Origin of the sequence: Eubacterium sp. BIOML-A2 (assembly GCF_009680135.1) — a bacterium.
GTDB classification, from domain to species: Bacteria; Bacillota; Clostridia; order Lachnospirales; family Lachnospiraceae; genus Faecalicatena; species Faecalicatena contortus_B.
Window position 1 is genome coordinate 57672 of record NZ_WKZK01000002.1, and the last position, 115343, is coordinate 173014.

Genomic DNA, 115343 nt, shown 5'->3' on the forward strand with positions numbered 1-115343 from the left:
AAAGAACTCATAGTGGGACAAAAGTGTACTTACAATTCCGCCGAGAGGATCCGTCAGGGGGCGCGTATTTTTTAAAAGTTCATATTTCGTCGTTTCATCCGCGCATACTTTTGTGCCCGGTTCATTGCACCCATGGAATGCAATCTCACAGCCCAGGCAGGCTCCTTCCAGAACATTTTGAAAATCCGGGTACGGTGTTATCTCCTGCAGATTCTCAAAGCCCATGATGCGGTCGCTTATGAGTGATTCCGCACAGTATTCCTGGAACTGGCATTGAATTTCCAGCATGATCTGCGGATCCTTTAAGTATTCCTCAAACGTAATCCGGCGCGGGTTCAGCATTGGATCCGAGATGATCATCCGTGGATTCATCGCAAGCTCCATCATAACACGCTCACATTTGCCTTCTTCCGCCTGCTGCAAAAGCCTGCGGACTTCCTCATTATGCTTTTCATAATTCATGTTAACACGCTCCTTCTCTACTCTGTATACTAACAGTTTATACAGGAATCCACAGCGCGTCTTCCAAGATATGATCATCCTTTGATTCTGTACATTTTTTCGGCCGGAATCACATTTCAGGCGGGCCCCAGGCTGTTACAGGCCAGAGCCTTAGACAGTCTGTTACTGTTCACAGCCTGCGGGCGTGCACAGTAACGACGGTCTTCCATTTGGCGGCCAAATTGACATTTTTTTTATCCCATGATACAGTAAAACGGTATCCTAAAGGCATAGAAAACAGGATGGCCTTTGGGTAAAGCTGATCGGAATATCTGCTGCCGCAGGCTTTGCCGGGTAAATAAAGCATTTTATACGTTTTCCAGAATCTATCAGGAGGTGCCCCAGATGAACTCCCAGAATGTTCGAATAACCACAGATTTTTCCGGGTTGGATATCCCCAACCTTCACCTGATGTCCCGCGTCGAATACCGGGGATCTGACAATGCTCCTCTGAAGCCGCACCTGCATAAAGATTGTTTTGAACTGTGCTACCACTTCGAAGGCCGGCAGCACTATGAACTGGGGGGCCGCCTGTATGATGTGCACAGCGGCGATATCTTTATTGCCATGCCGAACGAACTGCACAGTACCGGCTTGTGGACAGAAGAAAAATCAAAATTTTACTATCTCATCTTTTCCTGTATGCCTGACACCAGAAATTTCCTTGGTCTGGACGACGCTGCATCCGATTGTATCCGCGACACGCTTTATTCAATCCAGACACGTTTATTCCGGGGAATTCCCATTTTGAAGAAGCTGATGGATGAACTCTTATCCATCAGTACAAATCCTTCCCCATTTTGCCGTGCACGGACGGTCAGTCTCCTGACTGAGCTTTTTTATCACCTGTCCAGGTTATTGCAGGCAGAGAATACCGGAACCGATACGATCCCGGAGGATATCCGGACTATAATCGACTATATGGGTGCACATCTTGACGAAAGCTGCCGTTCGGAATCCCTGGCCGGTCTGATTCACCTCTCTCCGCCCCAGTTTCAGCGGAAATTCCGGAGAAGTACCGGGTTTTCACCTTATGACTATTTACAGCGCCTGAGAATTGATAAAGCCCAGGAACTGCTTACCGGTTCTGAAATGTCAGTCACCGATATTTCGCACTCCCTCGGCTTTTCTTCCAGCCAGCACTTTGCCGGTGTATTCAAACAATATACCGGCCAGACTCCATCTGCGTTTCGTCGGAAATTAAGATAGCTGATCCCCCCTGATAATTCACTGTTTCCAGGCCGATATGTACTAGTACAGCAGTGCGTTCATCTTTCAGTAATAAGCGCCTGATATCTGCGTCAGAGTTGTGCCTGCTTTCACGACACCGCTTTGCGGCTGCATACCTTATCGCTGCGTATACAGCTCCCAAAGGGTTTTTATGATATGCGCTGTGCATATAAGTCATAATTAATCTGCCATTCACCGTCATCCTTCACTCTTATATCCTGCCAGTGAAAATTATGATCCTCGATTTTGACAAAGACCCATTTTCTCTTTTCATCCTCAATGTTCGTAAGGACTATCAAACCGTCTTCTTTTCTCGCCTCAAGCCGCATAATTTTTCCTGTATAACAATAGGCAATATCCCAGGCACACGTACCGGGATTATAGACGCGGAGCGTCGTTCCGTATTCATAATCGGGCAGGATAATAACATCCTGAATCGCCATACCATCAAGAACCCATGAAAAATGCCATTCCCCCTTAATTGAGCGGGAATTACTATTATCTATATAGTCGATTTTCCAACTGCCGATCAGCTTCCCGAAAAAATTAAATTCTTCAGGCAGCGCCGCATTTTTACATTCGCTTGTCAAAGTTTTGAGAAAGTTTTGCATTCGTTAATTCCTCCGTTAATCTTAATAATGTCTGCTACAAATTCCGCTTAAGTTCATCCACAACGGTATTCTCCACTTTCATGCTTTCCTGACACTCACTGCATTCGCTGTCATGGATAGAAATAATACCGCCGCATTTTGGACACGTATATTTCCGTTTCTGCATTTCCATAAACCTTTCCACCCCGTGTTGACGAACAACTTCACTATTCTCCATAAGGCTCGCCTGATACCTTTTGTTGTAGCTTTTTTCAAGGTTTTTGATCAGCTTGCAGGGATAATCGGAACATGCAAAGCAATAAGACAGCCCTTTCGCCTTGGCACAATCTTTTATCTTACATTTACGGCAGTGTTCAGGCTTCCCCATATCGCTGTTTAAACATCCGGCGCAAGGCTTTTTATGATAACAATGCTTATAACAAACCATACAGTTCATACCACAGGGAGCAAACATACCCGTATTCATGTTTTCTGTTGGCATTTTCATCGCACACCCCCGCTTATCTCTATTTTTTCTAGTTTCAATTCTATCACATTTCCGATGGTTTGGAAACCGTGCATATTAGTTTGCAGACCTTCGTTTTTCGGATGGATGGAGGCTGCACTGCCCTGCCAAACGAATCCATCCACTCCCCCCATTTAGAGCCTCTCCGAAGAACGCTTCTTTCCGACTGGATGAACCCATCACCGTGAAGGGACAGCAGGGAAACTCCGGAAGGGTATATGCCCAGCGGAAGTGCTAGAGTACATCTTAGAAATTCTTAGTAGAAAAAGGCAGAAAATTGGAGAGAAAACGTGCTACCGAAGCGCGTTTTCTGCTGACCCAGCGCGAGAAATCATCAGATTTCTTGCTCTGTGTCAGCTGTACTCCAATTTTCTGCCTTTTTCTACTTAGAATTTCTTAATGTACGGGTTGCACTTCCGCTGGGCATATACCCTTCCGGAGTTTCCCGGCTGTCCCTTCACGGTGCGTCCCTATCCCCCGAAAGTCTTTCTTCGCCTACTATTTCTCCGGCACCGGCATATAAGTTATCCGGCTCTGCTTCAGCCCCATCCTCACATTCAGCTCCAGCATCATGACTGCAGACTGCGCAGCCTCCAGCACGCATATCTCATAGCCTGCAGCGTGCAGCCTGGCCTGTACGGTTTCCGTGACATCAACCATGGCTGTACAGCCAAGAACAATCACCTCTGCCCCATCCTCCCGGATCGCCATTAAACTTTCTGCATAAAGCGCATTACAGAGCTTTTCATGACTAGAGAGATCAAGTACCGGTATATCTATACTGCGGACACACGCGATGCGCCCATCCAGATGCGCCTTTGCGATATTGCCTTTAATCAGAGGAAGTACGTTTGGAAGCACCGTAACGATCCCGATCCGGTCGGCCAGCCCCATGGCAAGGTGCATTACCGGCTCGAAGCCGCCTACCACCGGAATATTTACGCGTTCCCTCGCGGCACGCACACCCGGATCTCCAAAACAGTTGATAAACACGCCTTCATATCCGGCCTTTTCTGCTTCGATACAGTGTTCGATGATATCCGGCGCGCACATCGCCTCATCATGTTCGCATTCAATACTCGGCGTCCCTTTTGTAATCTGAACCACATCTATCTGTGTATCCGTGCTTAAATACTGGTTGATATAACGTTCCATTTCCGGTGTGATCACTCCCGCACCTGTAACCGGTATGATATCCAAAAGTTTCATCTGCTTTCTCCTCCTCTTTTCCTGGCTTTATCATGCCTGCTGATTTTAATTAGAATAAGATAATTGAGAATTTAGCCTGTCATTTTGGGCTAAGCCTGCAGTTCTCCTGCCGCCTTAATTTTCACCCGGTTTGTATTGCCCGGATAGTACGCAAGCGGCACGTCCTCCACCTCAATAATTTCGACGGTACTGCGGATTGCGCCTGCGCCGACAGCTATCTCTACCGCCTCGGCCTTTGCCTGCTCCAGCGCCTGTTCTCTCGGGATCTCATCATAGTTGATCAGCTTTTCAAAGGTGCCGCTGACTTTGGAAATCGCAGAACCAATTGCATTAGCACACCCGAAATGCTCCGGCTTTGTTACGCTTGCAGCGCCCTCTAAACGATCTGGCAGGATAATAGATCCGCCGCCCACAAGGATGACATCCATATCCGCATTGGAGATCTTCATTGAATCAATGGAGTCCTCCACAAGTCCGCGAATGACAGCCATTGCCTTTTCTGCCGTTTCCCGGCTGATACACTCCGTTTTCGTTATGTCTCCCAGTTCCACCATCCCTAAACGCACTGCAATATCCGTGGCCGTCATCACATCACCGCCGAATATAAGTGCCTTTTTCGTGATTTCAAACCCTACACTGTCCGGTCCCACTGTGATGGTTCCGTCCTGGTGTTCCCGCACGATCGAGCCTCCGCCCAGTCCGATTGAAATCACATCCGGCATACGGAAATTAGTCCGGACGCCGCCGATGGTAACCGCCACACTGGACTCCCGTGGGAATCCGTTCTGGATCACGCCGAGATCCGTTGTGGTACCGCCCACATCCACCACAATTGCATTTTGAATATGACTCAGGTAACCGGCTCCGCGAATGGAATTAGTTGGGCCGCAGGCAACCGTCAGAATCGGGTAGCGGCGGGCATATTCCATTGTCATCAGCGTTCCGTCATTCTGAGAAAGATAAACGTCGGCATGTTCAATTCCTTCTTCCGCAAGGCTGTTTGCAAAGCCTTCCGTAAACCGCTCGGCCACGCGGTAGAGGGCCGCATTGAGGATGGTTGCATTCTCACGCTCTATCAGCCCCATGGAACCAATTTCGCTGGAAATAGATACATGCACATCATCGCCCATCACCTCACGGCAAAGCTTTGCCGCCGCCAGTTCATGCTCATTGCGGACTGTGGAGAAGACGGATGAGATTGCAATAGACTTGATTCCCTGCTCCTTCATATCCACAAAAAACTGACGCGCTGCCTCCTCGTCAAACACAGCCAGTTCCTTTCCGTCGTACTCAAATCCCCCGCCTATAATCGCGCTTCCGACTGCAATCTTCTGAATGTCTTCCGCCCAGTCCACCATCGGGGGGATACCCAGCGTAGCTGGCGCACCGATACGCAGAATACCGATCGGCGCCAGTGATTTTCTCTCCACAATCGCATTCGTGCACTGCGTGGTGCCAAGCATTGCCTGTCCGATCTGGCTTCTGTCAATCCCGGATACCTCGAGGACCCTGCGCAGCGCTCCCATAATTCCTTCATAGATGTCTTCCGAAGTCGGATATTTAATTTCTGCAGCCACCTGCAGGTTTTCATCAATCAGTACGGCGTCCGTGTTGGTTCCGCCGACATCAATACCAAGCTTATACATTACTTTCTCCCTCCCCTGCATCGCTCCTCCAGCGGTATATAATCGGTATCACATCCAAAGTAACGTGGCCCTACCAGCTCCAGCCCCTCCGGTGTACGCCACATTTCAAAGCATTTCAGCCCAACTACCAAGACTCGTTTCCCGTATTTCAGGGCATCCGTCGTAACAGGGGCAAAGGTTTCCGTATCCACCAGGCAGATCAGATCCGGCGTGGTAGCAAGGATCTCCCCGTCAACCTCTGCCGTAAGATTCTCATTCTGGAACTCCACGCTGGCGCTTCTGCCGCGGTCTTCCCCGATTCCCTCCAACATCACCCTGCCGAAGTTAAAGGCGCCGCGTGTCTCACGCAGGACATCTGCGATCTTCCCCTTGAACAGCCGGAAGCCTCCGGAAAATTCCAGGAAATGCTCCTCCGGCGTTTTTCCGGTGCATTCCTTTACGGTACGGATCGCTTCCCCCAGCTGCTGGCTGCGGGTAACAATATTTCTCACCGCATATTGTTTCATCTGTGCGCCTGTCATCGGATACAGAGAGACGGATACGGAACCGCCGCAGCTCATTGTCACTGCCCGTGCAAGTTCCTCCGTCCATTTATTTGTAATGGTTTCAAAAATAACACTATTGCCTTTTTCGTCTGTCAGCGCCATCGGAGAAGCGCTGATGCCGCCAATTGTAAATGTCACCATCTGCAGCTCCGGAAAGGCTCTTCCCATGCCATCCGCATCCACCAGCGGAAGGCCGAGGCGGGCACACGCCGCGATCGGAAGCATACTGTTGACCCCTCCTGCCTCAATCGGCATGAATGCATAAATTTTCTTTCCAAAAAACCGGCTAACCATATCATGCAGCGTCTGATATTCCTTGCCGCCGATCCCCTTTTCCCCCAAAACAGTGGGTGCCCCCATCATGGCGATTGGAATTACCAGCGCATCATCCGGCACTTCCTCCGGCTCCAGCAGCGTAACAGGCCCGCACTCCTTAACGGCGCCGACAGCCACCAGCTTTCCCACATAGGGATCGCCGCCCCCGCCGGCTCCAAGCAGAGCCGCCCCAAGGGCAATGTCTTCAATTTCATTTATTCCTATCGTTCTCACAATCAACTTCTCCTTTCATTTTCCTTTGTTCTATACTGATGTGGCAGACTGTTCTGCCGCAGTACGTCCCGAGAGTTTCATAAACAGTACATACAGTACCATTGACACTACGATCCCATTAATCGGACCAATGAAAAACGGTATGTTCCAGGACGCAAGCGGCGGAAAATATGTAAAGGTTCCACCGGTAAGGCAGGCCGCAAATGCTCCTATGAGAAAGGCAAGCATGCCTTGTACACACACGCCGTCCCGGATCCGGAAGTTCTCTTTCTTTCCCTTTCCTACAATCCAGTAATCTGCGATCATAACCCCCACAAAAGCCGGTACCAGGGCGCACAAGAGTGTTAAAAATGCCTGAAACTTGTCCATGATTCCCACGGCTGCCAGAATCGTTCCTACGAATCCTGCAATTCCTGTGCAGATACGGCTGCGCTTTTCGTCAAGCCCAAGCAATATCGAGAGGGAAAGTCCGCCGGAATACGCATTTGTTACATTTGTCGTCCATGTCGCCAGAATCAGCGCCACGAGTCCAATCGCCGGAACGCCTGCTGCGGTCAGCACAACGCTGATATCATACTGCCCCGTTATAATCGAAAGTGCCGCGCCAATCAGTAGAATCAAAAGCCCTGCCGGCAGTACGCCGAGAACTGAGGATTTGATAACATCCTTCCTGTTTTTTGCGAAACGGCAGTAATCCCCGGCAATAGAGCCTCACACTGCAAAGGAACCAACCGTAAGGCTAACGCCGCTTAAAATACTTATGGACGCCGTGGGCTCATAGACTGCGATTGCATGAATCCCATCGTTTCTGACGATTGCAACAATGACTCCATACAGCAGAACCACAATCAAAAGCGGCACTGCAATATAGTTCAGCCATTTCAGGCCCTTAAATCCAAAACACGCCGTTGAAACCATAATAATTCCCCATACCACAGAACACAGCCAAACCGGAAGTTCAGCCCCCGTCATAGATCCGATCATGGAGGAAAAAGATGCGCCGCAGACCGCTGCCTGAATCCCGAACCAGCCGATGCAGGCAATCGCAAGAATCGCACTGATTACATACTTTCCGCCGGTCTCTCCCAATGCACCGCCGGCCATTACCGCAGTGGGAAGTCCTGTATCGCACCCCTGCATCCCCATAAAGCTCATATAAAGGCAGACAATGCCATAGCCGATTAAGATTGTAATAATACATGTTCCAATGGACATTCCTTCTCCCAGCATACCGCCGACCATCAGGCACGCCACACAAATCATTGCACCGATCCAGACAAGCGCAATAGACTTCCAGCTCTGCCGCTGGCTTTCTGCAATCTCAAACCCTGATTTTTTCTCACTCATAATCTCACTCCTCCTGATAGAAAATACAGCCAACAAGGGGGCAAACCTGCATTGGCTGTTTCATGCAGTATATCACTACAGTGCGATAAAGTTAATTGTCACAGGGGCAAAAAAATCCCCTGCGTCCTTTGTCCAAAAGGACAAGGGACTCAGGAGATAAGAAAAAAGCCTCTCTTTTGTAACAGTTCAGGCCTTTGTGAACTGCTACTGATTTATAATCAGCGGTTTAAACGGTATACTGCCGCCGCCTGATAAAGCTTCATGCATTCCGGCATTTTGTTCGGGCGGTACCCCAGCAGATCTGCGATCCGCTGCAGCCTGTATTTGACCGTATTTTTATGAAGGTACAATATCTGTGCCGTTGTTGTTACACTGGAATTTCCGTCAAGCAGGTATACTGCCAGAGTTTTTCTCAAATCTGCTTCCTCTCCCCCTGCATACAGCGGTGCGAGAAGCTCCATACAACTCTCCACTGCCGCCTCTCCCTGCTCCATCAGGCTGCGGCAATCCCTGGCAAATTCCAGTTCTCCGTAGCAGAAAAGCTGCTTTTCCGGAAAGATTACCTTCACGTCCTGCAGGTATTCCTGATGGCAGAGAAAAGCCTCACGTACTGCACCGGTATTCTGCAGATTACTGCAGCGCGCCAGTGTAGCCCCCGGTTCTTCAGAGCATACCGTCTCCAGGATATCCCTCAGCTGCTGTTCCGCAGCCTGGCAGGAAACCGGTGTATTCAAAAACAACACCATTTCTTCCCCGTATATATCTGTCACCACCGGCCCCCGGCACTCCGCAAGAATCTTTTGCACCTCCGGCAGCTTGCTGGTAAGCAGCCTGGAGAATTCTTGGCTTTCACCGTGCAGAATCCACATCTCATGAATGGATGCCACATCAATGTGGAAGAGCTCGGCAAGACGCCTCATTTTAATCGGCTCATCCTGAAGGATCGCACGTACCAACTCATGAACCGCAACATCACCATGTCGGGAGCTCCAGATATTAATGCTGATTCTGACAATATCCATTACCTGCTCCAGCAGCTTCGGTGAAATCGGTACCCCCTCTTTAACCAGAAGCAGCTCCATCTTACGGCCCGCATCCGAATCAAGCCGGTAACGATACATCCTTGCTCCCGGAAGAAAACGGCACTCCGACTCCTCCTGTTCCCGCGGAAATTCCTCCAGGCTGCCCACTCCTGCCTTGATTACCTCTTCAATGCTTCGCGGCCATGCAATCAGATTCAAAATCTCGTGTCTGGAATTCGTCAGAATTACCGAAGCTGAAATCCGGTCGCTGAGCATTTTCAGGACCGTGTTGATGGAGCGGTGGTGCTCCGGAAGCTTGGAAACCCGCCCTAAAATCTCCGAAACAATCGACTCATTGTCCATGCGGTCACGATAAATACACTCCATAACATCATTCAGCACTTCACTGTAACGCAGCATTCGCTGCCCTTCCGGCATAGTGATCAGCACAAAATCCAGCTCGTCTGCCACGTCAATCAGCCTCTGATCCACCTTTTGAAGATAGACCCCAACGTAAAACAGGATCAGCCCTACCTCACCGCCAGCTGCCAGCCGGCGCATATTGGCACACTGACATTCCACATCATTCAGGGCATTTAAAAAACCCGTAATCACAATTTCACTTCCAAAAAACTCATCTTTCGGAAACAGACAGTCGATCAGCACAGACGGGTCTGTAGACTCCAGCACGGAGATCGAGGATACAATCTTTGAAAGCCCCCTCGCACCACCGAGAACCTGCGCGCCGCGCATGGACGGAAGTGTCAGTAAATCTGCTATTGTTACGCTCATAGTTATCCCACCTATAATGACTTATTATGTTATCATTTAAACACACGCTTAAACGCACGCGTGCGTTTAAGCGTGTGTTTTCGTGCGTTTAAGTTAATAACTTATATCGTGCACCTCTGCCTTTTCCTACTAAAACAAGCTTCTTTTTGTCCACCAGCCCTTTCAATACCCGATATGCCTGGCTGTTATTTATGTTTAATAGCTCACTTACATTATCCCTTGTAACATATCCTTGCTGCTTAGCCAGCTTTATCACAAGTTCATCATGCTTCAGTTTGTCTATCCCCGTTTGTCTGACATATCCCACTGCATTATTCTGCGCTCTGTAAACCTTTGCGCTTAAGATGTAAGTTCTGGCTTTCCCATTTCCACTCGCCTCTACCAGACCGCTCTCAAACAATTTCTCTATATTTGCTTTCGTTCTCGCCTCGCTTACATGGATGGTTTCCGACAATTCACTGATTGATACACGTCTTTGATTTTGCAGCGCTGATAAAATAAGCAGTGAATTAATTGGCAGCATTCTCCCCATTCTGTTCTCTTCATTTGAAATCATCCTAGCAAATGCCAGATCTGGCTCTGCTCTTTGGATAAATAACTTAACATATCGTTCCGTTGATTCTGAATAATCCGGCAGAGGACGTCCATAGATGATAGACCCTTCAAAAATACGATCAATCCCCCTTCCTGTCCGTTCAGCCAGTCCAACTCTTTTTAGTGCATCAGCCAGCGCCGGGTTCCGCCCATGCGGCTCCACTGTAAGTAGATTATTCAAGTTAACACCATCAATAAATCCTCCCGGACTACTAATGGACATTCCTTCATCCTCAATCGCTAAACGTACCATCTGCAAAATAGAATAATCCCTGTGACAAAAGGCATTTACCAATCCTTCTCGAAAGGCTGATTCCGAAAATTCCGGAACCGGTATTCGAAACAGTCCATATTCCATTTCCCGTTCCGGATTCCATGCCTTTAAATAGTTTTCAAAAATTTCAAATGTGGCCAGTAAAGGTTTTGTAAACTGTTCATTTATTCTTACCTGTGTTCCCTCAAGCACCTGAAAACTTGATTTTGCTGTCGGTATCACCTCCTGTAGCCTTTCTTCCTTACCAATGAGTAGCATACCTGTAACTGTGGGATAAAGAATTCCATTTTCTTCTTTCACTAAACGCAGAGCTTTATCCAATTCGGTATCTGTTAATTCCAAGAGGGACTTTTCGCCTTTTCGTATCTTTATAATACTCCGCAGGCGAGCTCTTTCATTTGGGTCTAAATCGTCAATTGTTGTTCCCGAAACTACTTGTGCAGAAAAATCGAGCATACTTAGTTCCGATAATCTGGTGTTAATTTCATATGGGTACATAGGAATATTTTGCGGTGTCCCATCTAATTTTAGCCGGCGCCTTAATATCTTACCATCCGAAGATGCTACAATTGTTTTACTCATCGGAATTTCTATTTTTAAAACATCATACCCCTCTTCATGCATGAGCTCTGTTCTAACGGGAACGGATGGAACTGTTCTGTTTGCGATCAAAGCCGCCGCTCCAATCTCGTCAGTATGATGCTTGTGAACGCCTGTGATATCACCATTATCTTCAACTCCAAGAAATAACACTCCGCCTTCCGTATTCGTCATTCCGATCACTGCCTCTATTAAATCTGTATCGCTCAGTTTTTTCAAATCACTTTTAAATTCTATTGTAAGAGTCTCTTTATTTGGTATTGTTCGCATAAAAACACCTCCTAAAACGCATTATATCACACTGTATGTGTTTAATCAATTGCCCAAAACACACGCGTGCGTTTATTGGTATATTTCATAACAATTCGAGCTTGCCCATATATATCTTTATTTCTACTCAATAACAATTTTCTTTAAAATAGAGACCGCATCGAGTAAAGAAATTGGATAATAAAAAACCTTATCGATGTTCATTTACAAGATCGATAAGGTCTTTCATCTTATTATACTCCTAACGCTACGATGGCGCTCTGTTCCAAAATACCAAGCATTCACTAAATTGACTCAATCATCCAGCACCTCCATCAGCCGGTCCACATCTTCTTTCGTATTATAAAAATGAACCGACACGCGGAGTCCTCTCCGGTAATTAACGCAGATATTCTTTGCTTTCAATTCTTCAAAAACTTTCTCCGCATTTTCACAACCAAGCAGCGTGATACCTGCAGCCCCGCCCTTACCCGGTGACAGCAGTGTAAGGTGCTTCCTGCTCCGGATCTGCTCCCTCAGATATCCGGTCAGCTCCTGTACTCTTTCCGTGATCTCCCGCTGATGCTCCAGAACCACCTTGACTCCCTGACGCGCCCCATATATCCCTGAAAAGTTCATATTCCCCGTCTCATACTGTCTTGCTTCTCCCGCCAGGTCAAATTTAAAGGTGCTGTAATCAAAGATATTCTTCATGCCGGCCCATCCCGTAAAGGGAACCCCCAACTCCGGCAGTGCCTCTTTATTGACGTAAACAAATGCGATTCCGTCCGGTCCCAGCAACCACTTAAAAAAACCGCTGATGACAAGATCCAGATGCACCTTCCGCACGTCCAGCGGAAGAACTCCCATCCCCTGAATTGCATCCAGTACAAAATACATATGATTGTTTCTGCAGAATTCGCTGCACATTTCCAAATCCGCCACCATACCATTGGCAGACTGTACCCAGCTGATACTCAGCGCTTTGGTTTTCTCATCGCATATTTTAAAAAGTTTCGGCTCGTCCAGCACTCCGTCCGTAATATCCAACATACGCACTTCTACCCCACGGGCTTCCATGTTCATCCAGGGATAGACATTCGAAGGAAATTCCAGATTGGTAATCACCACATTATCGCCCGGTTCAAGCTTCAACGCTTGTGCCGCCAAATTAATTCCCATGGAGGTGTTCTGGAGAAACATGATTTCTTCCGGGCTGCTTCCGATCAATGAGGCTATATCCTGCCGCAGCAGATCTGCTTCCTTCCAGTATTCTGCAAAGGCCGGACCGTATTTGCGCCGTTTATCGTGAAATGCCTGAACCGCCTGCCAGACTTCCTCTGGCATAAGGGACATGGCCCCTGTATCTAAATAGCATTTTTCGCAATTCGAATGGATGCTCTCTGCAATTTTATCTAAGGATTTCATCTATTCCCTCCTCTGCTGCTCTTAATATCATATCTTTTAACACCGCTGCCGCTGTTTCAATCTGACTGATCTCGATGTATTCTTCCCGGGTATGCGCCTGATCGATGGAGCCTGGCCCGAATACGAAAACGGGGATGTCCCACTTTGCCAGCTTACTTGCATCACAGCCATATGGAAGTCCCGCAATCTCCGTCTCCAGCCCATGTTTTTGCATCACTTCCTGCATCCCTGATTCCAAATGTTCCGGCAGCTGCGCTCCATAGGCTGGATCAATCAGATACGGAGCGCCAAACACAACGCGTTCCTGATCCTCTTCGTTTAAATTCTCCAGAATAATACTCTGGATTTCCCGATATACTTCCTCCCAATGCTCACCCGGTATCATTCGCCGGTCCACATGGATTGCACAGTGATCCGGCACGGCATTCACAATCCTCCCGCCCTCAATCAGAGATACTGCAATGGACGCACTCCCACATCTAGCATCCTTTCTGCAGACGATCTGCGCCTCGATCTTCTCCTGAATAATCCGGATGATCTCCGCCATCAGATAGATTGCATTCACGCCCTTCTCCGGCGTGGATGTGTGCGCGGCCACCCCCGTTGTCTCTATGCGAAAGCGGATGCTGCCCTTGCATGCAGCGGCCAGCCGCAGCTCAGTCGGTTCCCCGACAATAACTGCCGCCACCTTGTCCCGATGTTCCCAGACCAGGAACTCATCCACGCCTCTGTGCCGGAACTCCTCATCGCAGCACAGGGCAATGCATATGTCAAAGGGCAGATTGCCATGTTTCTCTCTTAACTGTTCCAGCGCCAGGATCATCGCACACAACTGCCCCTTGGCATCGCAGCTTCCGCGCCCCCGGATTCTTCCCTGCTCTGCCCGAGCACAAAATGCCTGCTCCATCTCCTTTGCATCCACCACATCACTGTGTGTCTGCAGCAGAATGATGGGCTTGCTTCCAGGCATCTTACTGGTGCTGATAAGCAGGTTTGTTCTGCCGGGCAGAACCTCCTGTTCCGAGCAGTAATATCCCTTCTCCGCCATCAATTTCCGCACATGCCGGACATATTCTTTCTCCCCAAACACCGGATCCTCATCGATGGCATGATCCCCGGGGTTCACACTCGGGATTTCCACAAATCCTGTTAAAAGCCTTATGATTTCAGCTCTTAGTACACCTTTGCGAATCGCTTCCCTGTTCTGTGCCGCCCCTTTCTCCTGTCTGCCTGATTTATTGCCACTGCTGTTTTCCCGCTTGATTTCTTTCTTTTCTTCCATTTCCCCCACACTCAAAATGACGGCGGCATAAATGCCCTGGACATATGATAGATTGCTTTATCCACATGATCCTGTGCATGGCTCAGAATCACCATGCGGTGTCCCGGGAATAAAATATCCAGGTCAAGTCCCGCCAGCTTCTTGATATCCTTTCTGTATAAAGACAGATCGCAGCCCGGGCAGTTTAATAACCCCACTACCCCATTTGCAAATACATAATCTCCGGAAAAGAGCACCTTTCTCTTTCCGTCATCCAGCAGGTACAGCAGCATTCCTGCACTGTGCCCCCTCACTTCAATTGCCTTCAGGCAGTACTTCCCGACTCTGACTTCATCTTTGTCCTGCAGAAATGTATCCGGCTCCGGAAAGAGATACTCCCGCCCCTCGGGATAGCACCCCGTATGCCGGGAGATCTCATATGCCTCTTTGACATCCTCCGGATTTTCCTGCATATCCTTCCATTCTCTCAAAGGGGCAGCGACTTCGATCCCCAGTTTCTGCAGGTCTCTTCCTCCGCCACAATGGTCGGCATGCAGATGGGTCAGATATACCCGTTTCAGTTTGCGGATGTCGATGACCTCTCTGATATTTTGCAGAATCCGTTCTGTGTCGTAGCCCACACCGCAGTCAATCAGCGCAGCCTCCTCCCCGCCGTCAATCAGATAAACATGACAGTCATACTCATTTGAGATCCCAAATTCTGCGCTCCCAACCAAATAAATGTCTTCTGTCAGCTTCATGGTTCCATTCAGCTCCTTTCCACGATCCTGCCGCTGTCACAGGACTGAATCAATAACTGGCAAAATTCAATTCCCATCACAGCCTGCTCCACAGTTACAATCTGCCGGTCTGTTCTGCCAAGCACAAGATCAATCATGTGCTGGTCTTCATTAACAAGGGCTCCTGTAAGCCTTCCGTTCACCTCCGGCCAAAGCGTCATATCATAGCTCTCCATCTTCCCGTCAAACATGGACGAAAGCGCATTCCCCGGACAGTTCAGCCTGATCTGCCCCTTAGACGTCATGATAACCATCTCCGTATCCAGATACTGGCCGTACTCGTCCGGCAGCCGCCATTGTGTCTCCAGATTGCAGAGCACGCCGTTTTCCATCTCTGCTATCCCAAATACAATATCCGGGCTTTCAAATTCTTCCTTTGTCCGCTTTTCCATTCCGCAGACCTTCTTTACTCTGGAACCGGTCAGCCATGTTATGATATCGATATCATGCGCCAAAGCCATAAAGACCGGATGCGTCCTGGAGTGCAGAGAGAATCTCTCAACCGGTACATTCCTCTTTACACGGATCGACTGGATTTCTCCATGCTTTTTTGCATCCTGCAAGATACGGTGCGCGTTATTATAAGAAGCATCGTATCGCAGAATGTGGCCCGGCAGAATGTGAAGCTCCGTACTTTGATCCAGGGCCAGAAGTTTCTCTCCATCCTCCACGCTCAGACAGATCGGCTTTTCCAGAAGCACATGCTTCCCCGCATGGATTGCCTTCTCAGTAAAACTATAATGGGTATCTTCTCCGGTTGCAACAATCACAACATCAATATCCGCATCATCCACAAGTTCATCCACATCCGTGTACCATTTGGGGATATCATACTCCTCACATAAAGCCTTCAGCCTGCTCTGGGTTCTGCAGCTGACAGCCACAAGTTCCGCCTCCGGGATCTGCTTCAATGTCTGAATGTGCATGCCCCCAAAATCACCCACACCAACAATTCCAAACCTTACCTTCGCCATATGAAACCTCCTTATCAAAAAGGGTATCTTAATATGCTCGCATTAAGATACCCGGTATTATTATTTTTGTTCCGGCTGTGCTATTCTTTGAAAGAACTGAGCCATTCCCGTTTCTTCTTTCGTTTTTCTTTTAACCGCATATGATACGATCACACATACGATCAATGATAAACAAGTACTTGTAGCGGTTGTTACTGCCAGCCCCTGAATACCGCCTGTTCCGGTAAATGATACGACTGCCCCGCCAATGGTTCCCGCAATCAGACCTGACAGCGCCCCTGTTGCGTTGATCTTCTTTACAAATAATCCAAGTACAACCATGACGAAGATTGGCATGTCTGTAATTGCAATTACGTTCAGGATTGCATTCAGCGCCCCGCCGATCTTGGGTACAAGCAGCGCCCAGCAGGTTCCCAAAACCGCCATGATAATGGTAACCAGCCTGGATACTTTCAGATACTTCGCAGAGGATTCATTAGGTCTCCATTTTTTGTAAAAATCTTCTGTTATCAGAGAAGATGACGCGCACAAAGCGGAGTCTGCCGTTGAAAGGCCGGCCGCAATCAGCGCCGAGAAAAAGATACCGATTAACCCTGTAGGAAGCAGTTTCATAAATATGGTAGGACCTACCATGTCAGGGCTCATAGATGCAACTGTCGCGGGGTCCAGCATGACTTTTGCCGCGATACCAGGCATAATCTCCATAATTGCCATAGGAATTGCAATCACGCCTGCCAGCAGAATTCCCCATCTTGCCACATTGACCGTCTTTGCCCCAAGTCCTCTCTGCATCACAAACTGGCTTGTAATGAAATAAGGGAATCCCAGCAATGTCATTGCGATAATATACGGCCAGCCGTTTGGATGTTCCAGGGCTGGAACTACTTCCATCATTTCCGCAGGCACTGCGTTCACAAGACCGCTCCAGCCGCCGAATTCCTTGAAAATGAAGACCATACCGATAAATAATCCGATCCACATCAGCACAAACTGAATCACGTCCGTCACAACAACAGATGTAAGACCGCCAAGATAAGTGTAGATCAATACAATTACCGCCGTACCGATGATAACAATCCAAAGCGGAATGTCAAACAGCAGGCTGAGGATTACTGCCGCCGCATAAGTCGTAACGCCCATTCTGTTCATGGTATCCGCGATAATCCATATCACGCTGATCAGGCCGCGGACCCTGCCGTCATATCTGTCTTCAAAGATCTCTGACATCGTCGTATAACGGAGCTTTCGGTAAACAGGGACGAATACGACCGCCGCCAGCACACATGCACAGGCATTCAGAGCAATCCACACAACAGATATTCCTGAGTTGTACACAACGCCCGGCTTCCCAACCATACTCCAGGTGGAGAAGTTTGTCGCCCCAAAGGTTGCCGCCAGTGCGAATGGCCCGAAGGATCTCCCGCCAAGGGCAAAGTCTTCAAATCCACTGACTTTTTTTGATACATAATAGCCGATAAACAACGTAAAGATCAGGTATAACACCATGATCGCTATATCAATAAATGAAATATTCAAGGATGCACCTCCTACTCTCCCAGCATCTTAATAACCTCATTCCGGATTACGGCGATAAAACCGCCAATGAACCAAACTGCATATCCGCCCAGCACGATCACGGTAATGATATGCCCGGACAGCCAGTTACGGAGGACGCAGCCACCGATAAACATTACCGCCCCAAGGGCCATCACCCACATGCCATACCGTTTCCTTGTAACCGGCGCGTGCTTACTTTCGAGAAAAAATATTTTCCCCCGGAACTCCATAAGCGGACCTATTATCATCAATAATGTGGAAGCAATGATAGAACCCATGATTAAAATAGTAACAAAATCCATTCAATTCCCTCCTTCCCGATCACAGCTACTTCAGTTCTGCGATCAGCTCAATTTCAACCGGTGTATTAAATGGCAGTTCGTTGGATGCAATTGCGCTTCTGCTGTGCCTGCCGTCTTCTCCGAAAACCTCGACTAACAGCCTGGATCCTCCATTGATGACTGCCGGCTGTAAGACAAATCCCTCTGCGGAATTCACAAACCCCAGTACCTTCACGATCTGTTTGATCTTACCGAGATCTCCGACGTACTGCTTTAAGACCGCGATCGCATTGATCATGCACTGTCTTGCCGCCTCCTGTCCCTGTTCCACAGTCAGCTCTCTGCCAACCTTGCCCTCATATAAGAGCTTTCCGTCTTTTTTGCAATCCTGTCCGGACACAAAAAGCAGTTTCCCTGCCTGTTTTACAGGCACATACTCTGCAATTGGCTTCACCGGCACAGGAAGTATAATGCCCAATTCTTCCAGTTTTTTCTCCGCGTCCATTTCTTTCGCCCTCCTTTATTCTGGTTTGTTTTCTCTTACCTGGTCCAAATAACTGTAAAATGTATATTTAGATATACTTAGAAAATCTGCTACCTTTTCTCCAGCTTTCGAAATTACAAATGCCCCTTTCTGATCCAGATACTCCAGTATCCTGCATTTATCCTCCTTTTCTAGTTTATTAAGCGGCTTGTCCACTTCCTGAAGTGCCTGCTGCAAAAGATAGTCTAACAGTTCGTTTACGTTATTTACGAAGATCTCTCCCTGCTCCCCGGCTGTCGTCTGATCCGTCTCGCTGTAGAGACTGTATCCGTTTCTCTCATGGAGCTGCTTCTCCATATCAATGGATACCGTAATGTCTTCGTTAATACAGATGGAGCCGATTGTGGTTCCCTCATCATCCTTGATGAAAACGGTAGAAGACTTGAGGATCCGGTCATTCTTTGTATGGGTAATATACTTATACATATTCCCGTCCTTCACCTTGCCGGATAATACCCGCAGTCCAAGATTGCTTCCGCAGTCTCCGATCTTACGGTTCGTAATGTGCCCATTACGGATATCTACGATCGTATGGTTGTAGTCTTTCGTCAAATCATGCAGTAGTATTTCTGTGTTGGTGCCAAGCTGCTGCTCCAGCATATCCAGAAGTCTTTTAAAAAAATCCCATTCGTCATATATACTTTTCATATCATCGCCTCCCAAACTATTTATTTGCATACTAACAATTTGTTTGATTTTTGTAAATAGACAATTTCACTATTTTTTTGTGTACTTTTTTGTTAATTATGTATGATTGACTTTTATATATAGCTAATTTACACTAAAAGAAACATAACTTTTTGTTTTGTTCATAACTTTTAGTTTGTTATAATATAACTTTTTGTCAGGAGGTCAAACATGAAGTATGATTTAGTCAGCGTGGGAGAAACCATGGTCTGCTTCCTTCCGGATTCCGTCAATCCATTGCGATATGTCAATGGATTTCGAAAAACGATCGCAGGGGCAGAAAGCAATGTGTGTATTGGATTATCGAAACTGAATAAGAAGACCTGCTGGATCAGCAGTCTTGGAAAGGACGAATTCGGTTCCTATATAAGAAACCAGATCCGAAGCGAAGGCGTAGATGTATCGGCTAATATTTCCGAAACTTCTTCCACCGGCATCATGTTCAAACAATTTACTTCCCACCGTGACAATGCCGTGTTTTACTACCGCAGGAATTCGGCAGCATCCGGCCTCACCCTGGAGGACATCCCCCTTGACCGCATCAAAGACACAAGGCTTTTGCATCTGACAGGCATACTTCCCGCATTAAGTGAATCCTGTCGTGAGACAGCCATGGGGCTGATTGAATTTGCGAATGCCCGCCAGATACCGGTGTCCTTTGATCCGAATATCCGGCTGAAACTCTGGGATGTATCCGCAGCCAAAGCGGCGCTGCTCCCCATGTTAAAAAAGGTGGATCTTCTCCTGCTCGGGGAAGAGGAGGCAGACGTTCTCTTCGGCGCACACGATCCGGATACCCTGCGGAAGGTACAAAAAGAAAACAACTATACCATGCTTGCCCTGAAGCGGGGTGCAAAGGGCTCTGCTGTCTTTACTCCGGATAGGGTTGAGGAGGTGGATTCCTTTCCTGTTAACAGCGTGGATAACATCGGAGCCGGAGATGCCTTTAATGCCGGATTCCTGTATGGTTATCTGGAGGAATGTTCCCCCAGGCAATGCGGTGTTCTGGGCAATGCAATGGGCGCATTTGCCGTTATGGGCCCTGGCGACACCGAAACCTTGCCTGATGCAGCATCACTGCATAACTTTATACAGCATCGTGATGAAATCTTACGGTGACGCGGACACTTGAAATGCCATGGAAAAGGAGATTATTTATGATAAGTGAAATTCTGAATCAGATCCGGAAAACAAAGATTATAGCGATTGTTAGAAATATTCCCTTCGAGTACCTGAGCGGCACCCTGCAGGCACTGTATCAGGGCGGTATCCGCAATGTAGAGATCACGTTCAATTCTCCGGATACCCTGGAAATGATCCGGTTTGCCAGGGAACACTATGGCACGGAAATGCTCATCGGAGCCGGAACCGTATTGGATGCCGAAACTGCCCGCAGTGCCATACTCGCAGGTGCGGACTTTGTTCTTGCGCCAACCCTTGATATTGACACCATCACCATGTGCAGCCGCTATTCCCGGCTTGCCGTTCCCGGAACACTGACCCCGACCGAAATACTGAGGGCCTGTGAGGCCGGAGCCCAGTTGATTAAAGTATTCCCGGTCGGGCCGATGGGGCCGCATTATATCAAAGATGTCCTCTCCCCGCTTCCTCAAGTAAATCTGTTGCCTGTCGGAGGTGTGAATCTGACTAATGCGGACGAACTCTTTGCCTGCGGGGCCTTTGCGCTTGGTGTCGGCAGTGATCTGGTGGATAGAAAGCTGATTATGAATGGGGAATATTCCAAGATTAGCTCTATTGCAGAGAAGTATATGGATATTGCGAATAAGTACGTAGAATAAACTTAGAAGACTAATAACATATCGTGAAAAAGACCTTACCGATTTCCACCGCACCATTTCCATTTGATCCTTGGCGCTGGTCTATATACATTTTTATACATTCAACAAGAGCTTCCGGCAAATATTTTGGTGCGAGAATTGGAGCTAAAGCAGCCGGAATGCCAAATGCCGTAAAAAATTAAGGGGGACTTGAATGAACAAGTCCCCCTTACCTAAATGTCCTAATCCACCTTCTGTAATTCTTCCACCACGCTGCCAGAATTTCCAAACCGGAACGCCAGATACGGAACCAGTACTCCAAGTAATATCAGAACCGGGAATACGATCAGCATCGGGGTAATCAGGAATTCATACCTCATAAACCACATTCCCTGGGACAACGCCTTAACTATGGTCAATGAGATGAAACACCCCGCTGCCAGAGAGAATGCGATGGTCAGCAGAGCATAATAGAGCCCTTCCACAATGACCAGTCTTGTCAGCTGCCTCCTTGTCATACCAATCGCCTGCATCATGGCAAATTCCCTCTGTCTTGAAATAATTCCTGTCAGAATGGAATTGACAAAGTTCAGTATCCCAATAAATCCAATGACAAATGCAAGAGAACCGCCCACCATCAGAAACATTCCTGTTATAGATGAAAATTGCTCTACATACTGCAGTTTTGAAGAATAATTCATCAGCGGTTCACGGCTCCCGGTATAGCTGTCCAGCCATGCATCCACATCTCTGTCTTTTCCCTCCTTTACGTTGAAGGAATAACTCATAAGGAACTTTTCAGATATGATTTCTTTAAAGAAATCTGCACTTACATAGTAAGTAAATTCTGTATTCAGGCGGTTCGTAAGATTCCAGTAATCATCTTTTATTACAGAAAGGACAGTGACCTCCTTTTCCTTATACTCTCCGTTTTTATCCATATAATTGAGTATAATCTTATCCCCAGGCTGGTGAAGTACTTTATCTTCAAGCACCTCGCCTTTGTCATCAACCTCTGTAGAATAGATGATGTAATCCCCCGTGGCAAGCTTTTCCCGGATAGTATTCGCATCGCTTTCGCCCTTCCACACTTTCATCTCGCCCACAACAAAGTCTTCCACTCCATAAAACATAACGGAATAATCCCCGTTCTCCATCTGTGGAATTGGTATAAAATTTTTTCCGTAGTACTCTCCCGGATTTCCATTTTCATCGACGTCATATCCTTCCGGAACCGCTATATTATCTTTCTTAACCCCCACTTTTCTATTGGCGGCATAGATGCGCCCGCCCTCTTCAAACCCGTTAATTCCCTGGCATGCCTCTATAAAGGATTCCGTAAGATTTTCCTCGTCAATCTCTTCTTCGGAGATACCATGATAAAAATCCGTGTTAAAATACTTGGCATTGGCGATTAAAAAGTCGGAATTTGTAAAGCTTCTGAGAAACAGATCCATGTCAAAAGAATTTGTGATCGTGAACACGCTGTTTAAAAGTACAACTGCCAAAGACAACGATACAATAATAATGGATGTTTTTCCCTTACTTCTTCCCAAATTAGAAAGCGCCATCCTCCAGATTTTTCCGCCGCCTGAAGAACGTTTCCCTTTCTTCTTTGCCCTCTTACCTTCCGTAAAGCGTAACGCTTCAATTGGAGAAACTTTTGCCGCCAATCTTGCAGGATGCCCGGTAGATATAAATATCGTAACCAGTGAGAATGCCGCTGCCCCTATAAAAATTACCGGGTTGACCGGCACCTGAGTCTCCCCGCGAGTTACTGTCCCGGTAGTATTCAAAATAGCAGGGAGCAGCGCTTTTCCTACGAAAAACCCGGCCAAAAGTCCGATTGGGATCCCTATGACAGAAAGCTTCAAAGCCTGCCTGCGGATAATTTTTTTAATCTGCCGTCCCGTTGTCCCGATCGTTTTGAGCAGTCCGTAATAACGAATATCTTTCATGATGGAAATACGGAAAATATTATATATGATCAGATATCCGGTAATCAGAATCAGCACAAGAGCTCCCGCTACAGCGCCTACGGTGGTGAGATCTGTGTCTGCCCCGTCAGAAACATATGCCCAGTTGGCATTGCTGGCTATATAATTGTCATCTCCCGGTTCCGTTGAAAATCCGCTTTCCGTCAGCACCCGATCCAGCTTTTTCTGGATACCCAGACTATTGGAAAATATAACATCCATACGGATAGCACCCATAGTGGAGCCGGTGTCATCCTGCCCCTTATACTCAAGCTCCTGTGCGTATTTTTCTACGTAGGCCTGGGATACCAGGGCAAATCCCACATCCAGAGCCGGATCTGATTTGATAACCCCGGACACAGTAAATGTGCGCTCTGTAATGGTTTCATCATAATTATGCAGCTGCAGGTCCAGAGTGACTTTCTGTCCGGGCTCTTTCGGAAGCCCCAAAAGCTCCATAGAAGTCTCATCCAGTAGGATTTCGTCTGCCGCTTTTGGTGCTTTTCCTTCTATGATGTCTATAAAACAGTGCGGGTAGGCTTCTTCCGGATAGTACCAGGCTTCGGCATGGCGTTTTAAAAATTCCGGATTCCGGACATAATCCGCCACAAGCCGGCATGGCATGCTCTCCTTAATCAGCGGGTGTACTTTAAGTTTCTCATACTCCTCCTGTGTAAGTTCTTTGAATACCCCGTGTGCATCGCCGCCGGACTGCCTTGCCGTCTGTCTTTGGAAGGTATATACGGTCCCAATGCCTACAGAAAACAGTGCCGAGAACAGCATTGATGTCAGGGCTATTGCAGCCACAGCTATCAGATTCCTTGTCTTATTTACTTTAAAGCTTTTATCCGACAGGCGGCGGATCACCTCTTTGTTCTTCACCTTACGCATGGCTTTCACCGCCTTTACCTCTCACCTTTCCGTCCTCAATCCGTATAATTCTGTCTGAAAGCTGGGCAATCCCCTCATTGTGTGTAATCATTACCATGGTCTGCCCGTACCGCTGGCTTGTAATCTTCATCAGGCTTAGTACGTCCTGGCTCGTGGCAGAATCCAGATTTCCCGTAGGCTCATCCGCCAGGATAATAGCTGGCTTTGATGCCAGTGCCCTTGCAATGGCAACCCTCTGCTGCTGTCCGCCGGAAAGCTGTGAAGGCAGGCTGTAGCATTTCTCATTCAGTCCCAGTGTTCTGATGACCTCTTTTACAAACGCCTTATCAACCTGGTTTCCGTCCAGTTCAATCGGAAGGACGATATTCTCATATACATTCAGTACAGGAACAAGGTTAAAACTCTGGAAAATAAATCCGATCTTTCGTCTGCGGAAAATAGTCAGCTCTTCATCCTTCAGGGCAAAAATGTCTTTTCCGTCCACGTATACCGTCCCCTCCGTTGGGCGGTCAAGTCCCCCCAGCATATGAAGAAGCGTGGATTTTCCGGAACCGCTGGTCCCTACAATCGATAAGAATTCCCCTTTCTCTACGCTAAGGTTTACCCCGTCCAGGGCCCTCACAAGGATTGCATCTTTCCCGTAATATTTTTTCAGATTCTTTGTCTTTAATACAGCCATTTGTTTTCCTCCTTCTGATGTTTCAACAATTCTGTTCCGATTCACGGCCTATGGCCCGTGCATAGTAACACAATTCTCTCATATGACTGAAAGGGCCATATCTCCTATTGATATGAAAAGATTGCACCGAAATGCAATCTCCTTTCGTATCTTCAATATTACAGGGCAATCCTAACTACATTCTGTCTGAATCCTAACAGTTGTGATAGAATTTCACAAGAATCAGACTCCCTTCCCCAGATAAATTTCAAAAACCGATCCCTTCTCTGTGCCGGGCCCTACTTTGATATATCCGTCATTTTTTCTAACGATTTCCCTGGCCAGGTAAAGGCCGATGCCGACGCCTTCCTCCTGCTGGTTGCCTGCCCCCCTATAGAAACGGCTGAATATCCTGCTTCTTTCCTCCTCCGGGATACCAGGACCTTCATCGGCTGTTCTGATGCACACATACATTGGGTATTCGATTACAGATACTGTTAATGTGCTGCCATTGGGAGAGTATTTTATCCCATTGTCCAGAATATTAAAAAGCGCTTCTTCCGTCCACTTCAAATCAAAGACCGCTTCAATGCTGTCAAAATCTGGTTCCAGGATTGTGATGGACTTTTCCTGTGCATGGGCTTTTGCATCCCTTATAGCATTCTCAACCAAAGGCCTGAGCGGTTGTTTCACCGGAACAACTTCCAGAATATCACTCTCTAGCCTGGACATCTTCACCAGTGCTTTAATCAGGAATTCCAGCTTTTCCGCCTGTACATGAAGCTGCTCTGCAATCACCTCCCCCTCCTCGGTTAGCGGCTGTTCTTTTAAAAGTTCGCTGTATAGAATGATATTAGCAAGTGGTGTTTTTGTCTGATGTGAAATATCTGAGAGAATGGACTTGATGTCCGCTCTCTCTTTGCGTGCCGCCTCAACTGACAGCTTCGAGGTGGAAAGATACTGTTTCCATCTGGATTCCAGCCTTGAAAGCTCTGTCTCGTCATAATTGACTTCCTGAAATGTACCTTCCATGGCCTCATCAAGCATCTGTTCCAAACGTTTCATCGTTTGATTCGTTTTCAATATGCCCATCATCTATTCTCCTTTTTCCCACACATACCCGATTCCATAGACAGTCCTGATCGGGCTTTCCTTCTCTTTGCGCTTCAGCTTTTTCCTCAGCCTGCCCACGGCAACCGACAGGGCGTTCTCATCAATATAATCAGATCCCTCCTGCCAGATTCCCTCATTCAATATTTCCCTTGTCAATGTCTGTCCCGGGTGCGATATAAACATGCGGAGAAGCTTCTGCTCCGTACGGCTCAGCTCGATCGGATTCCCCAAAACTTCAAACACCTGCCTGTCGAACGCGAAGGAATAACCGCCTTTTTCGTATCTGCTTCCCGTATCATTTTCCAGGCGCGCAAACAGGCGCTCCACTCTGGCCCTTAAAACCATCAGGCTGAACGGTTTCGTAATATAATCGTCGGCCCCCATCTCGATTCCCCTGACCTCATCGATCTCCATATTGTTGGCAGTGAGCATGATAACCGGAACGCTGGAAGTCGTACGCACATGCCCAAGAAAATCATATCCGCTGCCATCTGGCAGATTAATGTCCAAAAGCACCATGTCCACTTCTGCTGTCTCCCAGTATTCCATGCCTTCCTTCAAAGAAAAGGCTTGCAAAAACTTCCAGTCAGGTTTCCTTAAAGCCAGTGCCACGCCTTGGTTCAGGCCCTTGTCGTCTTCTATAATTAAGATTATTTTTCCCGTAATCTGTCCTTTCATAATTCCTGTTGCGGATCAATTTTTATAACATACAAAATAGTTAACAGCAATTTCTATCTGAATCTTCCATAAAACAACATCATCAATTTTAAATCAAAAATACAACAGGTAATCTCCCAGACTACCTGTCAGTGCAATTTGATTCAATTACATATCTATCGCTGTTGACATCGGGATTCCTAAACGTGACAGCACATCTTCGGCACGTTGTTTTACACTTGGATTCACTCTTAAATTCAATGTTGCTGATTTTTCCATATGCTTTCATCTCCTTTGTTTGATTGTAACGCAATTGTTGTTACGCAACAAGCACGAACCCCATTTTTTAGTACAATAAGTTACTATTCACGGCCTATGGGCCGCGCATAGTTACGGCATCTGGCTTATTTAAAATCGCCAGTGGTGAGAAGCCAGATGCCCGCCCCCATTACTTTATTTGCTATGTACATTACAAAAATAGCAGGTAATCTTATAGACTACCTGCCATTGCTATTTTAAAAACAATCTTTTTTACTGGCCCTTTTTCTTCATTCTTTATGCACGGCATATGGGCATCCTGTGGTGCATAATACCCAAATTTCCCCTTATTAAGAATATTATAACCATAATTTTTTCTCTTTTTATAAAAAATAATATCTTCTTTAGGTGTTCTATCCTCTTCCGTTTCCAGTTCGTCCGCAAAATCCACATAGATTCGTTCTTCTCCATCAACGATATACTGCAGATCAGCGTATTTTCGATGTGCTTCCATTCTTCCGGCTCCCCGGTCTTTTGTTTCGTAACTCTGCACGATTGCAAATAGCTTGTCTCCATCTAACGCGTACCGTCCTTCCGCAATTCCTTTTTGTTGGACTTGTTCGATAAAGGATACTATCTGCTCTGCATACGGCTTTATATCTCCATAAGTCTTCAGATTTTCTAATTTATCAAAAATCATTTTTATCTATCTCCAGCTTCGTTTACTTCTTCTTTCCAAACATTTTCTTCACAGCAGGACCAAGTATCGGTGAAAAGAGAGAAATAACTGCCAAAGCTAAAAATACTGCACAGATTGGATGTGTAAAGAAAATGGAGAATTTTCCATCACTCATTGTAAGCGCTCCCCGGAAATTAGTTTCCGCAAGTGCACCTAATATGATACCGATAACAATCGCCGACATAGAGAACTCAGTCTTATTCATAAAATATCCAAGGATTCCAAATCCAACCATTACAAACACATCTATTATAGAATTGTTATATGCATACGCCCCGACAAATGTAAGTGTAAAGATGACCGGAAGAAGAATTTCTTTGGGTATATTTACAACTTTTACAAATACACGAATCATGGAAAATCCCATAATTCCCATTACAACATTCGCAAGCAGCAGTCCTATGAAAATCGCATAAACTGAGCTTGCCTGTTCTTTGAATAATAACGGCCCGGGCTGCATTCCCTGAACCATCAGCGCTCCAAGCATAATTGCTGTTGCTCCGTCTCCTGGAATTCCAAGTGTCAGCATTGGAATCATCGCTCCACCTGATACAGCATTATTTCCTGCCTCAGGTGCAACGATACCTTCCGGCTCTCCATTTCCAAAGTTGTTCTTATATTTTGACCATCTCTTTGCCTGATCGTATGATACAAAAGAAGCAATATCTCCGCCTGTTCCCGGAATGCAACCAATAAATGTTCCAAATATAGAAGAACGAAGAAGCGTAACAAATACACGTCTGATATCCGCCCATGTTGGAAATACTCTTTTAATCTTTACATCCGTCTTTGTATGCTTTTCTTTGTAACAGTCTTCAACACTTTGAAGTACCTGAGAAAACGCAAATAATCCGATCAGTATCGGAACAAATGAAATTCCTCCAAGTAAATAAGTAGAACCAAATGTAAAACGCATAGAACCACTGAGATTATCGATCCCAATTGTTGCAATAAATAATCCGATAAATCCTCCAAGCAGCCCTTTTGCTATGAAACCTGATGATACACTTGTAATGATACTGAGTCCAAATATTGCAAGTGCAAAGTATTCAGGTTTAGAAAATTTCAAAGCAACCGATGCAAGTAATGGTGAAAAGATGATCAAACAGATTGCACTGAATACTCCGCCAAACGTTGAGCCAAAAGTTGACAAGCCCAAAGCTCTTCCTGGTTGTTTTAACTTTGTGGCCATGGGATATCCATCCAGTGTTGTAGCAACAGATGCAGGTGTCCCCGGTGTCTTCAAAAGAATCGCTGAAATAGATCCGCCATATATCGCACCACAATATATTCCAAGCAACATTAGAATACCGCCTACACCCTGGAATGCAAATGTAAGAGGAAACAACAGAGCAATTCCCATATTAACAGAGAGTCCCGGCATGGCCCCGATCAGAATACCTGCCCCTGTTCCAAAAACCAAACCCAGCAGATTTGTCACTGTAAATACATTACCAAGTGCTGTCATTATATCTGCCATTCTTTCCACCTCCTATCTCATAAATATCGGGTCCGGCAGAGAAATATTCAGCAACACACCAAATAGTACATATACCGCAGCCAGCGTAATCACAGTTGTCAATACAATTTTTTTAACACTTCTTACTTCCAGCAAATACATAACCGCCGGTATAAACAGTAATGCTCCGATATAAAACCCAAGGAAATAGAGAATTACACAAAACAAAACGATAACCCCAAATAAAATATATACCCTCATATTTGCCGGAGTTGATATCGTAAATGTTTTTTCTTCCAGCATTTTTTTATTCTTCAATGTTGAGATTGCCAGTCCCACTGCGAAAATGATAATCAAAGCTCCAAGAAGCATTGGCCAGAATCCTGCTCCCGGATCGCCATCGCCAATTTGAATCTTTAATGATGATGACATCACCACAATTCCTAATCCCACTAAAAACATGATTGCAGAAATTATGTAATTTGCTTTCTTCATGTTTCCCATATTATTCTGCCTCCTATTATTTGGGAAAAGGAAATTTTTCCTTTTCCCATTGTTGTACTATTCCACTTCTATATCTTTTAACAGATCTTCATACATTGCAAAGTCATCTTCCATCATTTTCTGGCAGTCCTCACCGATAATGCACTGTGGATCAATTCCCTGCTTTTCGAAATATTCTACAAATTCATCACTTTCGCATGTCGTTTTTGCGGCATCTCTTAATTTTGTCAGAATATCTTCTGGTGTATCTTTTGGTGCAACAAGGCTTGCCCATGCACGGATAACCATATCATGTCCCATCTCTTTAAATGTCAAAACATCTGGATAAATGGTGGAGCGTTCTTCTGACATAATACCAAGAATCTTCATTTCTCCTGCGTCTACCTGAGATTTATAACTTGACGGATCAGCGATTGTTGCATCAATATGCCCGCCTGTCAGAGCTGCTGCAATATCAGCAGAACCGTTCGGATATGGTATATGTTTTAACTTAACATCAAATTCATTTTCAAAACTTACTGCTGCTACGTGCCAGATTGCTCCCATACCAGAGTTTCCCACCTCTACTGATCCAGGATTTTCTTTACAATAAGCTACAAAATCATCAACTGTATCATATGGAGAATCTGCCGGTACAATCAATGCCGCCGGCGCAGCAATCGGAGCACAGATTGCTGCGTAATCTTCCGGTGTAACCTGACATTTGTCCTGCCATGGGAACATAGAAAGTTCTACTGTAACCATTCCAAGCGTGTATCCGTCTGCCTTTGCTGCTGATGTCTCCACCATTCCTGTCACACCACCGCCATCCGGTTTGTTTGTTGCCACAAAATTAGAACCTTCCAGATTTTCTTTCATATACTGCATCAACCCTCTTGCCGCTGTGTCGGTTCCCCCGCCTGCAGCTTTCGGGATAATTACTGAAATATCTTTGCTTGGATAATCATCTGCAGAACCTTTTTCAGAACCTCCGCTGGAACATCCCACTAATGCCGATACAGCTAATACACCTGCCATGATTAATACCGCTAATTTTTTACACTTCATTTGTTTTTCCTCCTCTACTCTGATACTATTTCATTTATTCTTTTTTCTAACCGGTTAAGTGCCCGTACTTCTTCTTTGAACGTATTTGTCAGTCCTTCTTTTTCTTTTACTCTACTGTTGGTTGTGATATGAAGCCCCTCTATTTCCGAAAGATAATATTTCGCATTTACCGGATAATACTGCCTTTCAATCAGAGATGCTATTGTCAGAAAGTCGGAGACTTCTCCGGCTTTTTCCTCTGTATAATGTTCACACAGCCATGTATAAAACTGCGGATGGAAGTTAGCCATTACACCGCTGAATCCAGCGGCTCCTTCTTTCAATGATTCCAATAGGGTGGTTGTATTTGCATTATACAATTTTAGATTTGTTCCCTTTATAATCTTTAGTTTCTCTTTGATCTGATCGATATCACAGCAGGTATCTTTCAAAAAATAGAATCTCCCGGTAGACGCGCACCATGAAATTGTTTCTGGTGACATCAATCTTTTATACGGATACGGGCACTCATAAAAACCGAGTGGGATTTCGTATCCTAGGTTATCTAATATTTTTTTACAATTTTCAATCCATACTGCATCGTCTTCGCCTTCTTTTGCGAGTCGGTTTGTAATTAGTATTACCGCATCCACCCCTGTTTTTGCAATCTCATTCAGTTCTTTGATCTGATCTTCCAGATTATCTGAGACATGACCGGATGCGATAACCGGAACCCTTCCCGCTGCATACTCCACTGTTTTTGCTGCATATTTTACACGTTCTTCTAATGACAGACAGAACATTTCACTTGACTGGCATACGGCAAACATTCCTGATACTCCATTTTCAATGTACCAGTCTACCAGTTCCTTCAGGGCATCATAATCAATTTCATTTTTGTCAGTATAAGGTGTCAGCATAACTGGCCATGATCCCCCTGGAAATTCTTTTTCCATTTCGCTTCTTCCTCACTTTCCTTTTTATTTCTTTATTTTGCAAAAGGCTATATTTTCCCTTTTGTAAGTGTATGTTATATACAGAAATTCTTCATCCTGAATGATCGCCGGATAAGCGAATTCCCCATCCCCTGTACTTAGATCCTTAATCTTCTTCCAGGTTTCGCCATTGTCACTTGAGACAGCAAGTGATATAGGTGTTCTTTCTCCCCAGTTAACTCCCACTGGATTATACACAAGGAATTCTCTTCCGTCTTCTGTCTGAATCATATCAATCCCACTGTTATTATTAGGCAATTCTGTTGCATATGCTTCTGTCCATGTCTCTCCTCCGTCTTCTGAATCACTGCGGTATATTTTCCCTTCCGTGCTTCGCAGAAGCATATGAACCTGATTCGGTTTAGTTTCCCAAAGAGTGGGCTGAATCACTCCTCTTCCGTAAAATGACTGTTCACTTACCGGAATAGAACTTTTCTCTTTTGCAACAGTTCTCTCTCCTTCTTTGTATGCCAGCCGTTTTATTTCTACTTCTTGTGATTTTCTCCAGGTTTTTCCTTCATCGTCTGAATAATCAACAAATGCTTTCCATATTCCCTGTTCGGTAGATCCAGGAGCTAATATTCTCCCACTTTTCAATCGAATTGGTTTGTTTCTGACAGGTCCCCTTCCTCCGAGATCTCCTTTTACCAACTCTTTTTCTGCTCCAAAGGACTCGCCATTGTCTTCTGAAATACGATACATCGTTCTCCAGCTGCCGATTTCATTTCCGACCTTATAGAAAATTATGATTTTCTTTTCATCGATGCGAAATAAAACCGGATTCCAATGTGCTTCATTTGACTGTGCAAGAATTACAGGCTCTTCAAAATGCTTTTCATTGCCTCGTGCAATCCAAATCGCTACATCTTCCATGCCCTCTTTTGTACCGCCGAACCATGCTACAATAAATTTGTCCTGATCCAGTTTCAATATGGTTGATGCATGGCACATAGCTGTTGGACATTTTTTCATTATCAGTTTCATTGTTTCTCCTCCTTTCGTTCTGTAATGCAGAGCGCTGTTCTGATATATCCCTTTTTTTAATGTGAACGTTATAAAATACGTTCACACTATTTATTCAACCATGATATTCTTCTTTTACAACCTATTCTCAATCTTTGCGACATACTTTTTTATCAGTAGTGCCCATTCTATTATCTGGTCTTCTGTAAAATTAGCAGCCAGGCCACTGACGCTAATTGCCGCATACAATTTATGAGCTTTATCAAAGATCGGCATTGCAACACACTTTACGCCAAACTCATGTTCCATGTTGTCAATCGCATACCCCCGCTGTCTTGTTACCTCAAGTTCTCTTTTAAGCTTTGACACATCCGTAATTGTATGATCTGTATAAACTGTAAGATCTTTTTCCATATATCTATTAATCTCTTCCTCAGAAAGATTCGCTAACATTGCTTTTCCGATACCGGTACAATGCATTTCAGCCCTCTCTCCCAAAATAGATCTCATCAGATTGACTGATTCTGCCGGATATGTAGCTTCCAAATATACAACTTCTCTATCATGCGGTATTGCCAGATAAACTCTTTCATCTGTGATATTAGCCAGCTCTTGCATGTATGGCATAGCTATCTTAATAATGGAAAATGTATCCCCCATAGCTCTGCTCAATGCAAACACCTGCATTCCAAGCTTATATCTCTCTGTCTCCTCATCCTTTTCCAGATACCCCATTATCTTAAGTGTTGTAAGAATGTCATATACATTACTTTTATATAATCCTAGCCTTTCACTTATTTCTGTAACTCCCCAAGTTGGTTTTACCAGGAAACAGTTCAGAACATCCAATGCTTTTTTTAGAGACTTAACTTTTATTTCATTTTCAGCCATTTATAATCCCTTCTTGCTATCGTTCTGTATATCAGAACTTTGTTATAAATTTATCTTAATAAAAGGATAGCATACTTATTTTGTAATGACAATAGGATATAATCCATATATTTTTCAATGCTTTTTTGTTCATAATGTATAGAAACTTATAATAACCTGTCACTCAGCCAGCTCCTCTTATTTCAAAAAAACATCTCCCGCTTTATCTCCGCTGTGCCCCAGCTCGATTCCGCTGCCGCTTCATCTCGCTGATGGGCTTTCGCCCTATAAGTCTAAAGTCAAAAACAGCCGCAGAAGAACATAAATGCTCTTCTGCGGCTGTTTCAGCCTTTATCCTTGCACGGCTCACTGCCTGCCTACTCGAACTCAATCGTAGCCGGCGGCTTAGGAGACATATCGTAGCAAACCCGATTCACATTCTCCACCTCGCCCAATATCCTCTCGGTTATCTTCTCCAGCACATCCCAGTCTACCTTCTCAATCGTAGCCGTCATAGCATCAATCGTATTAATAGCCCTCAGTATAACCATATACTCAAAGCATCTCTCATGGTTCTTCATCCCCACAGATTTAAAATCCGGTACAACCGTAAAATACTGCCAAACCTTCTTATCCAGTCCGGCCTTCTCAAACTCTTCCCTCAGAATAGCATCCGACTCCCTGACAGCCTCCAGCCGTTCCCTCGTAATAGCACCCAGGCACCTCACGCCAAGTCCCGGCCCCGGGAATGGCTGGCGGTATACCATACTCTCCGGCAGTCCCAGTTCAATGCCGCATGCGCGCACTTCATCTTTAAACAACTGTTTCAGAGGCTCAACAAGCGCAAACTGCAGATCCTCCGGCAGACCGCCCACATTGTGATGAGATTTTACCATCTTAGCAGTCTTGGTACCGCTCTCAATAATATCCGGGTAGATTGTGCCCTGTCCCAGGAACTCAATCCCATCCAGTTTCCGTGCTTCTTCCTCAAATACGCGGATAAATTCCCCGCCAATAATCTTTCTCTTCGTCTCCGGATCTGCGACTCCTGCCAGCTTATCCAGGAACCGGTCCGTTGCATCCACATAGATCAGGTTCGCATGAAGCTGATTTTGGAAGACTTCCACAACACTCTCAGACTCATTTTTCCGCATCAGTCCATGGTTTACATGCACGCATACCAGCTGCTGCCCGATCGCTTTGATCAAAAGCGCCGCTACTACAGAAGAGTCAACACCGCCTGAAAGCGCAAGGAGAACTTTCTTATCCCCGACCTGGCGCTTCACAAGCTCCACCTGATCCTCAATAAAGTTCTTCATATTCCAATTTGCCTCTGCTTTGCACTGGTCGAAGATAAATTCCTTCATGGTCTCGTCATCCGGAAGCTGCTCATACTGCTTCTCACATTTTGCGGTCGGATGGTCTACGGAAATCACCGGATATCCGCACTCGTATAATGCCGGACTGACGTCAACTGCCTGTCCGTCGACAACGCGGTTCTCACCGCCGTTTAATATAATTCCTTTTACATTGTCCAGTGCATTCAGCTCGTCCGCGGTGATGTCGTGAGGGTGAATCTCACTGTATACGCCAAGGCTGCGGATTTGACGGGCAAGCACGGTATTGTTGGTACTTCCCAGATCCAGAATAACAATCATGTCCTGTTTCATTTGTTTTCCTCTCTTTCTTATACATTATTCCGCAGTTTAACTGCGGACCCGCCCGCAGGGCATGTGTTACGGGGTGCCCTTTGGGTATACTTTAATCTGCAGCTATGCTGCAGACCCGCCCGAAGGGCATGCATTACGGGATGCCCTTGGGTATACCATGAACCCAAAACTGATTCCCCATGTATTTAGGTTCATAATATATTCGTACATTTTTTCTTTCTGATTTTTCGATGAGCCATGCGCACAAACTATGATTCAGTGTCCGCTCTGTATGCGCATCCCGCTCATATCTTAGAAGGCCAAAGATTTATCCAACGGCCCCATACTTTTTTATTATAACTGAACCCGTCTTTAATTTCCATCTAAGAAATAGAAATAACACATATTTTTCTCTCTGCATATAATAATTAAAATTGTATTTTGTCAGGAGTTTCACAATGGAATATCCCCAATACGATTATGCGGTCATTGGAGGCGATATGCGGCAGGTATATCTGGCGGAAGAACTGGCCCACCATCAGAACCGTGTATGCTGCTATGCCCTCATGGCTGCGCCCGACGAGCGCAGGTGCTCCGATGCCTCCGTTGTAAACGCAGTTTCCGATCTTCGGGAGGCCTGTGCCGGTTCCCGCTGCGTCATTGGTCCCATTCCGCTCAGTAAAAACGGGCGTGATATCAGCCAGAATGCACCGGAAGGCTGCCTGCATCTGGATGCACTGCTCTCCTCTCTGAACTCCGGCTGCCATTTCTTTTCCGGCTGTATTCCGGAATCTTTTAAAAATGCGGCGCTGGAAAAGGGCGTTTCTGTTCATGATCTGATGGAACACAGTTCCCTAGCTTACTACAACACGATAGCCACAGCAGAGGGCGCTTTGTGCGAGGCGATTTCCAGAAGCCCGCAGAATCTCCGCCAGAGCAGTTGTGCGGTCCTTGGATATGGAAAATGCGGCCGTACACTTGTCCAATATTTAAAAGCCCTGTGCTGCCGCGTCTTTGTCTTTTCTATTGATGAACAGGAATGCGCACAGGCTGCTGTTGCCGCCGATACTTCGATGCCCCTGGATGCTCTTTTAAAACACATCGGGAACTTTGATTTTATTTTCAACACAGTTCCCGCTTTGATTGTAACGGCGGAAGTACTGGAAAATGTAAAAAGTTCCGCCACGATCATAGATATTGCGTCTGCCCCCGGCGGAGTCGACTTTGCAGAGGCGCAGAGGCTGGGAATCACAGCCGCTCTGTGCCTGGGACTGCCCGGGAAATATGCCCCTTCCTCCTCAGCGAAGGCGGTAAAGGAAACCATCGAATCTCTGCTCTCTCAGGAGCATACGGCTCAAATTCATAAGGAGTGATTAAATATGTCTTTAGAAGGAAAAACCATTGGAGTGGCCCTGACGGGCTCCTTCTGTACCTATGAAAAAGCATTTGAAGGAATCCAAAATCTTGTAGACGAAGGAGCTCTGGTCCAAACTATTTTCTCAGACGCTTCCGGCACCATTGACAGCCGCTTTGGCAGTGCGGAAACGTTTCTGAAAAAAGCCGAGGACATCACGGGTGTCCGCCCCATGATGACCATATCCGAAGCAGAGCCGATCGGTCCCGGCAGTCTGCTGGATATCCTCGTGCTCTTCCCCTGCACCGGCAACACGATTGCCAAGCTGGCGAACGGCATCACCGATACACCAGCCCTGATGGCGGCAAAGGCCCACCTCAGAAATAACAAACCGCTTCTCATCTCCATTTCTACCAACGATGCCCTTGGCATGAATATGAAAAATATCGGCCTGTTACTAAACGCCAAAAATATCTATTTCATCCCATTTGGCCAGGATAATCCACAGAAAAAGCCCAACTCCATGATTGCACACACCGAGCTTCTGATTCCTGCACTGGAAGCCGCTTTGGAAGGACGGCAGTATCAGCCTGTCATCCTTTAAGCCTAAGGCGCCTCGTCATAATTCTGAAAAGACTGGAAGAAGATATGACATTTATATGAAAAAGGAGAAGAAAAAATGTGTGGAATTGCCGGATTTTTTAACCCTTACATGGATTACAAAACGAATGAACCAAAGTGGCAGCATATTCTGGAGGATATGAACCGCGCGCAGAAACGCAGGGGGCCCGATGATGAGGGTACTTATCTGAGCTCTCTGTGCGGGCTGGCACATGTAAGGCTCGAGATCATCGACCTGGCAACGGGGCATCAGCCCATGATCCGCAGGTCACAGAACCGTGAATGTGCGATTGTATTTAACGGTGAAATTTACAATATGGCGGAGCTGAAAGCGGAACTGATCCTGGAGGGAGCTGATTTCTGCACGTCCAGCGACACAGAAGTCATTCTGACAGGGTATATGCTCCATGGAAAAGATTATATCAAAAAACTGAACGGTATCTTCGCTATTGCATTGTGGGATTCGGTTCCCGGTGAACTCTGTCTGTTCCGTGACAGGCTGGGCATCAAACCGCTATTTTACACCATGGCCGGGGAAACCCTTGTATTTTCCTCGGAAATCAAAGGGCTGTTTGCCTATCCCGGAGTGACCCCGGTATTGGATCGCGCCGGGCTCTGTGAAATCTTTGCCCTGGGGCCTGCCAAAACATACGGCAAGGGCGTTTTCAAAGACATCCTGGAAGTTCTGCCGGGCCAGTGCATCACATTTGACCGGACCTCTTGTACGGAGGATTTCTATTGGATGCTGGAGAGCCGTCCCCATGAAGATTCCATGGAAAAAACGATCGAGAAGACCGCGTGGCTTGTGGAGGATGCGGTCAAAAAACAGATGCTTTCCGACATCCCAATCAGCACCTTCCTGTCCGGCGGCGTAGACAGCAGCCTTGTGACCGCTATTTGTGCCAGGGAGCTGAAAAAACAGGGGAAAGTATTAAATACCTTTTCCTTTGACTTTGTGGATAATAACCGCTACTTTCGTTCCAATTCCTTCCAACCCAGCCAGGACCGGCCCTACGTTGATAAAATGGTGGAATATGCCGGTTCGAACCACCGGTACCTGGAATGCTCCAATCAGGATCAGCTGGACTGCCTGTATAAAGCTGTAGATGCAAGGGATCTTCCCTGTATGGCGGATGTGGAATCCTCCATGCTGTACTTCTGTTCCCAGGTGAAGGACTACAACAAAGTCACCCTGACCGGTGAATGCGCGGACGAAATCTTCGGCGGCTATCCCTGGTTCCACAGCCGGGAAGCCTTTGAAACCGCTGCCTTCCCCTGGTCCCGGAGCATGGAGCCAAGACAGACACTTTTGGATGACTGCCTGATCCGGGATTTGCGCATGGAAGAATATGCCCGGGAAGCCTACGAGAAAACAATCCAAGAAACACCACGCCTCCCCGGGGACACCCCTGAAGAAAAAAGACGCCGCGAGATCGCCTGGCTCAATCTGCGGTGGTTCATGGTAACACTGCTCGACCGGATGGACCGCACCAGCATGTACAGCGGTCTGGAGGCAAGGGTTCCCCTGGCGGATTACAGGATCGTAGAGTATATTTTCAATGTACCCTGGCAGATGAAATGCCCCGACGGCATTGTAAAAGGTCTGCTCCGGCACGCAGGAGAAGGGCTTCTCCCCAGCGAAATCCTCTGGAGGAAAAAGAGCCCCTACCCGAAAACATACGACCCCGCATACGAAAAAATGCTTGGCGGCCAGCTGAAAGAAGTCCTGACCGATCCCAATGCGCCAATCCACAGCCTGCTGGATACCAAGAAAGTCCACGCATTTGTAAACAGCCCGTCCGACTATGGGAAGCCCTGGTACGGGCAGCTCATGGCCGGTCCGCAGATGCTGGCCTACATGCTCCAGGTCAACTATTGGCTCGCACATTATAAAATTCGATTCTAAAAAGATGTAGACACACAGGGAAATAAAAGCGCATAATTAAGACAGGAGACGTTTGCCGTTGTCCCCTGTCTTTTATGCCGAAATTCACGTACGCCTCCCCGCCAAACAGGCGGTTCACTCTCATTCTTCCCTGACAAACATAAGTACAAATCCCCCCGCCAGCAGCGCCCCGGCTATCCATATAGACTGCAGCCCAATAGCCCTGCTCATAACCGCCCCGACCGCGGCCCCAACCGCAAAGATCAATATCACAAAATAATAATGCAGACTTTTCTTTTTCAGCGCCTTATCCTTTGTAATATGATATTTACAAAGCATTTCCGTGGCACTTCTCATATTGCCGATGCACATTGTAGTAGCACAGGGAATCCCCCTAAATTTACGAAAACTGTTCACCTGCATGGCACAGGCAAAAGACATCAGCACATTAGCCAATACATCAAAAGTATGAGGCAGAAGCCCCACCACGGCAAGCAAAACCACTTCCACAACAAGGACAATCTGCCGCCAGTGTATTCTCTGATAATCTTTATATAAATGATGCACCCATTCCGTCACATACACCCCGCCGACAAATGCAGCCAGAGGCATCAGATAATGCAGCGCCGTCCCCCAGTTCCCCTGAGCCAGGTTCTGCCCAAGCAATACAATATTCCCTGTCTGGGCATTGGCAAACACCCTGCCCCTGCAGTTATAGGAATACGCATCCTGAAATCCCCCCGCCAGCGTAAGTAACACCGCCAGAGACATCGATTCCGACATCTGCTGCTTTGCTTTTAATTTCATCATCTGTCTGACCTCCCAATGCTACAAAAATATTTCACCCATAATTATACGACTAATTTCCCCAAAGTAAAGGGATTTAGTGGACGCGCTTTAGTCGCGGCCACGGATGGGGGGACGCTTAATGACAGGGATACCGGGGAGGGACCGGGGCTGTATATGCCGGTGCGATATGCACCCGTGCTGCTAACTGCCCCTAGGACAACCGCTGCCGGATAGACGGGTACACTGAACACATCACGGGAAATCTGATGATTTCCCGCGCTGGGTTCAGTAAAAATTTGATTTGGTGATCAAATTTTTCCCCGCCTATCCGGCAGCGGTTGTCCAAGGGGCAGTAAGCGCACTCTAGCATTTCGCACCGGCATATACAGCCCCGGTCCCTCCCCGGTATCCCTGTCATAAAGCTGGCTCATCCGACCGGTAGGAAAGGGCCCGTTCACCGGTTTGGATCCCTGACGGGGGCAGCGGATGTGAATTGACTACACGGAGCGTTCATCTGCATGAACGGATTCGTATGACTATTCAGGATGACATTCCCTAATAAAATTCCCCCCCCTCATAATATAATACCTAAACAATTAAAAACATTTAAACAAGATGCACATTACACACATCCAATCCCATCCGCCTCCCCCGTTTAGACCCCCACTAGGGAACGAGTCTTTTCCAACCGGTCGGATGAGCCAGACAAGCGGACTGTAAGCGGCAAGCCCTCCGGCCTGTATGGTCGGTTTAAAACGCCTTATAGCGGACGATTAGAAGCTCTTAGAGAGCCAGAGGCATCCGGAAGGGATGAAAATTGATTCTCCGAAATCAATTTTCAATCCGGCCTGTGCTGAAAAAATATCAATTTTTTCAGCGCATGCCGGATGTGCCCTTCCGGGTGCCTCTGGTTCTCTTAGAGCTTCTTCGTTAAGCGCTCAGGATTTTAAACCGACCATACAGGCCGGAGGGCTTGCCGCTTACAGTCCGCTTGTCGTCCCCCATCCGTCACCGAGTCTAAAGCTCGTTGACTATGCAATTGATTTGATGATCTGTTCTTTTAGTACGGATTGTCCCGAGATGAGTACTGCTACGATACAGATCAGGATATTTACCGCTGCCATCAGCAGAACAGGCAGTGGGGACATGCCCGCCTTGGGATGCAGGTACAGATACACATGAACCATGAAGTAATACAGGATTTTCTGTAAGATCAGGTACATCACCACCATGACAAGGCTGGAATACAGACCGTATCTCACACCCTCTTTCACCAGCATTTTCCGGAATCCTGCATCGGTGATACCCATGGCCCGCAGGATGCCGAATTCGTGCTTTCTTGCAGCCACCAGATATTGCATGCTGTTCAGGATATGGAGAAAACTGATTGCCAGGAGAATCGCTCCCACACCATAGAAAAACAGCATTTTCCGGGCAAGGTACTGATTCTCTTGTTTGATCTGCTCCGTATAATCTTTTACAACACATTTCTTGACTCCTGACACTGTCTTGCGTATCTCATCGGATACTTTCGAGGCGTCTGCCCCTTCTTTCAGGCTGATGCTGATTGTCCGGTAACCGCTGACTCCAAAATTCTTCTTCATCTGCTCATTTGTCATGATGATATCAACCCGGTCCCTGCCGTCATCCCCTATAAATGTATCCACCTTCGCCAGAGGCCGGCTTGCTACTGCGGCTGCCTGGAAGTCTGAATGTCTGTACCGGATCTCCTCTGATTCAAAACGCAGCACCTCCCGGGCGGCTTCTGGGCTTGCAGGCGTTTTCAGAGTGATGTTATCGCCTGCCTTGATCTCGATCCCGTCATAATTTCCCTGCCCGTCCATGATGGTCTTGAAGATCATACTGTTCTCTGCGCGCATCCTGTCCGGATCAATTTCTCCCTTCAGAAGATACTCGTTCAGGCCTTGAAGCAGCTCATCGTCATACCCGTATATATTTGCTTTCAGCAGATAATCCTTCTCTCCGATCTGCACAGCTACGCCATTGTACTTCTCCATCAGTACCGGATCTGGTTTGATATCCCCACTGTTCGCAATTTCAGGATAATAGGAATTCCATTTAAATGTCCCGTCCAGGAATGATACTTCCCCCAGCATATATCTGACCGCGTTCATGCTTTTGATTCCCTGTATCTGTCTCAGCTCCTGAACCGTCCGCTCGGGGATGACCGTCTCCAGTGCATCCGAATCTACATAGATCTGGATATCTGAACCCAAGCCGTCATCAGCCTTGAAGGTCAGTTCATTATTAATTCTGGTATTTTCAGACACGTATGCCGCACCCAGAAAAAGCAGGCCTCCAACGGACAGAGAGAGCAGAATTCCCAGAAACGCTCCTTTTCTTGCAAACATAAACTTTTTTGTCAGAACCCCCGTGAGATTTGGAAGCTTTACGCTGTATATTTTCCGGTTCTTTCTTTTCTTCCCGCCTTCTTTGGCAAGCAGCTCCCTGAGCGTCAATTTGTGCATTCTGCGCACCAGTATGAAGCTAATCAGAAAGATCAGAACAAGGAAGAATACCGCCCCTCCCACAATGACATCTTCAGATATATAAAATCTGCCGGGGGCAGGCAGGCTCACGGCTATCTGCCTGGTATCCCCGCTCTGGTGTACAATAAAGTCTTCCGGATACACGAAAATCTGCCCCTGGGCTCTATAGATCAGTGAGGCGGCAGCATTTCCCAGGATACAGCCCAACGGGTACCCGGGCAGAAAAATCATAAATAATTCTGCCGCAAGAATGCCAAAGGTACTTTTCTCCCCCATTCCCACGGTCTGCAGAATGCTGTACTGGGACATTCTCCGGATAACGGATACCTGGAACAGGCTGTACATGATGAAAATACTGAACAGCCCCAGTGCGGCCATAACTACCTTTTCGGTAAGATTCCAGTTTTCATTCAGCATGTACCAGATATAAGGCAGACCGGTGCCCTTCACCGTGACGCCCGTCTTAATCGTATTCAGCACAGACGTGCCGCCCTCTCCGCCCAGATATTTGAGCATTTGATTATTTCTTTTCAAACCGGATTTTTCAATCCCAAATGTATCTGCCAGTCTTGCCGCCTGCTTATACACCTTGCGGGACTCATCAAACTTCATATAAAGAAACTCACCGTTTGTCCCGTAATCCAGATCCTGGTCAACCAACACCTGCATACTGTCCGCATCCGGCATGCTGGAAATGATTCCGCACAGGGTGAATTCCTCATTGTCCAGCTTCACCCGGCTTCCGATCTCCGCCGGAATATCCAGATTTCTGAGCGTGTAGGTATCCATTGCCACTTCATTTTTCTGCTGTGGATAGTGTCCCTGCTCCAGCCTGCGGCCCATGATATCCAGATAACCTGAGTCTGCATATGCCATGGTAATCTCGTAGGGCTCTTCCATGACTTTCCGGATCGTCAGAACCCCAAACTTCTCTACTTTGTATCCCTTTCCCTCGGTATGCCCCTGAAAATCCGTGAACCAGGGGAAATCGCAGCGCACATAATAATGCCAGTCTCCTGCCTTTCCTCTGGCATTTTCAAGAGTAGCGTTTCTTCCGCTCCCCATCAGAGAGCCTATACCGGTAAGTATGGACGCAGAAAGAAGAATCCCCAGAAACAGGGACAGCGTCTGTTTTTTGTAATATTTTAAATAGGCAAAAGCCAGCCGGATGGTGTTTTTCAATGCTTCTCACCGCCTTTTGCGTAAAATTCTCTTTCGCCGTCATACAGCCGCCCGTCCTCGATGCGTATCAGCCTGTCACAGGTCTGAGCAAGCGCTTCGTTGTGTGTCACCATTAAAATTGTCTGGTTATACTTTTTGCTGCTGGACTTTAAAAGCCCCATCACTTCGATGGCCGTGCGGGAATCCAGATTACCGGTGGGTTCATCCGCCAGTATGATGGCTGGTTTATTCGCCAGCGCCCTGGCAAGGGCCGCCCGCTGCTGCTGACCGCCGGACAGTTCATTTGGGTAGCTCTTTCTCTTCTCCCAAAGTCCCAGCTCTTTCAGCAGATCCTCTATATAAGCGTGATCCATATATTTTCCTTTGTCGAAAGTGGCCGGAAGAGCCACATTATCGTATACGTTAAGCACCGGCATCAGGCTGTAATTCTGGAAAACGAAGCCGATATTACGGCGCCGGAAAATCGTCAGCTCTTTCCGCTTCAGCTCTGCTATATCGTGGTCCCGTATGATCACGTTCCCCTTCGTAGGTATATCGAGCCCCCCGATCAGATTCAGCAGGGTGCTTTTCCCGCTCCCGCTTGCCCCCACAATTGCCGCAAACTCGCCCTGCTCCGCGGAGAAACTCACGTCGGACAGCGCCCGGACCGGGATATCCCGGGAGCCATATACCTTATCTACATGCTGTATGTCTAAAATCTTCATCCTAAACACTCCTTTCCTGTTCATTCTGATTTTATCAGGGCGTGCTTACATACATCCTACAAATAAAAAAGAAATTCTTACAAAACTGTCAGAAATCAATTTCCACAGTTCTGTAAGAAAACAGAAAAGCAGCTTCCCTTCCCAGGCTCAGAAGCCACGTTCATATATCCTTTCTCTTTTTCCAGAATCAACTTGGACAGATACAGGCCAATCCCGGATCCGTCCATATTTTCCGCATCCTTACTCCGATAAAAGCGCTGAAAAATCTTTGTCAGCTCCTCTTTCGCGATTCCCATCCCTGTATCCCGAAACCAGATCTCCGAATACATCTCATACCGCCTCATCCCTATCGTAATACACCCTGACTCCGGCGTATACTTTACGGCATTCTCCAGAATATTGGCAAATACCTCTGTAGTCCATTTGGGATTATGGTACAGGAAACAGTCCGGAAAATACTCGGTCTCTATCTCAATCCCCTTGCGTTGTGCCTTTTCGTAAACCAGATTCACCGCGTCAAGCAGCGTCCGGCGTATCAGTGCCCCCTCCGCCTCAAATACAATCACATTCTGTTCCAGCTTCACCATCTTAAACAGAGAATTCAGAATCCACTCCACCTTTACCGACTGCTTCTTCATCTTACCAAGAAACTTCTCCTGTTCCTCCCGTGGAAGCGATCCATCCTCCAGAATTTCTTCATACATCATAATGTTTGCAAGAGGAGTCTTCAGCTGATGAGACATATTGGAAATCAAGCTTTTTACCTGCTCCTTCTCCCTCTGGGCGCCGCCCACTTCAGCCTCCAGTTTTTCCTGGATACGCCTCGCCTTCCCCGCAAGGGCAGACACCTCCCCCTCACTCAAATCCGTCTGTTCAATCCTTTTATTATCCAGAATCCGGTCCATCATCCGGTCAACTTCCCGGTAAAGCCTCTGTTTCTTCCGCCTGAACCACAGCGCTGCTCCGGCAAAAACAAGAGCCAGTCCGCCAAAAATCCCCATCCATAACCATTCCATCATTCTCTACCGCCCTGTTTCTATCCACCCTCACATGCGTAATCAGACACTCATTATTATTCGATATACTAGTTCTCTTTCCATATGTATCCCAGTCCATGCACCGTCTTAATACAGCTGGGGGAATCCGGGTTCTCCTCAATCTTAGAACGCAGTCTCCGAATATTCACAGAAACCGTATTCTCATCCACAAACCGCCCGGAACTGTCCCAGACATATTCCAAAATCTGTTCCTTAGACAAAACCTGATTCCGGTTTTCCAGAAAAAACAACAGCAGCTTATACTCCACCTTACTCAGCAGAACTTCCCCGCCATCCCGAAAAACCCTGCACTCCCGCAGATCAACCCGTATCCCATTAGACTGGACAGCCTGTCCTCCATCACGCCGCATAACCAGCCGTTTCACCCGCGCTTTCAGAACCGCAACCGAAAAAGGTTTCGTCATAAAATCATCAACCCCCAGCTCCAGAGCCATCACCTCATCCAGCTCCGTATCCCTGGCCGTCAGCATCAATACAGGCACATCACTCTCCGCCCGAATCTCCCTGCAAAAATCAAATCCGCTCCCATCCGGCAAATTACAATCCAAAATAACACAGTCATACCCGCCCCTGGCCAGCATCCGCCGCCCGTCCCGGATACTAACCGCCAAGTCCGTGACATACCCGTCCGCCGAAAAAGCAAACCCAATCCCTTCCCCCAAATCAACATCGTCCTCAACAATCAACAAACAAGCCATACTCAATCCCTCACTTCACAATCCCTGCAGTCACCAACATCCTCACAAAAAAATCCCCGTGCTGACCATATCTTATTTTAATATTCTATCATAGTAAAAAACTACTGTAAATCCAATCCAGCAATACCATCCCCACACTGGCTCCTCCAGCAAATATCCCCCTCTACTTACTACCAGTCCAACTCAATCTACTTCCAACCCAATCCGCCTCCCCCGTTCCATTCACTCCCGAGAAAAGCCACGCCCTTCCTACCGCCCGGATGCGCCCAGCGGTTTTGTCGGACAGACGGGAAGCAGCCTTCCGGCATGTGTACCCGAAGGCTGCTTCCCGTATGTCCGTCAAAACCGCGGACCTCCTACCCTTTCATAACCTCCCCATAAGCCATTCGTTTCTCCACTGCCGATCCCATCTTCCCCATCTCAGCCACATCCCCGATCAGGATAACTCCGCAAAGTCTATTATTAAGGAAGTAATATTTCTTATACTGTTTTCTACCCATATCTTTAAATTCCACCGTCTTATACACAAGGTTCGGGTTCTTCCCCGTATCTCCCACTGCATAAAGCGCGGTATTCATTCCGTTAAACGTAAGCGCCGCCGGTACCTGCTCATATTCAACTTCTTCTCCTGCCGCATTGGCGCCTGCCACTTTTCCCTGTTCCACGGCTTCCGGCCAGATTGCATAATTGACGTTCTGGTATTGTGCACAGTCACCGCATGCATATACATCTGCCATACTCGTTTCCATTCTGCCGTTCACCACCACGCCACGATCCGTCTCCAGCCCCATCTGCTCAGCCAGCCCGATATTGGCGCGGACTCCGCTGGAAATGATAACCATATCCGCAGGGATTTCCTCCCCGCCTTTCAGCCGAACTGCGGTTACCCGCTCTTCTCCCAGAATCTCCTCCACCTGTATGCCGGTCCTGATGTTAATTCCACACTCTCCGCCAATATCTTTTAACAACTCTCCCGCAGAAGCATCCAGCTGGCGCCCCATCAGAACAGGCGCAATTTCCAGCACCGTAACACTGCACTTTGCCTTCTTCATCTCCCAGGCAGCCTCCAGCCCCAGTACGCCGCCGCCAATGACAACGACATTTTTTACCTTAGGAAGAAGATCGGCAATCTTCCTCGTATCCTGCAGTCTCCGGATAGCTACGACTGCTTCCTTGTCACTGCCGGGAATCGGAGGGATAAAGCACTCCCCGCCCAGAGCATAAATCAGCTTTGTATATTTCAGGCGTGTTCCATCCTCCAATGACACCTCTTTTTCTTTTGTATCCACGGAAGTCACTTTCTTACCCAGAACCTGTACGATTTTCTGTTCCTGATACCACCTTTCATCCTGAATGGCGATCTGGTCCTCATCTAATTCCGCCATGATAGACTTTGTCAGCATGGGCCGGTTGTATGAGCGGTAAGGTTCATCAGAAATCATCACAACGGAAGCTGTCTTATCCCGTTCACGGATAGCCTTTGCCGCCTGATAACCTGCCGCGCCATTTCCCAGAATCAGATAGAAGTCTTCCGTATCTTTGCGGTAAGAACTCTCCTCCACTTCCACGGGAACAAAGTTTTCCTTCCCCACCCCGCAGACCGGGCAGATCTCCAGTGAGGCATCGAATATCTCTCCGCAGACAAGGCATTTTACAAGGCCGCTCTCTGCGGTTTTCTTCTTTGTATTTGGTCTGTCCAGAAGGATACACCCAAAATTATATCCAAAATCAAAGGCGTCCTGTCTGTCCGCCTGATCCGGTCTGAAACGAACCTGATACCCTTCCACCACCTGCATCCTCAGCTGTTTGAGGCGCTCTTCTATATGGGGAACGCCTTCGCCGCTCCATCCGTAACTGCCGAATACGCCTGCAAGCTTGCCGCCATGGGTAACCGGCGTCATAGCCAGCGTCAGATCCCAGATCGGTTTCAGCGCCTCCCCCACAATCGTAGGCGTCCCAAGCAAAATCCCGTCTGCGAATCCCAGTTCCTCCACGGCTTTGCCCGGATCTGCCTCTACCATATCATAAAGGCGGATATCAATATCCCCGCATTCCCGAATCCCTTCCGCAATGTTCTCTGCCAGCTCTTTTGTATATCCATAAGCACTGACATAGGCAATAATAACGGTTTTCTTCTGATTAGGATTGCGGACGTCACACCATTTCTCATACCATTGGTAGATCTGCTCCAGCTTTGTGTCCAGAACCGGCCCGTGACCGGTACATATCATCGTAATATCCAATTGGCGCACCCGCTCCAGCGCCTTGACCATATAAGACTTAAAGGGGCCGATGATACAGTCAAAATAATACTTCGTGGCCTTTTCATAATCCTCCCAGTTCTCCACTCTGCTCAGCAGCACATCATGAAATCCATAATGAGAGCCAAAAGAATCACAGGTTACAAGGATCTGCTCCTCCTCAATGTAAGTGTACATCGTATCCGGCCAGTGCAGGTTCGGCACAGCCATAAAATACAGCGTCTTATTCCCAATCTGCATACTCTGCCCATCTTTAACCACAATTCCCGTAAAATCCCGGTTCACGATCTCTTTCAAAAAACCGTTTGCAGTCCCGGTAGAAATAATCTTCAGATGCGGACACATATCCAGAAGCCGCTCTACGCTTCCCGCGTGATCCGGCTCCGTATGGCTTACGACCAGATAATCAATCTCACTGACTGTAGTCACTTCTTCCAGTTTTTCCAGGTAATCATCCCAGAATTTCTCTTTAGCTGTCTCGAACAAAATTGTCTTATCCCCGGCCTTTAATACATACGAATTGTATGTAGTTCCAAACTCCGTATACATAATGATGTCAAATACACGCAGGGAATCATCCACAATACCGGTCCAGTAAAATCCTTCTCTTAATTTCAGGCTTTTCATTGCGCATCTCCTTTCAGGAAACAAATGTCTTTTTCTTATAATACCACAGAAATCATTTTCTTAAACCTTATAACATGATTTCCAAATAAACGTTTAAAATATGTAAGAGTTCAGGCACGCTCGAACTGTTACTAAAATATACTTATAATCTTTATGAACTTAGCAATACTAATTTTACTGATTTTATTACTGAAAGGTGCCACACTCATGAATAAAGAATATTTAATAAACCAAAGACCTCTGAAGGCACTTCTTGTCTTTGCCTTTCCTATTATGATCGGAAACCTGTTCCAGCAGTTTTATACCATGGCCGATTCCGTCGTGGTCGGACGGTTTGTGGGCGAAGATGCCCTGGCTGCAGTTGGGGCGTCCTATTCGCTGACCAATGTATTCATTTCTATCGCCATCGGCGGCGGCATCGGTTCCTCCGTTGTTACGAGCCGCCTTTTCGGTTCCCGGGATTATACAAAGATGAAACGCTCCATATCCACCGCACTGCTCACATTTCTTGGTCTGAGCATCCTGCTGGGCGCTTTCGGCTTATGGCAGAGCAGCACGATCATGCTGTATTTGAACACGCCGTCCAATATCATGGGACAGGCCACAGAATACCTGAATATCTATTTTCTGGGGCTTCCCTTTTTATTTATGTACAATGTGCTGTCTTCCATGTTTAATGCGCTGGGGCGCTCCCGTATTCCGCTCTACCTGTTGATATTCTCCTCTGTATTTAATATCCTTCTGGATATCTACATGGTATATTCCCTGGATCTCGGGGTAGCCGGAGTCGCATGGGCCACGCTTATAGCCCAGGGCATCTCTGCAATCACCGCCTTTATTCTGTTCTTAAGGGAACTGAAGGCATACCCCGCCGGGCCTGCTGTACCGTATGGCAAAGAGGAACTGAAGGCTATGACCAGAATCGCACTTCCATCTATCCTTCAGCAGTCCACGGTCTCCATCGGCATGATGCTGGTGCAGTCGGTTGTCAACAATTTTGGTTCCGAAATCCTTGCCGGATACTCCGCCGCCATGCGCGTGGAGGCCCTGTGCTTCGTCCCCATGGCCGCAATGGGCAATGCCATGTCCCCCTACACAGCCCAAAACATCGGGGCCCGCCGGTTCGACCGGGTACAGAAGGGCTATCACACTGCCTATGGGATCGTTGCCGCATTTGCCGTATTGCTCTGCCTCGCACTGCAGCTGTTTTACCGCCCGATCATCACCATGTTTCTCGGGGAAGGCGGTTCCGTCCTGGCTCTGGATACCGGCATCCGCTGCCTCAGATTCATGGGCTGGTTCTACGCCCTGATCGGCCTGAAAATGATCACAGACGGTTTACTGCGCGGAGCCGGAGATATGAAAATGTTTACCGTAGCAAACCTGGTAAATCTTGGAATCCGGGTCTGTTTTGCTGCCGCTATGGCTCCTCTTTTCGGCATATCCATGGTCTGGCTGGCAGTCCCCATCGGCTGGACGGCAAATTATCTGATCTCATATATGGAGTACCGGACGGGGAAATGGAAAAAGCTGCATCAGCAGGAATCGGTTTCCCGGACATAAAGACAAACACATTGGAAGGCTTTTGCCTACCCAATGTGCCAGTTCCGACTTATACATCTTTTAACCGTTCTTGTATACATGATACAGGCCTGATCCCAGGCTTCTAAGCACGGATCACATAGCCGGCTTTCCTCGGCTTCGCCTCCCCCTGTTCCGCCGCATATCCCAAAATACAATGCCCCACGCCAATATACCGGTCCGGATCCAGGCCCCAGCCTGCCAGAATCTCTCTGCCCTCTTTCCCGGCAAACACCTCTCTCGCCCGATGAATCCAGCAGGATCCGATTCCAAGTGAAGCCGCCGCGTTCAGCAGATTCCCAATAACCAGACTGCCATCCTCAACGCAGGTCCCCCTGGATCTGTCTGCCAGCACGACAATCACCGTTGGAGCCCCGTAAAAAGGATCGCTGTCCGTCCCCATAACCTCCGCATTCAGAGCAGAAAGCCTTCGGATCATATCCGCATCCTGCACAACTACCATCACCGGAGACTGCAGCCCCATCCCGGTGGGCGCATACGTGCCTGCCTGTAGGATCTGCTCCAGAATCTTCTCCGGAATCTGCTCTCCCGTATACTTACGAATACTCCTGCGTTCCTCCAGACACCGCAATGTTTCATTCATTCGAATCACTCCTTCATACACTCCTAAACATCACAAACGGTTCCATCCCCATTGTACCACTTATATTTCTGCAATAAAACCCCATATGTCGCATAGCGCCATTGTCGTTACGATTCAGTTACTGTTCAGACCGTGCCGTGCACCCTGCTGCACAGAATCGGAGCCGATGACGTGATGGTCTCCGGGCATCTGCCCATGAGCCGTGAATAGTAACCCTCATCTTAAACACTCCGCATATGCGGCAATTCTCTCGAAAATTTAGGCTATCTTACAGACAGCTGCTGCTTTTACAATTTTCTAACGCGCTTTAGCAGTAAAACGCCCGGATTGCCCTGCACAAATATTTCGCTGTTCCGTCTCCATAGGCAGTATTATAGTATTTGTCCATTCCTTCGTCCGTCTCATACATCTCTGCCAATTCCAACATCATCGCGCTCACATCATCCATCTGATACAATTGTCTGGAAACAAAATCCAGCTCCCCTACAATCTGTTTTACCTCAAACGTGCTTACATCCTTCCCCTTTAATTCCGCAAGTTTTTGATAAAGTGTTTCGCTTCTTTTCTGATAGGCATTAAAAACTTCTTCCGGCAGGTTATCTTTTACCGCGTCCATTGCTTTGTCTTTACTTCCATACCATTCAATCATCTTCTGATAATTTTCCTGCGCCTGCCCGGAACCGGCTTTCTCCAGAAAAGATTCCTTAAATTTGTGCAGATCACCATACTGTTTTTTCAGAGCATCTTTCTGCGATTCTCCCATATTTTCCAGCATAAGGCTGTACATTTCCTCGATATCCGCTTTACTGAATACTTCAAAACTCATCCTGTTCTCTCCTTTCAGAATATCCATGATCGTACCGATCAGCCGGTTCAGCCTGTCCCGTTTCAGTTCCAGCATCCGCATCTGGCTGGTGAGTACTTTATCCTTATCAAATTCGGGATTATCCATAATGGATTTGATCTCCTTTAAGGGCATATCAAATTCCCTAAAAAACAGAATCTGCTGAAGAGTCTCAAGTGCGTTATCGTCATAAAGCCGGTATCCGGCCTCACTACATGAAGTAGGCTTTAACAGCCCAATCTCATCATAATAATGAAGCGTGCGCACGCTGATACCCGTTATTTCTGATACTTCTTTCACTGTTCTCATTTTTCATACCCTCCTTTGATAAGACTACGATACACCCTGACGCACCGTAAGGGTCAAGACTTTTGGGGGAAGAATTTGTTAAGATTCGGGGAGGGGACGCCAAGGGGGAGGTGGGACGCAGGACTTTCTGCCTGTAAGGCCGGTTTAAAATCCTGAGCGCTTGACGAAGAAGTTCTAATAGAGCCAGAGGCGCCCAGAAGGGCACTTCCGACATGCAACGAGAAAGCCGGATGCTTTCTCGTTTTAGGCCGGAATGAAAATTGATTTTGAAAATCAATTTTCATCCCTTCTGGGCGCCTCTGGCTCTATAAGAACTTCTAATCGTCCGCTATAAGGCGTTTTAAACCGGCCTTACAGGCAGAAAGTCCTGCGTCCCACCTCCCCCTTGGCTGGTTCATCCGGACGGAAAGTAAGAAATTCTTTTCGTTGGTACCGTCTGAACGGGAGCAGCGGATGGAAAAGACTCCTCGGTACTGTTTTTGCCCCGGTTATTAAAACACTTTGTTCTTTAGCTGACACTCTTTAAGAGATCATCTGTAATATGACTTTATACTTCATAGTCAATAAACGGAAAAAGCTTGCGCCCTAAGACCTTTACAGACAAATTCCCCCTCTAAAAAACATAAATCCTAGTGAGCCCAAATACGCCGCTCCCGTCGTAGGCTTCCTCCCGGGAAATGAGTCCAAATCTTCCGTCCTGATGCGCCCAGCTAATGAGAAGGCGAGTCCGGCGCCTGGCGGGGCAATGTCTGCTGGTGAAAAGTCCATAAAGCAAGCTCTAGAAGCTGTTGAAGAAAACGGAAGGCAAAGAGGGGGCAGAATTTGCCTTACCAGGCAAATTCTGTTGACGCCTGCGGCGCGAATGCATCGGCATTCGGGCCAAATGCGTCAAGTACCCCTCTTTGCCTTCCGTTTTCTTCTACAGCTTCTTAGCGAAGTGTCAGGACATTTCACCAGCAGACATTGCCCCGCCAGGCGCCGGACTCGCCTTCTCATTAGCGCCCCTCATCCGCGCCCCCCACTCATACCCCAATTCATTCTTTTTAGATGGTACGTCTGCAGTAAGTTTCTGCCGTTAGTACACAGAACAATACTATATTTACGGCTGCAGCCACTGCCATGACACAAGGTACCCAGAAGGCATGCTCCCCGATAAACAGAAACCGGGTATCCAGCAGGGCGTACAAGAAGCTGTTCCCCATTCCTGTTCCGCCCGACGGCAGCACCGCGCTGATCCAGTCGCCCAAACCGCTATTCCAAAAGCTGTTGAGAAAGAAGGGCAGAATGCAGAAGACGAGAGCTGTGATGGCGGTTGAAGACACGCTTTTTAGTCTGCTGGATAAAAACAGGGTAAAGAAAATTGTGGCGAGTAAGGTCAGATATCCCATTCCTATAATAAGCAGCTGCAGCTGCCCCACTGTCAGTTTTATAAAAGTGATTGCGGAAAACAAAAACTGCACATCTGTCTGCCTGGCCTCCCAGCCAAATGCTGTGTTAATTATGATTGTGAAAATCGTCATGCATATCGCATATATTACGGTCAGTATGGTAAAGCAGGCGAGCAGTTTTACGATCGCAAGCCGACGCTTTCCATGTTTTGTGCAGCGCAGGATCTGGTCAGACTCTGTCTGGTATTCAATGGAAAATATTGGTACTGTGATTACGACTCCTACCACTGCCATCAAAAGTACCATGATCCCGAAATATTCTATAGAATTGGAATCCGTACCCGGGTAATAGGAAAAGGGCTTATCCACTTTTTCGTACATGGCCGCAGCCTTCTTCCTGGCCTGGGGATGATTCGGCTGTTCCAGATTCATCACATCTGACAGGTGCTGGCTGCACTGCTCATAAAACCGCCCGGCATCCTCCGCCGTCAGGCTCATTTCATCTGCTGCAAATCCTGATTTATCGTCTGCATACACCTCTGCCAGTTTCCTGACAATAAAGGAAACCGGCGCTATTTTTTCGTTGTATTCATTGACAGGCATATTTTCATCGTAAATACCGTTTTTATACTGCCCCGCGCATTCCTGATATTGTGCCAATGCCTGTACGATCATCTCCGGCGTCACGATTCCCGCATAGTCCGCCTGGGCCTCCTTCTGTACCCGTATTGCCTCCATCCCTTTGAACTCCGACTTATACCCGGAATCATCCTGTATGGTGTATCTCACAAAGCTAATCGGTGCATATGCCAATAATGCGGTCAGCAAAAGGGCTCCCAGTATCACGATCTGTACGGATCTGGTTTTCAGAATTCGTTTCAGTTCCATTAGAAAAAGTCTCATATCAGTGTTCCTCCTTTCCCGATTCTTCCTGCGGAAAGAGCCACAGATACAAATCCTCCAGTCTCGGCTGAGCCTGTACGGAATCGTGAAAAACCGGCTGGTCCGAGAGATAACGGACGGATACATAGTCACTGTTATCGTTGCGCAGATTTACGATCCTGGCCTTCTGCTCTGCCCGATGCACATCATAGGCGGGCATCTGCACATTCCAGACTTTGCCGTCCATAATTCCTACCAGCTCATCTGTCGTCCCCGATGCCAATATACGTCCGTCTTTCATGACAGCATTCTGGCTGGCTATATACTCTACATCCGGTACGATATGTGTGGAGATCAGTACGATCCTGTTTTGTGCAAACTCAGAGAGCAGGTTGCGGAAACGGACCCTTTCTCCTGGATCCAGCCCGCTTGTGGGTTCATCCAGTATCAGGATCTCCGGTTCGTTTAACAACGCCTGGGCGATTCCCACACGGCGTTTCATTCCGCCGGACAGCTTCGCAATCCTTTTATTTTTTACCTCCCCCAGCGTCAGTGTCTCCAGGAGTTCTCCGATCTTTCGTTTTGACTCCTGCCTGGTCAGCCCTTTTAACACCGCCATATATTCCAGGTAATCTTTTACGGTAAATTCCGGATAAAATCCAAACTCCTGGGGCAGATATCCAAAGATATCCCGGTAGGTCCCCCCAAGCGCAGCGATATTGATCCCGTCATACTTCACGCAGCCCGAGGTGGGTTTCATGATTCCCGCTATCATTCTCATCAAAGTCGTCTTCCCGGCTCCGTTTGCGCCGAGCAGCCCCCAGATCCCAGGGGTAACCGTCAGGCTAACATCATCCACCGCCGTCTTGTCTTTATATTTTTTTGTAAGATGTTCTATTTTCAGCTCCATATTTTCTCCTTTCAGCTCGTTTTACTTCGTACCTGCAGCAGTTCAGACGAAACTGAACTGCTGCCTCTGCTTAACATATATTTCAGCAAAACGCCGCTCCGTCCTTAAGGCTGTCTTTCTTCCAGATTCTCCGGATTTGATATGCACACAGCGCCAGGCAGAATACACATGCCGTCCATCCCACTGCTTGCGGCAGATCCGCCAGTTTTTTTGTGTCCAGCCGGTCCATGATAAAAGCGAGTACAAGAATGCATACCACCCCCGCGTTGCAGCTTTTCACATAAGACTGGATTCTGATGTGCCCAAGCAGGCCGGTACAGATACCGCTTACTGCCAGAAATGGCAGCAGACTTGTAAAAATAATCTCGCTGAAGCGGTATATATTTCCCGCAGCCGTAATACAAATCATTCCCGCCATCAATACAACCGCCCCGGCTTCTGTAATCAGCAGCCTTGCCGCCATCAGCCGGCCGGCCGAGAACAGAGATGCACTCTCGACTTCTGCCATATGGTATCGGAGGCTTCTTCCCATCATGGGGACTGCCATCCACGCCAGCATCACAGCCATCGCAAACAGAAGATAGGGCAGATGCCTGGAGGCCACCTCCATATTCGCTAAAATGGTATGAAGCGCACAAAACATTCCAACCAGCACCATCAACTGTAAACACCATATTTTCCAACCGATAAACCGGACCTGGCGCAGAACCAGTTCACCAAATCCGATTCTTCTGGCCCTGGACAGGCTGTTCTGCCTGCTTGTATAAAAAGTTTTCACCATACCGGCCGTTTTTTCCAAATGTTTTTCACAAATCTCCGGTTGTTTTTCCCGGAACTCTTTTCTAAGCTCCGTTATAAATGCATCATTTTTCATCTCCATCACCCCGCCATTCCTGCATGTTTTGCAATGTTCCCTCTTTGTCCTGCCCTGCAGCAGCCGTCTTTTTCAGCCTTTTCAGTGCATAACGAAGCTTTGACTGTACCGTTCTGACTGGCAGCCCGGTAATCTCCGCGATCTCCCGCAGTTTCATTTCCTGTCCATAACGCAGAAAGACCAGTTCCGACATTTCCTCCGGAAGCTGCCTGACAAGCCTCAAAAAGTCCGTATCGTCTTCCGTCTCCTGGAAGGAGGAATCCACCAAAGGCACTGCCTCCAACACCTCGTCCTCCACGGGCACCTCACATTTCCTCCGGCTCATATCAATGCATGTATTCGCAGCAATCCGATAGAGAAAGGCTCGGAATCTGCCCCGGTGGGCATACCTGTCCATATAGCGGACTGCCTTCAGAAATGTCTCCTGCACCGCATCTTCTGCATTTGCCTGGTTAGAGGTATGCCAACAGCAATACCGGTATATTTCCGGATAATACATACTGACCAGCTCATCCAGCCCCTCCATATTCCCTTGTTCTATTTGTTTAAAAATTTCATTTTCGCGCGTCAATTTTTCCTCCTCAGGGCGTCCCCTACTAATAATAACGGATGGGATTCCTGAAATGATTTAAATTTTCTAAATTAAATATATTTTCAAAGACAGCCAAATCGTGGATTTTGCCGCTTAAGCCAAGTATACATTCCGCTTTCCCGCCTCCTGTAATCTTTCATATCCTCCCATATCTCCTGCGGTCTGTCAACTTGGTGTATCTGGCAAAAAACAAAGTGGGCAGGCCCGCCTAAACTTCTCATCGCCTCACTCATGAAGGGCTTGCACACTTTGGCGCCGCCGCGATGCCGCTTTGCGGCTATATACCTTATCACAAAAAAGGAGGCATATCCCTGGTTAAACATGATTAACCGGAAGATGCCTCTTTTTATCTGTTTCTTTCTTTATTTTTTAACTGCCTGCAGTTAAAGAATCATTCCCATCTTCTTCAGCCTGCTGCGTATTCCGCCCTCTGAACGGTGATGCACTTCGCTGATCTCCTTTATCTTCATACCGGATTGGTACTCTTCCTTCAGCCGCTCCTCCTCTTCTTCGGTCCATGCCGCGTAAGCCTGCACAACACCCTGTGAGACCAGGCTGTCCCGGTATGCCTCAAATCCGTCTTTGATGGTTACTTTCTTTTTACCCGTCTTTTCGTCCAGTTCCTCTTCCGGCTCTGCCTTTGGCTCTACTTCCTCCGGACGGATCCCTTTTTCTTCCATATATGCCTTGACCATGCCCATAAAATCTTCGCCGTACTTTTCATACTTATTTGTACCAACCCCGTTAATCTCAAGCATGGCCGCCTTATTAGAAGGAAGATAAGTACTCATCTCTTTCAGCGTCCTGTCCGAAAAAATGATATACGGCGGCACATGGTTCTCCTGTGCCATCTCATACCGTTTCTGACGAAGGCGTTCAAACAGATCCGGATATTTCACGTCAACCACTTTCTGCTTCTTTTCCGCCTTCTGCTTTGCAGGTGCTTTTTCCACTTCTTTCGGAAGTTTGAGAATCACCGGTTCCGGAGTTTCCTCCCAGACCAGATTCCTTCCCATTTCTGTCATTTTCAAAACCGGGTATTCATTCGTGGTCAGGAACAGATATCCCTTCACCAGCAGATCATTCATAATCTGCCGGATGCGGACCAGCGTAACTTTTTTCAGCGTACCGTAATAAGGATTTCTGTCCAGCCTGAACTGGCGTACTTTTGCATTTTCAGATCCATGAACCGCATCGATAATGGCGTTGATGCCATATCGTTCTCCGCTTGTCCTGACCAGGTTGATCAGACTGACCGCCTCCTGCGTCACATCAATATCCTGGAATTCCATCAGGCAATTCTCACAGTTTCCGCAATAATTACCGCCGTATTCGCCAAAATAGCGCAGAATATAATCGCGCAGGCACTCATTTGTAAAACAGTAAAAGGTCATTTTTCTAAGCCGCTCGTTATCCCTCTCCCGTATCAGTTCCCGCTCTTCATAATCCAGATCTTCGTTCTCTGTCTGCCTGCCGATCAGGAATTCATTGATCTTCACATCCTGCCCGGAATACAGAAGTATGCACTCCGACGGCTCCCCGTCACGCCCGGCACGTCCGGCCTCCTGATAGTAGCTTTCTATATCCTTGGGCATATTGTAATGGATGACAAACCGCACATTGGACTTGTCAATCCCCATCCCAAACGCATTTGTCGCCACCATGATGGGCTTTATATCATAGATAAAATCTTCCTGATTCTGTTTCCTCGCGGAATCCGACAGGCCCGCGTGGTACTTTGCCGTCATGTAGCCTTCCCGCAGCAGAGCCTCATGGACCTCCTCCACATTTTTTCTGGTGTTGCAATAGATAATCCCGCTCTTATCCCCATTCTTCTGAAGATACGCCAGCAGCTCAGCCATCTTATTTTTTGGCTTTTTCACCGCAAAATAAAGGTTCTTTCTGTCATACCCCGTAACCATGACCGTCGGTTCCTGCAGACCCAGAATACAGACAATATCCTCCTTAACCACCTTGGTGGCAGTTGCCGTATAGGCCGCAATAACTGGTCTTTTTGGCAGCATATTGATGAAATCCACGATCTTGAGATAGCTGGGCCTGAAGTCCTGCCCCCATTGGGATATACAGTGCGCCTCGTCCACAGCTACCATGGAGATATTTACACAGCTGACAAGCGATAAAAAGGACTCCGTCAGCAATCGCTCCGGCGCCACATAGATGATCTTGTACCTGCCGTTTCTGGCATTGTCCATCGCTTTTCTGTATTGAACCTCCGTCAGTGAACTATTAATGAAGGCGGCGTGTATCCCCAGCTGGTTCAGGGCCGTCACCTGATCCTTCATAAGAGAGATCAGGGGAGATATAATGAGGGAAATCCCCTCAAACAATAACGCAGGGACCTGGTAACAGATCGATTTTCCAGCCCCGGTCGGCATGATCCCCAGTACGTCTCTTCCCTGCAGCGTGCTTTCAACAAGTTCCTCCTGTCCGTCACGAAATGAATCATATCCGAACACTTCTTTCAAAATTTTATATTTATCCATTCATTTCCTCTTCCTGTAAATTAATGCCATTGGCTATTACATAATCTGTCAGATGTTCCTTCTGTCAAATTCTTCCCGCAGCCATAAAGCTTCGTCCATTGTATTCTTCCAGCCGTCCCGTTTTAAATCTACCCGCCAGCCGTCTTCTGTCCAGAGTACCTCCACGCCCTCATTTTCCAGCATCTGCTTCTGCAAGTCCGGCGTGGCAAATGCCGCGGCTCCGCTTAATATCCCTTTCGCGTTCACCACACGGTGGGCCGGCGCATCCTCCCCCGCAAGCCCGCGGCTCAGGGCATACCCAACCTGCCTGGCATGCTTCGGTTTTCCGCACAGCAGCGCAATCTGCCCATAAGTAGAAACTTTTCCTTCCGGAATGATTGAACATACCAAGGCTGTCCTTTTGTAAAAATCCATAGTCACACCCGCTTTAAACCTCTGCATCTTAACACCATTATAATCCCTTAGGCTTTTAGTATATATCACACATTCCCAAACTGCAATATCGGGATTTAGCAACGAGATTTAGCAACGGGCCGGAGGGCTTGCCGCTTACAGTTCGATTGGCTGGTTCATCCGACCGGCAGTAAAGCCTCAGTCCCCAGGTTGTATCCGAGACGGGGTAGGCGGATGGAATGGGCTATTTGTATCGTGCATCATGTTAGAATAGGGGGGGGGGAAACTTTTAGGTATGGGAGCTTTGGGGTGTTTACGGATGATACTATGAAATTCAAACCAAATCTATTTTCTATAAATTCTATAAATTTTTTATACAATCTGAAGAGCTTCGATAGATATTGGCACTTCTGTTTGATATAATGATATACTATGAAGCATAGATGAACGAAGTTGTGTCTTCCTGGCAGTATAATTCCGCTATGCTGTGAAATAAGTTCTACATAACAAACAAATTACAAAAAGGACGCGATTGCATTGCACAGTAATACATCTCAGGATGAAAAATACCGGATGATGACGGAGGCGCCCATCCCCGGATTGATTGGCCGGCTGGCTGTTCCAACGATTATCAGTATGCTGATTACCTCATTTTATAATATGGCCGATACTTTTTTTGTCGGTCGGATCGGCACCAGTGCGACGGCGGCGGTAGGGGTAGCATTTCCACTCATGGCTGTGATTCAGGCGCTGGGCTTTTTTTGCGGACACGGTTCGGGGAATTCTATTTCCAGAAGGCTTGGTTCCAAAGATGCGGATGCGGCGGGGCAGCTGGCGGCCACGGGATTTTTCCTGGCTCTGTTCCTCGGTTTTGCAGTAATGGCACTGGGACTGATTTTTCTAAAACCGCTCTGCATTGTACTTGGTTCTACGAAAACGATTCTGCCTTACACGGAGCAGTACCTTGGGATCATACTGATTGGCGCCCCCTACATGACTGCACAACTTGTATTGAATAACCAGATCCGTTTTCAGGGAAATGCTTTTTATTCCATGGTCGGGATTACCATCGGGGCGGTCCTCAATATCGCGCTGGACCCGCTTTTTATCTTTGTCTTTCACATGGGGATCTCGGGAGCCGCCATTGCCACGATACTCAGCCAGTTCGTCAGTTTTATTCTGCTGCTGGCCGGCATCCGCATCTCTGGGTGCATCCCCATCCGGTTCCGTAACGTCCGGTTCCGAAAAGAACGGCTGCGGGAGATCCTGGGCGGTGGGCTGCCGTCGCTTTTCCGGCAGGGACTGGGCAGTGTCGCTACCATGACGCTGAATATTGCCGCGAATCCCTATGGGGATGCCGCGATTGCCGCCATGTCCATTGTGAGCAGGATTACCATGTTTGCCAGTTCGGCTCTGATCGGGTTCGGGCAGGGATTCCAGCCGGTCTGCGGGTTTAACTACGGCGCTAAAAAATATGGCCGTGTCCGGGAGGCTTTCTGGTTCTGTGTGAAGGTCTCCACCGTGGTTCTGTTCGTTCTGGCGGTCACCGGTGCACTGCTGTCCGGCCATCTGGTCGGCATTTTCCGAAATGATTCGGAAGTCATCCGGATCGGAACAACGGCGCTTCGGTTCCAATGCCTGACTTTTATACTGAACGGATGGATTATTATGAATAATATGATGATGCAGACCATGGGGAAGACTGGATATGCTTCCGTGCTTGCCTCCGCCCGGCAGGGGCTTTTCTTCATCCCTGCACTGCTGATTCTGCCCCCGCTCTTCGGCCTGTTTGGCATCCAGATGGCACAGGCGGTGGCTGATGCCTGTACCTTTGCCATCACGACAGTCTTGTACCGCATTGTGATGAAGCAGATGCGCGGTGAGGAATTCGTAAGCAAAACTGACAGCTAATTATTATTCGAGGTACTCGCCAGATTCTATCTATTCTTGGAGATATTTTATATGCTTGTGAGAAAGGAGGAAATTCTTATGATACTCTGCATTGACAGAACTCCATGCAAGGTCTGATACGGACGAAACTGCATGGAGATAAGAAATGGGAAGCGTTTCATCTCTGCACTGTTTGACTGATGCACTGGTGCAGCAGCGCTTGACTATTTTTCGTCCAACCGGACTTTGCATTTTTAATATGACGATTTAAGTGAATGATTAAAAAGGAGCAAAGTCAAATGAAAAACTTTAAAAAATTATTTCAGGGATTACACTCATTCATCCTTCTGTGGGCAACCCAGTCATTTTCGGAACTGGGAAGTTCTATGACCAGTTACGCGCTTGTTATCTGGGCTTACCAGCAGACCGGATCCGCGCTTACATCCGCTCTGCTGACGGTGTGTTCTTATGCCCCCTACGTACTGCTGAGTATCTTTGCAGGCGCTTTGAGCGACAGATGGGATAAAAAGCGCACCATGCTGGTATGTGACAGTCTCGCGGCAGCCAGCACCTTACTTGTATTCTTTCTGCTTGGGACGGGGCGCCTGGAAATCTGGCACCTGTATCTGATCAATGGCTTTAACGGATTGATGAACACCATCCAGCAGCCTTCCTCGGACGTAGCGGTCAGCCTGCTCACGCCAAAGGAACAATATCAGCGAGCCGGGGGAATGCGTTCATTCTCCAATTCTCTGATCACAATCCTGTCCCCGGTCATTGCCACCGCCATTTTTTCGCTTTTTGGAATGACGGCTGTCATTGCCTTTGATTTTCTGACGTTCGGGATTGCATTTATTACACTGGCATTTTTTATTCCTATTCCTGCCGTTAAGGTATCCGCCGGGAAAGCGCAGGAAACAGTTCTTCAGGCCGCAGGAAAGGGGCTGCAATTCCTTACCCGGAATAAAGGAATCTTTTACCTGATTCTTTTTCTTTCGGCCATCAACCTGACCGCCTCCATGTACAACGCGGCGCTCCCGGCAATGCTTTTGTCGCGCAATGGGGGAAGCGAGGCCGCCCTTGGGCTGGTCAATGCCTGTTCCGGAATTGCAAATGTAGCAGGAAGCCTGTTTGCTTCTTTTGCTTCGAAACCAAAGAGCCGGGTAAGGGTGATTACCAATTCTCTGCTTTTTTCTATGAGCACAGAGAATTTTCTGCTGGCACTGGGACACAGTACACCCGTATGGTGCCTGGGCGCACTGCTTGGATGGCTGTTCATCCCGATTATGAATACGAATATGGACGTACTGCTTCGCACCCACATCCCTGTGGAGCTCCAGGGGCGGGTATATGCCATCCGCAATACCTTTCAGTTCTTTACCATTCCGATTGGCTATTTTCTGGGGGGAATCTGCGTAGACAAGGTGTTTGAACCATACATGAGCCAGAAGGCGGCTGACAGCCTGCCGGGGCTTTTATTCGGCATCGGTAAGGGAAGCGGTGCAGCAATGCTGTTTTTAATACTGGGATTTATCGGTGTGATAACCTGTCTGATATTTCGGAAAAACAAACACATCTGGGCGCTTGAAGAATAGCCAGACGTGCAGATTTTAAATTAGAAAATGCCTCTTCTGATTCAACATCAGGGAGAGGCATTTTCCACTTCGTCATCGTTCGTACGTCCGCCGGAAAACGTAAAAGGCTTTTCCAGGGAGTACCTGTTTGTTAATCAGACAGACCTGCAGCCTTCTACCGTAATTTGGGGCATCTGGAAATACGTCGTAAAGCCAAGCTTCAGGATATCCCCAAACTCTATTTGCTCAGGCGGCAGATAGACATGTCCCAATTCACTGGGTACCTTTTTGTATCCATTTTCTTCAAGTTTCTCATCCTTGCCGGCAAACCTTGCCAGCACCTCCACATAGGAGCCGCCTCATGTGCTGCACGCGCCAAGGAACAGCACGAGGTCTTTCTGACCCTTTTCGTTCATGTATTCTTTCAGATTATTACTCATTATAACCTTCATAACATGACCTCCTTTTCTTTAATATTATTATTATACACTATCTGTCTGGAAAAATCTGTGATTAAGTCACATAAAAGGGGTCTGACCCCTTTGCCCACCGTTTTCAGAATATTCTGAAATTATCTCTGGGGCATTTTGAATTCCTTCAGCGCCTGATTTAAATATTCATTGAATGGAGCCATAAGCCGAAATCGTTCAGCCGCAAATTGGATAAAAGTATCCTTGTTCTCCAGTATCTCATCATTAAAACTGTCTTCAATATACCAGCTTTTGTTTTTTAAGTACTGCGCCATAGGGTGTTCGGCGTTGTATCCTTTTGGGACGTTTTTTAGTGCGTTTCCTTTGATTACAAAGCCCGACTTGGTATCTTTGAATTGAGGGGATTCCACGATCTCCTGCAGTTCTGCACCGTGGCCGTTTATATAGTCTCTTACCATGGCAGTGGCATCACGGAACATGTCAGCAAATAATCCGCCCCCTAGAAATGATCGGTCTCCCGGGCGGATACACAGGAAATATCCGACCGGCACGGGCAGCTTGCCGGCAGGTGATATATGACATCGAAAGGCCGGATTGTACGGAGACTTGTCATTACTGAACCTGGTGTCCCTCATCAGCTTAAATGTAAGTTCTTTGGGCTGGTAGTTCAGGATTCTGGCATCGTCTTTTCCAAGTTCTGCCATCAATCCGGCGATGATCTCTTCAAACTCCCCGAACGCCTCCTGGTACTCCGCCTTATGGGAGTGAAACCACTCGCGGTTATTATTCTGTTCCAATTCACTAAGATAAGTAATTATTTTTGACATGTTGGGCCTCCTAATATTCCTGAATCTTTTTCATCTGGGAAGAATTCATTACCATTAGCATTCTTTCCTTTATCGTCTCCGGGGTCTGGTACATCGGAAGTTCATCAAATACAAGCGAAAGCTCGTCCAGCTTTTCCATCTCGTCTTTGTACTCTTCCAGCACCTGGTTTTCAAGGGGATGGAGCTTGAGATACTCCAGGCGTTCCGGGCTGATTCTCTTCTGCCGGACCGCATATTCCACCCGCTTCCTGCAGGTGCACATTCCCACGCCGGACAGTCCGCAGGATTCTGCAAGAAATGCAGCCACCTTCCCGCGGATTCTGGAAAGCCTCTGCCGGAAATTCTCAGGAGACATCTGCAGGATCTCCCCCGCGGTACGGCTGTTGATCCGAAACATCGTGCCCAGAATAAATATACATCTGCTCTCTGCATCGAGACACTGCAGCATCACATTGGTACAGGACAATTTCAGTTCCTCCGCCAGCTGCTGCCTGCTCTCCTCCTCAATCAGCCCCTCCATCTCATCCAAAACCGCGTATTTGATATCATTTCCATAGAATTCAAAATCCAGCGGCTGATGCGCAAACATAGACTTTTTATAATTCAGCAGATAATTCACAGCGATCCGGTACACCCATGTTTGAAAATCGCTTTCCCTCCGAAATGTCCCCAGATTCGTCATAACACGTACCAGGATCTCCTGGGCCGCATCCTCCGCATCCGGGATTGTCCCCAACATCCGCAGAGACAGATTAAATACCATATCCTGAATTCCGGCCAGAAGTTTCTCCAGCGCATCTGCATTTCCACCGACTGCAGATTCTATAAGCGCATGTTTGTTATCGTTTGCTTCCTTCATCTTATCCTTCTCCTAACTGTTTATTTTTTCTTCCTTTAAATTAGACACCATCCGCTCCATGGTGTGACAGATATTTTAAAGTTTTAGCACAATTAATAATAATCAAGACATTAGCAATTTCCCCCTATCTATCATCAATTATCTTTATATGAATCTGGGAATCTCTTCTTTTTTTTAGTTCTTCGGACTCTTTTTCTTCTTCATCAAGTTCTTGAACCTGCGCATCACCTGTACCTGAAAGAGCTTCTAGCATCTTGGCTATCTCATTCATGGCTATGGGACCTGAACCCAGGGACAGGATCACCATTAGGGTAATAAAAAATTTATATATCTTTTTCTTCATTATATTTTCCTCCAATTGAATCTCTGCTTCGCTCTAAAAATAGGTATGCGGTTGATACCCGCTATCTATTTGCATACAAAAAAGAAGCCATTGTTTGATTCTAAAAATGACTTATAACCACCAGCACACTTGCAATAAGGGATTCGTATGGTCATGTATATTTATGCTTTGGCCATGATTTGCGAAGGAATTGATTCAATTGTCCAGACGTATCTTTTGATTAATTAATGTCCATTTATCAGGCAATAATATAAATAAGGTTAAATAGAAAAAAAGAAAAACTATAATAAGAAAAAGAAGTAGGCCGGTTGCTTTTGGGATAGCTGCAATCGTGAGTATTGAGCATTTATTCTTCGTTATAGTTTCATTACTAGAATTATTTTTGTCCAAAAATGAAGTCTTAAAACAGGTAATATTATTACCGTCTTCATTGGTAACGATACTTCCTGAAATTTCGCACGTCTCAAAAACAGTTGTCTTATCTAATACTTCATATAGATTGTAGGCACTACAAAAAAGTGCATTCACAGTTATGCACACAGCAAAAAGCAACAGGATGAAAAAGACACTAATACAGGATAGATGATTTTTCTTTATATTTTTTTCCATTACAGTTCCCTTCTTAGCTGCCGCTGCGGCTAGAGCGTGTCTGAAAATTTCAATTTACTTAATTATACCAGAGTAAATAGAAAAAATGAAGCGCTGTATATTTATACTATGAATAAACATTGCGTTCCGAGCTGTAACCTTGTTAGTATAAAAGACTTTGTCTACAGTATGAACAATTCCGGCAGCCCGGAACTGTTCAGCCGGCTATGACCTGATTTCCACACCACCGCTCCGCGCCCCCTTGACTTTTCATTAAGAAATGATATACTAAAAAACAGGTTTGTCAATACCGTTAACGCGAAGACAGGACGAGTAAGGTGAGCAACCATACAGAGAGAAAGACATTTGCTGAGAGTCATTTCATGGGACATCATCCGAAAACCACCCTGGAGCGGCTTTAATACAGCCCGGCCGACACCGTTACCGTCTAATGAGTGGCACTTGCAAAAAGGGTGGAACCGCGGTATCAAAGTCTATCGTCCCTGAACAGTTTTCAGATTGTTCAGGGGCTTTATTTTTTAAGGAGGAGAAAACAAATGAAAGTTACACTGAAAGATGGATCTGTAAAAGAATACCAGGAAAGCAAATCCGTCATTGATATTGCTTTTGATATCAGTGAGGGGCTGGCAAGAGCGGCATGCGCAGGAGAAGTGGACGGAGAGGTCGTTGACCTCAGAACAGTCATTGAAAATGACTGCACTTTGAATATCCTGACCGCCCGTGATGAGGCAGGGCTCCGGGTTGTACGCCACACCTGCTCCCACGTACTGGCCGAGGCCGTAAAAAATCTATATCCGGATGCAAAGCTGGCAATCGGGCCCGCAATCGACACGGGATATTATTATGATTTTGACTCTGCGCCGTTCTCTCGGGAAGATCTGGATAAAATAGAAAAAGAAATGAAGAAGATCATTAAAAAGGGCGCCAAATTGGAGCGTTTTACACTTCCAAGAGAAGAAGCCATCTCTTTTATGGAAGAAAAAGGTGAGCCGTATAAGGCAGAGCTGATCCGTGATCTCCCGGAAGATTCCATCATCTCATTTTACAGACAGGGAGAATTTGTGGATCTGTGTGCAGGCCCGCACCTGATGAGCACAAAGGGAATCAAAGCATTTAAACTGACTTCCTCTTCCGGCGCATACTGGAGAGGCGACTCCAATAAAGCCATGCTGCAGAGGATCTATGGAAGTGCTTTTGCCACAAAGGACGAGCTGAACGAGTACCTTCAGTACCTGGAGGAAGTGAAAAAACGCGATCACAACAAGCTGGGCCGCGAGATGGAGCTGTTTACCACAGTGGATGTCATCGGCCAGGGACTCCCCCTGCTGATGCCAAAGGGCGCTAAAATTATCCAGACACTCCAGAGATGGATAGAGGATGAGGAGGATAATAACTGGGGCTATATCCGCACAAAGACTCCGTTGATGGCCAAAAGCGACCTGTACCAGATTTCCGGTCATTGGGACCACTATAAAGACGGCATGTTCGTGCTTGGAGACGAGGAGAAGGATAAGGAAGTCTTTGCTCTGAGACCCATGACCTGCCCGTTCCAGTACTATGTATACAAAGCGAGCCAGAAGTCCTACCGCGATCTTCCGCTCCGCTACAGTGAGACCTCGACCCTGTTTCGCAACGAGGAGTCCGGGGAGATGCACGGCCTGACCCGTGTCCGCCAGTTCACAATCTCCGAGGGACACCTGATCGTCCGCCCGGACCAGATGGTAGAAGAATTTAAAGGCTGCCTGGCTCTGGCTAAAAAATGCCTGACCACCCTGGGCCTTCAGGATGACGTCACTTACCACCTGTCCAAATGGGATCCGAATAACACGGAAAAATACATTGGGGATGCAGAAGTCTGGGAAGAAACCGAGGGCCACATCCGCAATATACTAACCGAGTTGGACGTACCATTCGTGGAGGATGAGGGCGAGGCCGCATTCTATGGCCCCAAAGTCGATATTAATGCAAAAAATGTATACGGCAAGGAAGACACCATGATCACAATCCAGTGGGATGCGCTGCTTGCCGAACAGTTTGATATGTACTACATTGACCAGAACGGCGATAAAGTACGCCCCTATATCATCCACAGAACCTCCATCGGCTGCTACGAAAGGACCCTCGCCTGGCTGATCGAAAAATATGCCGGCATGTTCCCCACCTGGCTGTGCCCAGAACAGGTACGTATCCTCCCTGTTTCCGATAAATACCTGGATTATGCAGGCAAAGTGGAGAAGGAACTGAAGGCTAATCATATCCTCGCCACGGTGGACGGCCGCTCCGAAAAGATCGGATACAAAATCCGCGAAGCAAGGCTTGCCAAGATCCCTTATATGCTGATTGTCGGGGAAAAAGAAGAAGCGGAAGGCACCGTATCCGTAAGAAGCCGTTTCCTTGGAGATGAAGGTGCGAAAGGCCTTCCGGAATTTATCGACGCAGTCTGCCGGGAAATAAGAACAAAAGAAATCCGTAAAATTGAAGTACAGGAACAGAAATAGCTGCTGTTTGAAATACGCCGGAAACTTGCATAAACGATACGTTTTTGCAGGCTGCCGGCGTTTCTTTTATGCCCGTAAGTTGGTAGAAAAAATATCTCTCACCGCATTCCGTATATTCCGAACAGAGGTATTAGACAGCAGGAGTAAAAGTTCCGGCTTACCTGAACTATTACGGGCAGGAAACAATGCTATAAACTACAGACTATTTATATAGTAGGAGCTCAAAGTAACAGATCATTCAAACACATAATTTTACTGCCTTTACTCTCATAATAGCGCAGCATTTCGTCGATTTTTCTTTTATCATAGCTGGTAATACAATCCGAAAGTACGGAAACGCCGTAATTTGCTTTGCATAAGTTGTAGCAGGTCGATTTCACGCAGGCAGCAGCATCTGCACCTGCTATGTAGAAATCACATATTTCATTTTTGCTGATAAAGTCTGCAAACTCTTCACTGGTCAATGCGTTTCCTTTATATTTTGTAAAAATATTATTTGATACTATTTTCAAGTCTGAAGCTAATTCCGCCCCGTGTGTATTGGGTTTGAAAGTCCTCGTGCCTGCTGATAGATTTTCATGCCTGATATAAACCACATGAATATTATGATTGTCTGCCCAATCGACAGCTTTATTGATATTGTCTATAATATCTTTGTAATTTTTTGTGATGTCATTTTGAATATCTATTACTACTAAGGCTTTGTTCTGCATTTTGTCTCCTCCTACAGGTAAATTGTTTTGTTTGCTTTTTTATAATAATAGTTTAATAGATTTTCGATTATCTCTTTAGAAGTTCTTAAATGCCGGTATAGCCCGTAACTTCGGGCTTTTCCGGCGTTTTTCATATCGGAAGAACCTCACAAATACTTTTATAACCCCTTGTGTTTTCACGGTCAAAAGTAGTAGAAGAAGTAGTAAAATACCTGTCTACTACTAAGCGGCAGCTTCGGTTTTCTCCGTGTTTACCACTTTGATTTCCGTCTTGGCTTCCAGTCTGTCCATTTCCTCCTGTGCGGAATGGAATGTGGCGTGGGCGTAATAGTTCAGCGTCATAATGATGTTGGAATGGCCCATGATATATTGTAGTGCTTTTGGGTTCATTCCCGCATTTGCCATTCTGGTGCAGAACGTGTGCCGCATGGTGTGGGGCGTCATTACTGACGGCAACGGCTCCTTGTGACACTTGTTAAACTTCTTGGCAAGACACTTAAACATGGCGTCATAATGTACCGCTACTTTCGGCAGGCCGTCCCGGTTCAGGAATAGGAAATTACTATACCCATCCACCTGTATTGCCTTGCCGCCCCTGCGGTTCTTCAACACGCGCTGGAACGCCTCATAAGCTGCTGCGCTCATTGGCACTTGACGAAATCCGCTGTCTGTCTTGGGCGTTTCGATATAGTAGCCGTCCTCCGTGCTTCTCAAAAGCTGGTGGTCTACATGGATAAAACGCTTTTCAAAATTCAGATCAGCAGGGGTCAGGCCGCAGAGTTCAGAAATCCGAAGTCCTGTTTCCAGCAGGATAACCACCTCGTCATAATACTTGGAATAGATGGTATCATCCTGTATGAATTTCAGGAGTTCTTTTTCCTGTGCGGGGGTCAGAGGAACCTTTGGCTCGGTGTCGTCGTTGATTACTTCATTGATCTGGAAGTCAAAGGGATTTTTGCGGAGGTAATCATCCTGAATCGCCATATAGAAGATGGCTTTCAGGGAACGCTTGCTATTGCAGATGGTCGTGTAAGCAACACCCTTTTCCTGCATACGCAAAGCCCATTCTTTCGCGTCGGACAGCTTCACGCTGTCAATGCTGGCCGCCCCCAGCTTATCTTCTTCTAAAAGTTTCATTAGCTGCTGGCGGCTCTTTTGGGTTCCCCGCTTCACATTTCCCCGCTGCCGGATGTACTTGGCATAAAGCTGGCAGACCGTCATTTTCTTGCCGATGGTGTCTATCCCGTCGTCAAGGTCTTTCTGTATCTGCTTGATTTTCTCGCGGAGTGAAATATCCGCCCGCTTCCCGGCAGGGATTTTGTCTGTGGGTACTAACTTCCATGAGTAAACAAACTTCTGTTCCCCAAAGGTGTCCGTATATTTGTAAGCGTATCTTCCGTCTGGTCGCTGGCTCTCTCCAGATTTCAAAAGGCGGCCCTTGCTGTCCCGTCTTTTTACATCTCGTTCCTGTTTTGGCATTTCGTCATGCTCCTTTCCATGACGGAAAGAGCCTTGACACGCTCTAAGGATATTATAGCATAGTCAAGGCTCTTTTTCACTAGATTGTGTCCAGAGAATCAATGATTTTTTCAAACTTTTGCCGTTTGATCTGGATGCGGTTGCCGTTCAAAATCACCCAGCCAGCGAATGGGTTTTCCTCGGCAAGCCGCCGCAGCTTGTTTTCTCCAATGCGAAAATATTTCGACGCTTCCTCAATGGTAAGCGTATACTTTTCCCAAATAGGCACATCGTTATTACTCATAATGCGGCCCCCTTTCTGTTTAAAACAAAGGTTTCTTGTGAATGTGGGCAAAACACGGACGGCTGGCGGCCCAGCTCCACGGGACTTTCACCCCCGCGTGGTTTTCACGCGGCCCTACCCATTGCCTGCGACGCTTTTAACGCTCGGACTGTGGCTGTAAGGGAGTATCATTGTCCTGCCTACACGTCGTCGCCCATAAGCAGCCACGCTTATGTTGCGGCTGGGTGGTGATCGCTCCGCTGTTTTCGTAGAAATCAGCATCATGGCGCAACCGCCGTCCGGCTCGATGCAGACAGAATGTGTCCGTATGCCCTATGACGCACCGCCATTGTCCTGCGGGCGTATTTGTCAAGGTGCATCCATCAGCCACCAGGTCAGCGGAAATGCGGAAAGGGATGAGTAAAACATTTCCGTTCCCGTGGCCGGGCCGTTACTTCAAAGCAACGATGATGGAATGAATGAGCTTGAGTTCCAAACGGTGCTTCATATACTCGTCCACGCACACATAAGGGATGTCGCTGCTATCGTACAAGGTGCGGGTACAGAGCTTGTTTATGTAGCCCGCATAGTACCGCAGCACTTGTTCCATAGCCATTGCGTCCCCAGCGTGGGCAGCTTCCATCACCGAAAGGGGCAGAAGCTCTCTGCCGTTGAATGTGGGTTCCTTCATCCGCGTTTCCCTCCCTCTGGCATGAGCGCCATCAATTTCAAACGCAACTGTTTCAGGGTGCTTGTCCTGTGGCGCTGTACGGCGCTGCGGGACATTCCCATGAGGCTTGCGATTTCTCCGTCTGCCAAATCCAAAACACAGTGCAAAATCAAAATGCTTTGTTCCTGTTGTGGCAGGCTGGCGAATGCCTCGGCTACAAGCTCGTTGTCAATGGGCAAATCATATCCATGCGACGAAAAAACGTAGCTATCGCTGGGGTAATAATCTACCGTGGAGAGCTTTTCCAGTTCTTCCGGAGTCAGGCATTCAAACGACTTTTCACGGTCGCGCTGCCGTCCCATCTCACGCAGATAATCTTTGGCCTCATTGCGGAGTACCGCCTTGCAAAATGCGTCATAGCGGTGCCGTAGGATAAAGTCATTGCGGGGGATTGTATCCATCTTCTCACCCCCTTTCTGTGGGTGATTTTGGTGGTTATCTCCCTTTCCGCCAAAGTTACTTTTGAAAGGCCACCAGCTACCCGCTAAACGCCACTTTTTTAAACATTTTTTGAAAAAGTGTGGGGCCGGTGGTACGGGACGCAGGAAATAACAAAATTCGCCCGGAAGGGCATAAACCCTCCGGGCGAACATAAAAATAGTAAAATATTTTACTGCATGGTATAATGCATAGTTCCGGCCGCATTTCCGAATGGCCGGGGGATGGCTTTTTTTAACGGTACTACTCCCATTTCCGGTGGTCGCTCTCCCGTTCTACACATGACAGCTTCCTCCTAGAGCCGCCAATCACGCCAGTGTCAGGACGCCATTTCCAATAGAAGGCGAAGAAACGGCAGACTTGGTCTTGAACCGCCGAAGATTAAGGAATCCATTTTACGCGCAGGAAAGCCTCTGTCCCTGCAACGTTTTTTCTTTGCCTATTGGGCGGTGAAGCGTGTTTCGTGTGATTCACTTCCTATTGGTCGGCTGTTTCTTTTAACCGTTCAAAAGATTCCCTACTAATAACGTGTTCCAACCGACAGGCATCGGCTTCTGCAATTTTAGGATCAACGCCTGCGGCTATGAGCTGTTCCATGAAAAAGCAATGGCGCTCATAGATTTTTACGGCCACTTCTCGACCAATGTCTGTTAGATGCAGATAGTGTTCTTCATCCATTGTCAGAAAGCCGCCCTCACGCAAAATGCCTACTGCATGGCACACGCTGGGTTTTGACACCTCCATGTGCCGGGCTACATCTACGGAACGCACCATGCCTATTCTCTTATGCAGAACGAGGATAGCTTCCAAGTAGTCCTCCCCGGATGCATGAAGTTTCATCTCAGCCTCCTAGTACAAAAATTATACGGCCCAACTAAGGCTTTCCTGCTGAATATGAAATAACTTATGGTATAGACCGTTCTTCTTCATTAGTTCCTCATGAGTGCCTTGCTCAACCAACTTACCATTATCCAGGACAATGATCTGGTCAGTATCCACCACAGTGCGGAGCCGATGAGCAATCATAATAACCGTCTTACCCTCTACCAGTTTTGCAATAGCACGCTGAATCAAAACCTCGTTCTCTGGGTCAAGGGACGCTGTTGCCTCATCAAGCAGAATAATAGGTGCGTCCTTCAAAAGCGCGCGGGCAATGGAAATCCGCTGACGCTCACCACCGGAAAGAGTGCTGCCGTTCTCTCCAAGGACAGTCTGATAACCGTCTGGCAATCGCTGGATAAATTCGTCACAGTATGCCGCCTTTGCCGCCGCCATGACCTGCTCCTCGGTAGCGTTCATGTTGCCTACACGGATATTGTTAAAAACAGTATCATTGAACAGGGTCACATCCTGGAATACAAAGGACATACAGCGCATCAGGTGTTCCGGTTCAATGGTGCTGACATCTATGCCGCCAATGGTGATCTGGCCTTTTCTTACATCCCAAAAACGGGCGTTCAGTTTGGAAATCGTGCTTTTGCCGCTGCCGGAAGGCCCTACCAGAGCCGTTACGCTGCCAGCGGGAATAGAGAAAGACACATCCTTGATAACATCGTCCTGGTTATATCCGAAAGTGACATTTTTCAGTTCAATGTCATATTTGGATACATCCTTGTCCTCGCCCTCCATGGCGGGCGTGGTCAGCAGGGTACGCATACGGTTGGTAACAGTCCCCAAGTGAAACAGAGAGGTCAACTGCGAGAGAATGGCAAGGATCGGACCGTAAATTTGCGTAGAGAACATCAGTAGAACCAGTAAAGAAAGCAGTTCAATTTTACCGTTTGTTATCAGCACCGTTCCAATGAAAATAGTAATGCCAAGCCCTGCTTGCAGGATCAGGCTGGCTCCCTGAACCAGAATACCGGAGGCCAGTTCTACCTTGATGGCGATTTTTCTCATAGCCTGGAGTGCTTTATCCAACGCATCGAAGCGGGAACCGCCAAGACCACAGGATTTGATGATTTTGATACCTTCCAGGTATTCCTGAATCTGGCTAGACGCCTCCAGTTTCACATCCACCTGTTTGTCAAACAGACGAAGTTGTAGCTTGCGCCCGCACCAGATGATAAGGAATGTAACCGGCATTGTGCAGAAAATCGCAAGGGCCATTCTCCAGTCAAAAAATGCCAGACAAACGCAGGTCAGGGTAACAGAGATGATATTTGCAATCAGCGGCGGGATGGTACTGCTGAGCATGGATTCCATGCTGCTGCAATCCGCCATCATGTTGGTGGTAATATCGGACAAATCTTTTGTGTTAAAGAAGCTCATGGGGAGCTTGCGAAGATGCTCCGCGATCCGAAGTCTGGTCGTGCTGGCCTCCTTATAGGAAGCAATATAGGTTTTCCTATAATCGTTTTTCGCGGCCAGGAATACCAGAATAGCCGCCACCAGCCCCAGGCCCAGCAGCTTCCACAACGCGGCCCACGAAATTGCTTCTCCCGTAAACGGCTTTAACAGCTCCCAAAAGATCAGGCAGGCTACCATTGATGGGAGCAATAACGCGATATTGGTTATTGTGCAGGCCGTAATTGCTTTTTTCAGGTCGGAATAGCCTTTCTCCGACAGCATTAACTTTTCTTTCAGCTTACTCATAGATCACACCGCCTTTCCTGTGCCAATTTTCCAGTTGATCGACTCCGTATAGCTGCTCCACATCTGCGCGTATTTTCCGTCCTTCTTCAGCAGCTCGTCATGGGTGCCGGATTCAATCAGGCAGCCCTTTTCCATGACAAGTATCTGGTCAGCATTACGAATCGTGGACAGGCGATGGGCGATCATTACAACTGTTTTATTTTGGATCAGCTTTTCAAAGGCTTTTTGAATCAGGTACTCGTTCTCCGGGTCACTGAACGCAGTAGCCTCGTCCAGAACGATGATGGGCGCGTCTTTTACGATAGCCCTTGCAATGGCAATCCGCTGACGCTCACCACCGGAGAGATGGACGCCGGTACTGCCGATCACAGTCTGATAACCGTTTGGAAGCTGCTCAATAAAATCATGGCATCTTGCAGCCTTTGCCGCCGCAATCACCTGTTCTTCCGTGGCATCTGGATTTCCCATACGGATGTTATCCAGGATGCTCTGTTTGAACAGGAACGTATCCTGAAATACGAAGCTGACCTTATCCATCAGCGCATCCAGAGGAATATCCCGAATGTCAACGCCGCCGATCTGAATACTTCCGTCCGTCACATCATAAAACCGGGAGATTAGGCTGGCGATGGTACTTTTACCGCCACCGGAGGGGCCGACAATGGCTGTCACCTTGCCCTGATCCGCAAAGAAAGAAACATGAGACAGGGCCTTGACCTGGGAATCGGCTTCGTAGGAAAAGCTGACATCCCGGAAAGCAATCCCATAGTTTTCGATTGCTTGCGCCGTACTCTTTTCGGGCAGGGCCGGGATACGCAGGATTTCATCCATACGCTCCACGCTGCCGTCAATCTGCGTAAAGGACTCAGAGATATACATGATTTTATTCAGGACACCGGAAATCGCATGGACAATAATCAGGTAGAAAATAAATGTCAGCGAATACTCCCTGAAATCCGTAGTGTGCATCCCGATCAGAATGCCCACCGGAATCAAAAGCAGATAAATATTGTTGATGATCGTGGTAAAAGCAGGCATACAGTTCTGCCAGCCCAATGCGTACTCCAACACAAAAGAGGTATAGTCTGTAATGGATTTGCCCAACCGCTTAAAGGAATCGGCGGTCTGATTAAATGCTTTGATCTCCGACATACCACGTACATATTCCACAGAAGCGCTGTTCATGTTCTCCTGGGCGGTCTGAAAACGGTGCATTTTTTCCTTTGCTTCTCCGTTGAAGCCCGCAAACTGCACGATAAAGGCCAGAACAATACCGACCAGACAAACCACGCCATACCGCCAGTCAATTCCAAGAAGAATGATAACCAGAACAAGCGGCGCGACCAAAGAGGCCACAAAGTCCGGGAGCTGGTGAGCGATGAATTTCTCAACACTTTCAATGTTTTCATCCATGATCTTTCTCATTTTGCCGCTGCCCAGGGTCAGATGATACCCAAGGGGAATCTGCATGATGTGGTCGGCAAAGGCCACCTTCAATTCATAAAGCGTTCCAAACGCCGCAACGTGGGAACACAACAGGGCAAAAAAGTAAAATACGATGTTCCCCAAAATTCCAGCCAGGGCCAGCCATCCCCAGGTCGAGATTGCGGAAACATTCAAGAGCGACATATCCGGGTAAACAAACAGGATTTCCCGAATGATGTAGTAGATTGATAAGTACGGAACAAAAGAACAGATCGCAGCCAGCGCCGCCAAAAACCCTGCCAGGAACACCAACCCTTTATGGCCGGAAGCCAATTCCAGGCAGCGTGCCAGTCCGGTTTTCGCTATCGGCTGCTTCTTGTTTTGCTGTGCCATTTCTAACCCTCCTTTTTGTCATATCCAATTTTGTCTAAGAGAAGCTCTGCGCCTCTGATTTGAAAATCATCGGTAATGCAGCCGTTCTCCAGGCGTATTGCCCGCTCACAGCAGGCAAGCGCACACTCCGCGTCATGGGTAATGACGATAATGGTGCGCCCCATTTTCGCCAGCTTGCGGATCATCCGGCTGACATTCCGCATATTCGTACCGTCCAGCCCGCTTGTCGGTTCATCCAGTACGATAATCGGCGCTTCGTGCATTAGAGCCACGCCAAGAGCCAGCCGCTGCTTTTGCCCTCCTGACAGCGTAGAGGGATGCTGTTTGATGAATGGCGTCAGTTCCAGGGCCTCCAGGATTTCTTCCGCCGCTTGTTTCCGCTCCGGGTTGACTTCTGCGCCGGTAGTCAGTTCGTCAAGCAAATCCTCACCGAATAGCTGACTGTCTAAATCCTGGGGAATATACCAGACCTTTCCCAAGCGGCCTTTCGGTCTACAATGCTTTCCGAATAAAACGACTTCGCCGGATTTCTCTTTCAAAAGCCCTGCCAAGATTCGCCCTATGGTGCTTTTGCCCGTCCCGTTTGGGCCGATCAGGGCTATCGCTTCTCCCTTATGGCATTGAAAGTCAATATCCTTAGATACAATCGTTTCACCAAAAGAGTGGTTCAGTTTTTTCACTTCCAGAACAACCTCACTGGTTGCCGCAGACGGGATTTCCGTTTGCTCAATCTGATGCAGGTTAGGAGTTCGAAGCCCCAGCGCCTGGATTTCCTTATTAGTCAGAGCTTTCATCTGCTGTGCAGTAAATTCCCGCACAATTTTCCCTTTCTGGACACACAGGAAACGGTCTGCCAGATCCATCAGATAATAAAGCCGGTGTTCCGCTATAATGATGGTTTTTCCCTTCTTCTTCAAATCGTGAATAATATCTGCAAAGCGGTAGGTAGATGCAATATCCAGATTGGCAGACGGTTCATCCATGACATAGATTTCAGGATCAATCGCCTCTGCGGATGCAATCGCAACCTTCTGACGCATTCCATAGGACAGGCTGTGCAGGCTGTGATCCAAAATATCCTGAATCTTGATGTTCGCCGCTGCCCGGTGAACATGGTTCTGAATTTCTTCATGGGAATAACCGTAGTTCTCACAGCCAAAAGCAATCTCGCCTGCGACCTCATTGGCAAAAAACTGGCTCCTCGGGTCTTGAAATACATTTCCTGCGATTTTGCCGCGTTCCCAGGAAGGAATCTCTTTCAGCAGTTTTCCATCCACAAAAACCTCACCGCTTAATTCTCCCTCGTAAAAGTAGGGGATCAGGCCGTTAATTACTCTTGTCAAAGAGCTTTTCCCACTTCCCGATGGGCCGGTCATAACAATGACCTCCCCGGCGGCAATGTCTAATGATATATGTTCCAGTTGATTTCCGTTCCCGCCATAGGAAAAGGTCAGGTCACGGATCATAATTTCTTTTCCCATTCCATTCCTCCTATAAAAGACAGCAGCACACGGCAGCTCCCACGCTGACAACAATCAAAACGCAATCCAGCACAGCGATCCGGCTGACATAGTAGCTTTCTTTCTTGTAGGGGCTTTCAATTCCCCTGACTATGGCAGAAGCTGCTAACTCGTCCGCGATCTTTAAGGAGCGGAACACCATCGGAACAATGGCGTATTCCAACGTGTCCATTGGATGCCTCAAAACATTACCGACCGATTTTAAGAAGCCACGAATTTTCATGGCTTCCCTGACTTCTCCAAATTCATGCAGCACAGTCGGCGCAAAGCGGAGCATGACGATCAATACAAGCATGATATGGGTAGAAATCGGCATTCTTCTCAAGCTGGCCGTTAATTTCCCAGAGGGGATTTTAGCCAGAAGATAGGCAGGCATAGCCGGAAGCAAAAGTTTGTAAACCATGCTGAGCAACAGTGGAGATGGGACACTGATTTTATATTTCATTTCAATCAGTAGCCATACAAGTGCAACCATATAAATTGAAAAGCACCCAATCGCCTGACGAAACAAACCAAACCAGCACAGGATCAAACAAATCCAAAGGGTAAAAATTCCATGTCCTAAAAAACTTGTTGTAAGGAAAGTAACAAGACAAGCGCACAGCGTCAGGAAAAGAACTGTGCGCCCGTCAATTCGATCAATCCGTCTGCTTTTTGATACGGCCATCATCCTACAATGCCTGCCTTTTGGAAATGCTTTCTGAGCAGACGCTGGCCAAACAACGTGCCGAGGATTGCAAGAACCGCAGTAATAACAACGCCCAAAAGCATCAGCGCAGGAGACGTTACCATAGAGAGCTGCATATTTAAGGTGTTGGCATCAAAACCACTGTTTGCAGCCATTTCCTGATAACTGTCCCAGGACCACCACAACGGTACGGCACAACCTACAAAATTACCGATTGAGTTGACCATCCAGCCAATTCGGTTACGAACCGCACTTTGGTATGTATTCTTGCCAACCATGCACAGTTCGGCAACGAGAGCTACAATCAAGAAATAGGGAATCAAGAACATATAACCCATAACTCCTTGAATCACCCCATAAACCGCAGCCCATGCAAACAACAGTCCGTGTTTGTTGACGCGGTTTGCTGCAACCAGATAAAAGATTGCGCCGATAAATGCATCAATTCCGGCAGAGCCGTACAAATATACTACCGGAAAAGGCAATGTAACCATACCAATTATCATTGCAATAGCAAAATTGATGACCATCATTGCGGCAATCGTCATAATATCGCGAATGCCAAACTTTTTCTTCACCGTTTGTTCCATCTTTGAAACCTCCTTAAAATAAAATGACAGTGTAGTTAGCAATAACTAACTACACTGTCATTCTACACCGGTTTGCAGTCTCTAACTACTCCAAAGGGAAAAGTAAATCAAGAAAACAGCCCAAAAGTTAAATCACTTTTTTGCTTTACGGTAATCCTTTGGAAGCATTCCAAACACTTCTTGAAAGGCTCGCGCAAATTTACTAATATTTGAATATCCAAGTTCACCGGCTATTTGCGTGATTGATTGATCTGTTTCCTGCAAATAAACAGCCGCAAGATTCATTTTATACTTTTTGATATGTGCATAGGGCGTATCGCCATAAATCTGTTTGAAAATAGCTTGAAATGTGACCTTGCTCATTGGCTCCTTTCGCAAAAGTTCTTCTATGGATATTTTTTTGTCGAGGTTTTCTATGAGCTGTTGGCGGATGCGTTTGATGATTTCAATTTGTTCTTTGGCATAATACGTTGCCTCATACTGATCTTCAATCCGCAGCTGTTTGATATGGTAAAATAGTTCCAATAATTTGATACGGAAGTAATTTCTCCCTTCAATACCTTTTGCCGCGTACAATTCATCGAAGATATGTAACAGACGCTGAGGCGTTCGACATAAAAACCACTTTTTTTCTAATTCCAGTTCTCGTCCCAGATTTAGAACATCAATGTTGTAGTACGAAAAAATCTGTTGCGTTTCCGCATCGACAGAATCCTTATCAATCACACAGCTTAGTCCTACGCTATATCCAAAGGGAAAAGAATAGGCCGCAGGAATATTAGCAAGAGCATTGATACATAATTCTCCTTCTTTCATATGAAAAACCTTATTATTTCTTAGTTCAAATTCAACGCGCCCCTTTTGGTAATGACGAATTTCAATGATATTTTTATTTGGAATGGGTTCACGGAAGGTGTCTGTACAATTAAAGTCCATAAAGATCAAATCAATACCAAGGAACAGCGCATAATCATATAGAACCCCTATTCCATTGCACTTGTATTCAACTTTCGTGTAATCATTGCACACTTCAGCGAATGTCGCACCTTCACCATACCATTCTAAGCCATGATGTTGGGTCATCAGAATAGCCCTCCTTTTGGTTAGCCACTTCTAACTATAATATGCCATTTGAAGGAAGCAGTCAAGATAAAGCCAAAGTAAGACTTGCAGATAACAGTATTGGTAGAGGAAGCGAAGACGCTTTGTCCGTTGCTGCACGGGCAAATTATGTTATTGTTTCTTGATGAGGGCAGGCAGCCTAGAGCCGTTCAAAAGCCTCTGTGCTAATAAACTCTGAAAACAACGCTATATGCAGACCATGAAGCCTGATCAGATATAAGAGTAATGTCAACACAATATAGAACAAACCGAAAGAGCCTAGGAACTGAAAATTTTTCTCTTAACCAACAGATAGAGGAAGGCACACAAAGTGAATATCATTTTTCACAGTTTATCAGCACAATTATTGACCAGTACACAAAATAATATTCTCTATTCTGTGTGTTGTGGAGGCCACAAAAAGGCCTCTTATTTTTTTGCAAATTTTTCTTTCCAAAGCGCTATTTTGCGGGTAGTTTGAAAGCTTTTCAGAGTATTAGGAGTGGAGGAAAAGAAAAACAGCAGCAAGCATAGGGAGTGTAGCCACACTCCCGAACATCGGCCCCATCCCTCCCTGCGGGCCGGAGCCGGTTGCTTGTTGGGGAAATCCCCAAACCCCTGAATGAAAGGACGGTGAGGAAATGGCAAATCGAAAACGGAAGTTTGTGCTGCGCGTCCCCGTGACGCCGGAGGAAAGGGCGCTCATTCAAGCGAAGATGGCCCAGCTCGGCACAAGGAATTTTTCAGCCTACGCCCGGAAAATGCTGATTGACGGCTATATTGTCCATGTGGACACCAGCGACATCCGGGCGCAGACTGCGGAGCTGCAAAAAATCGGCGTCAACGTCAACCAGATTGCACGGCGTATCAACAGTACCGGGGCTGTGTACGCGCAGGACGTGGAGGACATCAAGGGGGCGCTGGCCCAGATATGGCAATTACAAAGATACATCCTATCAAGGTAAATCTGAAAAAGGCGCTGGACTATATCGAGAACCCGGACAAGACCGACGATAAGATGTTTGTTTCCTCCTACGGCTGTTCCTATGAAACGGCGGACATTGAATTTCAAATGCTGTTAGATCAGGCGTTTAAGAAAGGCAACAATCTGGCCCACCACCTGATACAAGCCTTTGAGCCGGGCGAAACCACGCCGGAGCAGGTCCACGAAATCGGGCGGCAGCTTGCCGATGAAGTGCTGGGCGGGAAATATCCCTATGTGATAACCACCCACATAGACAAGGGCCACCTGCATAACCACATCATTTTCTGCGCAGTGGATATGGCAAACCAGCGCAAGTACATTTCCAATAAGCAGAGCTACGCCTATATCCGGCGTACCAGTGACCGGCTGTGCAGGGAAAACGGCTTGTCCGTGGTGAAGCCGGGCAAGGACAAGGGAAAGAGCTATGCCGAATGGGACGCCCAGCGCAAGGGCAAGAGCTGGAAAGCAAAGCTGAAAATTGCCATTGACGCGGCAATCCCGCAGGCCAGAGATTTTGACGGCCTCTTACGGCTCATGGAGGCGCAGGGCTACGAGATTAAGCACGGGAAATTCATTTCATTCCGCACCCCCGGACAGGAACGCTTTACCCGCTGCAAAACCTTGGGGGAGGATTACACCGAGGAACGGATCACCCAGCGGATCAGGGGCATTGCCATCGACCGGGGGCCGCGCAGAAGAAGTGCCGGGGAAATCTCCCTGCGGATCGCCTTGGAGGACAGTATCAAGGCCCAGCAGTCGGCGGGCTATGCGCGTTGGGCGAAAGTCCACAACTTGAAGCAGGCCGCTAAAGCCTTAAATTTCCTGACGGAACATCAGATTGAGAGCTACGAGGGTTTGGAAAGCAGGCTGAACGAGATCAGCGCGGCCAACGACGAAGCCGCCGCTGCCCTGAAAGCGGTGGAGCGCCGCCTTGGGGACATGGCGCTGCTGATAAAGCATATTTCTACCTACAAGCAACTGCGGCCCGTGGCGCTGGAACTGCGGCAGGCCAAAGACAAGGCCGCGTTCCGGCGAGAGCATGAGAGCCAGCTTATTTTGTATGAAGCTGCGGCAAAGGCGCTCAAAGAGGCCGGGGTGAAGAAGCTCCCCAACCTGTACGCGCTCAAAACCGAATATAAAAAGCTGGACGGAGAACGGGAACGGCTGTCAGAACAGTATAACGAGGTAAAGAAAGAGCTGAAAGAATACGGCATTATAAAGCAGAATGTGGATGGCATTTTGTGGGTGACACCGGGAAAGGAGCATACACAGGAACGATGAAGCGACCAAGAATGAATTACAGCCAATACCGCAAGTCCCGACGGCTAACGCATGAGTGCTGCAATTACTGTGACGGGAACTGCCTCCTGCTGGACGATGGGGAGGAATGTGTCTGTGTGCAGAGCATTTCCTATTCGCTGCTGTGCCGGTGGTTCAAGGCCGCCGTCCTCCCGCTGGACGCGGCGCTTTATGCCGAACTAATGGAGCGGAGCCAGGCGTTGCGCTGCCGGGAGTGCGGGACGCTGTTTTCTCCCAGGCGGCCCAACTGCCTTTACTGTCCAGACTGTGCCAAGAAACGCAAACGGCAGAGCAAGAAGCTGTGGGCGAGGAAACACCGGGAGCATGCGTAGAAAAAGTAATGGGAAAAGGCCCTGAAATATCAGGGCTTTTTCCTTTGGTCAGAGGGGTGGTCGTATGTTAATACCTTTTCTCCTGGAAGCGGCATTTACTTTTTCTACAAAGTGATACCGATATCCCGCTCTCATTTCTGCGTTGCCATTCTGTTTCTTTTTCCTATGGCTTTCCCCACAATCATATATCCTTGAAAAATCAGTAGATTTTTCAAGTGAGTTCCTATATAATAAAATCAGTTAGTTAATGCGAACTCAGTAAGAGCAAGGAGGTTATTCCATGGGGATTCTCAAACAGTTTTTTAACAACACCAGAAAGCCGAACGGCTGGATGGGAAAAATGATGGTCAGAGGTATGAATCAGGGCCATGCTGCTGTTTCCGATTGGGGGCTTTCCTATTTTCCAGTCGTACAGAAGGCGTCTCATTCTATGATCGCAGATTTCGGATGTGGCGGAGGACGCAATACCGCAGCGCTTTTAAAGCGTTTTCCTGCTGCAACGGTCACCGCCCTGGATTATTCCAAGGTCGCTTGTGATAAAACAAAGCAGTTCAACCGGCATGAGGTGCAGTCTGGGAGATGTAACGTTGTGCAGGGGGATGTGTCTCGTCTCCCTTTTGAAGCGGCGACATTTGATGTGATCACAGCCTTTGAAACGGTCTATTTCTGGCCGGGGCCGGTGGAGAGCTTTCAAGAAGTCTGGCGGGTACTTAAACCGGGCGGGACATTTATGATTGTGAATGAATCGGACGGGACGAAACAGGCAGACGAAAAATGGACTGACATTATCGACGGAATGCGTATTTTTACTCAGGAACAGTTGACGCAATACTTAAAAGATGCAGGCTTTTCCCAGATAGCCGCACATATAAATCGGAAACAACACTGGATTTGTCTCCTGGCGGAGAAAGCACGGTAAGCGGAACCGCCGATTCAAAATGCGGATTCATAGAGATTTCTTACTTACAACACATGATGGAGGGATAGAATGACACGCGGAGAGATTTGGAAAGATTTGTTGAAACACACGGTTTTGCCCCTGATAATCGCACTGTTCCTGTTTTTGATTTTCAAGTCGGTCTTTACCAAAAACGGCGAAACGGAATATTTTTATGTCTGGCTCTGTTGCGGGATTCCCTTTGGGATTCGGCGGATGTTTGTTTGGCTGGTTCCCCATGGATATGACTTAGGCGGCACGGTTGGTATGATTGCTGTGAACTTTATAATAGGCGGCCTGATCGGCGGGGTCATCCTGACCTGGCGTCTGGTGGTTGCTGTATGGTATATTCCTCTGACTATTTACCGATTGCTCACGAATTGATTTGGATTTCCAGTTGTGTCCTGAAATGTTGGGAGGTGTGTGTAGAAAAAGTAAAGGGGAGAAACCCTGAAATATCGGGGCCGCTTCCCTTGGTTGGAGGTATGGCTGAGTGTTAATATCGTTTCCCCCAGGAAAGCCATTTACTTTTTCTACTACAAAAAAGCAGCAAATCGAACGCCAGCCAATGATTCGTCAAGGCGAATAAGTCTGCGTGACGGCTAAAGGTCACATTTGACTATGAAAATGCTATGGATTTGTATAACACGAAAAAAGCGCCGGACGCAAGGGACATATAGCCCCCCGCGTCCGGCGCTTTTGCCTGCTTGGGTTATTCGTCTGTGAAATGGAACGGCTGCGCTTCAAAGTCGGCATCGCCCATAGCGTCCAGCTTATCAAGGGCCTGACGGGCCAGCGCCGCCATATCCTCGCTCATATCCGACAGGGTGGCCCGGATGGCTCCCGATGTCCTGCGCCGGTCACTCTTATGATACATACAAATCAGGTTTTCTTCTTCCACGGTGAAATACATTCCTCATACCTCCAATTCCTTTGATTGTTCCCTATGCGGGGGATTCTTTTTCTGTTCCTTCTTAGCCGCTGCAAGCTGCGCCCGGATGGAGGGCTTTTTCTGGCTATGGTTGGCCTTAGCATTCTTGTGGGCCTGTTTTTGCGTTTGTCCCTCTGCTTTCACTGCCGCAGCGACATCCGAAAGGGAAACCTGTTCTCCGGCCTTTGCTCTGGCTTCCAGTTCTCCCATGGACGGAGTGTTGTTCAGGATGCCGTCGATCATATTTTCGTTCTGTTCGGTGGACATTTCAGCGGTTTTGATGTGGCTGTCCTGCTGGGCCGGGATGGCAAAGGCCCTCGTACCATTTGCCATAATGAGATACCTGCCATCCTCCGACTGGTGGTGAAATCCATACCCGGCAGCCTCCATCTGTTCCCGGCTCATGGCGGTTACATAGAAAGTCCCCCTCGGTGTTTTAACAGTTTCGCCCGTTTCCAGTTTGTCGGGGGTAAGCTGCCGTCCCTGCTCCTTGAAAAATTCCGGCACCTCCCGATAACCGATACGATCCACATAGTAGGCAGTCTGTTTCCCGTCCTGCCGGAACACTACAATATCTCCCATAGAGAGGGAACGTCCCTTGTAATCGGCGGGATGTTCCATATTAAAGCAATGGTAAATCTCGTCCAGAGAGGCGTTCTTATCCAACGGGGCTGTGTAGACCAGCTGGTAATTTTTCCTGTCTACTGAAAGCCCGTCCGCCTGCAAGCCCTCATAGGAACGGTAGCGGAAGTCGCGCCCCTCCGGGCCGCGCGGTACTTGGTAGATGGAAAAGTTAGGCTGCGCCGGGGCATCGGAGCCAGAAGCAATATATTCCTCCACCGTCAAACCGGCGGCCTTGGCCTCCTGCGCGACCTCGGCCTGTACCTGCTCCTTGTAGTTTTGCAAGCTCTTATCAAAGTCGGAAAGCTGCGGCGGCTCCGGCAAAGGTTCCCCCTGATTGAGAAGCGGGCGGCACTCCTTTACATAGTCCACAAGGGCGGTCAAATAGGCGGTCTGCTCTGGCGGGAGGGAATCGCCGGATTGCAAAAGGCGCTGGGCCTCCTGCTCCATACGGGAAAGGTTACAGTGCTGCTTCATATAAGGGATAAACTCATTGAGAAGCATTTCCCGCTGGGCCTTGTCCGCCTCCCATGCCTCCGGCCCCTCGTGGTGCAGCACATGGTTTTTCCAGCTTTCATCCTGCGCGTAGTATTCGTGATACCCTTGGATATGCTCGATCAGGGAACCGTCTCCGTCGCCAAAATCCTGCCGCCCCTCGTAGTTGTCCGGCTGGCCCTGCATAGTAAAATCAATGCGGAACTTGGTTTTATCGTACCAATGACCTGTATAACCCGGCTGTTCCCGGTCATGGCGCTGGGCCTCGTCCAGTGACTTAAAAACGGCATCGGCTTCATGTAACGGCATTTGCTGGCCGTCTTTCAGGTGGGGGCTTTCACTCCAAAGAATCGTAACAATCGGCTCCGCTGCCGGGTCAAGGGTGATCTGGCGCTCGGCGTTTGCCACGGCGATTTCCCCCTCTATCCGGCTTTTCACAAAGCTGTCCACCTCGCCGTACTGCATTTCATAGCCCTGTTCGCAAAGCTCATTGACAAGGGCCATCACCTTTTGCGTGTCGTCCACCGCCTCGGCATATTCCACAATCAACCGGCGTTCCCCGTTGCCTAACCGCTGGCCGTCCTTTTCTGCAAGGTCAATCAAAGCGTTGGCCCGTTCATTGGGGAACGCCTCCGGCATGAATGGTTTTCCGTTCAAAATCCCGTCTATCCTATTCCACGCCTGCGGCTGCCGGGCCTCGGCCTTTTCCAGCGTTCCATCCTTGGAGAGCGTAAAGCCCTGTGTCTGGATGGCCTCTTTCGTCCCCTGCGATACCTCGCCGGTAATTTTCAAATCCGTGTCAATCAGCATTTGCAGCATGGCCCGCACTTCATCGGTCATGGCCTGCTGCTGTTCCGGGGGCAGCTTGGAAAATACGCCGTCCGGGTTTGGCTGCTCGGCGGCCTGCTCTATTGGGGCGGCCTCCGGCTGTTCCTGCTGGGCCTGCCGCTGCTGCTGAAGTTCGGCAAGGTGGCCGTCGATGGCGGTTATCAACTCGTGGGCAGTAGCGCGGATGGTTTCAAGGGACGCCCGCAGCTCTTGCAGGTCTTTGCCAGAACTCCACCCGGCCACATACCCAAAGGAATAGTCGGACGTGTCCAGCCCGTAGTGCTGGCAGACGGCATAGGCCACGCTCTCGGCCTGTACCTCGCGGGTTCGGCTGTCGGGCCGGGCGGCCTGCTCTGCGGGCGTGGCCTCCGGGTCTATGGCGTGGAGCTTGGAATGGGCGATTTCGTGAATGGCCGTCTTGACGGTCTGCAATTCGCTCATGCCCTCCTGAATAGCAATCCGCTTTTCCGTCAGGTGGTAGTAGCCGTGAGAGCCTCCGGGGATGTCCTCAAAACCAATCGGGACGGGGGAGGTCTGTTCCAGCGCCTTGAAAAAATCTTGGTATTGCTCCACGCCGCCCGTCAATTCCTCCACCCCCAAAGAGGGCAGCGGCTCCCCCTCGGTCTGGCTCACGTCAAAGACGGAAACAATCTTAAAGGCCGGAACCTGTACCTCCTGAACCTCGGTGACAGGCTTTCCGTCCCTGCCGATCACTTGCTTGCCCTGGGCGTCCAGCTTCGGCACTTCCTTTTTGGCCTTAAACGGGGCTGGAGCCAGTATCTTGATGGCCTTTTCGCCTTTCTTGACGTTGCGGTGAAAATCATCCCGCCACTTGTTATAGCCTGCGACAAGCTGGCCGCCCTGCATGGCGATCAGGAGCGTGTTGTTAAAGCTGTAACTGTGGAACTTCGCCATAGAGGTGAGATAGGCTTTGTAGCGTTCACTCTCGAAAAGTTCTTGTATTCCTGTTTCCAGCCGGTCGGTGATTTCTTTCATGCGGTCGGCGCTGTTCTGGCTGTTCAGGATAATGGGGGTGACGGGCTGCGGGGGCGGAGCTGCGGCCTCCTGTTTCTGCTCTGGCTGGGCTTTTGCTTCCTCCCGCAGCGCTTCCGGCGCGGGATAGCCCATTACCCGGTATTCCTCCGGCACGGGCTGGCCCTCGTGGACGCGCTGCCACTCGTCGCCGGTTCGCAGGAGATAGCCGTACTCCGTAAACGTGCCTTTTTCCTCGCTGGCGATAAACTGGCCCAGCCGTTCCGTGTCGATGGCCGGTTTCCACTCGTCGGGGACTACCATCAGGCCGGAACGGTTTAAGTAGTAATCCCCCAGTGTGCGGTTGTCCTTGGCGTCGATCAGGATAAAACAATCGGTGTTCTCGGCGTAGTCGATGATCTGGCCGATAGACTGAAATTTTTCCGGAGAGTGCATGGCGGCGTTGAGGCCTGCAAGCTCCACAGCGTCCAGCTTTTGAAGCTGGGCGGCAAGGAAATTCAATTCGTCCACACTGGCGGCCCGTACCAAATCCTCCGGCAATTCCAGCGCCCGGCCCTCCGGGGCAGAAATGCCGTCAATGAAAAAATCCTGCGGGTTGTCGGCGCTGATGTGGATTTCTTTCATGGCGGCCTGCACCTGTTCAGCGGTGGCCGGCAGGGAAAGCCAGTAGCCGTGCGGCCCGCCGGACTGCGCTTCGGCGCGGTTGTCAATCAGGATAGAAAATACTTCGTTCACGGGTTCCCTCCTTTCAGGCGGTTGGATAGCAGGGGACGGCTCCGGCTGTTCTTTTTCGGCCCCGGTGGTCTGCTGGGGCAGCTCGGCGGCCTGACTGGGCGCTTCCCCCTCGATGGTGTAACCGGGGAGCAAAAGGCCATTCACCTTGAAATAGTCGGCGTACTCCTTGAGGATGGCCGGGGAGATTTCCGTAAACAAATGCTGGTGGGCCTTGATACGGCCATTCAGATATTTGTCCAGTGCTTCCCGGCTGTCAAAGACTTTCTTTTGCCCGGCGATTCTGGCCTGTCCGTAATTCCCCGGCGCATTGGTGTAAAGATTCCAGTCCAGCGTCCATGAATAGGGGATGGATTTCTCCGCCGCGCTGTTATACCGAGTGTTCTCGGTAATGGAATAGGACATTTTATAGACGGCGTTGCTGCGGACGCGGAGAAAATCGCCCTGCGGCTCCCATTGGTTTGCGGTATGCTTGACAGGAAGCGTCCGGGCATAGTCCAGCGTTTTATCAAGGGCAAGGGTCTTTCCGGCCTGTTCCTCCCATGCGGCGGCCAGCTCCTTTAGACGGTTAAACACTTCCTGTTCGGCGGCGGCGCTTTCCTCCCGCTGCTTCAAAAGCTCCGACAAGGGCAGGGCCGCCAGGCCGGAAAGGTCGGACTGTTCACTTTCAAAGTAAATCCGGCGCTCAATCTTCATGGTTTCAGCCGTTTCTAAGCTGTCATGGTCGTAAGAGCTGTACGACATTCATTCCTCACATCCTTTCTGTGGTCGTGTTTTGCGTAGGGGTTTGGGGATATTCCCCAACAAGCAAACTCCCCGGCCCGGCAGGGTGTACCGGGTCAGGGAGTTTTCGGGAGTGTGGCTACACTCCCTATGCTTGCTGTTTTTTAGTTCTTTGCCCTCCGTTCTATGCGATAGTTGACGTATTTCCCGCCCGTATCAGCCAAAAGTACCGTGCCGTCGTAGGTCTTTCCCGTTTTCACGGAATAGAGGCCCTTTATCTTGACTTTCCCGCTTTTAAGGAGCGCGGCGGCGATTTTCGGGGTGAACGCTTTCTTTCGTTCCTCAAAAAATCGGTCATTCTTCCACATGACAAACTGGCAGGCCCGGTTTCCGCAATAGTAGTTCTTTTTCCCCTCGTAGACGCTTTCCCCGCAGCGCGGGCATTTGCCGATAACCACACGCTCGTTTTGAAACAACTGCTGGGCGTCCTCGCTGATCTGGGAATAGTTCGCAATCAGGCCCCGCGTCATTTCCTCAATGCCCTGCATGAAGCTCTCCGGGGCGGCCTCCCCCTTGGCAATCGCCGTCAGCTCCTTTTCCCACTGTGCCGTAAGCTGGGGAGAGGTCAGCACATCCGGCAGGAGGCAGGCAAGGTTGTGGCCGTCCTTGGTGGGAAGTAGCTGCTTGCCCTTTCGCTCGATAAATCCCATCTGCACCAGCTTTTCTAAGATGGAGGCGCGGGTGGCCGGTGTGCCTAAGCCCTGCCTCTCGGCGTCCTCCGGCATATCCTCGGCCCCGGCCCGTTCCATAGCCGACAGCAGCGTATCTTCGGTGTAGGGCTTTGGCGGCGTGGTGAAATGCTCGGTGGCGCTGGCCTCCACCTTGTCAAAGGTCTGGCCCTCGGTAATCTCCGGCAGCTCCCGCGCAAGCTCCGGCGCGTCCTCGTCGGCGTCGGTCTGAAAGGAAGCCTTAAAGCGCCGGTCAATCTCTTTCCATCCCGGCGTCAGGATGGTTTTGCCCTTGGCGGTAAATTCATTCCCGGCGCAGGTGATTGTGGCGGTGACGGCCTCATACACATGGGGCGCGGCCACGGCGCACAGCAGCTTGCAGCAGACAAGGGAAAGTAGTTTTTTCTCCCCCTCGGTCAAGCCGTCAAAGCCCTTGGCGATAAACTCCATTGTGGGGAGGATGGCGTGGTGGTCGCTCACCTTTTTACTGTCCAGAATCCGGCCAAACTGCGGGGAGAGGTCAAGCCCCTTTGCAAAGGGAAGCAGGGGCCAGAGGCCGGACACAAGGCTTTCCGCTGTGGGCTGCATATCGTCGGTTAAATACCGGCTGTCCGTGCGGGGGTAGGTCAGCAGCTTTTTTTCGTAGAGCTGTTGGGCGTAATCAAGGGTCTGCTTGGCGGTAAAGCCAAAGAGCCGGTTGGCCTCCCGCTGCAAGGTGGTAAGGTCATAGAGGCGGGGCGGCTGCTCCGTCTTTTTCTCCCTCGCCACGGAAACACAAACGGCCTGCGCCCCGGCGCAAGCCGCTTTCAGGCTGTCCGCCTCGCCGGGGTTGGAAATGCGGCTGCTGGCCGCCTCCATGCCGCCCGCTGCGATATGGACAACGTGATTTTTCTCTTTCTTGAAACCGCTGATTTTGGCCTCCCGGTCAACCAGCATTTTTAAGGTGGGCGTCTGCACCCGGCCCACGGTCAGGGTCTTGTGGTAGAGGATGGAGAAAAGCCTTGTGGCGTTTATCCCCACCAGCCAATCCGCCCGCGCCCGGCAAAGGGCCGATTGATAGAGGGCGTCATAGTCCGCGCCGGGTTTCAGGCTGGCAAAGCCGTCACGGATGGCCCCGTCCTCCATGCTGGAAATCCAAAGACGCTTGAACGGCTTTTGACAGCCCGCCATCTGATAGACGAAACGGAAAATGAGTTCCCCCTCGCGTCCGGCGTCGGTGGCGCACACAAGGCCGTCCACATCGGGGCGCTCCATCAGGGAACGCAGGACTTCAAACTGCTTTTTCTTCTCGTCCGGGATGATATACTGCCATTCCTGCGGGAGAATCGGCAAATCGTCATAGCGCCACTTCTTGAAACGCCCGTCGTAGGCCCCGGCGTCGGCAAGGGAAACCAGATGGCCGATACACCAGCTCACCAGATAGCCGTTTCCCTCAAAGTAGCCGTCCTGTTTCTTATCCGCGCCGGTCACGCCTGCAATGCTGCGGGCTACGCTCGGCTTCTCTGCAATCACTAACTGAATACTCATTCCTCGTCCTCCTTATTCGTTTCTGTTGCTTCTTCCTCTATCAACAAATCTTCCCCCGGCTCTTGGGCGTCCCCATCGGTGGCGTCGTCCGGCTCCGGGGCTTCTTCTTCGTCCTCGCCAAAGTCGTACTCATCCAGATCATCGCTGCCCTTGACATCCGCTTTCGGCTTACGGAGCTTAAAGAAGTAAAGGGCCGCGCCGCCGCCTGCCAGCGCTACCACAAGGAACACCACAAGGCCGCCCATACCGCCACTTTCTTTCTCCGGCGCTGCCGGTTCTTCCTCGCCTACGGGTTCCGGCTCCGGCCCGGCGCAGGCGGTCAGGTTATTCTTACAAACCGGGCAGGCCGTGTTGACGGCTCCGGCTTCACACTTGGCCGTGCAGGTGCAGGCTTGCGGCTCCTGTTCGCCGTCCTCCAACAACGCTTGCAGGTCGGCGTCGTCCACTTGGTTCAGGAAATGCACGGAGGTTTCCTTGTCCTCGTTGGCCCGGTCAATCAGGATATAGAAATAATTCCCGGCCTTGGTTGTGACGGTGATAAGCTGTTTATCCCCGTAGAAATCATCTACCAGAGCCGCGTTGCCCTCCGGGGTGACGGGTACGCCCTCCGGCTCCATCTCTATGCCCCCGGTGGTGGGTTCCTCCGTTTCCTCCGGCAAAGGGGCCTCGGTGGTTTCCGGCAGCGGCTCCGGGTCAGGGTCAGCGCCCCCGGCGTAGGCGGTGACGGAAAAAGCCGCCATGCAAAGCACAGCGACCAGCGTCACGGTAAATCTGCGAATGAGCTTATTCTTCATCAGCGTTTCCCTCCTGTTCAAACTCCGGCTGCGGGGCCGGGGGCGCTTGCAGAGCGCCGCCGCGCACAAAGGCGGCGAACTCCTGCGGGGTCATGTTCAGACCGCGCACAAGCTGGACGATCTGCAAGTTTTCCTGTTCGGTCTTTGCCGCTTCCAGCTCCCGGAGCTGTTTCTGCAATTCCGCGATCTTGCCCTTGGTTTTCTCAATGTCCTTTTCAATACGGTCAAGTTTATTTGCTGCCATAGTCTAAAACTCCTTTCTGGCGTCAGGGTAGACGCCCGTAACAAAATAGGTGAGATTGCCAGTAACTTGAATTTAGATTTGTGTAAGAAATGGGGTCGCCACAGTGCAGCATGACGGAATTACCCACATAAAGCCCCACATGGGAAACGCCGGGAGTGTCGTAGGTGCCGACGAAAAACACCAAATCGCCGGGCTTGGCCTGCCCCGCTGTGACGGGGGTACAGAGGTTATAAAGCCCCTGCGCCGTCTGCCGCCCGACGCTCCATCCGCTCTGATTGAGTACCCAGCTAATAAAGCCGGAACAATCAAAGCTGGTGCTTGGAGAGCTGCCGCCCCACACATAGGGATAGCCCACATATTTGTCCGCTTCCGCAATCATGGCCGCAAAGGTTTCATCTTCCAAAGCTTCCGGGGGGATTTCATAGTAGGTCGGCTCCTTGACGGTGGAGGCATGGGGATAGCTGCCGGTTGGAAAGAGGTCTGGCCGGTTGCCTAATGTCTGCATATAGGCCGCGTACAGGCTTAACTGTTCCTCGTCCATGAGATAAACGGGCAGGTGGGATAAGTCGTTGTTGGTAAGTGTCACGTTGCAGATATAGTAGGTATAGGGGACTTCCACCTCGTACTCGTTGCCCTCGCTGTCTGTCCTCGTTTCCGTGCGGTAACGGATTTCCGTTTCAATGGTCTGCGTCAGGGTGTATTGCTGTTCAAAGAGCATGGCAAGATCGCCCTGTACCTCGTCCAGCGTAAACGCCCCGCCGTGGAGCGCGGAGAGGATAGATGTCAGCACATAGGGGTCATGGCTGATTTCGTCCAAATCAAAACGGTACTCGTCGTAGCCGGGGTGCAGGCTTTCGTAGTTGTCAAGCTCATGCTGCAAGTCGGCCTCCATCCCGGCGTAGGCGTCCTCGGCCCCCAGCATATCGCTGTCCTCGGACAGATAGGAGGTGGCCGCAAGCCCCGTCCCGGCGCTGCCGAACATGGCGGTGCAGGATTGCAGGCCGCCCATAATCAGCATGAGAAGCAGGCCCACGCCGCCGATCAGCAGCGCCCCTTTCCAGTGGCGGGCCACAAAGGAGGCGGCCTTTTTGCTTTCCTTGGCGGCTTTCCTGGCTGTGGTGGCCGTGGTCTTGGCGGTGCTGGCCGCGCCCTGTGCCGTCTGGCCCGCCGCCCGCGCTGCCTTGGCATACTGCCGCTTGATTTTCTGCTTCTGCCAGAAGCGGGAAACCGGGTTCTTTACCGCCTGCGCCATTTCCGGGTTATCCCGCAGGGATTTTTGATACACAAACTCGGCGTTGGCGGCTATGGATTTCCTCTCGGCCTTGGCTGCGGCCCGGTAGGGCTTTAGCTTATGCCGCTGTCTGGTGCTTCTTAGGGCCTTGCCCGCCTGACGCTCGGCCAGTTCTTCCCCCTTGTGGCCGCCCTCCACGCCCACGTTTTCGTGTTCTACCTCGTGGATTTTCCCGTGGAGATATAGCCCCGCCTCCTGTACGGGGCGGCTGGCCGGATTGGTTTTGAGCTTCGGCGGGTCTTTTTCCACTTTTTCAAAGTGAAGTTTACTCTTGGCCTTTCCCTTGGCTTCATCGTAGACGGTTTCCTTGGTAAGTACGCGCTTCTTCGGGAGGGCGTCTTTGGCCGCGTCCAGCTTATCCGCCCGTTTCTCGGCTTTTTTGATATAGGGGGCAAGCTCCGGGGAGGCCCGTTCCTCGGCGGTAAATTGCAGGCGGGAGGTGGGCCGGTGCAGGGCTTCGCCTCCCTCCGCCACTACCTCTCCGGCGTCCTTGGCCGCCTGCTTCGCCTTATGGCGGCTGTGGAGCTGGTCGGCCCGTTCCAGTGCTTTTTCCGCCGTGCCGCCCGGCTCGGCGGTATATTCCTGCTCGGCCTCCCGGCTGGACACGTTGACGTTCTCGCCGGTGGTCTGGTTATCCAGCGTCAGCCCGTCGTGGGTCATGCGCTGGGTGATTTTATCACGGGGTTTTAAGGGGCGCTTCATGGTAAATCACCTCCTATCTGGCCCGGCGCTCATATTGTGGCCCCCTCGCCTAACCGGGTCGTCATGATCTGGTAGAGCTGCGTGTTCTTCGGGATCGGGTTCTTAAACGGCAGAATCACGTTCTCATAAATCAAAAGCCCCTCGCCGGGTTCGGAATTGTCCACATACCGTAGCTGCTGGGGGGAAATGTTCAGCCGTTCCGCAAGGATTTTCCTATCACCGCTGGCCTGATTTAACAGGCAGATAAAGTCGCTGTTTTCCAAAATGTTCTCGATTTCCGGGGAGGAAAGGAGGTCTTTCACGTTCTGGGTGGCACCTGTCGGGACGCCGCCCCACTTCCTGAAACGCTTCCAAATCTCGCAGGAAAAGGCCGCCGTTTGTTCCTCCCGCAAAAGCAGGTGAAATTCATCACAAAAGAACCACGTCGCCTTGCCCTGGCTGCGGTTCTGCGTCACCCGGCCCCAAATCTGGTCTTGGACAATCAGCATACCGATTTTCTTTAGCTGCTTGCCTAACTCCTTGATGTCAAAGGCCACAATCCGGCTTTCAATGTCCACGTTGGTACGGTGGTTAAAGACGTTCAGGGAGCCGGACACATACAGGTCAAGGGCCTGCGCCACCCGGTCAGCCTCCGGGATATGCTGGTCTAACAGGGCTTGGTGGAGATCGGAAAGTATTGGCATATTTTCCGGGCGGGGGTCTGCCAGATAGAGCCGGTAGATCACCTGCACGGCCCGGTCAATCACCGTCTTTTCGATGGCTTCCAGCCCGTTCTTGCCGCCCATGACAAGCTCACAGAACGACAGCACAAAGTCGGATTTTAAGGCCAGCGGGCTTTCATCCTCGGAGTAATTCAGGTTGATGTCCAGCGGATTCACATAGCTTTTGCTGGTGGGCGAGAGCTTCACCACCTGACCGTGAAGCCGCTTGACAAGGGGGTAATACTCCGCCTCCGGGTCACAGATATACACGTCGTCCGGCGTACAGAGGAACACGCTCAAAATCTCGGATTTACAGCTCATGGACTTGCCGCTTCCGGGGGTTCCCAGCTTTAAACCGTTGGGGCAGCGCGCCCGCTTCCTGTCCAGCATAATCATGTTGCCGGTCTTGGCGTTGACGCCGTAATACATGGCGTCGCCGCCCTGAAAAAGCTCCTGCGTCACGAAAGGCACGAATACGGCTACGCTGGAAGTCGTCAGGGAACGCTCAATTTTGATGTGGCTGGCCCCCAAAGGGAGGCTGCTCATAAGGCCCTGCTCCTGCTGGTAGTCCAGACGGACAAGCGAACAGTTGTATTTCTGCGCCACGCCTGCGGCCCAAAATACATCGTTGTCCAGCTTTTGCCGGGTGTCGGCGGTGTTCAGCACCAGAAAGGTGAGCTGAAACATCCGTTCATTCCGGCTCTGCAAGGTCTTTAATAGCTCCTTGGCGTCCTGCCCGTAGGTGGCAAGGTCGCTGGGAAGTATATCCATGTCGTAACCGCTGCGGACGGCCCGTTTCTGTTCCTGAATCTTCATGGCGTCAAGGTCGGTGATTTTCCGCTTGACGGTTTTAATGGCCTCGCTCTGGTCGATGGCCTGCACATGGAGGTTGACGACAATCCCGTTTTCCGTGTTGAGGAAGTCCGCCAGCATTTCATCCGACAGCTCCGGGGAAAGGATGTTTAAGAAGCTCACAGCCCCATACTTGCCACCCAGCCCAAACAGCCGGGCATTTCCGAAACGGAACGAGGACGGGGCGATAAAGTCCTTGGTGGAGAGGCCGGAGGGGGCCAGCCATTTCCAATCGAATGGAAACGGCTCCCCGTCCGGGTGGAAAATGCTGTACATGACTTCCAGACGAGCTTTCGCGTCCAGCCCCCACGCCACGGCCCCCATGCTCTTGAAATAGCCTAAGAGGTCGGTTTCAATGCGGCGCAGCCTTGCGCGGGCCAGTTTCAGGTTGTCGGCCTCGATGGTGTAGGTCAGGAATTTCCGTTTCATGAGGCCGTTGTTCCCGCTTACAAGCTGGTCTTTCAGGATGGCGGAATACTCGGCCCGGATGTCGTCAAAATCATCCCCCTGCGCCCGGATTTCAAAGCTCTTGGCGTACTGCTTAGGGTCGATCTTGTGGTTGATAAAAGAAAACTGGACGTGGATAGAGGCGTCCAGATAGTTGTATAAATCGCACAGGTTTTCAAAGATGGCCGTCTTGGTGTCCGCCTGCGCGAGCTGATAGCTGATGTCCGCAAACTCGATACACTTGGAGAACGTGCGGGGCGTCAGGCGGCAAATCCCGTCCTGATACATGGCCTCGTAGGGAATACTCTCCTGTGCGGAGTGGGGCTTGCCGTCGCCCTTATACTTGCGGATGACGGCCTGAATCTCTTTCTTTTCTGCGCGGGTCAGCTTTACCGGCTTTTTTTCCGGCGCTTCGTTCCTTTGCTTTTTGGACAATGGCGTTTACCTCCTTTTCCATTTGTCGCTGCCGCACAAGGGCAGAATAGGCGTTGTTGGTCTGGTAGGGGCGCTCTTTCGGCATAAGAAAGCAGCACTGGATGATCTGCCATACCACCACTTCAAGGGGCTGGCCGTGGCGCTCATAGAGGGCCAGAAGCAGGCCCGGAAGCATGGCGAACACCATAATCAGTGCCGCCGCGCTAGTGGGGACGCGGCCCCTAAGTAAAAAGAAAAGCGGGACGCCTACAAGCAGCGCACCGCCAAAACAAATGAGCTGCCGTTTCGTCAGCCCAAACACCACCTTGGATTTCACGCGGGTAAAATCCTTGGGAACAGTTACATAAGCCATAAAATATCACCTCGTTTCTGATACGGACAGTGAAACGTCGCTGTCCACTTCGTTGCCCCACACCTCCCAGCCGGGGGTTTTCTGTCTTGCGAACAGTTCCACGCGAGGCAGGTCGCCCGCCAGCTCTATGATTTTCTCGCGGGTAATGTCTGGTTTCTTGCTGTGTTCCTCAATGGGGGAAATGATAAACTGATGGACGCTTTTAGAATGGCGCTTCGGCTGGCCCCGCTTGGCAAGCAGGCAGATTTCCGCGTTTCCCCTTGTCCAGTAGCCCAGCCCGTAAAACCATGTGGGGCTTTTGCGGTTTAATTTCAGCCAGACAAAGGCCACGGTCTTGAATGTGAAGCCCCACGCCTTAATCAGCCGCAACGCCTCTGGAAGCTGCGGGAATGTGGCCCACAAAAACAGCAGGCAGTCCCGGTCAGCCAGCGTTTCCACTGGCAGGGCGCACAGCTCGTCAATCCCCATCGTGGGATAGTGCTTTTCCGCCGCCCCCTGTACCGCTTTCCGTTCATAGCGCCACGGCGGGTCGGCGTAAATGATGTTGTAGGTTTTCTTTTGTGTTTCCTCTATGGTTGGTGTTCCTCCTGTCTGTCAGTGTGCAGTAAATACGGCTTTCGATATGCTGCCGGTCTTGAACAGACAGAAGCAAAGCAAAACGGTATAGCCCATACAGCCCCATATCGCGCCGGAAATGTCGTCCGCCGTGCCGATCTCCTGAATCAGCACCGCATAAATCCCGACAACCACCATAATGAGAAAGGCTTGGAAGCCCAGCGCCAGCAGGGATTTCAAATAGTTCTGGCCGACGCCGCGCCACTCCGCGTTTCCCAGCGTGGCAAGGGGGATAGGCCCCAGCGCGGTCACAGCGTATATTTCAATCATTCTCCCGTAGGTCACAAGGAAAATGCAGATGGAAAGAATGTTCATCGTCAGCCCCACCACAAGGGTCTGGAACCACAGGCCGAGCAGCGGCCCAATGTCCATCGCGTCAAGGCGGCTTTCCAGATCAGGCAGCAGCGTGTCAAAGTCAATGCTGGTTTCCCCGATGATTACCCCGGCGCTCTGGTTGACGACTTGTTGCGTGGCGTCGAACACGCCCATGACGATATTCCATGTGTTCGTCACAATGAGGATGGCAAAGGCGCTCTTGAACATCCAGCGGAAAAACATGGAGCTGTCAAAATCGTGCATATTGTTCTTTTCTACAATCATTTCAATCAGCTCATAGCACATCACAAGGGCGAGAATGGCCGCCGCGATAGGGACGATTACCGTTTCCGACAGGGATTGCAGCATAGAAAAAATACCGCCGTTCCAGTCCTGCGGGGTACTCCCCACGTCCGACGCGATTTCCCCGACTTTGGTATTCACGGTGTTAAACAGCCCTGACAGGTTCCCCATGATACCGTCAATCAGGATTCCTTTTATCCATTCCCCAATCAAATCACCGATCATGTGGGTACACCTCCTTTCCCGCGCCCTCCCAAAAAGAGGGAGGGCGCGGGGGCGATTCTAAGGTTAGCGGTTGGCATTGGGCCGGTTATCCCAGCAGCCCGGAGAGCAGCGGAACAAGGGTAACGCCGATCAGCGCCACGCCGCCGCCCGCGACTAACTGCTTGACCCCTTGGCTTTTGGAGGCCGGGTTGTCCTGCCCGTACCCCTCCAAAAGATTGACACCTCCCCACACGCAAAGCGCACCGCCGAGGCCCACAACGATAGTCTGTAAAACGTCAACAGCAGAATTGAAAAAATCCATAAATTACCTCCATACATTCAGATTGTGATGTTGTTTGGTTTCAAAAAAAGCTGCCGGTCATTTCCCGGCAACAGCGTCACAATCCGCAGGCGGCCCGGAGTTATTGGCCGCCCAGCCATTCCCGCAGGGCAGTCACATAGATTTCCGCCCATGCGTCACACACTTGCCGGTTGATTTCCATTTCCATCTGTACGGCCTCCGCGTCGGTGGGGACGGTGTTGTGTTCCGCTATCCACCGGCACATGACGGCAACAGAAAAAATGGCGCGATAGACGTTCTCTATCGACTTGAAGCAATCCGCAAATGTAATTTCGTCCGAGTGTTTCATAGGTCAGGCTCCTTTCTTTGCCAGCCGCCTTACTGGTCGGCGGAATCTTCGTCCGACAGGTCAATGTCGTAAAGCTCAAAGGCTTCATCCTCCGATACCACACGCCGCTTTTTGCGGCGCATGGACGACAAGTATCTGTCCACGTCAAAGGTGTTCTTTTTATCGGCGTCCGAGAGGTACTTATAGCGGGGGTGGCGGGTAATGTCGTACTTCTCCGAGAAAAACGGCCTCACGCCGCGTACCTGCAAAATACACTTGCCTCCGTCCATCGTTGCGATTTCGTCCTGGCTCATCAACTCCTTTCCTAACTTCTGATAATTCAATCCATGGGAGGTCTGCGCGCCCCGGTTCTCGCTCTGGTTGTAGCTATCAATGGTTTCTTTCCCCAGCACGTCCGCGATCTCCTTGGCGTTCTTGCCTCTGCCACTAAGGAAAAGCGTACAATCGCAGTTGTCGGAAATGATTTCCGCCGCGTCCTTGTAAATGGCCTTTAGCTGCGATTGGCTTTGTAAAATGATAGAAGCCGAGATTTCCCGGCTTCGGATGGTGGCAATCAGCTTGTCAAAATTTGGTATCTGGCCGATGTTGTAGGCTAAGAATCCGGCGCCTTACTGCTTCACAACAGCAGGTTTCCGAGTCCTCGCCCCGGAACCGCACGTACACCTCTCGATGTATACGGCTCCCCACTATACATTCTCTACATTATTTATGGATTCTGTTGTAACAGTCTCCGCATACTACAAGCGTTTTTCTTTTTTTCTTATTCATAATCGCTCCCCAGTCTGTGTTCACATCAAGGTCGCTCATACTTTTAACCTGATATACCTTAACCGCAGGCACATATGCACCGCACATCTCACAGACGTTCGCCTTGTATCTGAAAAACAGTTCTTTCGGCTTGTTCATCTGCTCATATTCGGGTATTACATCAACATAACCTCCGAGAGCATATTTCACTTTTCGGAAACCATCGTTGTAAAATACTGCATACTTCACGCCTCTCTGGGTTTTGTACGGTACTCTGAACTCTTTGTTTTTGGTATATTTGAGCTTTGCTTTTGTCATCGTAATACGGTATTTTGCCGCAACTGTCTTGTACAGGCTGTATTCCATAACATAATGGAACTTATTCAGTACGGAAACATTACTCGCAAGGCGGTAATAGTTATAAATCCCCCGAATCTGCGCATTGTATTTCCGCACCATTTCATGCACTGGCAGAAATATATAGTCATTCCGCTGTAATGGCTTCCAGACTTCTTTTTCTCCCGCCTTTGACACGATTTTCAGCACGCCATAGCTTAACAGCTTACCTACCCATTTTTCTTTCGGCAGGTACAGCTTGATTTTGCCAGTATAGGCTTTAGTTGTACCTTTTCCTCTGGCTTTCTTCACTGCACTGTCGTTACATACCGTAACGTCATAGCCGAGGAACCTCGCTTTGTCGTCACTGTTTGTAATGAGCGTCTTTTCCGCAGACAATTCCAGTTTCAGCGTTTCCTCAAAGAATTTCCCGATGTCTGCTTTAATCTTTTCTGCGTCCTCTTTACTGCCGATTACACCAATAAGAAAATCATCGGCATACCGCACATATTGAATCCGCTTATAGTTTTTGTCCATCGGGTCTCCCATAGGGATTTTCTGGAACTCTCTTTTTAGCTCTGACAGGCGGCGTAATGCCTCCTGTTTTTCTGCGTCCGAGTATCCGTCCCATTCTTTTCGGATTTTATTCTTGCATCGTTGGCGGTGCGACTGTTTTCTGGTGTATTCATTATTCCTTTTCCTGCCCGTTCCCCTGTCGAACTTCTTTTTATAATCCTCCATGAATCTGTCAAATTCATTCAGATAGATGTTCGCAAGGATAGGGCTGATACCGGAACCCTGGGCTATTCCACTGAAAGTAGCGTTGTATTCCCAGTTCTCCATATATCCTGCTCCCAGAAATTTCCAGATAAGCTCTATAAATGCTTCGTCCTTTATCCTCCTGCGCAGGATATTGATGAGATTATGGTGGTCTATCGTATCAAAATACGATTTTATATCTCCCTCCACAAACCATTTCACACCAGTAAAGTTCTGCTGTAACTGTAAAAGTGCTGTGTGGCAGCTTCTGCCCGGTCTGAAACCGTGGGAATAGTTGGAGAACGTCGGATCATAGATACTTTCCAGTATCATTTTTACGATTTCCTCCACCAGCTTGTCATCAGATGATGAGATTCCGAGCGGTCTCATTTTCCCGTTCTTCTTTTTGATATACTGCCTGCGGACTGGATTCGGCTGATAGCTGTGGTCTTTTACTGCATTGATAATCCGCTCCACTCTTTCTTTACCATATCCGTCGAGTGTCAGCCCATCTATGCCGGGTGTCATCGCTCCCTTGTTGGCATAGATGTTTTGGAGAGCCTGCAAATAAAAATCTTCGTTGTAAAGATTCCTATACAGTCTCTCATACTTGTAGTTTTCCTCTTTCGAGTGTTTCTGTAGATTTTCCAAAATAATCTTTGGACTTCTCATAGTGTCTCACACACCTTTCCTAAATTATTTCAGTCGTATAGCTGTCTCCCTTCGCCATGTGTACGGTATTACCGCCTCAGACTACTATGGAGACTCCGTAGCCTTGCAGGATATTCAGACACTTACTGCCATAGCTTAAAATGATAAGCGTTCCTGTTTAGACTATCCTCGTTTAGGCTTGTCTGTACAAGCGTGTCATGTTGTCGGTTACGACGTTCGCCATTTTCCGCTTATTGCGGCTGGTCAGTGCGGAATGTGATGTGTAGACGCAGTTCGCACAACTCTGCGTACACCCTGCACTGCCTGACGTATAATAGCTATCTTCCGTCAGTGCTGACGATAAAGCCCCTCTGGCTGTCATTTAAGCAGTATAGCTGTTTAACCTCATACATGACGTTTCATCTTGATGCCCGTTCACAGTCTGATAGCTGACTGAATAGCACCGTTACCGACATGCTATACTCCCCGTCCGGTTTCCCTTTCGGATAAGTCGGTTGATGATAGGAATTAGGCTTCTGCGAAGCCCTCACATTGAACCTACTATCTTGCTAAAGATAGATTACAAACAAGCCCGCGCGGAACGAATGGGTTCCGCTTACGAGCGCACGGCGAACTCGTCCAAAATCAGCCGTACATGGACGGGCAGCCGCCCGCCGTATTTATCATCCGCCCGGTCGCACAAAAGGTTGATAAGCTGGCTCTGCACCATAGCCAGAATGAAATTAAAGGTCGTGTCCGTGTCGCTCATAATGAGGAACAGGGCCGTTTTTTCATCCCCGATGGTGTCAAGCTCCAACTCGTCGTCCTCCATCAGCTCCCGCACTTCCCGGATGTCGAAGGGCGCTAATCTGGCTCCGCAGCTAATCAGAATCGAGGAACGGGTCTTGCCGGCGGATAACAGGAATTTACGGTATTGGCGCACGGCAAAGTGTTCCGGGTCTTTTTCTTCCAGCCGTTCAAACATCAGGTCAACCGGCGATTGAAATTCCGGGTCGTCCTCGCGGGCTTCACTGGCGTTAATCATTTCAAGCAGCGTCGTGAAATTCATTTCATCGTCCGGCGCTTCATACCAGATATAGCCAATGAGGGCGGAGTACAAAAGCCGTTCCGACTTCACCCAAAAATCCTCGGCGCTCTTTTCGCCCTCCCCCTTGGTGTTGCAGATCAGCGTGTTTACCAGCTTCAAGATGTCCTTTTCGCTGTGGATATAGCGGAACGGGTTATACCGCATACTCTTGGAAAAGTTGATGGTATTTAGCACTTTCACCCGGTAGCCGCTTCGCACAAGGAGCTGGCCCACCTCCCCGATCAGGCCGCCTTTGGGGTCAGTGATAACAAAAGAGGTCGGATAGTCCTTGGACACGCACTGCATGAGGTATGAGGTAGGCACCCTGCGCCTTGCTGACTTTCATCAGTAGGTTTCAGGGAGCCGCCTCCCAAACCGGACGTACACCTCTCAGCGTATCCGGCTTTCCATGAATCACCTTGATTCTTTGGTTTCGTGTAAGAGTTCAAAGCAGTCAGGGCAGAGAGCCAGAGATTTTCTTCTCATTTTCAGCATTTTCTGCTCAAATATATCCCTGCCTTTCAGCGATTTCAGCGTTCTTACGTGGTGCATACATAAATAGTCTGCATGTTCCCCGCAAATCTCGCATACTCCGGCTTTTATGCGGTTTACTATCGTGTGCCTGCTGTCATATTTCCTATAACTCGGCATAACGTCTGCCACATTGTCATAGCCGTCGCTGTGCTTTCTGAATCCATCATGGTAAAATTCGCAGTATTTACGTCCCTTAGTTGTATCGTATGGGATTCTCAGTACTCCGTTTACCATGTGCCGCTTCTTAATAACACTGACATTCGTTCTGTGCTTTCCTGCCAGAGTTTTTAACATGCTGTACCGCACCATGTAGTAATACTTGTGCAATGCGCCTACGTTTTCTGCTATCCGATAGAAGTTATATAACCCTCGAATTTCGGAATTGAAAGTAGACACAATCTCTGCGTCGCTGCGGTTCATCAGGTCTTTCCTTGGCATAGGCCGCCACATTTCTTTGCCTGTGTCATTGTTGCGTTTCACCTGTATCGCTCCCCGTTCCATCGCTTTTTTAATCCATTTTTCTTTCGGCATATACAGGAATACTTTTCCATACCACACCCGTTTCATGTCGCCGTTTTTACAACGCTTCATGTTCTTGGAATGGATTACTTTGAAATCGTACCCCAGATAGCGTACCGGCTTACTGGAATGGGTGACTTTCGTCTTTTCCTCGGACATTTCCAAATGCAGTTTTTCTTGGAGAAAGATTTTTACATCTTCCTTGATTTTTTCTGCGTCCTTTTTGGAGCCGATAACGCCGATTACAAAATCATCGGCGTAACGGTTGTACTGGATTTTCTTGAAGCCTTCCTCAAACGGATTGTAATAGTGCTGATTCATCTTCTTCCTTCTGGAATCCTTAAATTCTTTTACCAGTTCAGGAGTTGATTTTTCTGCGCCCATTAACGCTTTACGTGCCTTTCTGTATCTCCGGGACGCCCGCTCGTATTCTCTGGTCGTCCTTCTGCGTTCTGGCTCGCAATCATACTTTTCTTTGTATTCCTGCATATAGTTGTCCAGTTCGCTGAGGTAGATGTTTGCACATATCGGACTGATACCGCTGCCCTGCGGAACACCGGAGTAGGTGCAGTTGTACTGCCATTGTTCCATATATCCGGCTTTCAGGAACTTCCAGATTAGACCGATAAAAGCCTCGTCTGAAATCCTTTTCCGCAGTAATTCAACCAACACATGATGGTCGAAGTTATCAAAGCACGCCTTAATGTCTCCCTCGACAATCCATGTAACACCTGTGAAGTTTTTCTTCACTTGCGTAAGTGCCGTGTGACAGCTTCTTTTTGGTCTGAAACCGTGTGAATTGTTGCTGAATGTCGGCTCATAGATTGCTTCAAGAATCATTCTGACCACTTCCTGCACTAACTTATCATCAGTAGAAGTGATTCCCAACGGGCGAAGTTTCCCGTTCTTTTTAGGAATGTACTTTCTTTTTGCAGGCTTTGGCTGATATGTCCTGTTGCGTATGGATTCAATAATCCGGTTAATTCTCGGCAGGCTCATGTTGTCCAGCGTCTGCCCGTCTACCCCCTGCGTCATGCTCCCCTGCGATTTCGCAATGTTCGCATATGCAAGGAGATAGAACTCTGGATTGTATAGGTTGCGATATAATCTTTCATATTTGTAGTTACTTACACTTGCCTTTTCTTCAAGGCTTTTCAAGACATGAATCGGATTTCTCATAGTGTCTCACACACCATCCTTTCTGTTTTGAAAATGATTCACTGTTCCCCTTTGCCATGTAGACGGCTTTCCCGTCCGCAGACTACTATGGGAACTCTGTTGCCATGGTGAATATTCAGAACCCCGCATTTCAGCGTTTTCATAGCCTTTCGGCATTTCACTTTAGGCAATCCCCGTTTAGTACGGTATAAACAAGCGTTCCACGTTGTCGGTATGTGACGTTCGCCTTTTTCCACTTTCCCGTGGCTGAACCTGCTCCGAGTATCAGCAGCCGCATAGCCAAACAATGCGACTGTCAGGAACACTGACGAGTACAACCTCTCTACGTCAGGGGTACGCTCTTGGTCCCGATTTCAGGCTGTCATTCAAGCAGTCTAGCTTCCATCCTCATACGTGGATTTTCATTCCGTCACGCCGGCGCTTCTGAGGCTTCAGCGCCCCGTGTCCTCCGTCATGCTATGGTCGCCCTCCGGTTTCCCTTTTGGGGTAAGACGGGGAATGATAGGTTGCGGCACAATGCCGCTTGATACTTTTACCTACTACTTGCTCAAGGTAGGATTTATACCGCCCTTACGGGCGCACTGGGCTTCACAAAAAATCGCGTCTTGCCGCTGCCGGAGCCGCCGATCACCAGCACGTTTTTGTTTCTGGCCGTCTTGGGGTCTTTGGGCCGGTTGTTCATGGTGAGGCGTTCCGTCTGTGTCAGCAGGATATTGTTATCAAACACGGGGTCGATGTACGGGGCTATATCTTTGGGGCCGCCCCAACGGGCGCTGCCATACTCTACCCCGCGCCGGTATTTCTTGGCGTTCTTGCCTTTCAGGTACACCATCAGCCGCAGCAGCGCCGCACCGGTCACGCCGATTAGCAGGTCAAAGCCGTGGAAGCTGGGGGCGGCGCTCTCAAAGGCCGCTGAAAACCCGTCGAGGAAGTGCAGCAGCTTTTCCGAAATATCCGCCCCGGACGCCAGCCGGTATGCCTGCCCCAGCTTGCCGAACAGATAGACAAACAGGAGATAGGGCAGGTTGGCAATTATCAGTTTTTTTACTTCTGGCTTCACAGCGACAGCCCCCTTTCCTTGACTTTCTCCTTGGCCCGCTGTTTCTCTTTGGCCGCAGCCTTTTGTTTCATGGCGGATAGGGTCTTTCGGATGGAGGGCCGTTCCTCCCGGTTTAGCTTCTTGGCTGTGAACTCCTTGAACGCCTGTTCCAGATTGTCCGCCTGCTTGGTCTTAAAAATCACGATATAGCGGGGCGGATGGGTGGTATTGTCTTTCCGCAGGCTAAAATCAAGGTCGTATTTCTTGGCGCAGGGCTTAAACAGGCCGATGTTGGCCTCGGTGATTTCGATATTGGACAGCGCGGAACCGTCCCGTTTGAGCTTCCGCAAGCTCTGCTGGCCGTGGGGAAGTCTGGCCTTGCCCTTTTTCCGGGCTTCCAGATACTTCTTCATGGCCGCTTGCAGCGCTTGGCCGGTGAGCTTGCCGGTCTTGATTGCTAACGCTATGGTTTTCTGATCGACTTCTTCCTGCAACTGCCATCCCTCCTTTGGAAGTCAAGCAGGCAGGCGGCGCGGCTTAAATCCGTACCCGCAGGCCGGAGAGGTCGTCGGCGCGTATGCCGACAAGATACCATTTCTCCGCCATTTCAATGCGGGTCGGCCTCCACCTGCCGCCCACCATCACGTCAAGGGTTTCCCCACAGTGCAGGCCGCCGTAGTAGTCCGCCAAATCAAAGCGGATGTCGTAGCGGTCTGTCTGTTCGTCAAAAATCAATGCACCCTGTTTCATAGGGCCGTCCTCCTTTCAGATTTTGCCGGTGTTCATATCGTGGGCCACCAGCGCCGTATAGTAACCGCTGATTGTGCTTGGCGCATTGAACAGCGCCGCCAGCAGGTACTTCTTGATGTTGCGAATTTCCGTAGTGTTCTTGCTGATACAGTCAAAGACAAACTCGATATGGGAACTGTTCAGCTTCATCAGCTTGGCCTTTACCAGCTCGGCGGGGTAATCGTCCCCGGCAACGCGGATGGTCTTTCTGGCGCTGCATACGGTTTCCACAAGCAAGTCCACGATCTCGTCCAACAGCTCCCGGTCAAGCCGGGTGTTCTGTACCAGATGGGAATACTCGATATTGTCCATGATGATTTCCCGATAAATCGCTACGGCGCTCTGTGTCGCCGCTTCCTTTCCATTCCGTTCCGGCGGCTCTGCCGCCCCGTCCTCTAAAGGAGAGGGAGGGGAAAGGATAGGAATGGAATCGGTATTTAATCCATCCGTAGTTAATGGTTCTTTTATTTGTCTATCTTTATTTAATTGCATTGGTTTTCCCTGCGTAGGCTTTTCCTGTGTTGGTTTTTCCAACATTGGATTTTCCAACGTAGGGGAATCCGGCACTGGCTGGGGCTGCTCGTAAATAAGATAGTCCGCGCCGCGAAGCCGCCCCTGCCCGTCGCGCTCACGGGAACGGACGATATACCCGGCCTGTTCCAGCTCCCAGACAGCCGCCCGGATAGCGTCGATCTGTTCCCGGTTGATAAGGGATAGGCCCTTTAGGGTAAAGTCCCAGTCCTCCGGCAAGGACAGCATTTGCGACAGCAGGCCCTTGGCCTTTAGGGATAGGTCTTTGTTCCGCAGGTGGTGGTTCGACATGACCGTGTAGCCCCGGTTTTTCTCCACGCGAAAAACTGCCATTTCGTCGTCAACTCCTTTCACTTGGAATTTCGCCGCGCCGTCAAGGGCGGTGAGCTTGCCCGGCTGGTAGGGACATTCTGCGTAGACGCAAAACTGATACTTCCAGTACGGGCGGTAAAAGCGGCAGGTGCCGCAATCCTCCGGCGCTCCGGCCTCGCCGTTGTCAAAGTGGTCTGCGCCCGGCCTCTCCTGCATGAGCTGTTCAAAGGCCCGGTCGTCGCCGGATGTGAAGTACATAGGCGGTCGCCTCCTTTCTGGTTTTAGGCGCAAAAAAAGCAGCGTCCCTTATTTCCCCGCAGGGAAAAGAGAACGCCGCTTCTTGCGGTGTCGTATTCAATTTTTGATGTGTCCTATTTGGGTAGGGGGTACTTCACGGGAGAAAGCAGCGTGTCAAGGCTCAATCCGAATGTAGTAAATGAGTAGTAAATTCAGTTCTCATATCCCGTGAAATGCCCGTATTTCCGGGCTTTTTTGAGATAATCAGAGTTTTTATGTCAACATCTAATTGTTGACAATATTATGGCAACAATTTATATTTAAAATAAATTTTTGAGTAACAGTTCCGGCCTGCCCGAACTGTTACGTTTTGAAAGGTGGTTCTCACATGAAAGTTGACAGGCTTATTAGTATTATTATGATACTCCTTGATAAAGAGCGAGTAGGCGCACAGGAGTTAGCAGATATGTTTGAAGTTTCCCGCCGCACAATCTACCGGGACATAGACGCGATCAACATGGCAGGTATTCCTGTCCGCGGGGCATCGGGAATCGGCGGCGGCTTTGAAATCATGCAGAATTACAAGGTGGATAAAAAGGTGTTTTCGACTGCCGACCTTTCCGCTATTTTAATGGGACTTTCCAGTCTTTCCAATATGATAAGCGGCAGTGAACTGGTAAATGCCCTTGCGAAAGTCAAGAGCTTTATCCCCGCCGACCAGGCGAAAAACATAGAATTAAAGGCAAGTCAAATATATATAGACTTAAGTCCGTGGATGGGGAACATAAACATACAACCCTATTTAGAAATAATCAAAACAGCTTTACAGGAAAGCAAACTAATTTCATTTGATTATGCAGACCGCTACGGAAATAAAACTGCACGAACAGCCGAACCCTATCAGCTTGTATTGAAAAGCAGTCATTGGTATTTGCAGGGGTATTGCCATAAAAGGAATGATTTTCGCTTATTCAGACTATCCCGTATGTCAAATCTGCAAATGAACGAGGAAACTTTTGCACCACGTGATTATCAAAAACCGCAGTTATATTTTGCTGATATTTTGGCATCTATGCAGACCAAAATCAAAATTCGTTTTCATAACTCTGTCATGGACAGGGTACTTGATTATTGTACTTATGAAGACTTCTCGCCGGACGGTAATGAGCATTGCATTGCTAGTTTTCCTTTCATAGAGAACGAATATTACTACAATATTCTTCTCAGTTTTGGAGACAAATGCGAGTGTTTAGAGCCGTTACATATCCGTACAGAAATGAAGCGCAGATTATATGATATCGCTGCCATATACGAGAATTAATACGCAAAGAAAGACAAAAAAAGCCCGCCAAAACTATATCGCTCAGTCCGGCGGGCCTTTTTCATGCAGTCCAGTTCATCTTATATAAATCTTTGTTGATTACATTTTAAAATGATTATAAAAATCCTTCAGATCCTCTTTTACATCCGGAGGCAGCTGCGCCTTCTTGATCCCCCGTATTGCGCCCTCCAGCGAATACAGACGGTGGATACAGGCGGATGAATCGATCTCCTGTATTTTCAGCCAGGCCTGTTTACTTCCCATCGCCCGGAGCTGATCAAACGTAGTAATGCCGGCCTCCCGAAGCTGTTCTTCCACCACCGCTCCTATATTGGGCAGTTTCGATAATTCTCCCATTATACCTTACCTCCTGTCATCCGAATATTATATTTATTATACATTAAACAAACAAGGTGCGCCAGCCATTTCTATAGGATAACCACTACTTCATTAGCTACGAGACCTTGCAGCTAATACATCGTAAAATAAGTAACTGCAATTTAAGCTGAGATAAATTTTCGAGAGTGCTGCTCCACAAACGCAGGCGTAGCAGGCTACGCTGAGGCTTGTGGAGTAGTGCTATCGGAAATTTAGGTCGGCTTATGTGGCAGTTACTGATTTTACGAGGCACTAAGTACACGGCATGGTCTGAACTGCAGCTAAGACTCCTCAGCCAATTTCCGGTAAACATAGATAAAGACTACCGTTAGAATACCGAGATTCACTAAAATAGTCCCCCAGGCCTTTGCTGTACCGCCATCGTCCATTCCGCTGATCATCAAGTAAATCTGCTGTGAATAAAAAACGGCAGCTATTTTCTTAATGGTATCGTTAAACGTAGACAGCATTGGTAAGAAAGAGAGCACCATCATAACGGGCACTGTCAGGGAAGTTGCGCTCATCTGGCTTTTACATGCAGTTCCGATAATTGCACCGATCAGAACGGACAGGATGATCCCCGTCATCATGACGCCGCAGAACTTCAAAAATGCCATGCCGGAAAGTCCAGCCGTCAAACCGAAGCACACCGTGCCTGCCAGACACGCCAGCAGGACGCACCCGCCCACTGCCGCCAGATACTGAGGCATTCTGACATTTGCCATCAGCAGCGCCTTTAATGTATGTTTTTCCTTTTCTTCTGCCAGAACCTCCGTCGTAGCAATAAGCGGCGCCATTCCAATATACATGGACGCAAACATATAAACAAAATAATTTCTCGGCAAGCCCGGCATCTCCACTGCAAACGTCATGATAACCGCTAATACAGGAAACATGACAAACTGGATCAGTACATTTTTATTTTTTAGGGTATCCTTCCATTGTTTTTTCAGAATCGCGGTTACATTTCTCATATCTGCCTCCTAATATGTCGTACAGACCTCCCTGCAGCTCTTTCTCAATATCAGTCTACGCAAGGGGATTGCCTGCTTCAGCCTTTCACCAGGCTTCTTCCTGTCAGTTTCATAAATACAGTTTCCAGATCCGGCTCTGTTGAATGGATGCTCTCTACCTCTCCCTGCCGGAATGAGGATGATATCGTGTCAGCAGCCTCCGGGGAATTGGGCAGAGTCATCATCTCTCCGTTTTTAAATAGAATCTGAATCTGATTCAATTCATTATACTTGCGGCACAAAGCGTCCGGTTCGCCGTATTCCACAATCTTTCCCTGATGGATCAGCGCGATATGGTCGCACAGCTTTGCCGCCTCCTCCATATTATGAGTGGTCAGAAATATGGTGGCGCCTTTCTCTTTCTGCTCACGAATCAGCCCGTGTATTTCCGCCGTCATAGCCGGATCCAGGGCACCGGTCGGTTCATCCATGAATAACAGCTTTGGTTCCTGCAGAATCGCCCTAGCGAAGATCAGACGCTGGCGCATCCCCTTGGACAGGCTGGACGCAGCCGTACGCCCTTCCCCGTCCAGGCCTACCTGGCGCAGTACTTCCCGAATCCGGCTTTTAGGAATCCCATGGATATCAGTAAACAGCTTCAAATTGTCGTAACAGCTCAGCCTTTCATAAACACCTGAATCATCCAGCATAGCCCCCATCTGGCTGTAGATTTTGGCCCGCTCAGTGACCGGCAGTCCCAGTACCCGGATCTCCCCCCGGTCCGCCTTTAACTGACCGGTAATTAACTTAATCAGCGTTGTTTTCCCAGCTCCGGAAGGCCCCAGCAGGCCAAAGACTTCCCCCTTCTGGATCTCGATAGAAATCTCTTTAAGCACTTGCTTTTCGTGAAATGATTTGCTGACACCTCTTATACTAATCGCGTTCTCCATCCTGATCCTCCTTCCATCTTTCCTTCAGATACTCCAGGCTTTCCTCCAGTTTCTCATTTTCCATCCGGTTCTTAACAGACATGATCCAGACGCTGGCCCCAAAACATATTGCAAAGCATAATACAAACATCACCCAGGCCTGCCACATCTGGACAGGAAACCATTTAAACAGAATAATAAAGAGTACAATTACCAGAACAGAACAAAGCAGCATCAGGCAGATCCGGTACAATTCCGGCATATATTTTGCCGCCCTTTCCGAAAAGAAAAGGAACCTTATCCCGGTGATCAGTATGGCTAACCCCAGATACTGGCACATCGTAGCCAGCGCAATCCCGCTCCCGCCCAGCCTGAACATCGTGGAAAGAGTGCGGGTCTCTTCTCCGAAAGCAAACGTAAAGATCATCATCAGGATCATCATAAACCCAAATGTACAAAGTACATTTTCCGCAAAGTCAAAAAAATTCTTTTTTTCTTCCATTTATTTCACCCCCAGTTTCTTTCGCACATAGTCCGCATACTGCCTGGACACGGTCAGCTGCTCCCCGTTTGTCATCGTTACCCGCAGCTTCCTGTCCAGATCCGCACGGATCTTCTGGATCTGCCGCAGATTAATAATGCAGGACTTTCCTGCCCGAAAGAAATCGAACTCTTTCAGTTCCTCCTCAAGCTCATATAATTTTAAGCAAGATTCAAAAACATCGTCCTTGGTATACAAAAAAGTTTTCTTATCAGCCGTATCAATATAAAGGATCTTAGAAATATCCAAAATATGCGATTCCCCGTCCTTCTCTCCCAGCAGCTTAAAATCTAAAATGCGCAGGATCGAAATCACCCGCTCCAGCTGCGGAGTCAAATGCCGGCAGGTAATCTGGATCTCTGTCTCATCAATCTGACTGTCCGTTTGAATCGAGATTTTCAAAAAGCCCTCCCCCTTTCAATATCTGTATTAACTATACTTGCTCAAAATCAGAAAAACAATCCCCATAAACTAACCTGCCTAAATAAGGGGCTGAGTTTCCATGTGGAGAGGATGAAGAGGACGCCTGGCATGGGACGGAACGCAGACGGAAGCATCTGTTTGTTGGGGATTCTGGCCGCTGTGCTAAGCAGCAGTAAAAGGTAACCCACAAAATCAGCCGGCAAAAATTGGATCATAATCAACTTTTGCCGACTGATTTTGTGGGTTACCTCTTACTATTCCTATAATTTAAGAAATTTGCTGACCAGGAAAAGATCCCACTCCTCATAAGTTTCCTCGTAAGCTCATTCTCTAATATATGACGCAATACCGTTTGCTATCCCCTCAGCCATTTTTTGCTGAAATTCTGGATCTGCCATCTGCGTATCATCCTGTTGGTTGGTCATAAATCCCATCTCAAGAATTATAACCGGAACCTGGCTCCAATTAATTCCTGTCATGGTATCGTCCGTTTGAACGCCTCTGTTATAAATACCGGTGGCTGCGCAGTATGAATTCAGGACATTCTCTGCGAGCCGGAAGCTCTCCTCGTACAGGCCTCCTGCATAAGGATTATCCGGTGACATAACCAGACACAGAGCACCGGCACTCTCTGGACTCTCACTGCCGTTTGCATGAATCCTTACACAAAGTTCTGCTCCGGATTCATTTGCAATCTTTGCACGGTCCTGATTGCTGACCGATGTTTCATGGTTTTCGCGGGTCATCACCACCTGAAAACCTCGTTCAGCCAAACACGCTTTTACCCGATTGGCTATATCCAGGTTGAGCTGATATTCCGCAAGCCCGGTAAAACGGCCTGCAGTGCCCGATGTTGTCTTCGCCTTCATGATACCGGAACCCGGCCCGTCCTCTTCTTCTCCCATCATTCCCGCATCCGGTCCCTGATGGCCGGGATCCAGCGCTATGATGATCTGGTTCTCTGTTTTCTCATGTTCTGCTGCAGTATCTGGTTCCTGAGTGTCCGGTTTTACAGGATCTGATTTCTTTGTATTCGATTCTTCAATATCTGATTTCTCAGTATTTGATTCCTCCGTGTTTGATTCCTTCGCGTTTAATTCCGCTAAGCCGGCTTTGGGAGTGTCTCCGTTATTCTGTTTCTCAGCACCGGCTTTCGGAGTTTCTGTCTGTGAGGAAGCCTGCCGGCTGACCTGACCGGCCATTACCTGTTTTCCTGCTGCCCGTTCCGGCTTTCTGGCCGAATAGATAAAGACTCCGGCCGCGGCTACCGCTAACACCACGGCTATTCCCGCTATTCCTCTGATTTTCTTCTTGTCCATAATTCTCCCTTTCAGCCGCATTTCGGGCCCTATTACAAATATGAGATATTATATGCCCCGCTTGTCCAAATTATGAACAAAAAGAAAGTTTAAAGCACCTTTTTTGAGTGTTTTTTCCGATGTCCGTTTTTATAAAAAATCGAACAGACTCATCTGTTTCCCACTGTCCGCATTTTTACGTTTGTCTGCCCGCTCCCTGCAGATTTCCTCCTCAGGAAGTTCCGCGAGAAATTCGGATTCTTCCTGGGAAGTTGTCAGTATCAGTTCGTCTTTCGCCCTTGTCATACCGACATAGAAAAGCCTGCGCTCCTCTTCTGTATCTACAGTATCGTCTTTTTCAAAGGGGATAAGCCCTTTTCTGACACCATAAATGAATGTTACAGGAAATTCCAGTCCCTTCGCCCCGTGAAGCGTCATAAGTGTGACCGCCTCGCCTGTATAGCGCTTGTCACCGCAGCGTTTTAAATCGCTCTCCACGCCCATGCTCAGCGCCTCCATAAATTCATCCATATTCTTATAGAACACAGTCATCTCCGCAAGTTTTTTCATCGCAGTGCTATCCTGCATCTGCATTTCTTCTATCCATTTCTCCAGGAACTTCTGAGGCCTGCTTTTTGCATAGAGGGGTCTGAACTTTTCTGCCATTGCCTGAAATACGCCCTCTGCCACCACATTCATTTCCATATTCCATAACAGCTTCAGGGATATTTTCTTAGAAAATTCATCCGCCGGATTCGCCAGGCATTTGAAGAAGGAAATGCTCCCTCTTACTTCATCCTCTGCCAGAAATGCTTCTCTTCCCGCTGTAACATATGGGATTCCTTCTTTTCTGAGGCATTTCTCCAACAGGTCAGCCTGCCGGTGTGTCCGGTAGAGCACGGCAATGTCACCGAATCCCCGTTCTTTACCGCTTCCGGCGCCGATCTCCTGGGCCTCCAGCATGCCGATTCCGCCTGTAAGCCTGTTGATCTCCTTTGCTGTAAATATGGCCTCTGCCATCTCGCTTGCTGCTTTTACTACGCGTACCGGCATTTCTTCCTGCCTGTAGGCCATGAGCCGTCTCTCCGGTCCCGGATTGTGTGAAATAACAGACGCAGCCGCATGAAGTACGGAAGGTGTACAGCGGTAGTTCCATGCAAGCCGGATCTCCTGCATATCCGGATCATCCTCTTTCAGCTTTTCAAAACAACACGCATCCGATCCGCGGAAACCATAGATGGACTGATCCGGATCCCCAATTACAAACAGCTCCCTTCCGCCTTTGCTCCAAGCCTGAATAAGCCGGTACTGTATGGGACTAATATCCTGAAATTCATCGACAAGCAGATAGGAAAACCCTTTTTCCCATCCATCCTGTGCGCCTCCCTGTTCCATCCGCTTTAATGTCTCCAGAAGCAGGTCGTCAAAATCCAACAGCTTCTGTTCCTGCAGAATCCTCTGGTATGC

99 protein-coding genes and 5 pseudogenes (2 of these 104 cut by a window edge) are annotated in these 115343 nt (G+C 48.6%); 16 read left to right on the forward strand and 88 right to left on the reverse strand.

Annotation, left to right across the window (positions count from 1 at the left end):
- Nucleotides 1–462, reverse strand: the start of a protein-coding gene (locus tag GKG43_RS01000; protein WP_173020061.1) for a uroporphyrinogen decarboxylase family protein. The gene continues 696 nt to the left of window position 1, outside the view; 462 of the gene's 1158 nt are visible here — the first part of the coding sequence; it begins with the start codon at nucleotides 460–462; its stop codon lies beyond the left edge, outside the window.
- Between the two features lie 384 nt (nucleotides 463–846).
- Here GKG43_RS01000 and GKG43_RS01005 point away from each other — a divergent pair, with 384 nt between their 5' ends.
- On the forward strand, nucleotides 847–1710 hold the full coding sequence (locus GKG43_RS01005; protein ID WP_050640508.1) for an AraC family transcriptional regulator: 864 nt from the start codon (nucleotides 847–849) through the stop codon (nucleotides 1708–1710).
- Between the two features lie 170 nt (nucleotides 1711–1880).
- On the opposite strand, the gene GKG43_RS01010 is transcribed toward GKG43_RS01005, so the two are convergent.
- From GKG43_RS01010 to GKG43_RS01085, 16 genes and pseudogenes are all read right to left on the reverse strand, one after another.
- Complete coding sequence (locus tag GKG43_RS01010) at nucleotides 1881–2342, reverse strand: hypothetical protein (RefSeq protein ID WP_050640509.1); 462 nt, start codon at nucleotides 2340–2342, stop codon at nucleotides 1881–1883.
- Between the two features lie 34 nt (nucleotides 2343–2376).
- Nucleotides 2377–2829, reverse strand: a complete 453-nt coding sequence (locus GKG43_RS01015) for a DUF3795 domain-containing protein (protein WP_050640510.1) — start codon at nucleotides 2827–2829, stop codon at nucleotides 2377–2379.
- 516 nt (nucleotides 2830–3345) lie between these two features.
- Entirely contained in the window at nucleotides 3346–4056 is a 711-nt protein-coding gene (locus GKG43_RS01020; RefSeq protein WP_129878369.1) for an aspartate/glutamate racemase family protein, read from the reverse strand.
- A gap of 89 nt (nucleotides 4057–4145) precedes the next feature.
- Nucleotides 4146–5702, reverse strand: a complete 1557-nt coding sequence (locus GKG43_RS01025) for a hydantoinase/oxoprolinase family protein (protein WP_055152941.1) — start codon at nucleotides 5700–5702, stop codon at nucleotides 4146–4148.
- Entirely contained in the window at nucleotides 5702–6796 is a 1095-nt protein-coding gene (locus GKG43_RS01030) for a DUF917 domain-containing protein (RefSeq protein WP_050640513.1), read from the reverse strand. Before GKG43_RS01030 ends, GKG43_RS01025 begins: the two co-directional genes overlap by 1 nt.
- A gap of 30 nt (nucleotides 6797–6826) precedes the next feature.
- Nucleotides 6827–8143 (reverse strand): annotated as a pseudogene (locus GKG43_RS23195) (cytosine permease).
- A gap of 218 nt (nucleotides 8144–8361) precedes the next feature.
- Nucleotides 8362–9957 carry a PucR family transcriptional regulator gene (locus tag GKG43_RS01040; RefSeq protein ID WP_129878371.1) on the reverse strand — a complete coding sequence of 532 codons (1596 nt, stop codon included), beginning with the start codon at nucleotides 9955–9957 and terminating at the stop codon, nucleotides 8362–8364.
- Between the two features lie 88 nt (nucleotides 9958–10045).
- Nucleotides 10046–11695: an RNA-binding domain-containing protein gene (locus GKG43_RS01045; protein WP_050640516.1), complete on the reverse strand. Its 1650-nt coding sequence runs from the start codon at nucleotides 11693–11695 to the stop codon at nucleotides 10046–10048.
- A gap of 294 nt (nucleotides 11696–11989) precedes the next feature.
- A complete protein-coding gene (locus tag GKG43_RS01050) occupies nucleotides 11990–13102 on the reverse strand; it encodes an aminotransferase class V-fold PLP-dependent enzyme (protein WP_129878373.1) in 1113 nt (370 codons plus the stop codon).
- Nucleotides 13086–14384, reverse strand: a complete 1299-nt coding sequence (locus tag GKG43_RS01055; protein ID WP_129878375.1) for a M20/M25/M40 family metallo-hydrolase — start codon at nucleotides 14382–14384, stop codon at nucleotides 13086–13088. The genes GKG43_RS01050 and GKG43_RS01055 overlap by 17 nt, the downstream gene beginning before the upstream one ends.
- Before the next feature lie 11 nt (nucleotides 14385–14395).
- Nucleotides 14396–15124 (reverse strand): MBL fold metallo-hydrolase, encoded by a 729-nt coding sequence (locus tag GKG43_RS01060; protein WP_129878377.1) that lies wholly within the window; start codon nucleotides 15122–15124, stop codon nucleotides 14396–14398.
- Nucleotides 15125–15132: 8 nt separating this feature from the next.
- Complete coding sequence (locus GKG43_RS01065) at nucleotides 15133–16137, reverse strand: Gfo/Idh/MocA family oxidoreductase (protein WP_055152953.1); 1005 nt, start codon at nucleotides 16135–16137, stop codon at nucleotides 15133–15135.
- Nucleotides 16138–16197: 60 nt separating this feature from the next.
- Nucleotides 16198–17673 carry a sodium/solute symporter gene (locus tag GKG43_RS01070; RefSeq protein WP_055152955.1) on the reverse strand — a complete coding sequence of 492 codons (1476 nt, stop codon included), beginning with the start codon at nucleotides 17671–17673 and terminating at the stop codon, nucleotides 16198–16200.
- A gap of 11 nt (nucleotides 17674–17684) precedes the next feature.
- Complete coding sequence (locus GKG43_RS01075; RefSeq protein ID WP_050640522.1) at nucleotides 17685–17996, reverse strand: hypothetical protein; 312 nt, start codon at nucleotides 17994–17996, stop codon at nucleotides 17685–17687.
- 25 nt (nucleotides 17997–18021) lie between these two features.
- On the reverse strand, nucleotides 18022–18480 hold the full coding sequence (locus GKG43_RS01080) for a RidA family protein (RefSeq protein WP_055152957.1): 459 nt from the start codon (nucleotides 18478–18480) through the stop codon (nucleotides 18022–18024).
- Nucleotides 18481–18495: 15 nt separating this feature from the next.
- Nucleotides 18496–19167 carry a helix-turn-helix transcriptional regulator gene (locus GKG43_RS01085; protein WP_129878379.1) on the reverse strand — a complete coding sequence of 224 codons (672 nt, stop codon included), beginning with the start codon at nucleotides 19165–19167 and terminating at the stop codon, nucleotides 18496–18498.
- A gap of 210 nt (nucleotides 19168–19377) precedes the next feature.
- Between GKG43_RS01085 and GKG43_RS01090 the strand changes: the two genes are divergently transcribed.
- Together GKG43_RS01090 and eda are read left to right on the forward strand one after the other, a co-directional pair.
- On the forward strand, nucleotides 19378–20325 hold the full coding sequence (locus tag GKG43_RS01090; protein ID WP_055152960.1) for a sugar kinase: 948 nt from the start codon (nucleotides 19378–19380) through the stop codon (nucleotides 20323–20325).
- A gap of 38 nt (nucleotides 20326–20363) precedes the next feature.
- A complete protein-coding gene (gene eda, locus GKG43_RS01095) occupies nucleotides 20364–21005 on the forward strand; it encodes a bifunctional 4-hydroxy-2-oxoglutarate aldolase/2-dehydro-3-deoxy-phosphogluconate aldolase (RefSeq protein ID WP_050640526.1) in 642 nt (213 codons plus the stop codon).
- Nucleotides 21006–21226: 221 nt separating this feature from the next.
- On the opposite strand, the gene GKG43_RS01100 is transcribed toward eda, so the two are convergent.
- The 13 genes and pseudogenes from GKG43_RS01100 to guaA all read right to left on the reverse strand — a co-directional run bounded on the left by GKG43_RS01100 (nucleotide 21227) and on the right by guaA (nucleotide 34763).
- On the reverse strand, nucleotides 21227–23851 hold the full coding sequence (locus tag GKG43_RS01100; protein WP_050640527.1) for an FtsX-like permease family protein: 2625 nt from the start codon (nucleotides 23849–23851) through the stop codon (nucleotides 21227–21229).
- Entirely contained in the window at nucleotides 23844–24530 is a 687-nt protein-coding gene (locus GKG43_RS01105; RefSeq protein ID WP_050640528.1) for an ABC transporter ATP-binding protein, read from the reverse strand. Before GKG43_RS01105 ends, GKG43_RS01100 begins: the two co-directional genes overlap by 8 nt.
- A 222-nt stretch (nucleotides 24531–24752) precedes the next feature.
- Complete coding sequence (locus tag GKG43_RS01110; protein ID WP_055153039.1) at nucleotides 24753–25601, reverse strand: HAMP domain-containing sensor histidine kinase; 849 nt, start codon at nucleotides 25599–25601, stop codon at nucleotides 24753–24755.
- Nucleotides 25602–25604: 3 nt separating this feature from the next.
- Nucleotides 25605–26300 carry a response regulator transcription factor gene (locus GKG43_RS01115; RefSeq protein WP_154253232.1) on the reverse strand — a complete coding sequence of 232 codons (696 nt, stop codon included), beginning with the start codon at nucleotides 26298–26300 and terminating at the stop codon, nucleotides 25605–25607.
- A gap of 150 nt (nucleotides 26301–26450) precedes the next feature.
- Nucleotides 26451–26558: pseudogene (locus tag GKG43_RS01120) on the reverse strand (type II toxin-antitoxin system antitoxin, RelB/DinJ family); the annotation flags it as partial.
- A gap of 211 nt (nucleotides 26559–26769) precedes the next feature.
- Nucleotides 26770–27237 carry a YhcH/YjgK/YiaL family protein gene (locus tag GKG43_RS01125; RefSeq protein WP_055152962.1) on the reverse strand — a complete coding sequence of 156 codons (468 nt, stop codon included), beginning with the start codon at nucleotides 27235–27237 and terminating at the stop codon, nucleotides 26770–26772.
- Between the two features lie 22 nt (nucleotides 27238–27259).
- Nucleotides 27260–28756 carry a tripartite tricarboxylate transporter permease gene (locus GKG43_RS01130; protein WP_129878383.1) on the reverse strand — a complete coding sequence of 499 codons (1497 nt, stop codon included), beginning with the start codon at nucleotides 28754–28756 and terminating at the stop codon, nucleotides 27260–27262.
- Nucleotides 28757–28768: 12 nt separating this feature from the next.
- Complete coding sequence (locus tag GKG43_RS01135; protein ID WP_050640531.1) at nucleotides 28769–29239, reverse strand: tripartite tricarboxylate transporter TctB family protein; 471 nt, start codon at nucleotides 29237–29239, stop codon at nucleotides 28769–28771.
- Nucleotides 29240–29296: 57 nt separating this feature from the next.
- Nucleotides 29297–30286 carry a tripartite tricarboxylate transporter substrate binding protein gene (locus GKG43_RS01140; protein WP_055152964.1) on the reverse strand — a complete coding sequence of 330 codons (990 nt, stop codon included), beginning with the start codon at nucleotides 30284–30286 and terminating at the stop codon, nucleotides 29297–29299.
- A gap of 14 nt (nucleotides 30287–30300) precedes the next feature.
- Nucleotides 30301–31221 (reverse strand): dihydrodipicolinate synthase family protein, encoded by a 921-nt coding sequence (locus tag GKG43_RS01145; RefSeq protein ID WP_055152966.1) that lies wholly within the window; start codon nucleotides 31219–31221, stop codon nucleotides 30301–30303.
- A 24-nt stretch (nucleotides 31222–31245) separates the two neighbouring features.
- Nucleotides 31246–32244: a sialidase family protein gene (locus GKG43_RS01150; RefSeq protein WP_055152968.1), complete on the reverse strand. Its 999-nt coding sequence runs from the start codon at nucleotides 32242–32244 to the stop codon at nucleotides 31246–31248.
- Nucleotides 32245–32358: 114 nt separating this feature from the next.
- Nucleotides 32359–33114: an IclR family transcriptional regulator gene (locus GKG43_RS01155; RefSeq protein WP_055152970.1), complete on the reverse strand. Its 756-nt coding sequence runs from the start codon at nucleotides 33112–33114 to the stop codon at nucleotides 32359–32361.
- 356 nt (nucleotides 33115–33470) lie between these two features.
- A complete protein-coding gene (gene guaA, locus GKG43_RS01160; RefSeq protein WP_055152972.1) occupies nucleotides 33471–34763 on the reverse strand; it encodes a glutamine-hydrolyzing GMP synthase in 1293 nt (430 codons plus the stop codon).
- Nucleotides 34764–35200: 437 nt separating this feature from the next.
- Between guaA and dpsA the strand changes: the two genes are divergently transcribed.
- The 3 genes from dpsA (at nucleotide 35201) to asnB (ending at nucleotide 38623) form a co-directional block, all read left to right on the forward strand.
- Nucleotides 35201–36115 (forward strand): dipicolinate synthase subunit DpsA, encoded by a 915-nt coding sequence (dpsA, locus tag GKG43_RS01165; RefSeq protein ID WP_055152974.1) that lies wholly within the window; start codon nucleotides 35201–35203, stop codon nucleotides 36113–36115.
- A gap of 6 nt (nucleotides 36116–36121) precedes the next feature.
- Nucleotides 36122–36700: a dipicolinate synthase subunit B gene (locus GKG43_RS01170; protein WP_050640538.1), complete on the forward strand. Its 579-nt coding sequence runs from the start codon at nucleotides 36122–36124 to the stop codon at nucleotides 36698–36700.
- Between the two features lie 75 nt (nucleotides 36701–36775).
- Nucleotides 36776–38623: an asparagine synthase (glutamine-hydrolyzing) gene (asnB, locus tag GKG43_RS01175; RefSeq protein ID WP_055152976.1), complete on the forward strand. Its 1848-nt coding sequence runs from the start codon at nucleotides 36776–36778 to the stop codon at nucleotides 38621–38623.
- Nucleotides 38624–38743: 120 nt separating this feature from the next.
- Here asnB and GKG43_RS01180 read toward each other — a convergent pair whose 3' ends face one another.
- The 6 genes from GKG43_RS01180 to GKG43_RS01205 form a co-directional block, all read right to left on the reverse strand.
- Nucleotides 38744–39412 (reverse strand): YoaK family protein, encoded by a 669-nt coding sequence (locus GKG43_RS01180; RefSeq protein ID WP_050640540.1) that lies wholly within the window; start codon nucleotides 39410–39412, stop codon nucleotides 38744–38746.
- Nucleotides 39413–40422: 1010 nt separating this feature from the next.
- Complete coding sequence (locus GKG43_RS01185; protein ID WP_055152978.1) at nucleotides 40423–43083, reverse strand: FtsX-like permease family protein; 2661 nt, start codon at nucleotides 43081–43083, stop codon at nucleotides 40423–40425.
- A complete protein-coding gene (locus GKG43_RS01190; protein WP_050640542.1) occupies nucleotides 43080–43787 on the reverse strand; it encodes an ABC transporter ATP-binding protein in 708 nt (235 codons plus the stop codon). Before GKG43_RS01190 ends, GKG43_RS01185 begins: the two co-directional genes overlap by 4 nt.
- A 95-nt stretch (nucleotides 43788–43882) precedes the next feature.
- Nucleotides 43883–44806: a HAMP domain-containing sensor histidine kinase gene (locus GKG43_RS01195; RefSeq protein WP_330377614.1), complete on the reverse strand. Its 924-nt coding sequence runs from the start codon at nucleotides 44804–44806 to the stop codon at nucleotides 43883–43885.
- Between the two features lie 65 nt (nucleotides 44807–44871).
- Nucleotides 44872–45543, reverse strand: coding sequence for a response regulator transcription factor (locus GKG43_RS01200; protein ID WP_055152980.1), 672 nt, complete (start codon nucleotides 45541–45543; stop codon nucleotides 44872–44874).
- A 356-nt stretch (nucleotides 45544–45899) separates the two neighbouring features.
- Nucleotides 45900–48431, reverse strand: a complete 2532-nt coding sequence (locus GKG43_RS01205; RefSeq protein WP_055152984.1) for an FAD-dependent oxidoreductase — start codon at nucleotides 48429–48431, stop codon at nucleotides 45900–45902.
- Nucleotides 48432–48584: 153 nt separating this feature from the next.
- On the opposite strand from GKG43_RS01205, the gene GKG43_RS01210 reads away from it, so the two are divergent.
- Nucleotides 48585–49994, forward strand: a complete 1410-nt coding sequence (locus GKG43_RS01210; protein WP_129878385.1) for an MATE family efflux transporter — start codon at nucleotides 48585–48587, stop codon at nucleotides 49992–49994.
- A 103-nt stretch (nucleotides 49995–50097) separates the two neighbouring features.
- Here the strand turns inward: GKG43_RS01210 and GKG43_RS01215 are convergent, their stop codons facing one another.
- The 8 genes from GKG43_RS01215 to GKG43_RS01250 all read right to left on the reverse strand — a co-directional run bounded on the left by GKG43_RS01215 (nucleotide 50098) and on the right by GKG43_RS01250 (nucleotide 59333).
- Entirely contained in the window at nucleotides 50098–50616 is a 519-nt protein-coding gene (locus GKG43_RS01215; protein ID WP_055152988.1) for a nitroreductase family protein, read from the reverse strand.
- A gap of 307 nt (nucleotides 50617–50923) precedes the next feature.
- Nucleotides 50924–51769 (reverse strand): MerR family transcriptional regulator, encoded by an 846-nt coding sequence (locus GKG43_RS01220; protein ID WP_055152990.1) that lies wholly within the window; start codon nucleotides 51767–51769, stop codon nucleotides 50924–50926.
- 1043 nt (nucleotides 51770–52812) lie between these two features.
- Nucleotides 52813–54060, reverse strand: coding sequence for an ABC transporter permease subunit (locus GKG43_RS01225; RefSeq protein ID WP_055152992.1), 1248 nt, complete (start codon nucleotides 54058–54060; stop codon nucleotides 52813–52815).
- A 1-nt stretch (nucleotide 54061) separates the two neighbouring features.
- Nucleotides 54062–54949, reverse strand: a complete 888-nt coding sequence (locus GKG43_RS01230; protein ID WP_055152994.1) for an ABC transporter ATP-binding protein — start codon at nucleotides 54947–54949, stop codon at nucleotides 54062–54064.
- Between the two features lie 82 nt (nucleotides 54950–55031).
- Nucleotides 55032–55829, reverse strand: coding sequence for a hypothetical protein (locus tag GKG43_RS01235; RefSeq protein WP_050640549.1), 798 nt, complete (start codon nucleotides 55827–55829; stop codon nucleotides 55032–55034).
- Nucleotides 55813–56394, reverse strand: a complete 582-nt coding sequence (locus GKG43_RS01240; protein WP_242857576.1) for an RNA polymerase sigma factor — start codon at nucleotides 56392–56394, stop codon at nucleotides 55813–55815. The genes GKG43_RS01235 and GKG43_RS01240 overlap by 17 nt, the downstream gene beginning before the upstream one ends.
- A gap of 404 nt (nucleotides 56395–56798) precedes the next feature.
- A complete protein-coding gene (gene recQ, locus GKG43_RS01245) occupies nucleotides 56799–58919 on the reverse strand; it encodes a DNA helicase RecQ (protein ID WP_055152997.1) in 2121 nt (706 codons plus the stop codon).
- Between the two features lie 48 nt (nucleotides 58920–58967).
- Nucleotides 58968–59333 (reverse strand): MGMT family protein, encoded by a 366-nt coding sequence (locus GKG43_RS01250; protein WP_055152999.1) that lies wholly within the window; start codon nucleotides 59331–59333, stop codon nucleotides 58968–58970.
- Nucleotides 59334–59849: 516 nt separating this feature from the next.
- Between GKG43_RS01250 and GKG43_RS01255 the strand changes: the two genes are divergently transcribed.
- Complete coding sequence (locus GKG43_RS01255) at nucleotides 59850–61223, forward strand: MATE family efflux transporter (RefSeq protein ID WP_347561919.1); 1374 nt, start codon at nucleotides 59850–59852, stop codon at nucleotides 61221–61223.
- A gap of 278 nt (nucleotides 61224–61501) precedes the next feature.
- Entirely contained in the window at nucleotides 61502–62797 is a 1296-nt protein-coding gene (locus GKG43_RS01260; RefSeq protein ID WP_129878387.1) for an MFS transporter, read from the forward strand.
- A 134-nt stretch (nucleotides 62798–62931) separates the two neighbouring features.
- Here GKG43_RS01260 and GKG43_RS01265 read toward each other — a convergent pair whose 3' ends face one another.
- The 5 genes from GKG43_RS01265 to GKG43_RS01285 all read right to left on the reverse strand — a co-directional run bounded on the left by GKG43_RS01265 (nucleotide 62932) and on the right by GKG43_RS01285 (nucleotide 65845).
- Nucleotides 62932–63123, reverse strand: a complete 192-nt coding sequence (locus GKG43_RS01265) for a hypothetical protein (protein WP_025655996.1) — start codon at nucleotides 63121–63123, stop codon at nucleotides 62932–62934.
- Between the two features lie 224 nt (nucleotides 63124–63347).
- Nucleotides 63348–64034, reverse strand: a complete 687-nt coding sequence (locus GKG43_RS01270) for a DUF2461 domain-containing protein (protein WP_129878389.1) — start codon at nucleotides 64032–64034, stop codon at nucleotides 63348–63350.
- Between the two features lie 10 nt (nucleotides 64035–64044).
- A complete protein-coding gene (locus GKG43_RS01275) occupies nucleotides 64045–64893 on the reverse strand; it encodes an RNA polymerase sigma factor (protein ID WP_129878391.1) in 849 nt (282 codons plus the stop codon).
- A gap of 124 nt (nucleotides 64894–65017) precedes the next feature.
- The gene (locus GKG43_RS01280) at nucleotides 65018–65236 is read right to left on the reverse strand and encodes a hypothetical protein (protein ID WP_050640555.1); all 219 of its coding nucleotides are present in this window, start codon (nucleotides 65234–65236) and stop codon (nucleotides 65018–65020) included.
- A gap of 195 nt (nucleotides 65237–65431) precedes the next feature.
- The gene (locus GKG43_RS01285) at nucleotides 65432–65845 is read right to left on the reverse strand and encodes a hypothetical protein (protein WP_129878393.1); all 414 of its coding nucleotides are present in this window, start codon (nucleotides 65843–65845) and stop codon (nucleotides 65432–65434) included.
- Between the two features lie 536 nt (nucleotides 65846–66381).
- On the opposite strand from GKG43_RS01285, the gene thrS reads away from it, so the two are divergent.
- Nucleotides 66382–68343: a threonine--tRNA ligase gene (gene thrS / locus GKG43_RS01290; protein ID WP_050640557.1), complete on the forward strand. Its 1962-nt coding sequence runs from the start codon at nucleotides 66382–66384 to the stop codon at nucleotides 68341–68343.
- A gap of 221 nt (nucleotides 68344–68564) precedes the next feature.
- On the opposite strand, the gene GKG43_RS01295 is transcribed toward thrS, so the two are convergent.
- From GKG43_RS01295 to GKG43_RS01355, 12 genes are all read right to left on the reverse strand, one after another.
- Nucleotides 68565–69056 carry an isochorismatase family cysteine hydrolase gene (locus tag GKG43_RS01295; protein ID WP_050640558.1) on the reverse strand — a complete coding sequence of 164 codons (492 nt, stop codon included), beginning with the start codon at nucleotides 69054–69056 and terminating at the stop codon, nucleotides 68565–68567.
- Nucleotides 69057–69278: 222 nt separating this feature from the next.
- Nucleotides 69279–70535: a site-specific integrase gene (locus GKG43_RS01300; protein ID WP_003505062.1), complete on the reverse strand. Its 1257-nt coding sequence runs from the start codon at nucleotides 70533–70535 to the stop codon at nucleotides 69279–69281.
- A 79-nt stretch (nucleotides 70536–70614) separates the two neighbouring features.
- Nucleotides 70615–70818 carry an excisionase gene (locus GKG43_RS01305; protein WP_129878395.1) on the reverse strand — a complete coding sequence of 68 codons (204 nt, stop codon included), beginning with the start codon at nucleotides 70816–70818 and terminating at the stop codon, nucleotides 70615–70617.
- Nucleotides 70819–71248: 430 nt separating this feature from the next.
- Nucleotides 71249–71488 (reverse strand): helix-turn-helix domain-containing protein, encoded by a 240-nt coding sequence (locus GKG43_RS01315; RefSeq protein WP_003505055.1) that lies wholly within the window; start codon nucleotides 71486–71488, stop codon nucleotides 71249–71251.
- Entirely contained in the window at nucleotides 71485–71928 is a 444-nt protein-coding gene (locus GKG43_RS01320; RefSeq protein WP_044911539.1) for a sigma-70 family RNA polymerase sigma factor, read from the reverse strand. Before GKG43_RS01320 ends, GKG43_RS01315 begins: the two co-directional genes overlap by 4 nt.
- A gap of 514 nt (nucleotides 71929–72442) precedes the next feature.
- Nucleotides 72443–72805, reverse strand: coding sequence for a metal-dependent transcriptional regulator (locus GKG43_RS01325; protein WP_003505050.1), 363 nt, complete (start codon nucleotides 72803–72805; stop codon nucleotides 72443–72445).
- Between the two features lie 21 nt (nucleotides 72806–72826).
- Complete coding sequence (locus tag GKG43_RS01330; protein WP_003505048.1) at nucleotides 72827–74560, reverse strand: ABC transporter ATP-binding protein; 1734 nt, start codon at nucleotides 74558–74560, stop codon at nucleotides 72827–72829.
- 3 nt (nucleotides 74561–74563) lie between these two features.
- A complete protein-coding gene (locus GKG43_RS01335; protein WP_003505046.1) occupies nucleotides 74564–76378 on the reverse strand; it encodes an ABC transporter ATP-binding protein in 1815 nt (604 codons plus the stop codon).
- Between the two features lie 2 nt (nucleotides 76379–76380).
- The gene (locus GKG43_RS01340) at nucleotides 76381–77859 is read right to left on the reverse strand and encodes an ABC transporter ATP-binding protein (protein WP_117441017.1); all 1479 of its coding nucleotides are present in this window, start codon (nucleotides 77857–77859) and stop codon (nucleotides 76381–76383) included.
- A gap of 10 nt (nucleotides 77860–77869) precedes the next feature.
- Nucleotides 77870–78565 carry an energy-coupling factor transporter transmembrane component T gene (locus GKG43_RS01345; RefSeq protein WP_330641620.1) on the reverse strand — a complete coding sequence of 232 codons (696 nt, stop codon included), beginning with the start codon at nucleotides 78563–78565 and terminating at the stop codon, nucleotides 77870–77872.
- Complete coding sequence (locus GKG43_RS01350) at nucleotides 78565–79176, reverse strand: MptD family putative ECF transporter S component (protein WP_003505039.1); 612 nt, start codon at nucleotides 79174–79176, stop codon at nucleotides 78565–78567. The genes GKG43_RS01345 and GKG43_RS01350 overlap by 1 nt, the downstream gene beginning before the upstream one ends.
- Nucleotides 79177–79308: 132 nt before the next feature.
- The gene (locus GKG43_RS01355) at nucleotides 79309–80259 is read right to left on the reverse strand and encodes an AraC family transcriptional regulator (RefSeq protein ID WP_003505037.1); all 951 of its coding nucleotides are present in this window, start codon (nucleotides 80257–80259) and stop codon (nucleotides 79309–79311) included.
- Between the two features lie 659 nt (nucleotides 80260–80918).
- On the opposite strand from GKG43_RS01355, the gene mobC reads away from it, so the two are divergent.
- The 5 genes from mobC (at nucleotide 80919) to GKG43_RS01380 (ending at nucleotide 84214) form a co-directional block, all read left to right on the forward strand.
- Nucleotides 80919–81242 (forward strand): plasmid mobilization relaxosome protein MobC, encoded by a 324-nt coding sequence (gene mobC / locus GKG43_RS01360; protein WP_003505034.1) that lies wholly within the window; start codon nucleotides 80919–80921, stop codon nucleotides 81240–81242.
- The gene (locus GKG43_RS01365; RefSeq protein WP_003505032.1) at nucleotides 81209–82543 is read left to right on the forward strand and encodes a relaxase/mobilization nuclease domain-containing protein; all 1335 of its coding nucleotides are present in this window, start codon (nucleotides 81209–81211) and stop codon (nucleotides 82541–82543) included. Before mobC ends, GKG43_RS01365 begins: the two co-directional genes overlap by 34 nt.
- Nucleotides 82540–82893, forward strand: a complete 354-nt coding sequence (locus GKG43_RS01370; RefSeq protein ID WP_044911538.1) for a cysteine-rich VLP domain-containing protein — start codon at nucleotides 82540–82542, stop codon at nucleotides 82891–82893. The genes GKG43_RS01365 and GKG43_RS01370 overlap by 4 nt, the downstream gene beginning before the upstream one ends.
- Before the next feature lie 280 nt (nucleotides 82894–83173).
- On the forward strand, nucleotides 83174–83812 hold the full coding sequence (locus GKG43_RS01375; protein WP_003505027.1) for a class I SAM-dependent methyltransferase: 639 nt from the start codon (nucleotides 83174–83176) through the stop codon (nucleotides 83810–83812).
- 69 nt (nucleotides 83813–83881) lie between these two features.
- On the forward strand, nucleotides 83882–84214 hold the full coding sequence (locus GKG43_RS01380) for a DUF6050 family protein (protein WP_117441019.1): 333 nt from the start codon (nucleotides 83882–83884) through the stop codon (nucleotides 84212–84214).
- A gap of 328 nt (nucleotides 84215–84542) precedes the next feature.
- Here the strand turns inward: GKG43_RS01380 and GKG43_RS01385 are convergent, their stop codons facing one another.
- The 20 genes and pseudogenes from GKG43_RS01385 to GKG43_RS01480 all read right to left on the reverse strand — a co-directional run bounded on the left by GKG43_RS01385 (nucleotide 84543) and on the right by GKG43_RS01480 (nucleotide 108054).
- Nucleotides 84543–84743: a transposon-transfer assisting family protein gene (locus tag GKG43_RS01385; RefSeq protein ID WP_003505023.1), complete on the reverse strand. Its 201-nt coding sequence runs from the start codon at nucleotides 84741–84743 to the stop codon at nucleotides 84543–84545.
- Nucleotides 84744–84746: 3 nt separating this feature from the next.
- Nucleotides 84747–89174 carry an LPD25 domain-containing protein gene (locus GKG43_RS01390; protein WP_003505021.1) on the reverse strand — a complete coding sequence of 1476 codons (4428 nt, stop codon included), beginning with the start codon at nucleotides 89172–89174 and terminating at the stop codon, nucleotides 84747–84749.
- Nucleotides 89175–89317: 143 nt separating this feature from the next.
- Nucleotides 89318–91408, reverse strand: coding sequence for a DNA topoisomerase 3 (locus GKG43_RS01395; RefSeq protein WP_129878397.1), 2091 nt, complete (start codon nucleotides 91406–91408; stop codon nucleotides 89318–89320).
- Nucleotides 91405–92202 (reverse strand): DUF4366 domain-containing protein, encoded by a 798-nt coding sequence (locus GKG43_RS01400; RefSeq protein WP_003505015.1) that lies wholly within the window; start codon nucleotides 92200–92202, stop codon nucleotides 91405–91407. Before GKG43_RS01400 ends, GKG43_RS01395 begins: the two co-directional genes overlap by 4 nt.
- On the reverse strand, nucleotides 92192–92446 hold the full coding sequence (locus tag GKG43_RS01405) for a DUF4315 family protein (protein WP_003505014.1): 255 nt from the start codon (nucleotides 92444–92446) through the stop codon (nucleotides 92192–92194). Before GKG43_RS01405 ends, GKG43_RS01400 begins: the two co-directional genes overlap by 11 nt.
- Before the next feature lie 22 nt (nucleotides 92447–92468).
- A complete protein-coding gene (locus tag GKG43_RS01410) occupies nucleotides 92469–94439 on the reverse strand; it encodes a C40 family peptidase (protein ID WP_003505012.1) in 1971 nt (656 codons plus the stop codon).
- A gap of 29 nt (nucleotides 94440–94468) precedes the next feature.
- Nucleotides 94469–96874, reverse strand: a complete 2406-nt coding sequence (locus tag GKG43_RS01415; RefSeq protein ID WP_129878399.1) for a VirB4-like conjugal transfer ATPase, CD1110 family — start codon at nucleotides 96872–96874, stop codon at nucleotides 94469–94471.
- Nucleotides 96777–97226 carry a PrgI family protein gene (locus GKG43_RS01420; RefSeq protein WP_003505010.1) on the reverse strand — a complete coding sequence of 150 codons (450 nt, stop codon included), beginning with the start codon at nucleotides 97224–97226 and terminating at the stop codon, nucleotides 96777–96779. Before GKG43_RS01420 ends, GKG43_RS01415 begins: the two co-directional genes overlap by 98 nt.
- A gap of 6 nt (nucleotides 97227–97232) precedes the next feature.
- Nucleotides 97233–97769, reverse strand: a complete 537-nt coding sequence (locus GKG43_RS01425) for an MT-A70 family methyltransferase (RefSeq protein WP_202976917.1) — start codon at nucleotides 97767–97769, stop codon at nucleotides 97233–97235.
- A 51-nt stretch (nucleotides 97770–97820) separates the two neighbouring features.
- Nucleotides 97821–98684: a VirB6/TrbL-like conjugal transfer protein, CD1112 family gene (locus GKG43_RS01430; protein WP_003505008.1), complete on the reverse strand. Its 864-nt coding sequence runs from the start codon at nucleotides 98682–98684 to the stop codon at nucleotides 97821–97823.
- A gap of 85 nt (nucleotides 98685–98769) precedes the next feature.
- A complete protein-coding gene (locus GKG43_RS01435; RefSeq protein ID WP_003505007.1) occupies nucleotides 98770–98985 on the reverse strand; it encodes a Maff2 family mobile element protein in 216 nt (71 codons plus the stop codon).
- A gap of 100 nt (nucleotides 98986–99085) precedes the next feature.
- Nucleotides 99086–99313, reverse strand: coding sequence for a hypothetical protein (locus GKG43_RS01440; RefSeq protein ID WP_003505006.1), 228 nt, complete (start codon nucleotides 99311–99313; stop codon nucleotides 99086–99088).
- 29 nt (nucleotides 99314–99342) lie between these two features.
- Nucleotides 99343–99900 (reverse strand): annotated as a pseudogene (locus tag GKG43_RS01445) (TraG/TraD/VirD4 family protein); the annotation flags it as partial.
- Nucleotides 99901–100015: 115 nt separating this feature from the next.
- Nucleotides 100016–101827, reverse strand: a complete 1812-nt coding sequence (locus GKG43_RS01450; RefSeq protein WP_025491730.1) for a reverse transcriptase domain-containing protein — start codon at nucleotides 101825–101827, stop codon at nucleotides 100016–100018.
- 607 nt (nucleotides 101828–102434) lie between these two features.
- A pseudogene (locus tag GKG43_RS01455) lies at nucleotides 102435–103202 on the reverse strand (type IV secretory system conjugative DNA transfer family protein); the annotation flags it as partial.
- A gap of 105 nt (nucleotides 103203–103307) precedes the next feature.
- Nucleotides 103308–105125 (reverse strand): reverse transcriptase domain-containing protein, encoded by a 1818-nt coding sequence (locus tag GKG43_RS01460; RefSeq protein ID WP_003504504.1) that lies wholly within the window; start codon nucleotides 105123–105125, stop codon nucleotides 103308–103310.
- A 580-nt stretch (nucleotides 105126–105705) separates the two neighbouring features.
- Nucleotides 105706–106185 (reverse strand): annotated as a pseudogene (locus GKG43_RS01465) (conjugal transfer protein TraG); the annotation flags it as partial.
- Nucleotides 106182–106658: a PcfB family protein gene (locus GKG43_RS01470; RefSeq protein WP_117441073.1), complete on the reverse strand. Its 477-nt coding sequence runs from the start codon at nucleotides 106656–106658 to the stop codon at nucleotides 106182–106184. The pseudogene GKG43_RS01465 and the gene GKG43_RS01470, both read right to left, overlap by 4 nt.
- A 43-nt stretch (nucleotides 106659–106701) precedes the next feature.
- Nucleotides 106702–106914, reverse strand: a complete 213-nt coding sequence (locus tag GKG43_RS01475) for a DUF5348 domain-containing protein (RefSeq protein WP_129878401.1) — start codon at nucleotides 106912–106914, stop codon at nucleotides 106702–106704.
- 15 nt (nucleotides 106915–106929) lie between these two features.
- Nucleotides 106930–108054 carry a DUF6017 domain-containing protein gene (locus GKG43_RS01480; RefSeq protein ID WP_003504512.1) on the reverse strand — a complete coding sequence of 375 codons (1125 nt, stop codon included), beginning with the start codon at nucleotides 108052–108054 and terminating at the stop codon, nucleotides 106930–106932.
- Between the two features lie 367 nt (nucleotides 108055–108421).
- On the opposite strand from GKG43_RS01480, the gene GKG43_RS01485 reads away from it, so the two are divergent.
- Nucleotides 108422–109354 (forward strand): YafY family protein, encoded by a 933-nt coding sequence (locus tag GKG43_RS01485; RefSeq protein WP_129878403.1) that lies wholly within the window; start codon nucleotides 108422–108424, stop codon nucleotides 109352–109354.
- A gap of 99 nt (nucleotides 109355–109453) precedes the next feature.
- On the opposite strand, the gene GKG43_RS01490 is transcribed toward GKG43_RS01485, so the two are convergent.
- The 7 genes from GKG43_RS01490 to GKG43_RS01520 form a co-directional block, all read right to left on the reverse strand.
- Nucleotides 109454–109711 carry a TfoX/Sxy family protein gene (locus GKG43_RS01490; RefSeq protein WP_050640560.1) on the reverse strand — a complete coding sequence of 86 codons (258 nt, stop codon included), beginning with the start codon at nucleotides 109709–109711 and terminating at the stop codon, nucleotides 109454–109456.
- 302 nt (nucleotides 109712–110013) lie between these two features.
- The gene (locus GKG43_RS01495) at nucleotides 110014–110706 is read right to left on the reverse strand and encodes an ABC transporter permease (RefSeq protein ID WP_055153016.1); all 693 of its coding nucleotides are present in this window, start codon (nucleotides 110704–110706) and stop codon (nucleotides 110014–110016) included.
- Nucleotides 110707–110783: 77 nt separating this feature from the next.
- Entirely contained in the window at nucleotides 110784–111635 is an 852-nt protein-coding gene (locus GKG43_RS01500; RefSeq protein WP_055153018.1) for an ABC transporter ATP-binding protein, read from the reverse strand.
- Nucleotides 111619–112116, reverse strand: coding sequence for a hypothetical protein (locus tag GKG43_RS01505; RefSeq protein ID WP_050640563.1), 498 nt, complete (start codon nucleotides 112114–112116; stop codon nucleotides 111619–111621). Before GKG43_RS01505 ends, GKG43_RS01500 begins: the two co-directional genes overlap by 17 nt.
- Nucleotides 112117–112557 carry a LytTR family DNA-binding domain-containing protein gene (locus GKG43_RS01510; RefSeq protein WP_050640564.1) on the reverse strand — a complete coding sequence of 147 codons (441 nt, stop codon included), beginning with the start codon at nucleotides 112555–112557 and terminating at the stop codon, nucleotides 112117–112119.
- Nucleotides 112558–112901: 344 nt separating this feature from the next.
- The gene (locus GKG43_RS01515) at nucleotides 112902–113897 is read right to left on the reverse strand and encodes an N-acetylmuramoyl-L-alanine amidase (RefSeq protein WP_055153022.1); all 996 of its coding nucleotides are present in this window, start codon (nucleotides 113895–113897) and stop codon (nucleotides 112902–112904) included.
- Nucleotides 113898–114026: 129 nt separating this feature from the next.
- Nucleotides 114027–115343, reverse strand: the 3' portion of a protein-coding gene (locus tag GKG43_RS01520; RefSeq protein WP_330377620.1) for a UvrD-helicase domain-containing protein. It continues 1068 nt past the right edge of the window; the window shows 1317 of its 2385 coding nt (coding positions 1069–2385); its start codon lies off the right edge, out of view; it ends in the stop codon at nucleotides 114027–114029.

What these genes read in the sequence shown, in the direction of transcription:
- GKG43_RS01135 (WP_050640531.1), bottom strand. Translation starts at nt 29,239, where the DNA reads ATGGGAAACATGAAGAAAGCAAATTACATAATTTCTGCAATCATGTTT.
- dpsA (WP_055152974.1), top strand. Translation starts at nt 35,201, where the DNA reads ATGGAATATCCCCAATACGATTATGCGGTCATTGGAGGCGATATGCGG.
- GKG43_RS01080 (WP_055152957.1), bottom strand. Translation starts at nt 18,480, where the DNA reads ATGGACGCGGAGAAAAAACTGGAAGAATTGGGCATTATACTTCCTGTG.
- GKG43_RS01420 (WP_003505010.1), bottom strand. Translation starts at nt 97,226, where the DNA reads ATGGCTTATGTAACTGTTCCCAAGGATTTTACCCGCGTGAAATCCAAG.
- GKG43_RS01280 (WP_050640555.1), bottom strand. Translation starts at nt 65,236, where the DNA reads ATGAAGAAAAAGATATATAAATTTTTTATTACCCTAATGGTGATCCTG.
- GKG43_RS01380 (WP_117441019.1), top strand. Translation starts at nt 83,882, where the DNA reads ATGACACGCGGAGAGATTTGGAAAGATTTGTTGAAACACACGGTTTTG.
- GKG43_RS01430 (WP_003505008.1), bottom strand. Translation starts at nt 98,684, where the DNA reads ATGATCGGTGATTTGATTGGGGAATGGATAAAAGGAATCCTGATTGAC.
- GKG43_RS01045 (WP_050640516.1), bottom strand. Translation starts at nt 11,695, where the DNA reads ATGCGAACAATACCAAATAAAGAGACTCTTACAATAGAATTTAAAAGT.
- GKG43_RS01200 (WP_055152980.1), bottom strand. Translation starts at nt 45,543, where the DNA reads ATGGCTTGTTTGTTGATTGTTGAGGACGATGTTGATTTGGGGGAAGGG.
- GKG43_RS01505 (WP_050640563.1), bottom strand. Translation starts at nt 112,116, where the DNA reads ATGGAAGAAAAAAAGAATTTTTTTGACTTTGCGGAAAATGTACTTTGT.
- GKG43_RS01155 (WP_055152970.1), bottom strand. Translation starts at nt 33,114, where the DNA reads ATGGCTGAAAATGAAATAAAAGTTAAGTCTCTAAAAAAAGCATTGGAT.
- GKG43_RS01020 (WP_129878369.1), bottom strand. Translation starts at nt 4,056, where the DNA reads ATGAAACTTTTGGATATCATACCGGTTACAGGTGCGGGAGTGATCACA.
- GKG43_RS01335 (WP_003505046.1), bottom strand. Translation starts at nt 76,378, where the DNA reads ATGGCACAGCAAAACAAGAAGCAGCCGATAGCGAAAACCGGACTGGCA.
- GKG43_RS01480 (WP_003504512.1), bottom strand. Translation starts at nt 108,054, where the DNA reads ATGTACTTCACATCCGGCGACGACCGGGCCTTTGAACAGCTCATGCAG.
- GKG43_RS01385 (WP_003505023.1), bottom strand. Translation starts at nt 84,743, where the DNA reads ATGTATTTCACCGTGGAAGAAGAAAACCTGATTTGTATGTATCATAAG.
- GKG43_RS01400 (WP_003505015.1), bottom strand. Translation starts at nt 92,202, where the DNA reads ATGAAGAATAAGCTCATTCGCAGATTTACCGTGACGCTGGTCGCTGTG.
- GKG43_RS01065 (WP_055152953.1), bottom strand. Translation starts at nt 16,137, where the DNA reads ATGGCGAAGGTAAGGTTTGGAATTGTTGGTGTGGGTGATTTTGGGGGC.
- GKG43_RS01040 (WP_129878371.1), bottom strand. Translation starts at nt 9,957, where the DNA reads ATGAGCGTAACAATAGCAGATTTACTGACACTTCCGTCCATGCGCGGC.
- GKG43_RS01285 (WP_129878393.1), bottom strand. Translation starts at nt 65,845, where the DNA reads ATGGAAAAAAATATAAAGAAAAATCATCTATCCTGTATTAGTGTCTTT.
- GKG43_RS01170 (WP_050640538.1), top strand. Translation starts at nt 36,122, where the DNA reads ATGTCTTTAGAAGGAAAAACCATTGGAGTGGCCCTGACGGGCTCCTTC.
- mobC (WP_003505034.1), top strand. Translation starts at nt 80,919, where the DNA reads ATGGCAAATCGAAAACGGAAGTTTGTGCTGCGCGTCCCCGTGACGCCG.
- GKG43_RS01410 (WP_003505012.1), bottom strand. Translation starts at nt 94,439, where the DNA reads ATGAAGCGCCCCTTAAAACCCCGTGATAAAATCACCCAGCGCATGACC.
- GKG43_RS01345 (WP_330641620.1), bottom strand. Translation starts at nt 78,565, where the DNA reads ATGGCCGTATCAAAAAGCAGACGGATTGATCGAATTGACGGGCGCACA.
- GKG43_RS01015 (WP_050640510.1), bottom strand. Translation starts at nt 2,829, where the DNA reads ATGAAAATGCCAACAGAAAACATGAATACGGGTATGTTTGCTCCCTGT.
- GKG43_RS01485 (WP_129878403.1), top strand. Translation starts at nt 108,422, where the DNA reads ATGAAAGTTGACAGGCTTATTAGTATTATTATGATACTCCTTGATAAA.
- GKG43_RS01235 (WP_050640549.1), bottom strand. Translation starts at nt 55,829, where the DNA reads ATGGAGATGAAAAATGATGCATTTATAACGGAGCTTAGAAAAGAGTTC.
- GKG43_RS01390 (WP_003505021.1), bottom strand. Translation starts at nt 89,174, where the DNA reads ATGTCGTACAGCTCTTACGACCATGACAGCTTAGAAACGGCTGAAACC.
- recQ (WP_055152997.1), bottom strand. Translation starts at nt 58,919, where the DNA reads ATGGATAAATATAAAATTTTGAAAGAAGTGTTCGGATATGATTCATTT.
- GKG43_RS01320 (WP_044911539.1), bottom strand. Translation starts at nt 71,928, where the DNA reads ATGGATACAATCCCCCGCAATGACTTTATCCTACGGCACCGCTATGAC.
- GKG43_RS01340 (WP_117441017.1), bottom strand. Translation starts at nt 77,859, where the DNA reads ATGGGAAAAGAAATTATGATCCGTGACCTGACCTTTTCCTATGGCGGG.
- GKG43_RS01005 (WP_050640508.1), top strand. Translation starts at nt 847, where the DNA reads ATGAACTCCCAGAATGTTCGAATAACCACAGATTTTTCCGGGTTGGAT.
- GKG43_RS01350 (WP_003505039.1), bottom strand. Translation starts at nt 79,176, where the DNA reads ATGGAACAAACGGTGAAGAAAAAGTTTGGCATTCGCGATATTATGACG.
- GKG43_RS01375 (WP_003505027.1), top strand. Translation starts at nt 83,174, where the DNA reads ATGGGGATTCTCAAACAGTTTTTTAACAACACCAGAAAGCCGAACGGC.
- GKG43_RS01055 (WP_129878375.1), bottom strand. Translation starts at nt 14,384, where the DNA reads ATGGAAGAAAAGAAAGAAATCAAGCGGGAAAACAGCAGTGGCAATAAA.
- asnB (WP_055152976.1), top strand. Translation starts at nt 36,776, where the DNA reads ATGTGTGGAATTGCCGGATTTTTTAACCCTTACATGGATTACAAAACG.
- GKG43_RS01115 (WP_154253232.1), bottom strand. Translation starts at nt 26,300, where the DNA reads ATGAAAGGACAGATTACGGGAAAAATAATCTTAATTATAGAAGACGAC.
- GKG43_RS01435 (WP_003505007.1), bottom strand. Translation starts at nt 98,985, where the DNA reads ATGGATTTTTTCAATTCTGCTGTTGACGTTTTACAGACTATCGTTGTG.
- GKG43_RS01230 (WP_055152994.1), bottom strand. Translation starts at nt 54,949, where the DNA reads ATGGAGCTGAAAATAGAACATCTTACAAAAAAATATAAAGACAAGACG.
- GKG43_RS01060 (WP_129878377.1), bottom strand. Translation starts at nt 15,124, where the DNA reads ATGAAGCTGACAGAAGACATTTATTTGGTTGGGAGCGCAGAATTTGGG.
- GKG43_RS01090 (WP_055152960.1), top strand. Translation starts at nt 19,378, where the DNA reads ATGAAGTATGATTTAGTCAGCGTGGGAGAAACCATGGTCTGCTTCCTT.
- GKG43_RS01010 (WP_050640509.1), bottom strand. Translation starts at nt 2,342, where the DNA reads ATGCAAAACTTTCTCAAAACTTTGACAAGCGAATGTAAAAATGCGGCG.
- GKG43_RS01195 (WP_330377614.1), bottom strand. Translation starts at nt 44,806, where the DNA reads ATGATGGAATGGTTATGGATGGGGATTTTTGGCGGACTGGCTCTTGTT.
- GKG43_RS01260 (WP_129878387.1), top strand. Translation starts at nt 61,502, where the DNA reads ATGAAAAACTTTAAAAAATTATTTCAGGGATTACACTCATTCATCCTT.
- GKG43_RS01450 (WP_025491730.1), bottom strand. Translation starts at nt 101,827, where the DNA reads ATGAGAAGTCCAAAGATTATTTTGGAAAATCTACAGAAACACTCGAAA.
- GKG43_RS01210 (WP_129878385.1), top strand. Translation starts at nt 48,585, where the DNA reads ATGAACTTAGCAATACTAATTTTACTGATTTTATTACTGAAAGGTGCC.
- GKG43_RS01180 (WP_050640540.1), bottom strand. Translation starts at nt 39,412, where the DNA reads ATGATGAAATTAAAAGCAAAGCAGCAGATGTCGGAATCGATGTCTCTG.
- GKG43_RS01370 (WP_044911538.1), top strand. Translation starts at nt 82,540, where the DNA reads ATGAAGCGACCAAGAATGAATTACAGCCAATACCGCAAGTCCCGACGG.
- GKG43_RS01100 (WP_050640527.1), bottom strand. Translation starts at nt 23,851, where the DNA reads ATGCGTAAGGTGAAGAACAAAGAGGTGATCCGCCGCCTGTCGGATAAA.
- GKG43_RS01355 (WP_003505037.1), bottom strand. Translation starts at nt 80,259, where the DNA reads ATGACCCAACATCATGGCTTAGAATGGTATGGTGAAGGTGCGACATTC.
- GKG43_RS01220 (WP_055152990.1), bottom strand. Translation starts at nt 51,769, where the DNA reads ATGAGAACAGTGAAAGAAGTATCAGAAATAACGGGTATCAGCGTGCGC.
- GKG43_RS01365 (WP_003505032.1), top strand. Translation starts at nt 81,209, where the DNA reads ATGGCAATTACAAAGATACATCCTATCAAGGTAAATCTGAAAAAGGCG.
- GKG43_RS01105 (WP_050640528.1), bottom strand. Translation starts at nt 24,530, where the DNA reads ATGGCTGTATTAAAGACAAAGAATCTGAAAAAATATTACGGGAAAGAT.
- GKG43_RS01145 (WP_055152966.1), bottom strand. Translation starts at nt 31,221, where the DNA reads ATGGAAAAAGAATTTCCAGGGGGATCATGGCCAGTTATGCTGACACCT.
- thrS (WP_050640557.1), top strand. Translation starts at nt 66,382, where the DNA reads ATGAAAGTTACACTGAAAGATGGATCTGTAAAAGAATACCAGGAAAGC.
- GKG43_RS01330 (WP_003505048.1), bottom strand. Translation starts at nt 74,560, where the DNA reads ATGAGTAAGCTGAAAGAAAAGTTAATGCTGTCGGAGAAAGGCTATTCC.
- GKG43_RS01315 (WP_003505055.1), bottom strand. Translation starts at nt 71,488, where the DNA reads ATGAAGGAACCCACATTCAACGGCAGAGAGCTTCTGCCCCTTTCGGTG.
- GKG43_RS01500 (WP_055153018.1), bottom strand. Translation starts at nt 111,635, where the DNA reads ATGGAGAACGCGATTAGTATAAGAGGTGTCAGCAAATCATTTCACGAA.
- GKG43_RS01050 (WP_129878373.1), bottom strand. Translation starts at nt 13,102, where the DNA reads ATGAAATCCTTAGATAAAATTGCAGAGAGCATCCATTCGAATTGCGAA.
- GKG43_RS01140 (WP_055152964.1), bottom strand. Translation starts at nt 30,286, where the DNA reads ATGAAGTGTAAAAAATTAGCGGTATTAATCATGGCAGGTGTATTAGCT.
- GKG43_RS01075 (WP_050640522.1), bottom strand. Translation starts at nt 17,996, where the DNA reads ATGGATTTTGTTACTATTTTAATCATGGGTTCTATCATTGCTTCCACA.
- GKG43_RS01150 (WP_055152968.1), bottom strand. Translation starts at nt 32,244, where the DNA reads ATGAAACTGATAATGAAAAAATGTCCAACAGCTATGTGCCATGCATCA.
- GKG43_RS01395 (WP_129878397.1), bottom strand. Translation starts at nt 91,408, where the DNA reads ATGAGTATTCAGTTAGTGATTGCAGAGAAGCCGAGCGTAGCCCGCAGC.
- GKG43_RS01275 (WP_129878391.1), bottom strand. Translation starts at nt 64,893, where the DNA reads ATGAAGGAAGCAAACGATAACAAACATGCGCTTATAGAATCTGCAGTC.
- GKG43_RS01250 (WP_055152999.1), bottom strand. Translation starts at nt 59,333, where the DNA reads ATGGATTTTTACAAAAGGACAGCCTTGGTATGTTCAATCATTCCGGAA.
- GKG43_RS01270 (WP_129878389.1), bottom strand. Translation starts at nt 64,034, where the DNA reads ATGTCAAAAATAATTACTTATCTTAGTGAATTGGAACAGAATAATAAC.
- GKG43_RS01300 (WP_003505062.1), bottom strand. Translation starts at nt 70,535, where the DNA reads ATGCCAAAACAGGAACGAGATGTAAAAAGACGGGACAGCAAGGGCCGC.
- GKG43_RS01085 (WP_129878379.1), bottom strand. Translation starts at nt 19,167, where the DNA reads ATGAAAAGTATATATGACGAATGGGATTTTTTTAAAAGACTTCTGGAT.
- GKG43_RS01025 (WP_055152941.1), bottom strand. Translation starts at nt 5,702, where the DNA reads ATGTATAAGCTTGGTATTGATGTCGGCGGAACCAACACGGACGCCGTA.
- GKG43_RS01515 (WP_055153022.1), bottom strand. Translation starts at nt 113,897, where the DNA reads ATGGACAAGAAGAAAATCAGAGGAATAGCGGGAATAGCCGTGGTGTTA.
- GKG43_RS01325 (WP_003505050.1), bottom strand. Translation starts at nt 72,805, where the DNA reads ATGAAACTTCATGCATCCGGGGAGGACTACTTGGAAGCTATCCTCGTT.
- GKG43_RS01110 (WP_055153039.1), bottom strand. Translation starts at nt 25,601, where the DNA reads ATGGGCATATTGAAAACGAATCAAACGATGAAACGTTTGGAACAGATG.
- GKG43_RS01305 (WP_129878395.1), bottom strand. Translation starts at nt 70,818, where the DNA reads ATGAGTAATAACGATGTGCCTATTTGGGAAAAGTATACGCTTACCATT.
- GKG43_RS01490 (WP_050640560.1), bottom strand. Translation starts at nt 109,711, where the DNA reads ATGGGAGAATTATCGAAACTGCCCAATATAGGAGCGGTGGTGGAAGAA.
- GKG43_RS01475 (WP_129878401.1), bottom strand. Translation starts at nt 106,914, where the DNA reads ATGAAACAGGGTGCATTGATTTTTGACGAACAGACAGACCGCTACGAC.
- GKG43_RS01130 (WP_129878383.1), bottom strand. Translation starts at nt 28,756, where the DNA reads ATGGCAGATATAATGACAGCACTTGGTAATGTATTTACAGTGACAAAT.
- GKG43_RS01460 (WP_003504504.1), bottom strand. Translation starts at nt 105,125, where the DNA reads ATGAGAAATCCGATTCATGTCTTGAAAAGCCTTGAAGAAAAGGCAAGT.
- eda (WP_050640526.1), top strand. Translation starts at nt 20,364, where the DNA reads ATGATAAGTGAAATTCTGAATCAGATCCGGAAAACAAAGATTATAGCG.
- GKG43_RS01190 (WP_050640542.1), bottom strand. Translation starts at nt 43,787, where the DNA reads ATGAAGATTTTAGACATACAGCATGTAGATAAGGTATATGGCTCCCGG.
- GKG43_RS01495 (WP_055153016.1), bottom strand. Translation starts at nt 110,706, where the DNA reads ATGAGAAATGTAACCGCGATTCTGAAAAAACAATGGAAGGATACCCTA.
- GKG43_RS01440 (WP_003505006.1), bottom strand. Translation starts at nt 99,313, where the DNA reads ATGAAACACTCGGACGAAATTACATTTGCGGATTGCTTCAAGTCGATA.
- GKG43_RS01295 (WP_050640558.1), bottom strand. Translation starts at nt 69,056, where the DNA reads ATGCAGAACAAAGCCTTAGTAGTAATAGATATTCAAAATGACATCACA.
- GKG43_RS01205 (WP_055152984.1), bottom strand. Translation starts at nt 48,431, where the DNA reads ATGAAAAGCCTGAAATTAAGAGAAGGATTTTACTGGACCGGTATTGTG.
- GKG43_RS01215 (WP_055152988.1), bottom strand. Translation starts at nt 50,616, where the DNA reads ATGAATGAAACATTGCGGTGTCTGGAGGAACGCAGGAGTATTCGTAAG.
- GKG43_RS01125 (WP_055152962.1), bottom strand. Translation starts at nt 27,237, where the DNA reads ATGATTTTTGATAAATTAGAAAATCTGAAGACTTATGGAGATATAAAG.
- GKG43_RS01405 (WP_003505014.1), bottom strand. Translation starts at nt 92,446, where the DNA reads ATGGCAGCAAATAAACTTGACCGTATTGAAAAGGACATTGAGAAAACC.
- GKG43_RS01225 (WP_055152992.1), bottom strand. Translation starts at nt 54,060, where the DNA reads ATGAGACTTTTTCTAATGGAACTGAAACGAATTCTGAAAACCAGATCC.
- guaA (WP_055152972.1), bottom strand. Translation starts at nt 34,763, where the DNA reads ATGAAACAGGACATGATTGTTATTCTGGATCTGGGAAGTACCAACAAT.